At 70.6% G+C, this 113,624-nt stretch carries 105 protein-coding genes, 1 tRNA gene, 1 other RNA gene and 1 pseudogene (2 of these 108 running past the window's edge); 46 read left to right on the forward strand and 62 right to left on the reverse strand.

Annotated elements, in window-relative coordinates; all coding sequences use genetic code 11:
• Both QLQ12_RS05545 and QLQ12_RS05550 read left to right on the forward strand, forming a co-directional pair.
• Positions 1 to 589, forward strand: partial view of a hypothetical protein gene (locus QLQ12_RS05545; RefSeq protein WP_282757553.1) — the 3' portion only. It extends 419 nt beyond the left edge of the window; only the last 589 of its 1,008 coding nucleotides appear in the window; its start codon lies beyond the left edge, outside the window; the stop codon is at positions 587 to 589.
• Between the two features lie 4 nt (positions 590 to 593).
• Positions 594 to 2,768 carry a hypothetical protein gene (locus QLQ12_RS05550; protein WP_282757554.1) on the forward strand — a complete coding sequence of 725 codons (2,175 nt, stop codon included), beginning with the start codon at positions 594 to 596 and terminating at the stop codon, positions 2,766 to 2,768.
• Between the two features lie 6 nt (positions 2,769 to 2,774).
• Here QLQ12_RS05550 and QLQ12_RS05555 read toward each other — a convergent pair whose 3' ends face one another.
• Complete coding sequence (locus QLQ12_RS05555) at positions 2,775 to 3,146, reverse strand: RDD family protein (protein WP_282757555.1); 372 nt, start codon at positions 3,144 to 3,146, stop codon at positions 2,775 to 2,777.
• 191 nt (positions 3,147 to 3,337) lie between these two features.
• Between QLQ12_RS05555 and glnA the strand changes: the two genes are divergently transcribed.
• Positions 3,338 to 4,762, forward strand: coding sequence for a type I glutamate--ammonia ligase (glnA, locus tag QLQ12_RS05560; RefSeq protein WP_282757557.1), 1,425 nt, complete (start codon positions 3,338 to 3,340; stop codon positions 4,760 to 4,762).
• Between the two features lie 269 nt (positions 4,763 to 5,031).
• Here glnA and QLQ12_RS46865 read toward each other — a convergent pair whose 3' ends face one another.
• Both QLQ12_RS46865 and QLQ12_RS05570 read right to left on the reverse strand, forming a co-directional pair.
• The gene (locus QLQ12_RS46865; protein WP_328518259.1) at positions 5,032 to 5,670 is read right to left on the reverse strand and encodes a DUF397 domain-containing protein; all 639 of its coding nucleotides are present in this window, start codon (positions 5,668 to 5,670) and stop codon (positions 5,032 to 5,034) included.
• Positions 5,663 to 6,001: a hypothetical protein gene (locus tag QLQ12_RS05570; protein WP_282757558.1), complete on the reverse strand. Its 339-nt coding sequence runs from the start codon at positions 5,999 to 6,001 to the stop codon at positions 5,663 to 5,665. Before QLQ12_RS05570 ends, QLQ12_RS46865 begins: the two co-directional genes overlap by 8 nt.
• Positions 6,002 to 6,229: 228 nt before the next feature.
• Here QLQ12_RS05570 and QLQ12_RS05575 point away from each other — a divergent pair, with 228 nt between their 5' ends.
• On the forward strand, positions 6,230 to 6,970 hold the full coding sequence (locus QLQ12_RS05575) for a helix-turn-helix domain-containing protein (protein WP_282757559.1): 741 nt from the start codon (positions 6,230 to 6,232) through the stop codon (positions 6,968 to 6,970).
• 333 nt (positions 6,971 to 7,303) lie between these two features.
• Here the strand turns inward: QLQ12_RS05575 and QLQ12_RS05580 are convergent, their stop codons facing one another.
• From QLQ12_RS05580 to QLQ12_RS05595, 4 genes are all read right to left on the reverse strand, one after another.
• On the reverse strand, positions 7,304 to 8,287 hold the full coding sequence (locus tag QLQ12_RS05580) for a lipoprotein (RefSeq protein WP_282757560.1): 984 nt from the start codon (positions 8,285 to 8,287) through the stop codon (positions 7,304 to 7,306).
• Positions 8,288 to 8,368: 81 nt separating this feature from the next.
• Entirely contained in the window at positions 8,369 to 9,025 is a 657-nt protein-coding gene (locus QLQ12_RS05585) for a YdcF family protein (RefSeq protein ID WP_282757561.1), read from the reverse strand.
• 154 nt (positions 9,026 to 9,179) lie between these two features.
• Positions 9,180 to 10,349: a glycosyltransferase family 87 protein gene (locus QLQ12_RS05590; RefSeq protein ID WP_282757562.1), complete on the reverse strand. Its 1,170-nt coding sequence runs from the start codon at positions 10,347 to 10,349 to the stop codon at positions 9,180 to 9,182.
• 64 nt (positions 10,350 to 10,413) lie between these two features.
• Positions 10,414 to 10,626 (reverse strand): hypothetical protein, encoded by a 213-nt coding sequence (locus tag QLQ12_RS05595; protein WP_282757914.1) that lies wholly within the window; start codon positions 10,624 to 10,626, stop codon positions 10,414 to 10,416.
• A gap of 83 nt (positions 10,627 to 10,709) precedes the next feature.
• Between QLQ12_RS05595 and QLQ12_RS05600 the strand changes: the two genes are divergently transcribed.
• Together QLQ12_RS05600 and QLQ12_RS05605 are read left to right on the forward strand one after the other, a co-directional pair.
• A complete protein-coding gene (locus QLQ12_RS05600) occupies positions 10,710 to 11,150 on the forward strand; it encodes a MarR family winged helix-turn-helix transcriptional regulator (protein WP_282757563.1) in 441 nt (146 codons plus the stop codon).
• 158 nt (positions 11,151 to 11,308) lie between these two features.
• Positions 11,309 to 11,983: a hypothetical protein gene (locus tag QLQ12_RS05605; protein WP_282757564.1), complete on the forward strand. Its 675-nt coding sequence runs from the start codon at positions 11,309 to 11,311 to the stop codon at positions 11,981 to 11,983.
• Here the strand turns inward: QLQ12_RS05605 and QLQ12_RS05610 are convergent, their stop codons facing one another.
• On the reverse strand, positions 11,984 to 14,944 hold the full coding sequence (locus tag QLQ12_RS05610; RefSeq protein ID WP_282757565.1) for a bifunctional [glutamine synthetase] adenylyltransferase/[glutamine synthetase]-adenylyl-L-tyrosine phosphorylase: 2,961 nt from the start codon (positions 14,942 to 14,944) through the stop codon (positions 11,984 to 11,986). It abuts the gene before it with no gap.
• Positions 14,944 to 15,729: a type 1 glutamine amidotransferase gene (locus QLQ12_RS05615; protein WP_282757566.1), complete on the reverse strand. Its 786-nt coding sequence runs from the start codon at positions 15,727 to 15,729 to the stop codon at positions 14,944 to 14,946. Before QLQ12_RS05615 ends, QLQ12_RS05610 begins: the two co-directional genes overlap by 1 nt.
• 34 nt (positions 15,730 to 15,763) lie before the next feature.
• Between QLQ12_RS05615 and QLQ12_RS05620 the strand changes: the two genes are divergently transcribed.
• Entirely contained in the window at positions 15,764 to 16,684 is a 921-nt protein-coding gene (locus QLQ12_RS05620) for a quinone oxidoreductase family protein (RefSeq protein ID WP_282757568.1), read from the forward strand.
• Between the two features lie 6 nt (positions 16,685 to 16,690).
• Here QLQ12_RS05620 and QLQ12_RS05625 read toward each other — a convergent pair whose 3' ends face one another.
• A complete protein-coding gene (locus tag QLQ12_RS05625) occupies positions 16,691 to 17,134 on the reverse strand; it encodes a GNAT family N-acetyltransferase (protein ID WP_282757570.1) in 444 nt (147 codons plus the stop codon).
• A 99-nt stretch (positions 17,135 to 17,233) separates the two neighbouring features.
• On the opposite strand from QLQ12_RS05625, the gene QLQ12_RS05630 reads away from it, so the two are divergent.
• Positions 17,234 to 17,602, forward strand: coding sequence for a VOC family protein (locus QLQ12_RS05630; RefSeq protein WP_282757571.1), 369 nt, complete (start codon positions 17,234 to 17,236; stop codon positions 17,600 to 17,602).
• 4 nt (positions 17,603 to 17,606) lie between these two features.
• Here QLQ12_RS05630 and QLQ12_RS05635 read toward each other — a convergent pair whose 3' ends face one another.
• Together QLQ12_RS05635 and QLQ12_RS05640 are read right to left on the reverse strand one after the other, a co-directional pair.
• Complete coding sequence (locus QLQ12_RS05635) at positions 17,607 to 18,299, reverse strand: helix-turn-helix transcriptional regulator (RefSeq protein ID WP_282757572.1); 693 nt, start codon at positions 18,297 to 18,299, stop codon at positions 17,607 to 17,609.
• Positions 18,300 to 18,395: 96 nt separating this feature from the next.
• Positions 18,396 to 18,821 (reverse strand): DUF350 domain-containing protein, encoded by a 426-nt coding sequence (locus QLQ12_RS05640; protein ID WP_282757573.1) that lies wholly within the window; start codon positions 18,819 to 18,821, stop codon positions 18,396 to 18,398.
• Between the two features lie 163 nt (positions 18,822 to 18,984).
• Between QLQ12_RS05640 and QLQ12_RS05645 the strand changes: the two genes are divergently transcribed.
• Together QLQ12_RS05645 and QLQ12_RS05650 are read left to right on the forward strand one after the other, a co-directional pair.
• Positions 18,985 to 19,620 carry an RNA polymerase sigma factor gene (locus QLQ12_RS05645; RefSeq protein WP_282757574.1) on the forward strand — a complete coding sequence of 212 codons (636 nt, stop codon included), beginning with the start codon at positions 18,985 to 18,987 and terminating at the stop codon, positions 19,618 to 19,620.
• Between the two features lie 23 nt (positions 19,621 to 19,643).
• A complete protein-coding gene (locus tag QLQ12_RS05650) occupies positions 19,644 to 20,396 on the forward strand; it encodes a hypothetical protein (protein WP_282757575.1) in 753 nt (250 codons plus the stop codon).
• Positions 20,397 to 20,671: 275 nt separating this feature from the next.
• Here the strand turns inward: QLQ12_RS05650 and QLQ12_RS05655 are convergent, their stop codons facing one another.
• On the reverse strand, positions 20,672 to 22,024 hold the full coding sequence (locus QLQ12_RS05655; protein ID WP_282757890.1) for a glutamine synthetase family protein: 1,353 nt from the start codon (positions 22,022 to 22,024) through the stop codon (positions 20,672 to 20,674).
• A gap of 111 nt (positions 22,025 to 22,135) precedes the next feature.
• On the opposite strand from QLQ12_RS05655, the gene QLQ12_RS05660 reads away from it, so the two are divergent.
• Together QLQ12_RS05660 and panB are read left to right on the forward strand one after the other, a co-directional pair.
• Positions 22,136 to 23,878, forward strand: a complete 1,743-nt coding sequence (locus tag QLQ12_RS05660) for an NAD+ synthase (RefSeq protein ID WP_282757576.1) — start codon at positions 22,136 to 22,138, stop codon at positions 23,876 to 23,878.
• 130 nt (positions 23,879 to 24,008) lie between these two features.
• Positions 24,009 to 24,839, forward strand: a complete 831-nt coding sequence (gene panB, locus QLQ12_RS05665; RefSeq protein ID WP_407651418.1) for a 3-methyl-2-oxobutanoate hydroxymethyltransferase — start codon at positions 24,009 to 24,011, stop codon at positions 24,837 to 24,839.
• 126 nt (positions 24,840 to 24,965) lie between these two features.
• On the opposite strand, the gene QLQ12_RS05670 is transcribed toward panB, so the two are convergent.
• From QLQ12_RS05670 to QLQ12_RS05680, 3 genes are all read right to left on the reverse strand, one after another.
• On the reverse strand, positions 24,966 to 25,139 hold the full coding sequence (locus tag QLQ12_RS05670) for a hypothetical protein (RefSeq protein ID WP_282757578.1): 174 nt from the start codon (positions 25,137 to 25,139) through the stop codon (positions 24,966 to 24,968).
• A 29-nt stretch (positions 25,140 to 25,168) separates the two neighbouring features.
• Positions 25,169 to 26,779, reverse strand: coding sequence for an RNB domain-containing ribonuclease (locus QLQ12_RS05675; protein WP_282757579.1), 1,611 nt, complete (start codon positions 26,777 to 26,779; stop codon positions 25,169 to 25,171).
• A 263-nt stretch (positions 26,780 to 27,042) separates the two neighbouring features.
• Positions 27,043 to 30,966 carry a hypothetical protein gene (locus QLQ12_RS05680; RefSeq protein WP_282757580.1) on the reverse strand — a complete coding sequence of 1,308 codons (3,924 nt, stop codon included), beginning with the start codon at positions 30,964 to 30,966 and terminating at the stop codon, positions 27,043 to 27,045.
• Between the two features lie 223 nt (positions 30,967 to 31,189).
• Here QLQ12_RS05680 and QLQ12_RS05685 point away from each other — a divergent pair, with 223 nt between their 5' ends.
• Positions 31,190 to 32,038 carry a hypothetical protein gene (locus QLQ12_RS05685; RefSeq protein WP_282757581.1) on the forward strand — a complete coding sequence of 283 codons (849 nt, stop codon included), beginning with the start codon at positions 31,190 to 31,192 and terminating at the stop codon, positions 32,036 to 32,038.
• Between the two features lie 638 nt (positions 32,039 to 32,676).
• Here the strand turns inward: QLQ12_RS05685 and QLQ12_RS05690 are convergent.
• Both QLQ12_RS05690 and QLQ12_RS05695 read right to left on the reverse strand, forming a co-directional pair.
• Positions 32,677 to 32,883, reverse strand: a complete 207-nt coding sequence (locus tag QLQ12_RS05690; RefSeq protein ID WP_282757582.1) for a hypothetical protein — start codon at positions 32,881 to 32,883, stop codon at positions 32,677 to 32,679.
• A 249-nt stretch (positions 32,884 to 33,132) separates the two neighbouring features.
• Positions 33,133 to 34,158 (reverse strand): aspartate-semialdehyde dehydrogenase, encoded by a 1,026-nt coding sequence (locus QLQ12_RS05695; RefSeq protein ID WP_282757583.1) that lies wholly within the window; start codon positions 34,156 to 34,158, stop codon positions 33,133 to 33,135.
• A gap of 102 nt (positions 34,159 to 34,260) precedes the next feature.
• On the opposite strand from QLQ12_RS05695, the gene QLQ12_RS05700 reads away from it, so the two are divergent.
• On the forward strand, positions 34,261 to 35,058 hold the full coding sequence (locus QLQ12_RS05700) for a class I SAM-dependent methyltransferase (RefSeq protein WP_282757584.1): 798 nt from the start codon (positions 34,261 to 34,263) through the stop codon (positions 35,056 to 35,058).
• A gap of 4 nt (positions 35,059 to 35,062) precedes the next feature.
• Here QLQ12_RS05700 and QLQ12_RS05705 read toward each other — a convergent pair whose 3' ends face one another.
• The 5 genes from QLQ12_RS05705 to QLQ12_RS05725 all read right to left on the reverse strand — a co-directional run bounded on the left by QLQ12_RS05705 (position 35,063) and on the right by QLQ12_RS05725 (position 39,512).
• Entirely contained in the window at positions 35,063 to 35,653 is a 591-nt protein-coding gene (locus QLQ12_RS05705) for a M15 family metallopeptidase (RefSeq protein ID WP_282757585.1), read from the reverse strand.
• 72 nt (positions 35,654 to 35,725) lie between these two features.
• Complete coding sequence (locus QLQ12_RS05710; protein WP_282757586.1) at positions 35,726 to 36,334, reverse strand: GTP cyclohydrolase II; 609 nt, start codon at positions 36,332 to 36,334, stop codon at positions 35,726 to 35,728.
• 89 nt (positions 36,335 to 36,423) lie between these two features.
• Positions 36,424 to 37,509 carry an ABC transporter permease gene (locus tag QLQ12_RS05715; RefSeq protein WP_282757587.1) on the reverse strand — a complete coding sequence of 362 codons (1,086 nt, stop codon included), beginning with the start codon at positions 37,507 to 37,509 and terminating at the stop codon, positions 36,424 to 36,426.
• Positions 37,510 to 37,536: 27 nt separating this feature from the next.
• The gene (locus tag QLQ12_RS05720) at positions 37,537 to 38,442 is read right to left on the reverse strand and encodes a threonine/serine dehydratase (RefSeq protein ID WP_282757588.1); all 906 of its coding nucleotides are present in this window, start codon (positions 38,440 to 38,442) and stop codon (positions 37,537 to 37,539) included.
• An 11-nt stretch (positions 38,443 to 38,453) separates the two neighbouring features.
• Entirely contained in the window at positions 38,454 to 39,512 is a 1,059-nt protein-coding gene (locus QLQ12_RS05725; RefSeq protein WP_282757589.1) for a type I glyceraldehyde-3-phosphate dehydrogenase, read from the reverse strand.
• 205 nt (positions 39,513 to 39,717) lie between these two features.
• Here QLQ12_RS05725 and QLQ12_RS05730 point away from each other — a divergent pair, with 205 nt between their 5' ends.
• On the forward strand, positions 39,718 to 40,119 hold the full coding sequence (locus tag QLQ12_RS05730) for a toll/interleukin-1 receptor domain-containing protein (RefSeq protein ID WP_282757590.1): 402 nt from the start codon (positions 39,718 to 39,720) through the stop codon (positions 40,117 to 40,119).
• Positions 40,120 to 40,284: 165 nt separating this feature from the next.
• Positions 40,285 to 40,694: RNase P RNA component class A (rnpB, locus tag QLQ12_RS05735), an RNA gene on the forward strand.
• A 52-nt stretch (positions 40,695 to 40,746) separates the two neighbouring features.
• On the opposite strand, the gene QLQ12_RS05740 is transcribed toward rnpB, so the two are convergent.
• The 11 genes from QLQ12_RS05740 to QLQ12_RS05790 all read right to left on the reverse strand — a co-directional run bounded on the left by QLQ12_RS05740 (position 40,747) and on the right by QLQ12_RS05790 (position 51,381).
• Positions 40,747 to 41,874: a pentapeptide repeat-containing protein gene (locus tag QLQ12_RS05740; protein WP_282757592.1), complete on the reverse strand. Its 1,128-nt coding sequence runs from the start codon at positions 41,872 to 41,874 to the stop codon at positions 40,747 to 40,749.
• The gene (locus QLQ12_RS05745; protein ID WP_282757594.1) at positions 41,871 to 42,245 is read right to left on the reverse strand and encodes a hypothetical protein; all 375 of its coding nucleotides are present in this window, start codon (positions 42,243 to 42,245) and stop codon (positions 41,871 to 41,873) included. The genes QLQ12_RS05740 and QLQ12_RS05745 overlap by 4 nt, the downstream gene beginning before the upstream one ends.
• 40 nt (positions 42,246 to 42,285) lie before the next feature.
• Entirely contained in the window at positions 42,286 to 43,029 is a 744-nt protein-coding gene (locus QLQ12_RS05750; protein ID WP_282757596.1) for a hypothetical protein, read from the reverse strand.
• Between the two features lie 309 nt (positions 43,030 to 43,338).
• Positions 43,339 to 44,985, reverse strand: a complete 1,647-nt coding sequence (mctP, locus tag QLQ12_RS05755; protein WP_282757597.1) for a monocarboxylate uptake permease MctP — start codon at positions 44,983 to 44,985, stop codon at positions 43,339 to 43,341.
• The gene (locus QLQ12_RS05760; protein WP_282757598.1) at positions 44,982 to 45,197 is read right to left on the reverse strand and encodes a DUF3311 domain-containing protein; all 216 of its coding nucleotides are present in this window, start codon (positions 45,195 to 45,197) and stop codon (positions 44,982 to 44,984) included. Before QLQ12_RS05760 ends, mctP begins: the two co-directional genes overlap by 4 nt.
• Positions 45,198 to 45,330: 133 nt before the next feature.
• The gene (locus tag QLQ12_RS05765; protein WP_282757599.1) at positions 45,331 to 46,617 is read right to left on the reverse strand and encodes a glycoside hydrolase family 18 protein; all 1,287 of its coding nucleotides are present in this window, start codon (positions 46,615 to 46,617) and stop codon (positions 45,331 to 45,333) included.
• A gap of 83 nt (positions 46,618 to 46,700) precedes the next feature.
• Complete coding sequence (locus QLQ12_RS05770) at positions 46,701 to 47,813, reverse strand: bifunctional RNase H/acid phosphatase (protein WP_282757600.1); 1,113 nt, start codon at positions 47,811 to 47,813, stop codon at positions 46,701 to 46,703.
• A gap of 43 nt (positions 47,814 to 47,856) precedes the next feature.
• A complete protein-coding gene (locus QLQ12_RS05775; RefSeq protein WP_282757601.1) occupies positions 47,857 to 48,591 on the reverse strand; it encodes a zinc ribbon domain-containing protein in 735 nt (244 codons plus the stop codon).
• Complete coding sequence (locus QLQ12_RS05780; protein ID WP_407651426.1) at positions 48,588 to 49,436, reverse strand: Nif3-like dinuclear metal center hexameric protein; 849 nt, start codon at positions 49,434 to 49,436, stop codon at positions 48,588 to 48,590. The genes QLQ12_RS05775 and QLQ12_RS05780 overlap by 4 nt, the downstream gene beginning before the upstream one ends.
• Positions 49,437 to 49,517: 81 nt before the next feature.
• Entirely contained in the window at positions 49,518 to 50,102 is a 585-nt protein-coding gene (locus QLQ12_RS05785) for a flavoprotein (RefSeq protein WP_282757602.1), read from the reverse strand.
• A 49-nt stretch (positions 50,103 to 50,151) separates the two neighbouring features.
• Complete coding sequence (locus QLQ12_RS05790; RefSeq protein WP_282757604.1) at positions 50,152 to 51,381, reverse strand: helix-turn-helix domain-containing protein; 1,230 nt, start codon at positions 51,379 to 51,381, stop codon at positions 50,152 to 50,154.
• 223 nt (positions 51,382 to 51,604) lie between these two features.
• Here QLQ12_RS05790 and QLQ12_RS05795 point away from each other — a divergent pair, with 223 nt between their 5' ends.
• Entirely contained in the window at positions 51,605 to 52,240 is a 636-nt protein-coding gene (locus QLQ12_RS05795) for a bifunctional DNA primase/polymerase (protein WP_282757605.1), read from the forward strand.
• Positions 52,241 to 52,341: 101 nt separating this feature from the next.
• On the opposite strand, the gene QLQ12_RS05800 is transcribed toward QLQ12_RS05795, so the two are convergent.
• Positions 52,342 to 53,184 (reverse strand): hypothetical protein, encoded by an 843-nt coding sequence (locus QLQ12_RS05800; protein ID WP_282757607.1) that lies wholly within the window; start codon positions 53,182 to 53,184, stop codon positions 52,342 to 52,344.
• 261 nt (positions 53,185 to 53,445) lie between these two features.
• On the opposite strand from QLQ12_RS05800, the gene QLQ12_RS05805 reads away from it, so the two are divergent.
• Positions 53,446 to 53,970: a DUF402 domain-containing protein gene (locus QLQ12_RS05805; protein WP_282757609.1), complete on the forward strand. Its 525-nt coding sequence runs from the start codon at positions 53,446 to 53,448 to the stop codon at positions 53,968 to 53,970.
• Between the two features lie 282 nt (positions 53,971 to 54,252).
• Here QLQ12_RS05805 and QLQ12_RS05810 read toward each other — a convergent pair.
• From QLQ12_RS05810 to QLQ12_RS05825, 4 genes are all read right to left on the reverse strand, one after another.
• Positions 54,253 to 54,324, reverse strand: a tRNA-Val gene (locus tag QLQ12_RS05810).
• Between the two features lie 27 nt (positions 54,325 to 54,351).
• Positions 54,352 to 54,831 carry a peroxiredoxin gene (locus QLQ12_RS05815; RefSeq protein ID WP_282757611.1) on the reverse strand — a complete coding sequence of 160 codons (480 nt, stop codon included), beginning with the start codon at positions 54,829 to 54,831 and terminating at the stop codon, positions 54,352 to 54,354.
• Positions 54,832 to 54,927: 96 nt separating this feature from the next.
• Entirely contained in the window at positions 54,928 to 55,359 is a 432-nt protein-coding gene (locus QLQ12_RS05820; RefSeq protein WP_282757612.1) for a DUF3052 domain-containing protein, read from the reverse strand.
• Between the two features lie 100 nt (positions 55,360 to 55,459).
• Positions 55,460 to 57,697, reverse strand: coding sequence for a transketolase C-terminal domain-containing protein (locus QLQ12_RS05825; RefSeq protein ID WP_282757613.1), 2,238 nt, complete (start codon positions 57,695 to 57,697; stop codon positions 55,460 to 55,462).
• A gap of 187 nt (positions 57,698 to 57,884) precedes the next feature.
• Between QLQ12_RS05825 and QLQ12_RS05830 the strand changes: the two genes are divergently transcribed.
• A complete protein-coding gene (locus QLQ12_RS05830; protein ID WP_282757614.1) occupies positions 57,885 to 58,289 on the forward strand; it encodes a YjbQ family protein in 405 nt (134 codons plus the stop codon).
• A gap of 185 nt (positions 58,290 to 58,474) precedes the next feature.
• Positions 58,475 to 61,213 carry a pyruvate dehydrogenase (acetyl-transferring), homodimeric type gene (gene aceE, locus QLQ12_RS05835; protein ID WP_328518260.1) on the forward strand — a complete coding sequence of 913 codons (2,739 nt, stop codon included), beginning with the start codon at positions 58,475 to 58,477 and terminating at the stop codon, positions 61,211 to 61,213.
• Between the two features lie 42 nt (positions 61,214 to 61,255).
• Here the strand turns inward: aceE and QLQ12_RS05840 are convergent, their stop codons facing one another.
• Complete coding sequence (locus QLQ12_RS05840) at positions 61,256 to 61,789, reverse strand: dihydrofolate reductase family protein (protein WP_282757616.1); 534 nt, start codon at positions 61,787 to 61,789, stop codon at positions 61,256 to 61,258.
• 61 nt (positions 61,790 to 61,850) lie between these two features.
• Here QLQ12_RS05840 and QLQ12_RS05845 point away from each other — a divergent pair, with 61 nt between their 5' ends.
• The 3 genes from QLQ12_RS05845 (at position 61,851) to QLQ12_RS05855 (ending at position 65,317) form a co-directional block, all read left to right on the forward strand.
• Complete coding sequence (locus QLQ12_RS05845; protein ID WP_282757617.1) at positions 61,851 to 62,840, forward strand: winged helix DNA-binding domain-containing protein; 990 nt, start codon at positions 61,851 to 61,853, stop codon at positions 62,838 to 62,840.
• 117 nt (positions 62,841 to 62,957) lie between these two features.
• A complete protein-coding gene (gene gltX / locus QLQ12_RS05850; protein WP_282757619.1) occupies positions 62,958 to 64,364 on the forward strand; it encodes a glutamate--tRNA ligase in 1,407 nt (468 codons plus the stop codon).
• A 341-nt stretch (positions 64,365 to 64,705) separates the two neighbouring features.
• The gene (locus QLQ12_RS05855) at positions 64,706 to 65,317 is read left to right on the forward strand and encodes a hypothetical protein (RefSeq protein ID WP_282757621.1); all 612 of its coding nucleotides are present in this window, start codon (positions 64,706 to 64,708) and stop codon (positions 65,315 to 65,317) included.
• On the opposite strand, the gene QLQ12_RS05860 is transcribed toward QLQ12_RS05855, so the two are convergent.
• Positions 65,265 to 65,897: a TetR/AcrR family transcriptional regulator gene (locus QLQ12_RS05860; protein WP_282757623.1), complete on the reverse strand. Its 633-nt coding sequence runs from the start codon at positions 65,895 to 65,897 to the stop codon at positions 65,265 to 65,267. The genes QLQ12_RS05855 and QLQ12_RS05860 overlap by 53 nt on opposite strands.
• 243 nt (positions 65,898 to 66,140) lie before the next feature.
• Positions 66,141 to 66,365, reverse strand: coding sequence for a hypothetical protein (locus tag QLQ12_RS05865; RefSeq protein ID WP_282757625.1), 225 nt, complete (start codon positions 66,363 to 66,365; stop codon positions 66,141 to 66,143).
• 284 nt (positions 66,366 to 66,649) lie between these two features.
• On the opposite strand from QLQ12_RS05865, the gene QLQ12_RS05870 reads away from it, so the two are divergent.
• The 5 genes and pseudogenes from QLQ12_RS05870 to fabF all read left to right on the forward strand — a co-directional run bounded on the left by QLQ12_RS05870 (position 66,650) and on the right by fabF (position 71,452).
• Positions 66,650 to 67,843 carry a PucR family transcriptional regulator gene (locus QLQ12_RS05870; RefSeq protein ID WP_282757895.1) on the forward strand — a complete coding sequence of 398 codons (1,194 nt, stop codon included), beginning with the start codon at positions 66,650 to 66,652 and terminating at the stop codon, positions 67,841 to 67,843.
• A 158-nt stretch (positions 67,844 to 68,001) separates the two neighbouring features.
• A pseudogene (locus tag QLQ12_RS05875) lies at positions 68,002 to 68,925 on the forward strand (ACP S-malonyltransferase); the annotation flags it as partial.
• A gap of 2 nt (positions 68,926 to 68,927) precedes the next feature.
• Positions 68,928 to 69,878, forward strand: coding sequence for a beta-ketoacyl-ACP synthase III (locus QLQ12_RS05880; RefSeq protein WP_282757628.1), 951 nt, complete (start codon positions 68,928 to 68,930; stop codon positions 69,876 to 69,878).
• 103 nt (positions 69,879 to 69,981) lie between these two features.
• Positions 69,982 to 70,224: an acyl carrier protein gene (locus QLQ12_RS05885; RefSeq protein ID WP_183226129.1), complete on the forward strand. Its 243-nt coding sequence runs from the start codon at positions 69,982 to 69,984 to the stop codon at positions 70,222 to 70,224.
• 1 nt (position 70,225) lies between these two features.
• A complete protein-coding gene (fabF, locus tag QLQ12_RS05890; RefSeq protein ID WP_282757632.1) occupies positions 70,226 to 71,452 on the forward strand; it encodes a beta-ketoacyl-ACP synthase II in 1,227 nt (408 codons plus the stop codon).
• A gap of 661 nt (positions 71,453 to 72,113) precedes the next feature.
• Here fabF and QLQ12_RS05895 read toward each other — a convergent pair.
• Together QLQ12_RS05895 and QLQ12_RS05900 are read right to left on the reverse strand one after the other, a co-directional pair.
• Positions 72,114 to 73,844, reverse strand: coding sequence for a glycoside hydrolase family 3 protein (locus QLQ12_RS05895; protein ID WP_407651419.1), 1,731 nt, complete (start codon positions 73,842 to 73,844; stop codon positions 72,114 to 72,116).
• Positions 73,845 to 73,935: 91 nt separating this feature from the next.
• Positions 73,936 to 74,427: a DUF3145 domain-containing protein gene (locus tag QLQ12_RS05900; protein WP_093611019.1), complete on the reverse strand. Its 492-nt coding sequence runs from the start codon at positions 74,425 to 74,427 to the stop codon at positions 73,936 to 73,938.
• A gap of 246 nt (positions 74,428 to 74,673) precedes the next feature.
• On the opposite strand from QLQ12_RS05900, the gene QLQ12_RS05905 reads away from it, so the two are divergent.
• Positions 74,674 to 75,000: a hypothetical protein gene (locus tag QLQ12_RS05905; protein WP_282757635.1), complete on the forward strand. Its 327-nt coding sequence runs from the start codon at positions 74,674 to 74,676 to the stop codon at positions 74,998 to 75,000.
• A gap of 100 nt (positions 75,001 to 75,100) precedes the next feature.
• Here the strand turns inward: QLQ12_RS05905 and QLQ12_RS05910 are convergent, their stop codons facing one another.
• Positions 75,101 to 75,733, reverse strand: a complete 633-nt coding sequence (locus tag QLQ12_RS05910; protein WP_282757636.1) for a carbonic anhydrase — start codon at positions 75,731 to 75,733, stop codon at positions 75,101 to 75,103.
• A gap of 182 nt (positions 75,734 to 75,915) precedes the next feature.
• Between QLQ12_RS05910 and QLQ12_RS05915 the strand changes: the two genes are divergently transcribed.
• Positions 75,916 to 76,854, forward strand: coding sequence for an alpha/beta fold hydrolase (locus tag QLQ12_RS05915; protein ID WP_282757638.1), 939 nt, complete (start codon positions 75,916 to 75,918; stop codon positions 76,852 to 76,854).
• 182 nt (positions 76,855 to 77,036) lie between these two features.
• Entirely contained in the window at positions 77,037 to 79,160 is a 2,124-nt protein-coding gene (locus QLQ12_RS05920; RefSeq protein WP_282757640.1) for a HelD family protein, read from the forward strand.
• A 1-nt stretch (position 79,161) separates the two neighbouring features.
• Here the strand turns inward: QLQ12_RS05920 and QLQ12_RS05925 are convergent, their stop codons facing one another.
• The gene (locus QLQ12_RS05925; protein ID WP_282757642.1) at positions 79,162 to 80,088 is read right to left on the reverse strand and encodes an SMP-30/gluconolactonase/LRE family protein; all 927 of its coding nucleotides are present in this window, start codon (positions 80,086 to 80,088) and stop codon (positions 79,162 to 79,164) included.
• Between the two features lie 132 nt (positions 80,089 to 80,220).
• Here QLQ12_RS05925 and QLQ12_RS05930 point away from each other — a divergent pair, with 132 nt between their 5' ends.
• The 3 genes from QLQ12_RS05930 (at position 80,221) to surE (ending at position 83,098) form a co-directional block, all read left to right on the forward strand.
• On the forward strand, positions 80,221 to 81,138 hold the full coding sequence (locus QLQ12_RS05930; RefSeq protein WP_282757644.1) for a cation diffusion facilitator family transporter: 918 nt from the start codon (positions 80,221 to 80,223) through the stop codon (positions 81,136 to 81,138).
• A gap of 152 nt (positions 81,139 to 81,290) precedes the next feature.
• Positions 81,291 to 82,235 (forward strand): PfkB family carbohydrate kinase, encoded by a 945-nt coding sequence (locus QLQ12_RS05935; RefSeq protein WP_282757645.1) that lies wholly within the window; start codon positions 81,291 to 81,293, stop codon positions 82,233 to 82,235.
• Positions 82,236 to 82,261: 26 nt separating this feature from the next.
• Positions 82,262 to 83,098, forward strand: coding sequence for a 5'/3'-nucleotidase SurE (gene surE / locus QLQ12_RS05940; protein WP_282757646.1), 837 nt, complete (start codon positions 82,262 to 82,264; stop codon positions 83,096 to 83,098).
• A gap of 51 nt (positions 83,099 to 83,149) precedes the next feature.
• Here surE and QLQ12_RS05945 read toward each other — a convergent pair whose 3' ends face one another.
• On the reverse strand, positions 83,150 to 83,491 hold the full coding sequence (locus QLQ12_RS05945) for an STAS domain-containing protein (RefSeq protein WP_282757647.1): 342 nt from the start codon (positions 83,489 to 83,491) through the stop codon (positions 83,150 to 83,152).
• Between the two features lie 290 nt (positions 83,492 to 83,781).
• On the opposite strand from QLQ12_RS05945, the gene QLQ12_RS05950 reads away from it, so the two are divergent.
• The 3 genes from QLQ12_RS05950 to QLQ12_RS05960 all read left to right on the forward strand — a co-directional run bounded on the left by QLQ12_RS05950 (position 83,782) and on the right by QLQ12_RS05960 (position 86,554).
• Positions 83,782 to 84,171 (forward strand): hypothetical protein, encoded by a 390-nt coding sequence (locus QLQ12_RS05950; RefSeq protein ID WP_282757649.1) that lies wholly within the window; start codon positions 83,782 to 83,784, stop codon positions 84,169 to 84,171.
• Positions 84,172 to 84,296: 125 nt separating this feature from the next.
• Positions 84,297 to 85,823 (forward strand): serine/threonine-protein kinase, encoded by a 1,527-nt coding sequence (locus QLQ12_RS05955; protein ID WP_282757650.1) that lies wholly within the window; start codon positions 84,297 to 84,299, stop codon positions 85,821 to 85,823.
• Positions 85,824 to 85,918: 95 nt separating this feature from the next.
• Positions 85,919 to 86,554, forward strand: coding sequence for a hypothetical protein (locus QLQ12_RS05960; RefSeq protein ID WP_282757652.1), 636 nt, complete (start codon positions 85,919 to 85,921; stop codon positions 86,552 to 86,554).
• A 33-nt stretch (positions 86,555 to 86,587) separates the two neighbouring features.
• Here QLQ12_RS05960 and QLQ12_RS05965 read toward each other — a convergent pair whose 3' ends face one another.
• From QLQ12_RS05965 to QLQ12_RS05975, 3 genes are all read right to left on the reverse strand, one after another.
• Entirely contained in the window at positions 86,588 to 88,375 is a 1,788-nt protein-coding gene (locus tag QLQ12_RS05965) for a bifunctional metallophosphatase/5'-nucleotidase (RefSeq protein ID WP_282757654.1), read from the reverse strand.
• A gap of 105 nt (positions 88,376 to 88,480) precedes the next feature.
• On the reverse strand, positions 88,481 to 90,130 hold the full coding sequence (argS, locus tag QLQ12_RS05970; protein WP_282757656.1) for an arginine--tRNA ligase: 1,650 nt from the start codon (positions 90,128 to 90,130) through the stop codon (positions 88,481 to 88,483).
• Between the two features lie 148 nt (positions 90,131 to 90,278).
• Positions 90,279 to 91,502, reverse strand: a complete 1,224-nt coding sequence (locus QLQ12_RS05975; protein ID WP_282757657.1) for an MFS transporter — start codon at positions 91,500 to 91,502, stop codon at positions 90,279 to 90,281.
• Between the two features lie 58 nt (positions 91,503 to 91,560).
• On the opposite strand from QLQ12_RS05975, the gene QLQ12_RS05980 reads away from it, so the two are divergent.
• Positions 91,561 to 91,998: a protein-tyrosine phosphatase family protein gene (locus QLQ12_RS05980; protein ID WP_282757659.1), complete on the forward strand. Its 438-nt coding sequence runs from the start codon at positions 91,561 to 91,563 to the stop codon at positions 91,996 to 91,998.
• A 4-nt stretch (positions 91,999 to 92,002) separates the two neighbouring features.
• Here the strand turns inward: QLQ12_RS05980 and QLQ12_RS05985 are convergent, their stop codons facing one another.
• The 4 genes from QLQ12_RS05985 to QLQ12_RS06000 all read right to left on the reverse strand — a co-directional run bounded on the left by QLQ12_RS05985 (position 92,003) and on the right by QLQ12_RS06000 (position 97,216).
• Positions 92,003 to 92,407, reverse strand: coding sequence for a hypothetical protein (locus QLQ12_RS05985; RefSeq protein ID WP_282757660.1), 405 nt, complete (start codon positions 92,405 to 92,407; stop codon positions 92,003 to 92,005).
• On the reverse strand, positions 92,404 to 93,591 hold the full coding sequence (locus QLQ12_RS05990; RefSeq protein WP_282757661.1) for a type 2 periplasmic-binding domain-containing protein: 1,188 nt from the start codon (positions 93,589 to 93,591) through the stop codon (positions 92,404 to 92,406). The genes QLQ12_RS05985 and QLQ12_RS05990 overlap by 4 nt, the downstream gene beginning before the upstream one ends.
• A gap of 66 nt (positions 93,592 to 93,657) precedes the next feature.
• Entirely contained in the window at positions 93,658 to 96,129 is a 2,472-nt protein-coding gene (locus tag QLQ12_RS05995; protein ID WP_282757663.1) for a rhamnogalacturonan lyase family protein, read from the reverse strand.
• Between the two features lie 223 nt (positions 96,130 to 96,352).
• The gene (locus QLQ12_RS06000) at positions 96,353 to 97,216 is read right to left on the reverse strand and encodes a GDSL-type esterase/lipase family protein (RefSeq protein WP_282757899.1); all 864 of its coding nucleotides are present in this window, start codon (positions 97,214 to 97,216) and stop codon (positions 96,353 to 96,355) included.
• Positions 97,217 to 97,484: 268 nt separating this feature from the next.
• Between QLQ12_RS06000 and QLQ12_RS06005 the strand changes: the two genes are divergently transcribed.
• The 3 genes from QLQ12_RS06005 (at position 97,485) to QLQ12_RS06015 (ending at position 100,204) form a co-directional block, all read left to right on the forward strand.
• Positions 97,485 to 98,225, forward strand: coding sequence for a hypothetical protein (locus QLQ12_RS06005; RefSeq protein ID WP_282757665.1), 741 nt, complete (start codon positions 97,485 to 97,487; stop codon positions 98,223 to 98,225).
• 17 nt (positions 98,226 to 98,242) lie between these two features.
• Positions 98,243 to 99,556, forward strand: coding sequence for a copper amine oxidase (locus QLQ12_RS06010; RefSeq protein WP_282757667.1), 1,314 nt, complete (start codon positions 98,243 to 98,245; stop codon positions 99,554 to 99,556).
• A 66-nt stretch (positions 99,557 to 99,622) separates the two neighbouring features.
• A complete protein-coding gene (locus QLQ12_RS06015) occupies positions 99,623 to 100,204 on the forward strand; it encodes a DUF305 domain-containing protein (protein ID WP_282757668.1) in 582 nt (193 codons plus the stop codon).
• On the opposite strand, the gene QLQ12_RS06020 is transcribed toward QLQ12_RS06015, so the two are convergent.
• Positions 100,197 to 101,240, reverse strand: a complete 1,044-nt coding sequence (locus QLQ12_RS06020; RefSeq protein WP_282757670.1) for a sugar ABC transporter substrate-binding protein — start codon at positions 101,238 to 101,240, stop codon at positions 100,197 to 100,199. The genes QLQ12_RS06015 and QLQ12_RS06020 overlap by 8 nt on opposite strands.
• A gap of 140 nt (positions 101,241 to 101,380) precedes the next feature.
• Between QLQ12_RS06020 and QLQ12_RS06025 the strand changes: the two genes are divergently transcribed.
• From QLQ12_RS06025 to QLQ12_RS06040, 4 genes are all read left to right on the forward strand, one after another.
• On the forward strand, positions 101,381 to 103,324 hold the full coding sequence (locus QLQ12_RS06025) for a putative bifunctional diguanylate cyclase/phosphodiesterase (RefSeq protein WP_282757672.1): 1,944 nt from the start codon (positions 101,381 to 101,383) through the stop codon (positions 103,322 to 103,324).
• A gap of 145 nt (positions 103,325 to 103,469) precedes the next feature.
• Positions 103,470 to 104,822: a hypothetical protein gene (locus QLQ12_RS06030; RefSeq protein ID WP_282757674.1), complete on the forward strand. Its 1,353-nt coding sequence runs from the start codon at positions 103,470 to 103,472 to the stop codon at positions 104,820 to 104,822.
• Positions 104,823 to 104,906: 84 nt separating this feature from the next.
• Entirely contained in the window at positions 104,907 to 105,428 is a 522-nt protein-coding gene (locus tag QLQ12_RS06035) for a SigE family RNA polymerase sigma factor (protein WP_282757676.1), read from the forward strand.
• Positions 105,425 to 106,663: a hypothetical protein gene (locus tag QLQ12_RS06040; protein ID WP_282757677.1), complete on the forward strand. Its 1,239-nt coding sequence runs from the start codon at positions 105,425 to 105,427 to the stop codon at positions 106,661 to 106,663. The genes QLQ12_RS06035 and QLQ12_RS06040 overlap by 4 nt, the downstream gene beginning before the upstream one ends.
• Positions 106,664 to 106,718: 55 nt before the next feature.
• Here the strand turns inward: QLQ12_RS06040 and QLQ12_RS06045 are convergent, their stop codons facing one another.
• Positions 106,719 to 108,197 (reverse strand): glycoside hydrolase 5 family protein, encoded by a 1,479-nt coding sequence (locus tag QLQ12_RS06045; RefSeq protein ID WP_282757678.1) that lies wholly within the window; start codon positions 108,195 to 108,197, stop codon positions 106,719 to 106,721.
• Between the two features lie 165 nt (positions 108,198 to 108,362).
• Between QLQ12_RS06045 and QLQ12_RS06050 the strand changes: the two genes are divergently transcribed.
• A complete protein-coding gene (locus QLQ12_RS06050) occupies positions 108,363 to 109,202 on the forward strand; it encodes a metallophosphoesterase family protein (protein ID WP_282757680.1) in 840 nt (279 codons plus the stop codon).
• Between the two features lie 12 nt (positions 109,203 to 109,214).
• Here QLQ12_RS06050 and QLQ12_RS06055 read toward each other — a convergent pair whose 3' ends face one another.
• The 6 genes from QLQ12_RS06055 to QLQ12_RS06080 form a co-directional block, all read right to left on the reverse strand.
• Entirely contained in the window at positions 109,215 to 111,269 is a 2,055-nt protein-coding gene (locus tag QLQ12_RS06055) for a prolyl oligopeptidase family serine peptidase (protein WP_282757682.1), read from the reverse strand.
• A gap of 80 nt (positions 111,270 to 111,349) precedes the next feature.
• Positions 111,350 to 112,324 (reverse strand): NAD(P)-dependent alcohol dehydrogenase, encoded by a 975-nt coding sequence (locus QLQ12_RS06060; RefSeq protein WP_282757683.1) that lies wholly within the window; start codon positions 112,322 to 112,324, stop codon positions 111,350 to 111,352.
• Positions 112,321 to 112,554, reverse strand: a complete 234-nt coding sequence (locus tag QLQ12_RS06065) for a helix-turn-helix transcriptional regulator (RefSeq protein WP_282757684.1) — start codon at positions 112,552 to 112,554, stop codon at positions 112,321 to 112,323. The genes QLQ12_RS06060 and QLQ12_RS06065 overlap by 4 nt, the downstream gene beginning before the upstream one ends.
• Complete coding sequence (locus QLQ12_RS06070) at positions 112,548 to 112,976, reverse strand: hypothetical protein (RefSeq protein ID WP_282757686.1); 429 nt, start codon at positions 112,974 to 112,976, stop codon at positions 112,548 to 112,550. The genes QLQ12_RS06065 and QLQ12_RS06070 overlap by 7 nt, the downstream gene beginning before the upstream one ends.
• 120 nt (positions 112,977 to 113,096) lie before the next feature.
• Positions 113,097 to 113,525: a hypothetical protein gene (locus QLQ12_RS06075; protein WP_282757687.1), complete on the reverse strand. Its 429-nt coding sequence runs from the start codon at positions 113,523 to 113,525 to the stop codon at positions 113,097 to 113,099.
• Positions 113,526 to 113,538: 13 nt separating this feature from the next.
• A protein-coding gene (locus QLQ12_RS06080; RefSeq protein ID WP_282757688.1) for a DUF4407 domain-containing protein crosses the window boundary here: on the reverse strand, positions 113,539 to 113,624 show its final stretch. Its footprint extends 1,261 nt past the window's final position; only the last 86 of its 1,347 coding nucleotides appear in the window; its start codon lies off the right edge, out of view — the gene reads right to left on this strand; its stop codon occupies positions 113,539 to 113,541.

Raw genomic sequence — 113,624 nt, forward strand, 5'->3', positions numbered from 1 at the left:
ACTGCCGGCGGGGATCGGCCAGACCTACCAGGAACGGCAGATGGCCGGCGGTTCAGCGTCTCTTCCCGCGGACAGTCCGCAGTGGCGGATCACATCGACGACTCCGATCTCGGCGTACCAGACGCTGGAGACGGCGACCGCGCCGAGCGGCGAGCGCCGCGAGGTGATGACGTTCACGCCACCCGGCGGAGCCGTCACGACCACCACGACGATCTTCGGCGCCGGCGGCGAGGTCGCGTCGTCGGTCACCACCCGCACGTCGACCCGGATCACCGGGAACACCGAGATCACCGTCGCGGAGCAGTTCGGGGCGGACGGCAAGCAGACCGGAACGACCGAGACCCGCACGCGGTACGACGGGGAACAGGTCACCGGCCGCAGCACCGAGGTCCGTGACGCCGGCGGCGAGACCGTGCGCCGGACGGTCGAGACGACCGATGCGACGACCCGCGAACAGGTCACGGTCACCTCCGAGCGCAACGAGAAGGGCGAGATCGTGGAGAAGAACCGGGTGGTCACCGGCATCGCCACCACCGGGCGGGAATTCGCCGGCCCGCCGATCGCCGACAAGTACCGAGTGAACGGCTGAGCCGGTGGCCGACTACTACGGCGCCACCGCCGACCCCAACTACGGGTACAGCCCGTACAGCGGCCAACTGCACTACGGCAGCTATCCACCGTCGACACTGCCGTTCACCGCGCCGCCCGGGCCGGGCAACCAGACCACGATCGAGCAGGTGGCGCAGCGGATCTACAACATGCATCCGGAGGAGATGGCCGCGCTGGCCGACCAGTGGCAGAACGCCTGGGCGTTCATGGCCGACGTGCGCGGTTTCGTGTTGAAGCAGAGCGATGTGCTGCGGGAGGAGGCCTGGCGGTCGCCGGCCGCGCGGGACGCGTTCCTGCAGAAGGGGCCGGGCGAGACCCTGGCCTATCTGGACGTGTGGATGGAGGCCGCCCAGCAGAACGTGACCGCTCTGCGTCACATGGTCAACGTCTCCACCGAGGCCCGGTACGCGGTGGCCCGGCTGATGGTCGACTACGAGCGGGACTTGAAGGAGTCGGCGCGGCAGCTCGGGTTCGTGGAGCACCTCGGGGTCTGGCTGTCCGAGGGCCAGGGCTGGGACGCGGCGGCCGAGGAACACATGGCCGAGGAGCAGGCGGCGATCCGTGACCGCTACCGGTTGGAGGCGCAGCGGCTGGCGCAGCACTACGGTGACCAGTTCTTCGACTACATCGGCATGGTCGCCAGTGGGGTGGGCCCGCCGGTGCAGCCGCTGAACGCCGTGCTCAACCAGCCCGGCGGACTGCCCGGCGCCGGCGGACCGGGCGGGCTGGGCGGGCCCGGCCAGGCCGGGCCCGGAGTCCCGGTGCTTCCGGTCGGCAACTCGCCCGGCGGGCTTCTGCCCGGGCAGAACCCGCCTCCCGGCCTGCTGCCGCCGGGGGTTCCACTTCCCGTGCCGGAGCAGCCTGGTGTCGTACCCCCGGGTTCTCTGCCTCCTGGTGTGGCGCCTCCCGGAACCCTCCCGCCGGGCCTTGAGCTGCCGCAACCCGGTGGGGTTCAGCCGCCTGGCGCCCTCCCGCCCGGTGTGCTGCCGCCCGGCGCCCTTCCGCCGGGAGCGCTGCCGGGGCAGCCCGCGCCGGTTCCCGGAACCCTGCCGCCAGGTGCTCTGCCGCCTGGAGCCCTGCCGCCCGGCACCGGTGGCCCCACGGTGATTCCGCCCGGCGCCGTGCGCCCCGGCCTGCCGCCGCAGCTCGGCCGCCCCGGGCGTGGACCGAACGTGGCGATCCCGCCCGGTGGCCTGCCGCCGGGACGGACGATCCGCCGGCCGTCGGGCCCGGCCACGCCGATCGTGCCGCCGGGTGGCCGGGAGATCCGGCGCAACGGCCCGGCGGTCATTCCGCCGCCGGCCGGACGGCCCGGCGCCCCGCAGCGACCCACCCGGACCACGCCGGGCGTCACCCCGCCGCCGCAGACCAGCCGTCCCGGGCGCACCGCCCCCGGGATCACGCCGCCACCGCCCGCGACCGGGCGGCCCGCCGACCGCCGGAGCGGGCAGCCGGGCACTCCCCCGCCGCCGCAGACGCAGACCGGCCGACCCGGGCGGCCCACACCCGGTGTCACCCCGCCGCCGCCCGCGACAGGGCGGCCGGGAGACCGCGGGCGCGGACGTCCGGGCGGGCCGGACCGGGTTCCCGGCACACCGGGCGGGACGGAGACGTTCGGTCGCCCGCCGACGCCGGCGGCTCCGCCCGTACTGAAGAATCCCGCCGACGACCGCGGCGCGCGGCCCGGAAGCGCCGCCGAGGTTCGGCCGCCGGCGTCCGCGCAGCGGCCCGGCACCACACCGCCGGTCCTCAACCGGCCCACCTCACCGGCCGCTCCCCCGCCCTACCGGCCGCCGCGCAGGCAGCCCGGCTCGGCGGCCTGGTCGGATCTGTTCGGTGCGGAGGAGGCTCGCGGGCGGGCCGGGGCCGGGGTCGTCGACGCGCCGGAACGCGCCCGCCCGGACGGGGGCCCGTGGGGCCTGCGCAGCCGCGCGGCCACGCGGCCGGAGTCCGCGGCAGAGGTCAGCCGGCCCGGCACGGTCGCGCCGGAACTCGGCAAACGCCGGGCCGGTGGGGAGCCGATCCCGGTTCGCGACGACCACGACCTGGTCACCGACGAGCAGGCGTTCGGGGTACGGACCCCGGGCGGCGGCGTGGTGGCCGGGCGCGGCGAGGAACCGCCGGAGCCGGAGATCCGCCGCGCCTTCCAGGACAGATAGTCCCCGTCAGGGCCGCGGAACCGTGGTCACGATCGAGCCGGCGGCGCGATCGTGCAGTCCCCGGCCCTCACCGTTCAGGATGATCGCCGGAATGAAGAGGCCGAGCAGCACCGCCCGGATCAGGCCGCGGCCGAGACCGAGGACGCCACCGTCCGGATAGGAGACGCAGCGGATCCGGAGCAGCCGCATGCCCGGGGTCTGGCCGAACAGGCCGAGGAAGAAGGTGTTGGCGACGATCAGGACCAGCACCGCCGGCCAGGACTTCACGAACGGGCTGGCGTAGAGGCTCGCGATCAGGAGGCACAGCACCCAGTCGATCACCAGCGCGCCGAGCCGCGGGCCGAGTCCGGCCGGCCCGTCGTTTGTTGAAGCAGCCACGGCTGCGCAGCGTACGCGATATGGTCCCAAATGCTCGGCTCGCGCTCCACCGTGCCTGCTCCACGCACTACGTAACACGGCGGAAACAATAGGGATACGCCGGGGCAACTCGCTACCCATAACGTCGCGACCAGCCTTGCCAGGTGGCGGCCCATGCCGCCCGGTATCGGAAAACTGTGCCAGGAGGACGTGTGTTCGCCAATCCCGAGGAACTCCTGCGATACCTCAAAGACGAGGACGTCAAGTTCGTCGACGTACGGTTCTGTGACCTCCCGGGTGTTATGCAGCACTTCAACATCCCGGTGGAATCGTTCGACGACAGCGTCGTGACCGACGGCCTCGCCTTCGACGGGTCCTCGATCCGCGGCTTCCAGGCCATCCACGAATCCGACATGATGCTGCTCCCGGACGTCGCCACCGCGTTCGTGGACCCGTTCCGGATCCAGAAGACCCTGGCCCTCAACTTCTTCATCCACGACCCGTTCACCCGCGAGGCCTACTCGCGTGACCCGCGGAACGTGGCCAAGAAGGCCGAGGCATACCTGGCCTCCAGCGGCATCGCCGACACCGCGTACTTCGGCGCCGAGGCGGAGTTCTACATCTTCGACTCGATCCGGCACGAGACCTCCGCGCACCAGTCGTTCTACTACATCGACTCGATCGAGGGCGCCTGGAACTCCGGCCGCGAGGAAGAGGGCGGCAACAAGGGCTTCAAGACCGCCTACAAAGGTGGTTACTTCCCGGTCTCCCCGGTCGACCACTACAGCGACCTGCGTGACGCCATGGTGCGCCGCCTGATCGACACCGGCTTCACCGTCGAGCGCTCGCACCACGAGGTCGGCACCGCGGGCCAGGCCGAGATCAACTACAAGTTCTCGACGCTGCTGCACGCCGGCGACCAGATGCAGCTGTTCAAGTACATCATCAAGAACACCGCCTGGGAGCACCGCAAGACCGCGACGTTCATGCCCAAGCCGCTGTTCGGCGACAACGGCTCCGGCATGCACACGCACCAGAGTCTCTGGCTGAACGGCGAGCCGCTGTTCTACGACGAGACCGGCTACGCCGGACTGTCCGACATGGCCCGCTGGTACATCGGCGGCCTGCTGCACCACGCGCCGTCGCTGCTCGCGTTCACCAACCCGACGGTCAACTCGTACCGGCGCCTGGTGCCCGGCTACGAGGCCCCGGTCAACCTGGTCTACTCGCAGCGCAACCGCTCCGCCTGCACCCGCATCCCGGTGACCGGCAGCAACCCGAAGGCCAAGCGCATCGAGTTCCGCGTCCCGGACCCGTCGTCGAACCCGTACCTGGCGTTCTCGGCGCAGATGATGGCCGGCCTCGACGGCATCAAGAACAAGATCGAGCCCCCGGCCCCGATCGACAAGGACCTCTACGACCTCCCGCCGGAGGAGTGGGGCGACGTCAAGCAGGTGCCGGGCTCGCTCGACGCCGTGCTCAACTCGCTCGAAGCCGACCACGACTTCCTCACCGCCGGCGGCGTCTTCACCCCCGACCTGATCTCCACCTGGATCGACTACAAGCGAACCAACGAGATCGACCCGGTCCGGCTCCGCCCGACCCCGCACGAGTTCGAGATGTACTACAACGTGTAATTGATCTGCTCCTTGCCTGGTCAGACCGCCTGCCGGGGACCGTCGGTCCGCACAGGGTCCGCAAACGTCTCGCTCATCAGCGAGTCCGCGGCCTTGCGGGTACGGTCCTCGGCAGTCGGCCATAGGTGGCCATAGATGTTGGCCGCACCGAACGGGCCATCGCGGAGATCAAGTCCGCCTGACACGACAAGGGCGCCGGACCGAGACCTCCGAATAGCCGACGGTGGCCGGGCCCCCTGCCCACCCGGGCCCCGACCACCGCGCTCGAGCTACGCCCGCTCGAACTCGCCCTTCTTGGCGCCGTCCAGGAACGCATCCCACTCGGCGCCGGTAAAGACCAGCGGCTGGCCGGACGGGTTCTTCGAGTCGCGGACCACGGTGGCGTTCTCCAGGAATGCCACCTCGACGCAGTGGCCGGTCGCATTGGACTTGCCGGCCTTGCGCCACTCGGCGTCCGCCAAGTTGATCGTCATGCCCTTGGTTTCGATGATCATTTCGCTCTCCTTCGTCCGCCCGGCCGGCGTGGCCGGGACGTTTTCATGCCCGGTCGCCGGCAGTGCCCCGAGTGCCCGGAGTGTCCGCAGAGCGGCGGCGAACTGCTCCGGCCCGGCGTCGTGGTGGAGAGTGAGCCGGGCAAGCACGCGCACGCTGCCGCTGCCGTCCACCTCCCATTCGTCGACGCTGCGGTATCCGTCCGGCCCCGGGCGGTCCGTGGTGACGGCGACGCTGCGGGCCCCACCCGGTTCCACCGCCGCCATCCAGATGTCGGCGGTGTCGGCATCCGGATCGTCGATGCGCCAGTCAGGCACAAGGCTCGCGAGGTGCCGGATGAACCCATCGGGGGCGCTGCCCTCAGCCAGGGGATAGCCGGGCCAGTCGACGAACTCGCGCAAGGTCACCTCAGCCATCGGACGGCACCGGGCGCTGGAGGAGGTAGGTAGCGCCATGCCCGATGCCATCGTCGGCCGGGTCCAACACGAGCCGCTTGGCCGGGACGCGCCGGACGTACCCGGCTCCGGAGCCGCCGTCGATCCACACCTCGGCCATGCCGTCAGTCGGCAGCACGCGCGGCCCGACAACCGGAATCGGCCGGCTCATGCGAGTCGGGCCAGTTGGTCGAGGATTGCGTCGGACCGCATCCGAGTGTTCGGCTGCCTGGCGCCGCTCGGCCTCTTGCCACTGGCGGACCTCGCGGACACGCCGTCGCCACGTCAGGTATCGCTGGATTTCCGTAAGCACGCTCGCCTCCCCTGGGTCGGGCGGCGGCAAGCTCGTGGACTACCCAGCCGCACGCTCGCCACCGCCAGGACGCGACACCGGGCACGAGGTCAAACCCTCTGCCGTCGCTGGTCGCGAACCCGCTTGAAGAATGTCGCCAGAACGTCGCCGATTGCGACGACGCCCAAGGCGACATTCCGGCGACATTTGAGGCGACATTCCGGCGACGTAAGTAGTACCGTCGGGATCATGAGCACTCAGTCCCGGCCGAACAACGCGCTCCGCGCTGTTCGCCTGTCCATGCGGCTCAGCCAGGACGAATTCGCCGAGCGGATGCGCCAGGCCGGAGCCGAGAGCACCACCAAACGAACCGTCCAACGCTACGAGAGCGGCGAGATCGCTCAGCCCCGCCCGGCAAGCGCCCGCGCTCTGGAAGTCGTCACGCGCCTTCCCATCCAGTCGCTCGGCTTCCCGGCTGACGTGGACGCGATGGTCGTCGACGACGGACGCGGCGGCCACGACTTGGAGGTGCGCGGGACCACCCTGCCCACTCAGGCGGGCCCAGCGCGATCGAACGGCGGCTACTCCGGTGTGTGGCTCAGCCGGTACCAGTACTTCAGTTCCGGCCGCAACGACACGTACACCGGTCAGCACCATGTCGTCCTGTTGCAGCACGGCGACCGGGTCACTGTGCGCAGCCTCCACGGCGGCAACAAGTCGTTGCTCACCATGGACCTGGTCGTCGACGGGAACGTCATCACCGGCACGTGGGTGGAGGAAACCGACCCCACCGGCTACTACCGCGGGGGCCGCTACCACGGAGCGATCCAGCTGCTCGCGGAGCCCACCGGCCGCCGGCTGACCGGTAAGTGGGTCGGCTTCGGCAAGGAGATGGACATCAACACCGGGCCGTGGGAGTTGTCCTTCCTGGACGCCAGCACCAGCAAGGCGACGCTCACCAAGTACGCCGAGGAGCCCGAGAACGAGTAGAACCCATGGGTTCAGCCGTCTCCCATGGGAGACACGGAGCGACCCGCCCCCGGTGTGCTCGATTGAGCACGGGGAGCGGGCCGCTGATGTGTCTCAGATGAGATAGTCAGGCTCGGTGGGCCTCGGACAGGTAGCCGAAGCTCTTCCAGGTGAACAGCAACTGTGCGGCCTGGTCTCGGTTGTCGGGGATGAATAGGCACAGGGCCGCCACGGCCTCGTCGACCGGCTGGGGGGTTGGGCCCCGTCCGCTTCACCGCGGCGGTGAAGGCGTCTGGCAGCCCGGACACGCACCTTCAGCCCCGTGGAGGCGGTCTCTCGTTGGGAGGGACGGGCTCAGTTGCTCATTGTCAGGGTCTTCTTGGCAAGTTCGTACACGGGCAGAACGTTGGCGTACTCGTCCGCCCCGAACGGCGCCAGCTTCACCACGACCGCGCCGCGCGGGGTGTTCAGGGCGAACGCCGAGTACTTGCTCTGGTGATCCATCACCTTGTTGTACGGCTCGTAGGTCACTTCAGCGGCCGGCTGCCCGCCGATCGTGAGTTCGGTGTACCTGATGTTGTGCACGTCGAGGTTGCCCGCCTTGCGGGCATCCGAGGATTCGGCGGCGAGGAATGCCTCAAGGTGGCCGCGCGGGGTGCCGGTACGCAGCGTCTTGGCGATGTACACCCGCAGGTTGCCGACTTCGCCGGCCGGCTTGCCGTCCACGACGCACGCCGCGTCGAACGGGCCGTTGCGGTACAGGAAGGCCACGTCCTCACGTTTGCCGAGGTCGACGGCCTCCGGCTTCCAGAGCGGCACCAGGTCGAATGTCACCGGCAGCTCGCAAGCACTGCCGGCAGCACCCAGCCGCATGATGGGCGTGCCCGGCGAGGCGGTCGGAGTCAGAGGGCCCTCGCAGAGTTTCTCCATCTCAGCGGTGCCGCTCTCGAAAGCGGGGGCATCCAGATCGGTAGGGTCCTTCGCCTTGGACAGCTGCTCCGCGGCAGCGGCCAGCCTCTCCGCAGCGGCGCGCAGAGCGGGATCGGTGACCTTGGCAGCCTGACCGCGCGCCGTGGTGGCGTAATCGGTGAGGGCCTTACGGATAGCGGCAGTGGAGTCGGAGTCCGTGCTGAGCTCTGCGCTGATCATGCTCTTAACCAGGTCACGCAATGAGCCGGCGACGGCCTCACAGTCTTCGGCCTGCCGATCCTTGGCGGTCGCCGCGGACGACGCCCCTTCCGCGCTCGGCGATGTCGGCTCGGTGTTGTTACAACCGGTCAGGACAAGAACCGACATGGCAGCGGCCGCTGCCATGACTACTCGGCCCGGCGCATGCATAGAAGTGATCTCCACAGGCCGGGAGCCTAGACGTGTGACATCACAGCCAGCCATCGATATCCGGACGAGGGGAGCCGACGGTCAGTGGTAGGAGCGTTTGCCCAGACGCTGGGCGGTGTCCCAGAGGCGTTCGGCTCGGCGGGTGGCGGTGGTGATCGCCGACGCCGGGTCCGAGGGCAGGCGGGTGCTGATCAGGCGGCTCAACGGGCGGGCCAGCGGGTTCTCCCGGGCCGCGCCCTCGGCGGGGACCACCACACCCAGGTACGCGCGGCGCAGGGTGCGCGGCGCGACGACCGACAGGATGCGGTGCAGGTGGCCGCGCTGGGCGACGATCGCGACGGGTCGGTCGTCGCCGAAGTGGCCCTCGTGTTCGGCGCGCAGCAGGTTGGTGACGGTGTCCACGGAGTGGCGTTCGACCCGGACGGCCGTGTCGTCGATGCCGGCGGTGCGGAGCCAGGCGCGCATCAGGTCGGCTTCGGGGACGCCGCGGAAGGTTTCGCCGGGGGCGTCCGGTGAGGTCCACGGCACGCCTTTGCTGTCGATCGGGGACTTGTAGCCGGAGCAGACGATCAGGCCCCGCCCCAGGAACCGGTGCAGGTCGGCGGCGACCCGGCAGCGGTCGGCGCCGCCGGGGGTGAGCCCGGAGCAGTCTGGGCTGCGGCCGTGGCCGGGCACCAGAACGTGCGCGACCTCCCCCAGCGTCAGGCCGGGCGTCCCGGGCAGCACCTCGAATCCCACGGAAGATCAGTCTGCCAGCGCCGAGCGAGGACGAGCCGCCGGGCCGAGCGTGATCCGGCGCGTACGGCCGGCCTGCGGTGTCCACGCGTGTCGATCACCGCGAACCAGCCGGTCCAGGTGCGCGGCCGACCGCCGAGGTGGAACGGCGTGGAGACTAGGCGGTGATCTTTTCCGGTTCACGGGCGTCGGACGAACGACGGATCCCCAGAGGCGTCAGGACCAGCAGCGCCAGGCTGAACCAGACATAGATGTTTCCGCCCAGGAACTCCAGCGGTGGCTTGGGCGGCTTGTCCCACAGCCAGGTGACGTGCGACGTCATCAGCAGATAGCCCGCGGCGCCCAGATAGAAACGCGACCGGTGCTCCTGGAAGAGGGTGAGGCAGCGCGCCAGCGCCGGGATGAGCCACACGCAGTGGTGGATCCAGGTGACCGGGCTGATCAGGCAGCTCAGGAGGCCGGTCAGGGCGAGCCCGCCGAGCACGTCCTCCCGAGCCCTCGCCACCCGCCACGCCCAGACGGCGACGGTCAGCAGCACGCCGGCCATCCACACCTGCGACTCGATGCTCTCGATCGGCAGGCGGGCCAGGGCGCCCCGCTCGGACTGGTTGGAGACGATGCTGAGCACGCCGACCCGGTCGGTGTTCCAGAGTGCCGAGGTCCAGAACTCGCGGGACTCGTCGGGGAAGATCGCCCCGGCCAGCAGGGTCACCCCGGTGGCCGTGCCGATGGCGGTGCCGGCGGCCCGCCAGCGCCGGGTGATGAGCAGATAGACGATGAAGACGCCGGGAGTCAGTTTGATCGCCGTGGCCAGGCCGATGCCGACGCCCGCCCATTTCCGGCCCTTGGCGAGGCCGAGCATCATGTCGCCGGCGACGAGGGCCAGCAGCAGCGTGTTGACCTGGCCGAAGGCGATCGTCTCGCGCACCGGCTCGAACGCCAGGGCGAGACAGAACGCGATCATGTAGGCGAACCCCGTCGGCCAGCCCTTGCGCTCGATGTACGGCCCGACCAGCCAGTGGACCAGCAGGCAGGTGGTGATCACCGTCCCGATAGTCGCGAGGACCATGACCATCAGCAGCGGCAGGACCGCCATCGGGGACATGACCAGGCCCGCGAAGGGCGGGTAGGTGAAGCCGTACGGAGTGCCGGGCCGCAGGAAGTCGTAGACCATGCCGCCGTCACGGAACCAGTACACGATCGCGCCGTGGTAGACCCGCGAGTCGAAGTACGTGTTGCGTTGAACCGCGAGAACGATGAGCCCCACCGTGATCGACACCAGGCCGACGACTATCGCTTTTCGCTTGGCGGGAGTGGGATGGGGCATGCCGCAGACCTTACCGTGACGGCCTGCGGCCCCGGAGAAACCGGTCGGAGCGGGCCGCCGTGGCCTAGCCCCCGGCGCGGCGGGCCTCGCGCTCGGCACGCTTGCGCTCGCGCTGCTCGTGGGTGAACCGCTTGCGGTTCTCCAGGTCGCGTTTCCAGTACTCACGGGCGAAGTGGTCGGCGCCGTGCACGGCGCCCTTGGTCTGCGCCGGGCCGATCATCGAGCGGAAGAACCAGTCGTCGAACGTCCGGTGGAACCACGCCTTGAACCCCGGCACAGCGCCTCCCCATATAGTTTGCGGGCCAATGATTGGTACCCCAACTATTGGTAGAGTAGCGGTCGACCTGAGGAGATACGCAAGTGAGCGAGCCGACTGACGATCCCCTGGCGCTGGAGCAGCAGGTCTGCTTCGCCCTGTCGGTCGCCGCTCGCGGTGTCGTGGCGATCTACCGCCCTCTGCTCGAACCAATGGGCCTCACCCACCCGCAATACCTGGTGATGCTCGCCCTCTGGCAGTACTCCCCCCTCTCCGTGCGCCGCCTCAGCGAGCTGCTGCAACTCGACCCGGGCACACTCTCGCCGCTGCTGAAACGACTGGAGGCGATCGGCTACCTGCGCCGCGAGCGGGACCGGGCCGACGAGCGCAGCCTGGCGATCACCCTGACCGAGCGGGGCCGCGAGCTGCGGTCCGAGGCCGAGAAGATCCCACCGGCCGTCGTCGAGCGGCTCGGCATGCCGGTCGAGGAGCTTCGCCGCGTGCACGCGGCGCTGACCCGGGTGATAGCGGCCGCCGGCGGCTGACACGGGAAGGTGAAATCCACGGCACTCATCCGCCGCCTTCGTTGAGCAGGGTGGGAGGACGAGGCCAGATGTGGATCTGCGTCAATTGCGGTGAACGCAACAACGGGATGCCGGACGAGTGCGGGGCCTGCGCGCGCCCGCGCCGGGAGTCCCGGGCCGTGGAGATCTGGATACCCGAGCCCGCCCGGCCCGCCCCGCTGTGGATACCCGAGCCCGCGGACCCCGTCCACGCCGAGGAACCGTCCCGCAGCCGCGTGCTGCCGGCCCTTCCGATCCTCGTCCTGATCGGCGCCCTCGCCACCGCCGCCGTCTTCGGCGGCCCCCGGTTGCTGGGCTACGAGAACGAGAAACGGCCCGCGGCGGTCGCCACGGTGTCTCCCGCTGCGGCGCCCGGCAGCGCCACTCCGATCCTGGAGAACGACCGGATCGGCCTGGTGACCGTGCGCCCGGGCCTCGACGACCCACGTGCCGCCGACGTGGCGGCCATGTTCGACACCTACTTCACCGGCATCAACGAGCGGGACTACGACGCCGTCGCGGGTGTGCTCGACCCGGCCGGGGACCTCGACCCCTCCGCGCCCCGGGAACTGCAGGCCTTCGCCCAGGGAACCTCGACCACCCGGGACTCCGACATCGTGCTGCGGGACCTGGCCGAGACGACGGCGGGACGGCTCCGGGCCGAGGTCAGTTTCCGCAGCGAGCAACGGACCGGCCACGGGCCGCCGCAACGGCTCGACGAGACCTGCACGCTGTGGCAGGTCGTCTACGTTCTCAGCGCCGGCGACGGCACGTACCGCATGCTGCGCGGTAAGGGCGTCAGCAAACCGTGCTGATCAGCTCTCCAGGACGCGTTCCATCGCGGCCCGAGAGCGGCGGGTCAGCCGCAGGTACCGGTCCACGAACTCACCCGGGTCGCCGCCGCCCAGCAGGAGCACCGCGCCCGCCAGCTCGACCCCGTGCCGGGGCAGCTGGTCGGTCGGGCGGCCACGGACCAGGGTGAGGGCGTTGCGCACCTGCGCGGCCAGGGTCCAGCCGGCGGCCATCTCGGTGGCGTCCGACTCGTCGATCACACCGGCGCCGGCCTCCGCGCCGAGCGCCTCACACGTGCGCGTCCGGCGCAGGTCCGGCAGCGCGTGCGCGTGCCGGAGCTGGGTGAGCTGCACCGCCCACTCGACGTCGGCCAGACCGCCCCGGCCGAGTTTGGTGTGCGTGTGCGGGTCCGCCCCGCGGGGCAGCCGCTCGGTCTCCACCCGGGCCTTGATCCGGCGGATCTCGACCACCTGCTCCCGGCTCAGGCCACCGGCCGGGTAACGAACCGCGTCGGCCATCTCCTCGAACCGCTCACCCAGGTCGGCGTCACCGCAGACGAACCGGGCCCGCAGCAGTGCCTGCGCCTCCCACACCTTCGACCAGCGGTCGTAGTACTGCCGGTAGGCCTGCAGGCTTCGCACCAGCGGGCCCTGCCGGCCCTCCGGGCGCAGATCGGCGTCGACGCCCAGAGCCGGGTCGGGGGCGGGCGCGTTGAGCAGACGCCGCATCTCCTCGGCGACCGCGTGCGCGGCCGCACTGGCCGCGCTCTCCGGGACGCCCGCTGGAGGCTCGTAGACGAAGAGCACGTCGGCGTCGGACGGGTAGCTCATCTCGTAACCGCCGAGCCGCCCCATGCCGATGACCGCGAACCGCAGGCCGTCCGGGCCGGGCTTGGCGCGGCGGGCGATCCGCAGGGCGCCGTTCAGGGTCGCGTCGGTGACGTCGGAGAGGGCCACGCCGATCTCCTCGACGGAGAGCGGCCGGTCCGGCGCCAGTTCGCCGCCATGGCTCAGGATGTCGGCGCAGGCCAGCCGGAACAGTTCGCGGCGGCGCAGCGCCCGGACCGCGGCGATCGCCTTGACCGCGTCGGCGTGCCGGTCGCCGGCCGCGGCGAACCCGTCCAGCAGCGACTCCCGCGGCCGGGGCTGCAGCTCGGCGTCGTCGGCCAGCAGGCGCAGCGCCTCCGGGTCACGGGTCAGCAGGTCGGTGGCGTACCGCGACAGGCTCAGCACCCGGGCCAGGCGGCGGGCCACCGGGCCGCCGTCCCGCAACAGACGCAGGTACCACGGGGTGCTGCCCAGCTTGTCGGAGACCTGGCGGTAGCTGAGCAGGCCACGGTCCGGTTCCGGGGCGTCGGCGAAGTCCTGCAGCAGCATCGGCAGCAGGGTGCGCTGGATCGCCGCGGTCCGGGTCACCCCACCGGTGAGCGCCTCCAGATGACGCAGGGCGCCGGCCGGGTCGGCGAACCCGAGGATCTCCAGTCGCCTGCGGGCCGATTCCGGGGTCATCCGCAGCTCCTCGGCGGGGACCCGGGCCACCGCTTCGAGCAACGGCTGGTAGAGCAGTTTCACGTGCAGGCGGCGGACGTTGGCGGCGTGCCCGACCCAGTCGGCGCGGAACGACTCGACGGCGTCCCGGCCGGGCAGGGCGGTGTATCCGAGGGCGGCCGCGAGCCAGCGCAAGCCGGCCGGATCGTCCGGCACGGTGTGCGTACGCTTGAGTTGCTGCAGTTGCAGGCGGTGTTCGACGCCGCGCAGGAAACGGTAACCACGCAGCAGCGTCTCGCCGTCCTGGCGCCCGACGTAACCCCCGGCGACCAGGGCACGCAGCGCCGGGAGCGTGCCGCCGGAGCGCAGCGTCTCGTCGACCCGCCCGTGCACGAGCTGGAGCAGCTGCACCGCGAACTCGATGTCACGCAGCCCGCCCGGGCCCCGTTTGATCTCCCGGTCCAGCTCCTTCTTCGGCACGTTGTCGATGATCCGGCGGCGCATGTCGCGGACGTCGGCGACCGCTTCCGGGCGCTCGGCGGCATGCCAGACCAGCGGGGCCAGGTCGGCGATCCACTCCTGTGCCAGGGCCAGGTCGCCGGCCGCCGGGCGGGCTTTGAGCAGCGCCTGGAACTCCCAGGTGCGGGCCCAGCGGCGGTAGTAGGCCTGGTGGCTGGCGAGGGTGCGGACCAGCGGGCCCCGGCTGCCCTCCGGGCGCAGCGCCGCGTCCACCGGCCAGGCCACCTGGCCGCAGATCTCGATCAGGCGCGCGGCGATCGTGGTGGCCGCGCTCAGGTCCTCGTCACCGGCGGCCACGAAGATCACGTCGACGTCGGAGACGTAGTTCAGCTCGCCGCCGCCGCACTTGCCCATCGCGACGACCGCGAGGCGGGGCTCCGGCGTCGCCTCCGGCAGGGCGGCGACCGCGATCGCGTACGCCGCGCCCAGGGTCTCGTCGGCCAGGAGGGAGAGGGCGTCCATCGTCGGTTCCAGGCCGCGGCCCGCCGTCAGGTCCGCGGCGGCGATGCGCAGGAGTGAGATGCGGTACGCCTTGCGCAGCGCCGGAACGGTCAGCGGATCGAGCTCGGCGAGTCTCCCGTCCGCCTCCGGTGGCATGCCGGACCGGTCCGTCGCCAGGGTCCGCCACTCGTCCGGGTTGGCCACCAGGAGATCGCCGAGAGTCGACGACGCGCCGAGCACGGCGAGCAGCCGCCGCCGCAGCCCGTGGTCGGTGGACAGCTCGCCGAGCAGCTCGGCGGCCGTCTCCGGCCCCCCGCGTCCCACCGACTCGGTCAGCCGGTGCAGTTGCCGCAACGCCAGGTTCGGGTCGGCGGCCTTGGACAGGGCGTCGAGCAGCCCCGCCGCCTGCTCGCCGGCCGGGGACTGCGCCTGCGGGTCCCAGAGGCCCAGCCCTCCCGGGCCGGGACCGAGCAGGTCGGTGGCGCGGGCGCCGTTGTCGGCGAAGCCGTACCGGGCGAGCCGGCTGGGCCTGGTCATCACTGCCCCAGCAGTGGCAGGGTCCGGCCGATGCCGGTGTCGGGGATGTCGGCGTCCGGCAGGGTGCCCTGGGCCAGCGCGGCGAACCGCATGGCGAACGGCTGCCACACCTCCTCCACGTCGGCCAGAGCAGCGGTGGTGGCCTGCACCACGAGCTCCGGGTCGTAGCCGAGCTCGGTGAGGACGTCGCTGTCGCTGCGCGCCCAGTCGGCGATCATGTCGGCGTCGCACTCGATGTGGAACTGCAGGCCCCAGGCCCGGTCGCCGATCCGGAACGCCTGGTGCGGGAACCGGCTGGAGGCGGCGAGCAGCACCGCGTTCGCCGGCAGCTCGACGATCTCGTCACGGTGCCACTGCAGCACGTCGGGCAGCAGCGGAACCCATCTGAACAGCGGGTCGTTGTCGGCCGCGTCGCGCCGGCCGACCAGCCCGGGACCGATCTCGGGGCCGGCGCCGCTGAGCGCCACCAGGCCGCCGTGCGCGCGGGCGAGGATCTGCCCGCCGAGGCAGACGCCGAGGGTCGGCACCCGGTGCCGGACCGCCTTGCGCAGCAGCCCTTCCAGCGCCGGGAACCACGGCGCGCCCGGCACGCCGGCGGCATCGGGGTACGCGTTCTGGTCGCCCCCCAGCACGATCAGCGCCAGGAAGCCGTCCAGCGTCTCGGGCAGTCGGTCCCCGGCGTGCGGCCGGAGCACGGTCAGCTCCAGGCCTGCCTCGGTCAGCCAGTCCCCCAGGCGCCGGAGGTCGTCACTGGGGTCGTTCTCGATGACTAGTGCGGTGGCCACACGTCGAGGCTATCCGGTGCTGTTTCAATAAGGGATGCTCGCCGCAGTGATCACCGCCTTCGGCGGGCCCGACGTGTTCGCCCTGGCGGAGATTCCGGCGCCGGACGGCGAGGTCATCGACGTGACTCTGGCCGGGGTGAACTTCGCCGACGTCCAGCGGCGGCGCGGCGAGCACGAGCGGCCGCCCCTGCCCGCGGTTCTCGGCGCCGACGTGGTGGGCCGCCGCCGGGCCGACGGGCGGCGGGTGGCCGCCGTGCTGCGGGGCGGTGGATACGCGCAGGTGGCGCCCGCCCACCACGTGGTCGAGGTGCCCGACGAGGTGAGCGACGAGCAGGCGCTCGCGGTGCTGGAGCAGGGGCTGACCGCCTGGCACTGCCTGCACACGCTGGGCCGGGTCGACGCCGACGACGTGGTGGTGGTCACCGCGGGCGCGGGCGGGGTCGGGCACCTGGCCGTGCAACTGGCCCGGGCGGCGGGGGCGCGGGTGATCGCCATCGCCTCGACACCGGCGAAACGGGCTCTGGCGGCCGAGCTGGGCGCGCACGCCACCGTCGACTCCCAGCACCCGGACCTGGGCGCGGCCCTCAGTGAGACGCCGACCCTGGTGCTGGATGGTGTGGGCGGACGGACGTTCGAGCAGCTGCACGCGGCGCTGGCGCCGTTCGGGCGGACCGTGGCGTACGGCGGGGCCGGCGCCGTGCGCGACACCGTCGCGGTCGGCGACCTGATGACCGCCTCGACGGGGGTGCTCGGCTTCCGGCTGCAGCGGGTGCTCGACGACGAGGAGCTCTACCGGTCCAGTGCGGCCCGCCTGTTCCACCTGGCCGGGCGCGGTGTGCTGACCGCCCGGATCGGTGGCCGTCATCCGCTCTCCGCGGTGGGCAGGGCGCACGCCGATCTGGAGAACCGGGTCACCTCGGGCAAGCTCGTGATCGACGTGCGCCGCCTCATCTGAGCACGGCTACGGCGTCCACCTCGCGACGACCTCGTCGTCCTCGGTCTCGCCGGTCTCGGCGAACCCCATCGAGAGGTAGAGGTCGCGGGCGGCGGTGTTGGCCGGCTGATAGCTGAGCGCGACGTTCGGGGTGCCCGGCTCGGCGATCAGGCGCTCGCGCAGCTGCCGGACGACCTCCCGGCCCACGCCCTGTCGCTGGTGCTTCGCGTCCACCACGAGGCCGCCGATCCACCGGCTGCCGTCGTCGTCGACCGCCCAGATCACGAAGCCGACCACCTCGTCGCCCCGGACCACGGCGAGCGGATTCCAGGTGTCGCCGTAATGGCACACGCAGAGGTAGTAGGTCACCTCGGCGACGAAGTCCTTCTGGCCGGGATGGACCGTGAGGGCGGCGCAGTCCCGCCAGTTGCCGGCGGTGACCGGTTCGAGGCGGATCGATGCGGAACGCATCGCGTGATCATGACACAGGCGGTAAACACCGACAGGACGCTGTCGGGACGGGCCAGCAGAGTGGCAGACGAAACGAGTTCCGGCCACGAGGGAGAAGAGATGTCCGCAGTAAACGGGATCGGCTGGTTCCAGATCGGCACCGACCAGCCTGCCGCGGCCGAGCGGTTCTACGGCGAGGTGTTCGGGTGGACGTTCGCCGATGACGAGCACGCCGGGGCGGCGTACCGGATCATCACCACGCCCGGCGAGGGCGGCCTGCAGGGCGGCATCGCGGACACCCGCGGCGAGGCGCCCGGTCACGCCGTCTTCTCGGTGCTGGTGGCCGACACCGAGGCCACCTGCCGGCAGGTCGAGGCGGCCGGCGGCAAGGTGCTGGTCAAGGCGGAGGCGCCGGGCGGGCTGACCCTGGCCCACCTGCTCGACCCGTCGGGCAACCAGTTCCAGGTGTTCACGCCGCCGGCGGGCTGAGGCCTCAGATCAGACTGAGCGGCCGCAGGCGGTGAGGGATGTCCAGATCGGTCTCGCTCAGCGCCCGCGGCCGCACCGTCTCGCGGGTGGGCGTCACCGTCGTGATCCGGTCGGGCCGGAACACCCGCACCGACTGGCGCAACCGGCACCAGGCGACCAGGTACCACCGGTCGCGGACGCCGACATAGCCCAACGGCTCGATGTCCCGGGCGGTCACCGCGCCGTGGCGATCGGCATAACCGATCCGGAGAACGCAGCCCACCGGGAGTGTGCCGCCGGCCAGCCGCGGCAACGCCGTGGGCGGTGGGTCACCGCCCAGATGGATCCGCCCGGCCAGGGCCCGCGCCGCCGCCACGTCGGCCGGGCGCATGGCCGCGACCAGCTTGCGCAACGCGCTCGCCGCCGGGTGCCGGAACGGGGTGCCGGCCAGGCCCCGCAACGCGAGCGCCATGGCGACCGCTTCCTCCGGCGTCAGGTTGACCGGCGGCAGCGTGTGCGCCCGGTCCAGGCAGTAGCCCCCGGTGCGGCCGGACTCGGCATAGATCGGCGTGCCGGACTGCTGGAGGGCGGAGATGTCACGCTCGACGGTGCGCGCGCTCACCTCGAACCGGTCCGCCAGCCACCGCGCGCTGCGCGGGCGGGGCGCGACCGCCCGCAATTCCTCGACAAGGGCATAGAGCCGGTCGGTACGGTTCACCCCCCGCACGCTAGAGCGGGGGTATGACATCAACGGCCGCACCGCCTCCAGCGCGCTGAAACGCACGCGCTGGAGACCCGCCGCCCCGGTGACGCGTCAGGCGATACAGGCGCAGACGATGATGGCCGCGCCGAGGTGTGAGGCCGCGCTGACCAGCGCGCCGGGGTGCCGGTCCTGGGTGCAGATGACCTCGCCGAGCTTGCCCGGCGTCAGCCAGTCGAGCACCAGGAAGGCCAGGCCCATGATGGCGATGCCGACCAGGCCGAACAGCGCGGTCGAGGCCAGCCCTTCACCGAACGAGTCGTAGGTGGTGAAGATCGAGGTGAAGACGATCGCGGAGATGCCCAGTTGGTTCGCCGCCAGCAGAAGCGCCGCGTTGGGGTTCCGCTCCACCCAGATCAGGTCACGCAGCTTGCCGGGGGTGAGCACGTCGATCAACACGAACCCGACGGCCATCAACCCGATGCCGACGCCGCCGAACACTATGCTGCGCCCGGCACCCTCAAGCAGATCCTCCAGCACGGCTTCTCCCTTGTCATGTGTAGTCCGCTCCAGACCGTATCGGAGCCGATCTACCGAGTCGATCGGACGCCGGGAACGGCGGTGACGTTTTTCGGTCACCCGGCGCTGTACCAGGGGAGCCCGCATGCGGTGTGGGGGCGCAGCCAGGCGCGGAGGTCGTTGGATGGTGGCACCGGAGGACCTCGACGCCGTCGTGTCCGAGGCGCAGTCGGGTGACGAAACGGCGTTCCGCCTGCTCTACCGCGCCCAGCAACCCGCCCTGCTGCGCTACCTGCGGGTGCTGGTCGGCGAGGACGCCGAGGACGTCGCCTCCGAGGCCTGGCTGCAGATCGCCCGGGACCTGCGGACGTTCTCCGGCGACTGGGACGGTTTCCGCGGCTGGACCGCCACGATCGCCCGGCACCGGGCGATGGACCTGCTGCGTTCACGGCGCCGCCGCCCGCAGGCCGCTGCCCCGGCCGAGTTCCTGACCGAGCTGAGCGCCGGCGACGACACCGCCGTCAGCGCGCTGGAGTTGGTCGGCACCGACGCCGCGGTGGCGCTGATCGCCACACTGCCGCGGGAGCAGGCCGAGGCGGTGATGCTGCGCGTGGTCGTCGGCCTGGACGCCGACGCCACCGGCAGGATTCTCGGGCGCCGGGCCGGGGCGGTCCGCACCGCCGCTTACCGAGGGCTCAGGCAGCTTGCCGCCCGGCTCGCCCAGCCGGAGCCTCCGCCCCCTCCTGAACAGCGCAGATCCAGTTCATGGAGTTCTGCTGTGACAACTTCGGCGACCGCGGCGCTGAGGGAGATGAGATGACCGCCGGCAAGGGAGGGAGCCCGATGGACCGCACGACCGCGGAGAGCCTGCTGCGGGGCGGCCACCCGCTGCCGGCCGGTCATCCGCTGGGCGGGCTGCTGGCCGCCGCACAGGCGCCCGCCACCGAGCGGGAGCTGGCCGGCGAGGCCGCGGCTCTGGCCGCCTTCCGGGCCGCCGCGCACTCCCCCGCCCGTCCGCGCCGTTCCCGGTGGGCGGCCCACCTCGGCAAACTGCTCAGTCTCAAGGTCGCCGCCGCCGCGATCGCCACGGTCGGCGGGGTCGCGCTGGCCGCCAACAACGGTTCGCTGCCTTCGGTGGGCGGCGAAGCCGATTCCGTCGTTCCCGCGTCCACGGCGCCGCAGCCCGTCCAGCCCCTGCCGGACCAGCCCCGGCCGGAACGGCCCCGACCGTCCGCTGCCGCGACGACGACGGCTCCGGCGCCGCCTCCGGTGCAGCAGCTGTGCCGGGAGTTCTCCGGCCACGCCGGGGACGACCGCGAGCGAGCCCTCCACGACGACTACTTCGGCGAACTCGTGCGGCGGGCCGGCAAGAGGGACGGCGCCCGGGTGGAGCGCTTCTGTCAGGGCCTGCCGCGCCCGAGCCGCGGCAGCCAGCCCACCTGGCCCGGCGCCACGTCGCAGCCGCCCCGCCCCGGCCCGGACGGGACGCCCGGCCGGCGGGGCGGAGGCCACGACCGCGACTTCGACCACGACAGTGGGGGCACTCGCCCCGACCGGCCCCGGCCGAGCGCGAGCAACGGTCTGACGCGCCGGTGATGGACCGGCGCCCGGCGGACCGGATCTGGGGAACGGGCGGTCCGCCGGGCGCCTTTTGAGGTCAGCCGCCGGCTGAGGCCCCCCACCCGAGGCCGGCAGCTGCACCAGGCCAGGCGGTGACGGCTTGGACACCCGTCGCCGCCTGGCACCTCAAACGGGGAGGGGCGGGGGCGGGGCTCCCCGCCCACCCCACCACCAAGATAAGAGGGCGCCCCCGCGCCCCTTCACGGGGGGGGGGCGGGGCGCTCCCCCCCCCCCCCTCCCCACCTCGAAGATCAGAGTGCGCCGAGGTAACGCTGGCGCTCGTAGGGGGTGACCTCGCGGCGGAACTGCTCCCACTCGGCCCGCTTGTTGCGCAGGAAGTAGTCGAAGACGTGCTCGCCGAGCACCTCGGCGACCAGCTCGGAGCCGGCCATCACATCGATCGCCTCGGCCAGGTTCTCCGGCAGCGCCTCGTAACCGGCGGCCTTGCGCTCGGCCGGCGACAGCGACCAGACGTCGTCCTCGGCGCCGGGCGGGAGTTCGTACCCCTCCTCGATGCCCTTGAGGCCGGCGCCGAGCATGACCGCGAACGCCAGGTAGGGGTTGGCGGCCGAGTCGATCGACCGCACCTCGACGCGAGCCGAGCTGGGCTTGCCGAAGGCCGGCACCCGGACCAGCGCGGAACGGTTGAGGTGGCCCCAGCTCACGAACGCCGGTGACTCGGTGATCCGGTCCGGCAGCTGCATCGGGAAGAGCCGCTTGTACGAGTTGACCCACTGGTTGGTGATCGCGGTGTACTCGCGGGCGTGCACCAGGAGGCCGGCGATGAACGCCCGCGCCGTCTTGGAGAGTTTCTGCGGGTCCTCGCTGTCGTGGAAGGCGTTGCGCTCACCCTCCATCAGCGACAGGTGGGTGTGCATGCCCGAGCCGGGCTGGTCGGTGTACGGCTTCGGCATGAAGGTGGCCCGCACCCCCTGGGAGAGCGCCACCTCCTTCACCACGTGCCGGAACGTCATGATGTTGTCAGCGGTGGTGAGGGCGTCCGCGTATCGCAGGTCGATCTCCTGCTGGCCGGGGGCGACCTCGTGGTGGCTGAACTCCACCGAGATGCCGATCCGCTCCAGGGCCAGCACGGCCTGCCTGCGGAAGTCGCGGGCGATCGCGTGGGTGGTGTGGTCGAAGTAGCCGCCGCTGTCGACCGGGATCGGCAGCGAGCCGTCCAGCGGGCCGTCCTGCACGAGGAAGAACTCGACCTCGGGGTGCGTGTAGAAGGTGAAGCCCTTCTCCGCCGCCTTGGCGAGCATGCGGCGCAGCACGTGGCGCGGGTCGGCCCAGGCGGCGCTGCCGTCGGGGAGCAGAATGTCGCAGAACATCCGGGCGCTCTCGCCGCTGACCCCACCCTCGAACGGGAAGACCTGGAAGGTGGTCGGGTCGGGCATGGCGACCATGTCGGACTCGTAGACCCGGGCGAAGCCCTCGATCGCCGAGCCGTCGATGCCGATGCCCTCTTCGAAGGCGGACTCCAGCTCGGCCGGGGCGACCGACACGCTCTTCAGCGTCCCGAGCACGTCGGTGAACCAAAGCCGGACAAAACGGATGTCGCGCTCCTCGAGCGTGCGAAGCACGAACTCCTGCTGACGATCCACTGCCACCCCTAGTCCGAGCCTACCTATCGAGGGCGAGACTACGCTGCAGGCGCCCTGTGACGTCGGCCCGGGTCAGGATCAAACAGCCCGGGAACGAGCAAGAATGAGCACATGCCCACGCTGCGCATCGCCCTGGCCCAGGTGAACTCGACAGTCGGTGACATTCCCGGCAATGCGGCAGCGGTCCGCCGCTGGTCACGCGAGGCAGCCGACGCCGGCGCGCATCTGGTCGCCTTCCCCGAGATGATGCTGACCGGCTATCCGATCGAGGACCTGGTCTTCCGCAACTCCTTCGTCGAGGCCTCCCGTCAGGCGTTACGCGCCCTCGCCGCCGACCTGGCCGCCGACGGCCTCGGCGACCTGGCCGTCGTGGTGGGTTACGTGGACGCCGACGGCCCGCCGGCGATCAGCTCCGAGGCGGTGCCCGGATCCGGCCGGCGAGACGCGTCCGCGCTGCTGTGGCGCGGCGAGGTGGCGGCCACCTACTACAAGCACCACCTGCCCAACTACGGCGTCTTCGACGAGGACCGGTACTTCGAACCCGGCGACACCCTCACCGTGGTCCGGCTCGGCGGGGTGGACGTGGCGCTCACCGTCTGCGAGGACATCTGGCAGGCCGGCGGGCCGTTCACCGCGGCACGGCGGGCCGGTGTCGGGCTGGTGGTCAACATCAACGCCTCACCGTACGAACTGAACAAGGACGACGTCCGGCTCGCCCTGGTCCAGCGCCGGGCCGTCGAGGCGGGCGCGACGGTGGCGTTCGTCAACATGATCGGCGGGCAGGACGAGCTGGTCTTCGACGGCGACTCGATGATCGTCTCCGCCGAGGGGGAACTACTCGCCCGCACCGGCCAGTTCACCGAGGAACTCCTGGTCCACGACCTGGAGCTGCCCCGGGCGACGGATGCCGCGCCGGCCACGGAGCACGGCGACGGCATGGCGATCCAGCAGGTCGCCCTCCCCGGCGAGTTGCCCGAGCCGGCCGGCACGGCGGACGGAGGCATCGCCGACCGGGTCTCCGACGAGGCCGAGATCTGGTCCGCCCTGGTCCTGGGTCTGCGCGACTACGTCAACAAGAACCGCTTCCGCTCGGTGGTCCTCGGCCTCTCCGGCGGCATCGACTCGGCCGTCGTCGCCGCGATCGCCGTCGACGCCCTCGGCCCGGAGCGCGTGGTCGGCGTCTCACTGCCCAGCGGCTATTCGTCCAGCCACTCCAAGGACGACGCCGCCGACCTGGCCAAGCGCACCGGCCTGGACTACCGCACCGAGCCGATCCAGCCGATGGTCGACGCGTTCCTGGCGAACATGTCGCTCTCCGGCCTGGCGGTGGAGAACCTGCAGGCCCGGGTGCGCGGCGTGATCCTGATGGCGCTCTCCAACCAGGAAGGCCACCTGGTCCTGACCACCGGCAACAAGAGCGAGCTGGCGGTCGGTTACTCGACGCTCTACGGCGACTCGGTCGGCGGCTTCAATCCGCTCAAGGACGTGCCGAAGAGCATGGTGTGGCAGCTGGCCCGGTGGCGCAACACCCAGGAGGACTCCCCGATCCCGGAGAACTCGATCACCAAGGCGCCGAGCGCCGAGCTGCGGCCCGACCAGAAGGACTCGGACTCGCTGCCCGACTACGAGATCCTCGACCCGATCATCAAGGGCTATGTCGACCACGACCTGGGCCGGGCCGAGCTGATCGCGGCCGGCAACGATCCCGCCCTGGTGGACCGCGTGCTCCGCATGATCGACCTGGCGGAGTACAAGCGCCGCCAGTCCGCACCCGGCACCAAGATCTCCGGGAAGGCGTTCGGCCGCGACCGCCGCCTGCCCATCACGAACCTGTTTCGCGAAGGTTCGGCGTGACGAGACGGGCGGAGTGCCCGGGCAGGTGTGAAAACCCGCACTGAACCCTGACGGCGGCTGCTTTTCCGGTGCGACCATAGGCGCACCCGGGGACCGCACCCGCGCGGCCTCGAGGGAGGAGATGCACGAAATGTCGGAGATTCCTACCCTGTACGGCGGCCCACCGACCCGTCGCGTCCGCACCCGTGACCTGATGAACGCCAAGGTCCGCGGCGACCGCTGGCCGATGCTCACGTCGTACGACATGTACACCGCACAGATCTTCGAGCAGGCCGGCGTGCCGGTCCTGCTGGTCGGCGACTCCGCCGCCAACAACGTCTACGGCTACGAGACGACCGTCCCGGTCACCGTCGACGAACTGCTGCCCCTGGTCCGCGCGGTCGTCCGGGCCACCAAGACCCCGCTGATCGTCGGCGACCTGCCGTTCGGCAGCTATGAGGAAGGCCCCACACAGGCGCTGCGCACCGCCGTCCGCTTCATGAAGGAAGGCGGCTGTCACGCGGTCAAACTCGAAGGCGGGCGGCGGATGGCCCCGCAGATCGAGGCGATCACCGGCGCCGGCATCCCGGTGATGGCGCACATCGGCTTCACCCCGCAACGCGAACACGCCATCGGCGGTTACCGCGTCCAGGGCCGCGAGAACGAAGGCGCCGAGGTCATCTCCGACGCGAGGGCGGTCGCCGACGCGGGCGCCTTCGCCGTGGTCCTGGAGATGGTCCCCGGCGAGGTCTCCAAGCAGATCACCAAGGAACTGGCGATCCCCACCGTGGGCATCGGCGCCGGCCCCGACACCGACGCCCAGGTGCTGGTCTGGCAGGACATGGCCGGGCTGCGCACCGGCAAGGCGCCGCGCTTCGTCAAGCGTTACGCCGACCTCGCCGGCGCCCTCACCGAAGCGACCCGACAATTCGCCGACGAGGTCCGCAACGGCGAATTCCCCGCCGCGGAGCACACCTTCTGATTTTTTGGTACGGGGTCCGCCGCCCTCAACCGCAGCGGACCCCGTCCCGCCCTGCCCACCACGTCCGGTGCGGCCACGGCCCTCGCCCGGACATCCGTGCCTCCGCCCCGCATCATCGCCGCGCCGCTACCGGCACATGTCCCCGCAGTGTCGGCTCACCCGGCCGCCGCCACGGTCCACGCACAGCTCACCGGCCTCGATCCAGTAGGACTGCCCGGCTCCGACGAAAGTGGGCTCCCGCAGGTGGAACCACCGGTTCACCACCGTCAGGAGCACCATCCGGTCAGCGGTGACCCGCACCGAGCGACCCGACGCGGCCTCCGCCATGGTCAGGACCGCTCGAACCGCACCGTCCGGCTCGCCGGATCGGCCGCGGTCAGCCGCACCCCGATCCGCCGCCCGAGCGGCAGGTCCCCCAGGCACTTGGCCCGCACGGCCGGCTCGTCCAAGGCGATCGTCCCGCCGGCCGGCCGTTTCCCGTTCGGCTCGTCCCGATCCAGCACGGCCGCCTCGAAGACCTCCCCGACGCGCCCTTGCAGCAGCACCGCCTCGGCCAGGTCGATCGCGCCACGGTCGGCCGCACTCGCGACCCGGTCAGTCGACGACATCGCCTTCGGCAGGCGCGGCAGAGCCTGCGCCACCCATTCGGGGACCGGGCGCCCCGCGTACAACGAAAGGCAGATCTCCGTCGCATAGCGATCCGCGAGCCGCCGCAGCGGCGCGGTGACATGCGCATACGCCGCGCCCACCCCGCCGTGCCCGACGTCAGCGGGCACACCGGCCCCGCCTCGCTCCGCCTCTGCTCCGCTGCCTCCCCCGCCCTGCCCGGCGTCCGCCCGGCGCACGTCTCCGCCCTGGCCGGCGTCCGCGCGACCTACGTTTCCGCCCCGGCCGGTATCCGCCGGGGTGTCCCTTCCGTCCTGCTCAGCCGGCGTGTGTGGATCGCCGGCGCCGAGGCCGGCCGGTGCGGGAGCCCCGAACGCCGTATAGGCCGCGCCACGCAGAAGCTCGGCCGCCTGGTCCAGGAAGGCCGCACCCCGCGGATCCGCCGGGTCGACGGCGGCCACCACCTCACCGACCCGCGCACCATCCGGCCAGCGGATGCCGAGAGGCGCGGCGGCCGACCGCAGTTTCGCGACCGCCTCCGGTTTCGGCGCCGGCATGGTGCGCAGCAGGCCGATCCCGCCGTCGAGCATGATCCGAGCCGCGGCCATGCCGGTGAGCAGCGAGATCTGCGCGTTGTGCTCTTCGATCGGCAGCGGCGCCCGCAGCACCAGCCGCCAGCCGTCACTGTCCCGCTCGACCTCCTGCGACGGCAGCGGCAGGTTAACCGCCCCACGATCCGAGGCCCGTCGAGCCAGCAGCCCGCCGATCTCCGGCAGCAGCGCCAGTTCCTCCGGCGCCGTCCCCGCGTCGACCTGCCGTTGCACGCCCGCGTAGTCGAGCTTGGCCCGGCTCCGCACCCGCGCCCGCTCCACGTCGACGGCGACCGTCTCCCCGTCACTGTCCAGATCGATCGTCCAGACGACGGCCGCCCGGTCGCCACCCGGCAGCAGGCTGACCGCGTCTTCACTCAGCACCGGCGGATGCAGCGGAATCCGCCCGTCCGGCAGATAGACGGTCTGCCCGCGCACCCAGCTCTCCGCCTCGATCGGCCCGCCCGGGCGCACATAGGACGCGACATCGGCGATGGCATAACGGATCCGGTAGCCGCCACCGCCCCGCCGGCTCAAATGCATGGCCTGGTCAAGGTCCCGCGAGGTCGCCGGGTCGATCGTCACGAACGCGATGCCGGTCCGATCGACCTCCGGCAGAGGCGTCGCCCGCGCGGCCTCCCCGGCCTCGGCGAGCACCGCCTCCGGAAACTCGCCCGGCAACCCCAGTTCCCGCCGCAGCGCCGAGAAGTCGATCTGCGGCGCCACCATCCGTTTGATCGGCACCGCTCATTCCTACCAGGTCGTGGGCCGTTCCGAAGAGCACCGCCACCCCGCCCGCCGACCTTGCCGCCGCAGGCGCCTTCCGGAAGCCGAAGCCGTGGACCAAGCCCGGAACACCGACCGCGTCCACCGCCCCCGGCGGCTTCCACAAACCTCAGCCGTAGACCGAGCCCGGAAGCGCTTGCGCACCCACCCGGGCACCGCCGGCGGCTTCCCTGCCGGCGGTGCTTCACTTCGGGCTCTTCCGGCGCCGCTGGCGCGGCCTCCTACCGGCGACGCGCTGCCGCGCGTGACGCCTTCACCGGCTCACTCTTCGCAGTGTTACGAGCGGTTCGAGCACTTCCCGGGGTACGCCCAGAGGCCCCCACCCCCGCATTGGCACCCGAACTACGCGGCGCCCGAGTCGCTTTGGCGGCGTTCCCCGCGCCCTTTCCCGCTTCAGCGACTCCGGTGGCCCCGCGGGTTGGCTTGTTGGTGGCCCTGCCCGCAGCCGTACCGCCCGCAGCCTTAGTCCCCGACCGGGCACCGACCGTCCCGGCCCGGCTGCCCGAAGCCGCCTTGACGTTGGTGGCCTTGACCGCGGCGCTGTTCGACCCGCCCGCTCTGCTCGCCGTCGCTTTCCCCGCCGTCGTTTTGGCCTCCGACGTTTTGGCCGCCGTCGACTTCGCTGCCGTCGTCTTAGCCGCCGTGGTTTTGGCCGCCGTCGACTTCGCTGCCGTCGTCTTAGCCGCCGTGGTTTTGGCCGCCGTCGACTTCGCTGCCGTCGCCTTCGCCGGCGTTCCGCCAGCAGTCCTCTTGGCAGTGGAGCCTCGGGCGGCTGTGGCCGTCGAGGCCTTGGCGGCGGTGCTTCTAGCGGTCGTGGCCTTGGCCGTAGTGCTCTTGGCGGTCATGGATTTCGCAGGTGCCGCCTTAGCCTTAGCGGCTGTCGCCTTGGCGCCGCTGACCATGCCCGCTGTCGCCTTGGCTCCTGCGCTCTTGGCCGCCGTCGCCTTAGCCCCCGCACCCCTGGCCGTGGCCGCCTTGGCGGCGCCCGCCTTACCGACCGCGCCCCGGGCTCCCACAGACTTGGCAGCAGTCGCCCTGGCCGTAGCCGCCTTAGTAGCACTCGCCTTGCTCGCAGTGGCCTTGACACCGGCGCCTCCGGCGACTGCCGCGCGACCCCCCGCCTGCGAGGCCTTTCCACTGGCGGACTTCGTCACGGTCGCCCTGCCGGCGGTCGCCTTGACTGCCTTTCCAGCCGTCGCCTTGGCTTTCGCCGCCTTCGCAACCGTGCCTTCCCGCGTCGCCGCCTTCGATGCCGCCGCCTTCAGCCCTGCCGCCTTCGCGGCCGTCGCCTTCGACGCCGCGACTTTGGCCCCAGCCGATTTCGCGGCCGTGGCCTTGACCCCGCCTGATCTCGAAACTGTGGCCTTGGCTCCGGCCGTCGCCTTGGTAGCAGGCGCCTTCGTGGCGGACGCTTTCGTGGGCGCAGCCTTCCGACCAGTTGCGTTAGCAGCAGACTTAGCAGCGGTTGCCTTGCCCAGCGGGGCCTTGCTCGCCGCGGCCTTCGCGGCTGTGGCTTTGGTGGCTGTGGCTTTGGTGGCTGTGGCTTTGGTGGCCGTGACCTTGGCCGCGCCGGCCGTTGCCGTCTTGCCCGGCGCTGTCCTCTTAACAGTCGCCTTGGCCCCCGTCGCCTTGGTGCCAGCCGCCTTGGTCCCTGTCGCCTTGACCCCTGTCGCCTTGGCCCCAGCCGCCTTGGTGCCTGTTGCCTTGGTGCCTGTTGCCTTCGTGCCTGTTGCCTTGCCCCTCGTAGCCTTCGCGGTCGTACCGCCCCTGGCTGTGGTGCCCGCTACCTCTGCTTGAGCGGCCTTGACCGGCCCACGCTTCGCAGACGTCGCCTTCGAGGGAACGGCCTTCGCAACGCCTTCTTTGGCAGTCGTCTTGGCAGCGGTCGTCTTGGCAGCGGTCGTCTTGGCAGCGGTCTTCTTCGGTCCCGCAGCCTTCGCCGAAGCAGTCCTTGCCGCCGTGCCGCCGGTCGCGCCAGTGGCGGTCCTAGCGGTAGTCGCCTTCGTTCCGACCGCTTTTGCGGCAGTCGCCTTGGTGCCAGCAGCCCCGGCACCGGCATTCCGGGACCCGGCGGCCCTGGTCCCCGCGGCCCCGCTGCCCGTCACCGCAGCAGCCTTGGTCCCGGCGGCTTTGCCAGCCGTAGCCCCGGCAGCCTTGGTCCCGGCAGCCTTACCAGCCGTAGCCCCGGCAGCCCGGCCCGGCGTCGACCTGGTCGCCGTCGCCACAGCACCCGGACCCGTGGCCCCAGCGTTCTTTGCTCCCGCCCTGGCAGCCGCCTTGCCGGCTACAGCCTTCGGCCCGGCCGGAGTCGCCTTGGTTCCCGTGGTTTTGGTTCCCGTGGCCTTGGGCCTCGCGGTCCTGGCTCCCGTGGTCTTGGTAGCCGCTGTCTTCGTGACCGATGCCCTCGCCGCCGCCCGGCCACCGGCCGTCCTCGGCATGCTCTTCTTCGGATCGGTCACCGGCTCGAACTCGGTGAACTCAGCTTCGTCGCCGGCGAAGTTCGCGGTTCCCGGCTCCGCCATCTCCCCGGTCGCCGCCTTACCCCGGGCCGTCTTGGTTCCCACGGGTTTCCGACCAGCCTGCGCAGTCTGCCCGCTCTCAGCCGCGACCTTGGCGGCACCCGCTCGACCGCGGAGTGTCCTGGTCCCCGCCGCGTTCCGGCCCCCAGGCGTAACCGCAGCGGACTCGGCGTCCTCGGCCATGCCCATGGCGGCGTCTTCCGCTCCGGCGGCCCTGGACCCGGTGGGGGCCGTGAACGAGGTCCGTGTCCTGCCCGATCGGGTCGACGTCCGCACGGAACGCGCGGTCGTCACCGGTTCGGTCACCACCGCCTCGTCCGCGAAACCGTCCTCCCGCTCGTCTTCGTCCTCGTCGCTGTCAAGGCGGTCCGCCGCTTGAGGGCCGTCCTCGTCGTCGTCCCAGTCGTCATCATCCTGGCCGTCGTCGTCGTCGGCGGCGGACGGCACGGCCGCTGTGCCGCCGACGTTCGCCGCGGACTCGGTGGGGGACGCCGTGATCTGGCTTCGGATCACCTCGTCGACGGCCTCCGCCGCCGATGCGTCGACCCCGTCAGGCTTCGCGCCGGCGCCGGTGCTCAGTTGGTGGCCGTCCTCGGTGGAGATCCGCGCGAGGGTGGAGACCCATCCTGACTCGACCGCGTCCGCCGGACCGGTGTACTCAGGGGTTGCTTCCTCGTCCTCGTCGTCGGAGGTGGAGTTCGTTGCCGCGGTCTCGTCGGTTCCGAGCGCGTCGAGGTCGGGCCGATCGGCTCCCCACTGGTCGGACTCCTCATCCGGCTGGCTCGGGCCGGGACGCGGGAACCATCCGCCGACGAACGACTTGTCCTCCAGAGCGCTGACGTCGACAGTGTCGTCTTCCGCGTCGGTCTGCGGTCGTGGCGGGACCTGCTCCGCACGCATCCGCTCGGCGAGGTATGCGGCCGCGCGCGCTTTGACCTCCTCGTCCCAGCCTCCGGAGTCGCCGGTGGAAACGGTGACCTGGTTCTTCGGCGTGCTACTCATCGCAGCGACCCGTCGCGATCCTCCGGCCTGTCCGCCCCGGTTTCCCGAGACGGCATCTCGGGTCTTTCCGGACTTGGACCGAATCGACACCGTCACGCCGCCGGCTGCCTTTCCGTCGGGCTTACCCGCGCCACGCGGCCCTCCAGAAGCGGCTGCGTTCTTACGCCCGCTTCCGGCGAAACGCTCAGCCGCTCCCTCGAAGGCCAGCACGTTCCCCGCGCCGGCCTCACCCGCACCGCTTCTACCAGCGCCGCTTCTACCAGCGCCGCCTTTGCCCGTAACGGACTTGCCAGCGGCGGCTTTCGCCACGACGGCTTTGCCCGCGAGAGCTTTCCCGGCGACAGCCTTACCCACAGAACTTTTCCCGGCGATGGCCTTACCCGCGATTTTGTCTGCGATAGCCCTGCTGGCGACGGTCTTGCCAGTTCCGGTCTTGCTAGCCCCGGTCTTGCCCGTAGCGGTTTTGCCGGTGACGGTCTTGCCGGTGACGGTCTTGCCGGCCACCGCTTTGGTCACGGCGGGCTTACCACTCACTACATTGCTCGCGGAGGGCTTACCGGCCACTGTCCTGCTCGCGGAGACCTTGCCAGCCGCGGCATTACCCACGGTGGTCTTGCCCGCCACTGACCTGCCGGTGGTGGCCTTACCTGCCGTCTGATCGGCAGACAAGCCCTTGCCCGTGGAAGTCCTGCCGAGGGAGGACTTGCTTGCTGGAGCCGTCACGCCCGCTGCCTTGACGCCCGCTGACCTCGGTGTCCCGGCCTTCACTACCGCTGACTTCGGGGATGTCCCGGCCTTCGCTCCCCCTGACTTCGAGGATGCCCCGCGCACACCCGCCACTTTCGCGGTGACGGCCATCCCGGTCGCTGACTTCACGCCTGCAGACTTCGCGGTCGCCGACTTCACCGTCGCTGACTTCGCGATCGCTGACCTCACGGCCGCAGGCTTCTTCGCTGACGGTTTTGTCGAGTCCACATGGCCCGACGCGGTCCTCGCGACCGCAGACGTTCCGGCTTGCTTGCCCACTGTTCCGGTTCCCGACGACCCGCCGGTCGAACCTTTACCTGCGAGCGACATCGATGTGGCGGCACGGCCCTTCACTGAAGCGCGCGTCGTCTCAAGATCGGTAGCCGTCCGGGACGAGACCATTCGACCCGCGCCGGTCTTGGTGGCCGCGACCGCTCGTGCTGCCGGCTTCCTGGGCGCAACCGCTTCGACAGTCGCTCTCCCACCCACCCGCTGGGCGGCGACCTTGCCGCTCCGAGCCTGGTTCGCGGCCGATGCCCTAGCCGAGGGCGCCACCTTGTTCGCGGCTTCCTTAGCAACTGCAGCAACTGCTTTGGAACTGGCTGCTTTGGAACTGGCTGTTTTAGAACCGGCTACCGTGGTTCCGGTGGACCCGGCGGTCGCTGCCTTCGCTGTGGCCATCCGTCCTCCGGCGTTCGCGGCGACCGCCCGCCCGGCCGTCGGCTTCACACCCGACGGTCCGGATCCAGCCCGCTGGACAACCGGACGCTGGGCCGCCTGCTTCGCCCCCGCCGAGCCGGCCTTGGCCGCCGTCCTCACCCTGGTCGGGGCCGCGGCCTTGGCCGCCGTTCCCGGCTTGGCACCGGTCATCCTGGCCACGGGGGTCACCGTCTGCTGTCTTCCCGGGGTCGCCTTCGGCGCGGCCTGCTTGCTGCTCGATCCGCGCTGAGCACCGACGGCCTGCTTGCCGGCAGCCGCCTTCGCCGCGCCCTGCTTGACCACCTTGGCCGCCGGTTGCGCCGCCCGCGCCGACTGCACCGACCGAGGCGCCGGGGCGCCGGCTGAGACGGCCTTCGCGGAGGCCCGCGCGGTCACGCTCTTACCAGCGACGCTCTTCGCGGTCACGCTCTTGCCCGCAGCGGTCTTCGCAGCGGCAGCCTTGGCCACGGCGGCCTTAGCAGCGGTGGCCTTGGCAGCGGCCGACGCGGAAGCAGCAGCCTTGCCGGTGGGCTTGACGGTTGCGGGCTTGGCCGCGGTGGGCTTGGCGCTCGAAGAGCGGGACCCCGCCGGCGACGCGACGCCGCCCGGCTTGGCCGTGGAGCGGGTGGACCGCCGGGAGGTGTCGCCCGGCGAGGAGGCGGAGGCGGCGGGTGCGGCGGTCGCGCGGGTGCCCGTACCGGAAGGGGTGGATCGGGGTCGGGGGCCCGCGCCGAAGGCAGCGGGCCTGGTCGAAGCCTTTTTGGCAGCGGGCATCGAGGTGTTCCTCCTTGCGAATGACTGTGGGCACGTCCGCGCCGGGAGACTTGCGGCTCCGGCCGGGCCGGAACGGCACTTGGCCGCTCCGGTCGAGCCGGAGCGGCGCTTACGTCAGCTGGCTTCCCCTGTCCAGCGGGCGTCCTCGGCATCCCAATCGGCATTGCGCTTCTCGACGGTCTCGAGTGCCCGCGTCGCTTCGTCAGCCGTGGCGTAGGGACCGAGCCGGTATTGAGCGGGGCACACGTCGTCGCCACTCTCCACCCGGTGGTCGCGGAGGCACCAGAAGTAGCCCACTCCGCCCAGCCCACTGTCGTTCATTCCATCACTGTGCCGCTAAAACCGGCCAAGCGCTACCGATTCGGGCAAAAAGTCCTAAATTTCCATTGTAGAGCGGGATAGCCGGGGCGTGGGCACCGTGCCCGAAAGGCGCGTTGAGCACCGAAAGCGACGCGGACGTCGCGCGGGAGACTCGGGACATCACCCGTGCGGTGGGGGGCGGCGAGGCCCGTACAAGATAGGAAAAAGCCCCGGCCGAAACCGGCCGGGGCGGTGAGACGACGGTGAGGCTCAGCCGATCTCGGCGGCGACGAGCTCGGCGATCTGGACGGCGTTGAGCGCGGCGCCCTTGCGGAGGTTGTCGTTGGAGATGAAGAACGACAGGCCGTTCTCCGCGGTGGGGTCGACGCGGAAGCGGCCCACGTAGGACGGGTCGCGGCCGGCCGCCTGCAGCGGGGTGGGCACGTCGGAGAGCTCGACGCCCGGCGCGGAAGCCAGGATCTCCCGGGCCCGCTGCGGGGACAGCGGCCGGGCGAAGCGGGCGTTGACCTGCAGGGAGTGGCCGGTGAAGACCGGTACGCGCACGCAGGTCCCGGAGACCGGCAGCTCCGGCAGGCCGAGGATCTTGCGGCTCTCGTTGCGGAGCTTCTGCTCCTCGTCGGTCTCGAAGCTGCCGTCGTCGACGAACGAGCCGGCCTGCGGGATCACGTTGAACGCGATCGGCTTCGGGAAGACCTTCGACGCGGGGAAGTCGACCGCGGAGCCGTCGTGGGTGAGTTCGGTGGCCCGGTCGGCGACCTTCTTGATCTGCTCGTCGAGTTCGGCCACACCGGCGAGGCCGGCGCCGCCGACCGCCTGGTAGGTGGTGGCGATGAACGACACCAGGCCGGCCTCGTCGTGCAGCGGGCGCAGCACGGGCATGGCGGCCATGGTGGTGCAGTTCGGATTGGCGATGATGCCCTTGGGGCGGACCCGGGCGGCGTCGGGGTTGACCTCGGCGACGACGAGCGGGACGTCGGGATCCATCCGGTACGCCGACGAGTTGTCGACGATGACGGCGCCCGCCTCGGCGAAGCGGGGAGCGTACTCCAGGGAGCCGCCCTTACCCGCGGAGAAGAGCACGATGTCGAGGCCGGAGTAGTCGGCCGTGGCGGTGTCCTCGACGGTCACCTCGCCGTCACCCCACGGAAGAGTGCGGCCCGCGCTGCGCGCGGAGGCGAAGAGCCGGAGCTCGGAAACAGGGAACTGGCGCTCGGCCAGGATGCGGCGCATGACGCTGCCCACCTGTCCCGTCGCCCCGACGATACCGATCCTCATGGGCACCAAACTACGTCTTGAACTGCGGACAAAGAAATCGCCTTGTTCATAGTGTGGGACTAGTGTCCCATATTTGAGGATGATAGGGCTAGCGTCGTCGGCATGGCGACCTACACCCATGGACACCACGAGTCGGTCTTGCGCTCGCACCGCTGGCGCACCGTAGAGAATTCGGCGGCATACCTGCTGCCGCATCTTTCCTCCGGAATTTCCCTGTTGGACGTCGGATGCGGCCCCGGCACGATCACGGCCGAGCTGGCGGAGCTGGCCGCACCCGGCCGGGTGACCGCGCTGGAGCAGAGCGAGGACGCCCTCGACCTGGCCCGCGCCGAGATCGCGCGCCGCGGCCTGGACAACGTCGATTTCGTGGCCGGCGACGTGCACGCGCTTGATTTCGCGGACGGCGCCTTCGACGTCGTGCACGCCCACCAGGTGCTGCAGCACGTGGCCGACCCGGTGGCGGCGCTGCGTGAGATGCGCCGGGTGACGAGGCCGGGCGGCGTGGTCGCGGCCCGCGACAGCGACTACGCGGCCTTCACCTGGTTCCCGCTGCTGCCGGAGCTGGGCGAGTGGCTGGACCTCTACGAGCGGGTGGCCCGCGGCAACGGCGGTGAGCCGGACGCCGGGCGCCGGATGCTGGCGTGGGCCCGCGCGGCCGGCTTCACCGACGTCACCGCGACCGCGAGCGTCTGGTGCTTCGCGAACGAGGAGGACCGGCAGTGGTGGGGCGGCATGTGGGAGGAGCGGGTGCTCAAATCGGAGATGGCCGGCTCCGCCTTGCGCACCGGCGCCGCGACCGAGGCTGATCTGCAGCGCATCTCGGCCGGCTGGCGCCGGTGGGCCGACGACCCCGACGGATGGCTGATCATCCCGCACGGGGAGATCATCTGCCGGGCTTGAGAGATCACGAACGGGGGCGGTACGCCCAGTGCCACGGCTCCCGCGGCACGTTCTCCACGAACCCGTAGTTCCCGGCGTTCTTCCGCATCCAGCTCTGGGCCTTGCTGTCCAGGTCGAGGTCGGTGGCCATGCCCCAGCCGTGTTCGCTGGTGCCGGGCTTGGCAGCCAACCCGCCCTGCGAGTAGAGGCCCTTGCGCTTGGCCAGATCGACCTGCTCGGTGTACGGCCGATACGAGTCGGTGATGCCGATCTTCACGCCGTCCCGTTTGGCGTCCTCGACCATGCGGTTCAGCGACTCGGCGGCCGGTGCCCAGAGTTTGTGGTTGGTCTGACCGACCCGCCCGAGTGCGTGTTCCGGGATCTTGCCGTTCCCGTACGCGACAAGATCCTCCGGAATACCCTTGCTATTGACTTTGTGAGTTTTGTCCATCGGGCTGTTGGACGCGACCGCGCTCCGCAGATGAGCGGCGAAGCCGCCCTGGGTGGACGCCTCCGTCCGCGTCGCCGCCGTCGTGGTCGTGGCCTGCTGACCCTGCAGCGCGAGGATCCGGCTCTGGATGCTCGCGATGCGCGAATTCACTCCCTCGATACCCACGCTTTCTCGTTCGGCACGCCCGCCGGAAACTGAGGCGCAACCGGCGGAAACTCACCCCGCAACCGGAAAGACTCAGGACGCCGGCGCCAGATCGATCGTGTGCTGGGTGTGCGTGACCTTCGCCTGCAGGTATCGCACGTTCGCCGGGGAGGCGTGCACACCGGTCGGCCGGACCGCCCGCACGTCGACGCCCAGCTCACGCAGCTGACGGGACTTGTCCGGGTTGTTGGTGAGCAGCTCGACGGCCTCGGCGCCGAGTGCTTCCAGCATCTGTGCGGCGGCGGTGTACTCCCGCTCGTCGTCGGCGTGCCCGAGTGCCCGGTTCGCCTCGTAGGTGTCCATTCCCTGCTCCTGGAGGGCGTAGGCGTCGAGTTTCGCGTACAGCCCGATGCCACGGCCCTCCTGTCGCAGGTAGAGCAGGTAACCGCCGACCTCGGCGATGCGCTCCACGGCCTCGCGCAGCTGCGGACCGCAGTCGCAGCGCTGAGAGCCGAAGACGTCGCCGGTCATGCACTCGGAGTGCAGCCGGACGAGCGGCAACTCGGCGCCTGCGGCGTCGCCGAGAGCGAGCGCGAGATGCTCCTTCCCGTCGGACAAGCCGTTGAAGGTGACCACCTCGGCGGTGGTGCGGTATCCGTCGGGGAACTCGAGCGGAACAGTGACGCGCGTACGAACCGGCATGCCCTCTCCCTGTGCACTTGACGCTTCAAGTACGGATCGACCGTACGCGCCGGTTCATGAGGAGGCCACGGTTGCGGGTGGGTCGCGGATCACAGGCCCAGATCGACCTCAGATGTCCGATCAGAGCGGTTCGGGAGGATATTGGTGATGAGCACGATCAGACACCCGATCGCCGAGTAGAGCGTCAAGATCGTCAAATGGCTGCCGATCGGCGCGTCCGGGAAGTACAGATTGTCACGGACTGCCTGCACCCCCGCGCCGGTCGGCAGGTGCTCCCCGAGCTCCCGCCCGAAGGCCGGCAGGAACTCCGGCAAGATGCTGGCTCCCGAGATCACCGTCCCGATCGTGAAGTAGAAGGCGCCGACCAGCGCTCCGGCCGGTCCGACGAGCGCCACCGCCCCGGCCGTCGATCCGGTCACGGCCAGTGAGATCAACGAGAAGATGCAGAGCATCTCCGGGAGGTCGGCGCCCTCACCGACCCCGAACCAGGTCATCGACCAGAGCACCGCGGCGGCGGAGCCGACCGCGTAGATGATCAACGTCGCGAGATGCGCGACACCGCGACGCCACGATCTGCGGGTGCGGGGAATCAGCCGCCCCAGCCCGATGGAGGCGATCGTCCCGCCCAGTGACAGCGCCTGGGTGAGAAAGCCGAGCGACGCCCCGTTCACGTCGTCGGCGGGCAGCGGCACCACGTCGGTGACCTGAGGGGTCGCGATCAGCGACTCCGTCACGGCGATACTGACCGTGTCACCGTTCGCGGCCATCGTCGCCAGTTGGCTCGCCTTCTGCTGCTGCATGACGTCGCTGTAGGTGGTCCGCAGCAGCGACGCCGCCGAGGGCCCGGCCGCCCCGGCCACGTAGAGGACCGGCTCCGTCCCGCTGACGTCCACCCCGCCGTAGACCTCGCGCCGCCGGACCGCCGCGGTCAGCGCGTCGGCCGAGGCGTAGTCGGAGACCGCGAACGCGCCGCTCTCCGTCAGCATCGCGGTGATCGACTCACGCTGGTCCGCCCTGGCCACCAGGCCGACCGGCAGGTCGTGCGGCGCCGCCCTGTGCCCCATGCCCAGGTAGTACGCGGTCAGCAACAGCTGGACCAGCACTCCGACCACGCAGACGACCAGCGCGAACCGCCGGAACTGCTTCACCGACCCGATCTCGTTGTCGTCCCCCACCAGCCGAGCCTCGCGGACTCGGCGCCCCTATGTGGCCAGATCGGCCGGATCCGTGTTGGCTCCGCAGAGCAGCACGACCACCCGCTCTCCCTTCTCCGGCCGGTAGGCGCCGGACAGCAGGGCGGCCTGCGCCGCGGCGGTGCCGTGCTCGACCACGACCCGGTGCTCGTCCCAGAGCCGGCGGCGGGCCTCGACGATGGCCGAGTCGTCGACCAGCACCGACGTGATGCCGGCCGCGCTCGCCAGCGCGAAGGCGATGTCTCCGATCCGCCGGGCGCCGAGTGAGTCGGCCGCCACGCCGGAGACGGGCACATCCGTCGGCTCGCCGGCCTCCAGCGCCGCGTTCAGGGCCCGCGAGGTGGCCGGTTCGACCGCGACGATGCGGGCCTTCCCGTCCAGAGCGGCGATGACGCCCGCCATCAGTCCGCCGCCGCCCACCGCCACGAGCACGGTGTCGAAGCCCACCTGCTCCATCAGTTCCAGGCCGATCGTGCCGTTGCCCGCGACCATCGCCGGGTCGTCGTAGGCGTGGCAGAACAGAGCGCCGGTCCGCGACGCCCGGACGGTGGCGGCGGCGTACGCCTCGGCGTACTCCCCACCCTCCTGGACCACCCGCGCGCCCAGCTTGCCGAGCTTGGCCACCTTGACCGCCGGCGCGGTGACCGGCACGAACACCTCGACCGGGAGACCCAGCTCGCGGGCCGCGTAGGCGGCGGCCAGCCCAGCATTGCCACCCGAGGCCGCCACCAGGCCCGCCGGGGACACCGGACCGGTGAGGATCCGGTTCATCATGCCGCGCGTCTTGAACGAGCCCGCGTGCTGAGTGAACTCCAGCTTGAACCACCGGTCCGGGCCGTCCGCCAGCACCGGGGTCCGCCGGATCCGGCCGTCGATACGCTTCGCCGCGGCCCGCACGTCCGCCAGGTCAACCATGATCGCCAAGACTAGGCGACGCTCCAGGAGACCCGGCTCGACCCGACCGGTAAACGTTCTCCCACCAGACACGCCAGATCCAGTAAGCGGTTCGAGAAGCCCCACTCGTTGTCGAACCAGCCGCGCACCTTCACCCCGCCGTCCGCGGTGGCCTGCGTGCCGGACGGGTCGAAGAGACAGGACGCCGCGTTGTTCTTCACGTCGATCGAGACGGTCGGGTCCGGGTCGTACGCCAGAATGCCGCGCAGCGGTCCCGCGGCGGCCTCGGCCATCGCCCGGTTGACCTCCTCGGCGGTCACCGGCCGGCCGGTCTGCCCGGAGAGTTCGGCCAGCGAGCCGATCGGGGTGGGCACGCAGTAGTAGCTGTAGCGCATCTCGCCGATCTCCGGCAGCGCCACCCGCACCAGGTCACCGACCACGTAGTTGTGCGGGATGATGCTCTCGCCGCCAGCCCGGCCCAGGCGGGGATCGTCGCGTGAGGTGTCGACCGCCGCGTCCTGCACCCGCTGCCAGCCCTGGGCGGCCAGGATGACCGAGGTGTTCACCGAACGCAGCCCGAACCGGTCGAGCAGCACCTTGGCCATCACGGTCAGCGCGTTGACCCCGCACGAGGCCGGCGAGACGACATCGTGCACGACCGGGTCGTAGCTCGCGTGGTTGGCTCCGTAGATCAGGAACGCGTCCGGGTCGTCGGCCGAAGCACTGATCACCACCTTGCGAGCGCCGCCGTGGGTGATGTGCTTTCGGGCCGTGCTCCCGGCCCGGAACCGGCCGGTGGCCTCGATCACCACGTCCACCCCGTGTTCCGCCCACGGGATCCGCTCCGGCCGCTCATGGTGGAATGCGCGAATGGCGTGGTCGTTCACCACCAGATAGTCCCCCCGCGCCGTCACCGTCCCCGGGAAGGATCCGCGGACACTGTCCCGGCGCAGGCCGTAGGCCAGTTTCTCGGTCGGCGCGATGTCGTTCACCGCGGCGATCTCCACACCCGGGTGTGGCATGGCGGCCACGATCCGGGTCAAACTTCGGCCGATCCGCCCCAGCCCATTGATCCCGATCGCGACAGTCATCGAGCGCTCCTGGATTCGTGATGCTTTGTCAGCATTTCCCCCGTGACTTGGTTCCCCCGTTCCCACAAGGGTCCACCCGGTGTCACGACTTCGACACTATGAGTTGTGCAAGTTGCACGTCAACGCACGACATTCTCACACCACGGCAGAGACGGCCATCGAAACGCGGACAACACAGTGGACGGGCATCCGGCATGCTGTGAACGTGCCCGTCATCGTCTCCCATGCCGCCGCCGACGAACCCTGGGCACAGTGGATCGCTCTCACCCTGCGCGCCGCCGGTTATGAGACACACCTCGATCCGGCCGGTGACAGCTTCGCCCGGCGCCTCACCGAAGGACACGTGAGCAGCACCGATGCCGTGCTCATCCTGCTGTCGGCCGAGCACCGCGCCAGCGAGGCCGACTGGGCCTGGATCGTCCGGTCACCCGCCCTCGTCGGCCGGCTCCTCGCCCTGCGCCTCGACACCGCCGAACCGCCCTCGGCGCTCCGCGCCATCCCCTGCCGCAGCCTGCACGGACTCGACGAGGAGGACGCTCTCGAGGTGGTCCTCACTCTGGTCGGCGGCATCCGCCGCCACCCTTCCGAGTGTCCTTCGCGGGACTGAAGGTCATCCGCCACCGTCGCCGCCGACATCTCCGATCTTGATGCGCTACCTCCCGATCGCGGTCGTCAGCGCCTCAAGATCCTGCTGAACGGCGCTGTTGAGGCCGCGAGGAGGGCGGGCGCGCGAGGCGCCGGCCGGCGGGAAGTAGGATCGTGGCGCGACGGACGAGTCGGCTGGGCGGTCGCGTCGGCACCCTTGCGGTGCCGCCGAGGAACGTCCGGACTCCGCAGAGCAGGGTGGTTGTTAACGGCAACCCGGGGCGACCCGCGGGACAGTGCCACAGAAAACAGACCGCCGGCCCGTATTCGTACGGTGCCGGTAAGGGTGAAACGGTGAGGTAAGAGCTCACCAGCACCCCGGGTGACCGGGGTGGCTAGGTAAACCCCACCCGGAGCAAGGCCAAGCAAGGCCACTGCCGCGAGGCGGTGGCCGGCGCAGGCGTTCGAGGGCTGCTCGCCCGAGCCTGCGGGTAGGCCGCATGAGCCTGCCGGCAACGGTAGGCCGAGATGGATGGCCGCCACCGGGGGCCTTCGGGTCACCGGCTACAAAATCCGGCGTACAGGCTGACTCGTCCGTCGCCCTCAAGGTCACGACCGTGAGGGCGGCGCTGAAACCCACGGTCAAGGATCATGGCGCCCCGCGGAACGTCGTCTCATCGAACAACCCTGCGTCTCCGCGAAGCGTCGCCTCGTCGAATCTCGCGTCTCCGGAGAATGTCGCCTCATCGAACCCCGCGGCCCGGGAGAACCTCGCCTCGTCGAACCTCGCGTCGTTGGAGAACGTCGCCTTCCTGAACTTCGCGTCTCGGGAGAACGTCGCCTTCCTGAACCACGCCACCGCGGAGAAGGTCACCATCCGAAACAGCGCGTCCCGGGAAAAGGTCGCCTCATCGAACGCCGCGGCTCGGGAGAACGTCGCCGCCCCGAACCTCGCGTCTCGGGAGAACGTCGCCTTCCTGAACCCGGCCTCCTCGGCGAACGTCGTGTCGTCGAACCCCGCATCCGCGGAGAACACCGCCTCCCCGAATCTTGCGTCCCGGGAGAACGTCACCTTCGTGAACCACGCGTGCTCGGAGAATTTCGCCGCCCGGAAGTTCGCGGTCCCGGAGAACAACGCCGCGTCGAACCACGCTTCCCCAGAAAACGCCGCGTCGTCGAACTCCGCGGCCGCGAGAAAGGTGGCTTCCGCGAACCACGTATCTCCGGAGAACACGGCATTGTTGGCCCGCAGACTGCGGACCCGGCATCGCGAAAGGTCGAAGTCGACAATGTGGGCGCCCGTCAGATCGAGGTCGACATCGGGCCAGAATGCCAGATCTGGCTTCGCGGTCAGGCTGGTCACCTGCTCAGGGCTCATGTCGTCGGGCGGCCGTAGATGGCTTGTGAGGATGCGCTGGGCGGTGAGCCGTACCTGGAGCTCCTGGCGTGAGTCCCGACTCTCCGCTGCAGGACGCTGCACAGGGTTCGGCAGCTCCGTGGGTAGAGCAGCAGGCGGCGTGTAGGGCATCCTCAGATAGGCGCACAGGACGTTCACGATCGTCTGCCGCTGGTGGGGATTGTTCTGCGCGACCCGCTCCAATGCGTATAAGCCGCCCAGTCTGACTGCGGCATCCGCATGACCCAACTGTTCGACGGCTTTGGTGTACAGGTCAGTCACCCGCCGCTCGGCTGCGTCTACTTCCGCGTGCTCCTGCTTGCGAAGCTCAAGCTCCCTCGACTGCTCGGTGTTCTGTTCCGCGTGGTCCTGCTTCCTCAAGTCAAGGTGGTGGGCGTGTTCGGACAACCGCTGCCGGCGCATAGCCAGCAGCAGTGCGGCAGCGGCGCCCGCTGCCGCAACGAACCCGAGTCCGTACTTGAGTGCTTCGATCTGCAGTTCGCCCGATCAGCGCCCGCGGTGTCGCTGGCAATCAGCCACATGCAGAGCAGCGCGGTGATGCCGAGGCTGGTCACGGCTAGGACGACGGTGAGAATGCCGTTGTCCGACAGCAACCAGGGCCAGCGAACGCGTTCGGTGAGGACCTGACGTGTTTCTGCGACCCGCTGTGCGGAACTGGCGTGTGGGACGGCTTGGTCAGCAGCGCTGCGCTGGACAGGTACCTGGTTGACGACCTCGCGCTTATCCGTCACGCACCTATCGTGGCCTATCTGTGCATACCCGGGCTGACCGTCACGCGCTGAGGCGGGCCTCGGGGGCTCGGTGAGTGCCGCCGACGGACTCGTACTCGGGTCGGCCGCCGGTGCGGAAGAGGTCCAGCTCGGCCTGGCCCAGCGATTCCTTCTCAGCCCGTAGCCGCGCTCGCTCGGCGGCCCGCGCCGCCCGCGCCCGCGTCACCTCCTCCGCCGTCTTGGCGGCCCTCGTGGCGGCCTCCTGGTTGGCCCGCCGGGTGGCCGCGGCCTTCGCGGCCCGGGCCTTCGCGACTTCGGGGTCCAGTTTGCGGTTCGGGCGCACCTCGGTGATCACCTCGACCTCGCGGGCCTCGATCGCGGCGAAGTCGGGACGGATCTTGGCGGCCACCCATTCGACGCCGGCGACGAGGCCCACCACCAGGGCGAAGATGATCCGCAGGCCGAGGGGGCCGGGGGCCGCGAAGTTCACCGCGGCCGAGATGATCACGACAACGGAGAGGATCTTCATGGCGGCACGCCGGGCGTCGGCTGCCATGCCGGGCGTCTGGGTGATCGTCAGCATGGACAGCATGGCGAGGTCGAAGACGGCCGGCACGATCCAGGCGAACATCCCCGCGCCGAGTGTCGCCAGGTAGTGCGCCTGGTGAAGGTAGCTGGCGGCGAGCGCGCCGATGAGGATCAGGCTGTTGGCGCGCTTGATCATTCGGATGGCCCTGAGCATGCCGGGCACGGCACCCTTGGCGTACTCGGTGGCGAACTGCTGCGTCAGGGTCTGGGTCGGCAACGCTGGGCTCCTCCGGGGTACGGCCGGGCCGGGTGAAACGCCGCACCGGAGCGGGAAGGGCGGCGACGGAAACCGACGCTACCGGAGCACAGGTGTCATCTGTGGCGAGTCGGGTGAATACGGAAATTCGACTCGCGTATGCCGGAACACATCAGCAGGGACCGGCCGGTCCGAGTCCGGGACGAGGCGGCACGCGCACCCCGCACCCCCGCGAAGCGCCCCAGGCCCGGGACGAAGCGGCACGCGTACCCCGTACCGCGGAAAGGGGTGTGCGGCGGGCCGGAGCCCGCCGCACCCGAACCGCGGACCTCAGGTGGAGGAGACGTTGTCGATCGGTGTGGTGCGCTGCCGTTCGACGCGCGGGTCGCCCTCGTCGGCGAAGTAGTCGTCCGGCGACGTCCCGTCGACCCCCTCCGGCGTCTTCGCGGCTCGCAGGACGAGCGTCACGATGGCCGCGACCAGCGCGTTGACGAGCACCGCCACAAAGCCGACGTAGATCGTCCGCGGGGTGTCGAAGCCGAACTCGGACAGCGGGAACGCCGAGCCCCCGAAGTGTTTCCGGCCGGTCGCCGCGTTGGGGATCTGCCAGAGCATCCAGAAGCCGATCGCCATGCCGGCGGCCCAGCCCGCGATCAGCGCGCCCCGGTGCAGCCACCGGGTGTAGAGGCCGATCACCACGGCCGGGGCCGTCTGCAGGATGATCACGCCGCCGATGAGCTGGAGGTCGATGGAGAACTGCGGGTCGAGGAAGACGATGCAGGCGACCGCGCCGATCTTCACCACCAGGGAGGTGATCTTGGCGACGTTGGCCTCCTGCGCGTGGGTGGCGTCCTTGCGCAGATATTCCTTGTAGATGTTGCGCGTGAACAGGTTCGCCGCGGCGATCGACATGATCGCCGCCGGGACCAGGGCGCCGATCCCGATGGCGGCGAACGCGACGCCGGTGAACCAGGCCGGGAACTGCTGGTCGAACAGCAGCGGCACGACGGTGTTGCTGTCGACGCTGCCGGGCGTCGCTCCGGGCAGCGGCTTCACCCCGGCCGCCACGGCCATGTAGCCGAGCAGCGCGATGAGGCCGAGCAGCAGGCTGTACGCCGGGAGCGCGCTCATGTTCCGCTTGATGACGTCCCGGTTCCGGCTGGCCAGGACCCCGGTGATGCTGTGCGGGTAGAGGAAGAGCGCGAGCGCCGATCCGAGTGCCAGCGTGAAGTACTGCACCTGGTTGTTAGCGCTCAGGGTGATGCCGTCGTTGGGGTTCGGCGAGGTCTGGAACTTCGCGTCGGCGGCGTCGAAGATGGCGCCCCAGCCGCCCAGTTTGTATGGCAGCCAGAGCACCGCCACCAGGATCACGATGTAGATCAGGGTGTCCTTGACGAAGGCGATCAACGCCGGCGCCCGCAGTCCGGACTGGTAGGTGTAGGCCGCCAGGATCGCGAACGCGATGATGATCGGCAGGTGCCGGGCGATCGGGCTCTCCCCGGTGACGCCCATCGTCTTGAGGACCGCCTCGATGCCGATCAACTGCAGCGCGATGTACGGCATGGTCGCCACGATTCCGGTGATCGCGACGACCAGGGCGAGCGTCGGCGAGTCGAACCGGGTGCGGACGAAGTCGGCCGGGGTGACGAAGCCGTGCCGGTGCGACACCGACCAGAGGCGGATCAGGATGAGGAAGAACAGCGGATAGATGATCACGGTGTAGGGCACCGCGAAGAATCCGGCGGCTCCGGCGCCGAAGATCAGCGCGGGCACGGCGACGAAGGTGTACGCCGTGTAGAGGTCGCCACCCACCAGGAACCAGGTGACCCAGCCGCCGAAGCTGCGCCCACCCAGTCCCCACTCGTCGAGGTGGGCCATGTCCTTGGGCGCCCGCCAGCGTGACGCGACGAAGCCCATGACGCTGACGAGCAGGAACAGGAACGTGAAGACGACGATCTCAGTGATGTGGTCGCTCATGACCGGCCCCGCTTCGTCATCTGGTAGACCACCGTCGTGGTGAGGACGCCCAGCAGGATGAAGGCGAACTGCAGCCAGTAGAAGAGCGGGAAGCCGGCGATCCGCGGCTCGTCGCGGTTGTAGAGGAAGGTCAGCAGGGGCACCACGATCGGCACGATCAGGAGCCAGTTCCAAGGACTTCTATCGGTACGGGGACGGTCAGGCTCAGCCATGAGTCTCCTCTGTCAACATTGCGTGTGGTCTCCGTCACGCTAACGAGACTTCGGACGATCAAGCGATCCCCTCTGCGCCGAACGGGTGTGGCGGTGCGCTCAGTGGACACACCGCCACATCGACGGAATCCGGCTATCGCAGGCCCGCTGAGATGGCCTTGGTGAGCGACGCCCGCTCGTCGTCGCCGTCGAGCGACCACATCATCGCGCCGCCGAGACCCTTGGCCCGGATGTACAGGGCCTTCTGCAACAGGACGGCCGGGTCGTCGTACGTCCAGAAGGTCGTCCCGTCGAAGAGCCAGGCGTGACCGTTGCGCAGGTCGCGGTGCACGGTGAAGCCCTGCGCCGGCAGCTTCTTCAGCGTCTTGAAGTCTTCGGTGCCGGCGGCGAAGACGCCCGGCGCCGGGCCGGCGGCCGGCTTGAACAGGCCGTTGCCGCCGCCGCTGACCCCGGTCCAGCCCTGCCCGTAGTAGGGCACACCGAGCACCAGCTTCCGTTTCGGCGCACCGCCGGCGAGCCAGGCGTTGATCGTGTTCTCCACCGAGAAGTCCGGGTCGTCCGGCGCCCCGGCCGGGACGCGCAGCGCCGACTGCTGGTTGGTGACCGGCTCCCAGGTGCCGTGGAAGTCGTAGCCCTGCACGGTGGCGAAGTCCAGGTACTTGAAGATCTTCTTCACCTCGAACCCGGCCTCGATCTTCGCGGGCGCGGCCGGCACGAAGGCCGTGAGCAGGTACTTCTTCTTGGTGCTCCGGCTCAGCCGGTCGAGCTGGGCACGGAACTCCGCGAGCAGCAGGGTGAAGTTCTGCTTGTCCTCGGGGCGGACGACGTTGCCGGCGTTGCCCGACGACGCCGGCCACTCCCAGTCCAGGTCGATGCCGTCGATGATGCCGCCGGCGACGCCCTCGGGCAGCCCGGGCAGGTTCCCCTTGATCCACAGGTCGAGGCAGGACGAGACGAGCCTCTTCCGGGACGCGTCGGTCAGGACGGCGTCCGAGAAGTACGCCGAGCCGCTCCAGCCACCGAGCGAGATCAGCGCCTTGAGCTTGGGGTTCGCGGCCTTCAGCTCGGCGATCTGGTGAAGGTTGCCGGAGATCGGCTGGCCGGCGACGTCGGCGACGCCGTCCACACTGTTCTCCGCGGAGAACGGCGTCTGCCAGTCGGCCCAGGGGTCGGCGGAGGCGCAGACGCCGTCCGCGGTGACCGGCCCGAACGCGTAGTTCAGGTGGGTCAGGCGGGCCGCCGCGCCGGAGTTCTGCACGTCGGCGAGCTGGAAGTCGCGGCCGTAGATGCCCCACTGGGTGAAGTAGGCGACCTTGGCATATGAGTCGTTCCGGTGTGCCTGTGCGGGAGTCGGTGCGGCCGTCACGACGACCGAGGCGGCAGCCGCCACGGCCACGAGGCGGCGGGTGAAACCGCGCATGAGCCCTCCAGGGCGAAACGTTGAAGAAAGTTTCCTAATCGAGGAAGCTAAACGTCTCGCCCTGCGAGGGTCAATATTCGCCGCTATCGAAGATGAGCCGTCTCGTTGACCGATCTGACCGCGATGTTCCCGTCCGGCCAGACGTCCATCGTCGACACACCCGCCGCGTCCAGGAACAACCGGTGCAGGAAGGCATCCCCGGCCGCCAGCGCGTCACGCAGGATCAACTTGATCGGCGACACATGAGAAACCAGGACCACGACCTTGCCGGGGTACGCCGAGAGCACGGTCGCCATGGCTCCGCGCACCCGTTTCGCCACCGCCTGGAACGACTCCCCGCCCGGCGGGGCCACGCTGGTCGAAGCCAGCCACGCCGACATCTCCGCCGGCCATCGTTCCTGCACCTCGGCGAAGGTGCGGGCCTCCCACTCGCCGAAATCGCACTCGATCAGATCGTTCATGATCGTGACCGGCAATCCGCCGGCCTCCGCGGCGATCAGCTCAGCCGTACGCACGCATCGGGAGAGCGGTGAGGAGAGGACCGCCGCGACCTCGCGGGAGATGCCGGCCACCCGCCCCGCCGCGGCCATCGCCTGAGCCTCACCCTCGTCGGTGAGCGGCACGTCGCCACGCCCGGAGTAGCGGCCCTGCGAGGTCAGCGGCGTCGCACCGTGCCGGACCAGGATGATCCTGGTGGCGTCCTCCAGCGAGGCGGGCGGCGCCCACGACTTCGGGGCGTCGGCAGCCGGGGCCTGCGCCGCCGGGGCCTGCTCCCTCGGGGCCTTCCCCGCGGCCGCGTCCATCGCACGGTTGGCCAGCTCGTCGGCGGCCTTGTTGCGCTCCCGCGGAATCCACTCGTAGGTCACCGCGGTGAACTTGCCGACCAGAGCGGCCGCCTCGGCGGCGAGCGGGCGCAGACCGGCGTTCTTGATCTGCCAGCGCCCGGACATCTGCTCGATGACCAGCTTGGAGTCCATCCGGACGGACACCTGGGTGGCGTTCAGCTCGGCCGCCGCCCGCAGGCCCGCGATCAGGCCGGAGTACTCGGCGACGTTGTTGGTGGCCACGCCGAGCGAGTCGTAGCGCTCGGCCAGGACCTCGCCGGAGTCGGCGTCCATGACCACGGCGCCGAACCCGGCCGGACCGGGATTGCCGCGGGACCCACCGTCCGCCTCGACGACGACACGCAGGCTCATGGCGCCACCTCGACAGTGTTGACTGGTTCGCTCGCGAACTCGCTCACAGGCCCGACTCCGCAGTCCGGATCATGATGCGGCGGCACTCCTCGCAGCGCACCACATCGTCCTTCGGGGCCGCCTTCACCCGGTTCAGGTCGGCGCCGTACAGCTCGATCCGGCAGGCGCCGCAGCGGCCCGCGTGGACCAGCGCCGCGCCCATGCCCGTCTCCGAGCGGATCTTGTCATAGAGCGTGACCAGGTCGGCCGGAAGATCCGCGGCGAGCGGCACCCGCGACTGCGTCTTGAACTCCAACTCCTTGGCGATCTCATCGTTCGCCTCGTCGCGGCGCCGCTCGGCGTCGGTCCGCCGCCCGACCGCCGCGGCGATCCGCGCCTGCACGTCGGCCAGCGTCGCCACCGCGGTCTCCCGCTGCTCCATCAGCTCCAGCTCGGCGTCCTCAAGCTCGGACTGCCGCCGGTTCAGCGTGGCCAGCTCGTGCTGCAGGCCCTCGATCTCACGCATCGCGGCACCGGCGTCCAGCCGCTTCTGGTCCTTGTCCTTACGCAGCCGGACCTGGTCGATGTCCTTCTCCAACCGGGCGATGTCCCGGTCGAGATCGTCCACCACGACCTGGGCGCGGACCCGCTCATCCTCGAGCGCGGAGATCTCCCGCGCGACCGCGTCGATCTCGGCCAGCTCGGGCAGCGAACGGCGCCGGTGCGCCAGCTTCGCCAGAGTGGTGTCGACGGCCTGCAGGTCGAGCAGGCGACGCTGGGCTTCCGGGGCGGCCTTCACGGGCTGATCTCCAAATCGTTGCGATTCGCATGGACGGTCCAGGGGTCGGTGTCCACATCTGACACCAGCACTTCGACGGCGAACACCTCGCGCAGCCAGGCCGCCACCTCGTCGAGCCAGGGACGCTCGGTCGCCCAGTGCGCGACGTCGACAAGGGCCGGGCCACCACTCGCGAGATGCTCGCTCACCGGGTGGTGCCGCAGATCGGCGCAGAGATAGGCGTCGGCGCCCGACCGGGCGGCGTCGGCCAGGAACGAGTCTCCCGCACCACCGCACACAGCGAGGACACGGATCAGCCGCTCCGGGTCACCGGCGGCACGCACCCCCGCCGCGGTCACCGGGAGGCGGCCCGCGGCGAACTCGGCGAGCCGCGCCAGGGTCAGCGGCTCGGACAGCTCACCGACCCGGCCCAGGCCGCGGCCCTCGCCGGCGGCAGCGCCCTCGGCCGGTGCCAGCGGCCGCAGGCCGGTCAGACCCAGCCGGGCGGCCAGCGCGTCGGAGACACCGGGGTTGGCGACGTCGGCGTTCGTGTGGGCGGTGTAGAGCGCCACCCCGGCACGGATCAGCCGGTGCACGAGGGCACCCTTGAAGGTGTCCGGGGCGATCGACGACACCGGCTTCAGCAACAGCGGATGGTGGGCCACGATCAGGTCGGCGCCCAGGTCGAGGGCCTGGTCGACGGTCTCGGGGACGCAGTCGACGACGCACAGGACACGGGTGACCGGATGCTCGAACTCGCCGAGCACCAGTCCGACCCGGTCCCAGGACTCCGCCCAGTTCCGCGGGTAACGAGCGTCGAGGGCGTCCACCACGGCTCGGACGGTCACGCCGGTCGTTTCGGCCACACCGGCCGGGTCGGTCACATCGGCCGCGTCAGACGAGGGGCGCGGCTCGGTGCAGTCGGTCACGACTGGAACCCTATACCGCTAGGAAAGCGCCCCCGGCTCGACTCGGCTCCCCGCCGGAATCGGGTTGCTGACCGCCTGCAGGGCCCGCCGCCAGGGAAACTGAGGGCGGAACCGGTCGGTCTGTCCCGGGGCGCCGAGCCGGCACACGTCCTCGCCGTAGAGCACGTGCACACCCCAGTCACGCAGTTTCGCGAGACTCTCGTGCAGCGCCGGGTGCAGGGCCATGACCTTGTTGGTGTAGGGGACCACGGCGGTGGGGACGCCGTAGCCGTAACCCTCGACCAGGAGACCGAGCACCAGGGTGTCGGTGATGCCGACGGCCCACTTGTTGACCGTGTTGACCGTGGCCGGCGCGACGATCATCGCGTCGGCCGGCGGCAGCACGTCGGGGTCGCCCGGGCTCTTGTAGTCGGAACGCACCGGGTGCCCGGTCTGGGCCTGCAGGGCCGCCACATCGACGAACTTGCGGCCGTCCGGGGTCGTGACCACGCAGACGTCCCAGCCTTCACTCTGGGCGAGACTGACGAGGACACCGACGTCCCGGGCCATCGGTGAACCGCACACGAGCACGTACAGCACACCGGGTGAGGGGTTACCCGTCATCACTCGCGGACCCCCCACCCGCCGCCCGAAAGCGGACTGAAGGCTCCCCTCATACGCCGACTCCCATCTGTTCGGCCAACTCCGCGATCGGAGCCGGCGGCGTGCCCCGGGTACGCCGGAGCACGTCGGAAAGGACTTCGTGAGCGAGCGGCCGGCACCGGATCTCGGAAGGCGCCAGGCGGTCGCCCTCCAGCAGCATCTCGCCCGCTTTCTCCACATCGCCGATCTGCGTGTAACCGCGTGCGATGTCGAGGAAGTGGTGCGCCCGGCGCTCCGGGAGCATGGCGTGGAAGCCGGTCTTGTCCATGTTCAGGTGCGCTTCCACCGCCAGGCGGCCGTCACCGAGCTCGACCGCGGTCGCGCAGCGGTGCAGTTGCACGTTGGTCGGCCCGAAGCTGGTCCAGTAGTGGTTGAAGTCGCCACCCAGCTCCAGTGACGCCTGATCGGCGCCGCAGAGCAGATCGCGGACAGTCGCGGCGTCGCCGATCCGGGCGGCCGACATCGCGCCGTTGAGCAGCAACATGCCGTAGACGGAGAGCTGCTCCGCCCGCGGCCGCTCGGGGCCGACCGGCGCGAGCCGGTTCGCGATGTTGACGTTGACCTCGAGCGACGGCCGGACCCGGCCGAGCGCGAGCAGCGCGCTGCCCACCCGGTAACTGGCCAGCCCGGCCAGCAACTGGTCGCCGGCCCGCTGTGACACCGCGATCGAACGGTCCGCGGCCAGCCAGGAGAGCTCGTGCTCGCCGACCTTGCGCAGCACCGACGAGGCGATCTGGTAGACCTGCCCGAGCAGGTGCGCGGCGGTCGACGCCTCGTCGCTGGTGGCGTGGGCGCTGTCCGCCCCCTGCGCGTCGCGCAGCAGCTTGGGCAGGGCGCGCGCCAGGGCGCCGTATTTCGCGTGCTGGTAGGTCAGCCAGGCGTGGCTGACCGCTTTGCGCATCTCCGTGAGCGGCGGTGAATGTGGCACCGCTTGGAAGAAGGCGCTCATCTGGTCATAACGCTCCAGAGCCGCGCGAATCTCCTCGACCTCCACCTGGTCGATGCAGTTCTGCGTCTCCGGCTTACGCTCCACCTCTTTGCCCAGCAGCAGCTGGACGTCGACCTGGAGCACGTCGGCGATGTCGTACACGACTGAGAACTTGTCGAGTCGGCGGACCCCGCGCTCCACCTTGTCGACCCAACTCTTCGATTTACCCAGCCGGTCCGCGAACACCTGCTGGGACATTTTGCGTCGGCCCCGCCAATAGGCGACGCGGCGGCCGATCGGCAGCTCGTCCACGGTGCCTCCCCCACTCAGCCGGCGGTCTTTCCGCCGGTGAGCCATCCGGTGTCACTCGCAGTGTGGACCTCTCACGTGCGCGCAGATCGCACAGCGTGTGTGATCGCCTGCTCACCGATGCTCGTAGTTTTTCATGCAAGTTGCAAAGGGTGGATCTGCCGGACCCAACGACGACCGTCGCGGCGGGATACGGCCTCTCCGCCTGAACCGGGGGTATCGAGCTATGCAGTGGACCAGCCGTCAGCCGTTCGTCCCACCGTCAATCCTCGACAGAGCCCTGCTGCGCCGGGCGGCACTGCGCTATGCCGCGCACGGCTGGGCTGTCACGCCCGGCTCTTACCTCACCGGCAGCCGATTCGACTGCGGTCGCGCCGGGTGCGCCATCACCGGATGCCATCCGGTGCTCGACACCTGGGCCGCATCGGCCGGCGACGATCCCGCGCGCATCACCGCATGGTGGCGCCGGCACCCACACACCGTCCTGCTGACCACCGGGACCGCCTTCGACGTCCTGGAGGTGCCCGCGTCGATGGGCCGCCTCGGCCCCGAGATCGGGCCGGTCGCGGTGACCGCCGCGGGAAGATGGATGTTCCTGGTGCGGCCCGGCAGCCCGCTCCGCCCGGAACTGGAGCACCGCCTCGACGTCGTCCAGCACGGCAGTGGCTCGTGGATCCCGGCGCCGCCGAGCCGGATGATCGAAGGGCCGGTCCGCTGGGAGGTGCCGCCGAGCCGCTCGCAGTGGCGGCTCCCGAGCTCGGAAGAGGTGCAGGCGAAGCTGGCCGCCGGGCTCGGCTCGGGTCGCCCGGCCGGGCCGATCCTGCTCCCACGGCAGATCTCGACGTCACGCCGGGCCGCCTGACCGCCCTTGACCTTGGCGCGCGCCCACATGTCATGAGACAAGGTAACCGCATCGACGACCTTCGGCGCATCACCCCTGAGGGTGAGATGCGTGAGTGAATCTCAGGCCGCGAGGTCCCGGTAGGCGGCGATCACGGCCTCGGTACGGCCGGCCAGGTCCGGCCCGCTGCCGGCGGCCGCGGGGACGCCGGCCACCCGGGCGAGCGTCCGCTCGGCGTGCCGGGCGGTCGCGGCCACCTGGCGCTCACGGATGAAGCTCTCCCCCGCCCGGGCCGCCGTGTCGATGCTGCGCAGGATCCCGTTCGCCGCGTCGCCGGCCTCCCGCCACGCCTCGCCGGCCAGTTCCCGCTGCCGGTCGGCGGCGATCCGGGCCGGGCTGTCCGCCGGGATGTCGGCGTCCCGCACTCCGGCCAGGTCCTCGCGCAGACGGCGCAGTTCCTGCCGCCGGGCCAACAGTTCGGCCAGTTCGCCGAGCGCCCGGGTGAGCGAGCGGTCGGCCAGCACCGGGTCGATCATGTCGCCGAGGGCCGGCCAGGTCCGGCGCACCCGCTGCGAGGCGTCGAGCGCGCCACGGAAGGCGGCCCGCTCGGGCGCCGACCACAGCACCCGGGACTCGGTGTCCCGCGGCACCGCGAGCACCGCCGGCTGGGCCGCCCGGGCCTGCCGGCGCCAGACCGCGGCGACCAGCGCCGAGCTCGCGCCGACGGTCAGCCACCAGCTGAAGCCGGAGGCGCTCAGCATCGCGGCGAGCAACAGCAGCGGCAGCGCGAGGCGGAAGGCGAACGTCTGCCGGTCCGTGCGGCTGCGCCCGCTGGGCGGCCGGGGCACGGATTCGATCAGCGTTCCGGTCCGCTCACGGCGGACGTTCCCGCTGCGGGTCTTCAAGGGGTACGGGGAGACGACCACTTTCTCGGCGTCGATCCCGGCGTGCAGTTCCGTACCCACGTCCGGCCTCCGTGATGATCGCGCCCGCCGGGAGGTTCCCGGCTCGTCCGGGCGGGCCCCGGCCGCCGAGGGGACACCGGCCAGGACCCGCCCACCGAGGGTGAACCCCTGCGGACAACAGAGGGATCGGTCCCGCCCGGCTCCACTTGAGCCACGCGGCGTTGCATGCCGGTTGCCGTTGGGTCCCCACCCTCATCCGCGATCCGGGGTGAGCCGGAGCGATCCGGAGTCCACGAGATCGCGGCGGCTAGCCTCACCCGCGTGGAACGGATCGAGCTGGTGCTGCGCAAGTACGACGGACGGCCGCATCGCCGGGTCACCGGCCGGCTGCTGGGCACCGACGAGTACGGCACCTGGGTCGGCACGCCGCGCGGCTCCCTGGTCCACTACAGCTACGGCTGGCGCCGGTTCCGGTTGACCCGCGAGGACGCGGTCCGCCTGATCCCGCACGACGGCTGGTGGATGGCGATGTTCCTGGCCGCTCCGGCCCGCAACGACGTCTACTGCGACATCACCACCCCGGCCGAGCACACCGCGGGCCGGATCACCGTCGTCGACCTGGACCTCGACCTGATCCGCTATCGCACCGACCAACGGGTGCTGGTCGACGACGAGGACGAGTTCGAACGGCACCGCAAGACCTTCGGCTACCCCGCCGACGTGGTCGACGCCGCCACCGGCGCCGTCGCCGAACTCCGGAGCGCCCTCGCCGAGGCCCGCGAGCCGTTCGGCGCCCGGCACCACCGATGGATGGACCGCCTGCCCGGCCGCCGCCGACGATCCTGATTCACCGGACGAGCCGGGCGACCCACGCGCACACGACAGCGCGATCCACCCGGCAGCGAGAGATCAACTGAACTGAGGCGCGCGGTTTCGCTCCAGAAGCGGCCGGCGCCGAACGGTGAACCATCCGTGACGAGCGGTGAACCAGCCGTGACGAACGGTGAACCAGCCGGGACGAACGGTGAACCAGCCGGGATGCGGGGCTTCCGGGGGCTCGGCCCCCGGAGCAGACATGACGTGAGGCCCCCGTCCGCGCTTTCCGCGGACAGGGGCCTCCGCCTCACGTGGGCGCGGTAGGTTTCGAACCTACGACCCCCCGCTTGTAAGGCGGGTGCTCTCCCACTGAGCTACGCGCCCCGATATGGGTGTGACCGAGCAGTCATCCTACCCTGCTGCGGATCGAGGGCGGAGGGCGGCGACGGCGGCGTGCCAGGCCTCCGGGTCGCGGGCTTCGCCGGGGCCGTTCATCTCGGCGAAGCGAACCACGCCGCCGGCGTCGATCAGGAACGTGCCGCGGTTGGCGAAGCCCCGCTCGTCGTCGAAGACGCCGTAGGCGCGGGCCACCTCGCCGTGCGGCCAGAAGTCGGCCAGCATCGGGAACTCGAAGCCCTCCTGCCCGGCCCAGACCTTGTGGCTGTACACGGAGTCGACGCTGACGGTGAGGACCTGCACGTGGTCGTTCGCCAGTCGTGGCAGGGCCTGCTGGATCCCGGTCAGCTCGCCGTGGCAGCGGCGGCTGAACGCGAGAGGGTAGAAGACCAGCAGGACCGCCTTACGACCGTGGAAGTCGGTGAGGCGTACCTCCTGGTTGTTCTGATCCTTGAGGACGAAGTCGGGGGCCGGCACGCCCACGTCGATCGGCATCCGCCCAGCCTAGACCAGCCGGATGCCGGACCGGACGAACGCGGCATGGCCGGCGCCCGCTCGGGGGACGCCGACCTGAGATGAGGTGGTAGTGAGCTACTTCTTCTTGGCGCCCCGAGGGGAGACCAGGCGTGCCCCGGTCCAGTCCTTGCCGGCGTTCAGTGTCGATGTCTGCTGGAGGCCGGCGGTGGGGGCCGACTCACTGATCTCGCTCGGCTCAACATGGCCGTCTCGGCCGGCCTTGGGGGTCAACAGCCACACCACGCCGTTGTCGGCGAGGGGGCCGAGAGCATCGGTGAGAATCTCGAAAAGGTCACCGTCGCCGTCGCGGTACCACAGCACCACCGCGTCGACCACCTCATCGGTGTCCTCGTCGACCATGTCACCGACGCGTTCGGTCAGGGCGTCACGGAGATCCTCGTCGACATCGTCGTCGTAGCCCATCTCCATGACCACCATGCTCGGCTCGAAGCCGAACCGGTCCGCCAGGCTGCGTACGCCGTCGGCCTGACCCGCGGTCGCGCTCACTGTCCAAATCCTCCTAGCCGTCGAAAAATGCACCGGAACATGGGGGTAGTCCACACATTCCGGGGCCGGTGCGCAAGTGGCGCACCGAGTGTGTGGCAATTTACCGTGTCAGCAGCGCGTGGGCACCCTGTGTGATGGCATCCTCTCCCACGAGGACTTGCTGGGCCGCAGGACCCAGGGGAACGGGCGCGTCGGCGGCCGCCACCCGGCGCACGGAACCGACGAAAGACCCATCGACCAGCGCGGCCAGGACGCCCTCGCCGACGCCGCCGGAGCGGCGTGTCTCGTCGACGATCAGCACCCGACTCGTCACGGTCGCCTCCCGCACCAGGTCAGCGGCGGGAAGCGGGCTCAGCCAGCGTAGATCGACCACCCGGCAACCGTAGCCTTCGGCGGCCAGCTGGGCAGCGGCGCGCAGCGACATGCGGACGCCGTTGCCGTACGTCACGATGGTCAGGTCCTGGGCCGTGCCGAGCCCGTAGATCCGAGCCCGGCCGATCGGGACGTGCTCGCCGGCCCACGAACCGGGAGCGGAATAGGCCGCCAGCCACTCGCTGTCGCCTTGCTGATAGAGGTCCCTCGTCTGGTAGAGGGCGGCGGGTTCGAGGAAGACGCAGACGCTGCCGTCCGCCTCCGCGGCGGCGAGACAGGTCCGCAGCATCGGCGCGGCGTCGGCGGCCCGGGCCGGCACCGCCACGACGAGGCCGGGCACGTCGCGCAGCCCGGCGACCGAGTTGTCGTTGGCGAGGGGCCCGCCGATGCCGAACGGCTGTGCCAGTCCGGGCACCCGCAGCACCAGCGGGTTGCGGTAGGCGCCGGCCGAGAGGTACGCCATGGTGGCCGCCTCGGTCCGCAGCTGTTCCGCGCCGCCGTGCAGGTCGGCGAGGCAGTCCAGCTCGGGGACCGGGAGCAGGCCGGCCAGCCCGGCCCCGGCGGCGAGCCCGAGGATCGTGGTCGCGTCGGGCGGGCTGTCGAAGACCCGGTCGTCGTCGGGCTCGGCCAGCCCGGTGGTCACCCCGTGCCGCCCGCCGCGGGTGGTCGCGGGGCCGAAGATCAGCATCTGCGGGCCGGCGGCCAGCGCGTCGGTGAGGGTGGCGCCGATGGCCTGGGCCAGCGTCATCGGTCCGGCGTCCTCCGGCAGCCGGCCGTCGAAGGCCCGCAGCCGGGTGGGCGCGCCGGCGCCGAGGGCCCGGTCGGCGGCCTCCGAGACGGCGTGTGCCACCCGCAGCGGGCGGCGCGGCGCCAGTGTGGCGACGACCTCCGCGGTCGAGGCGAGTTTCGGCTCGCCGAGCACTTCCTCGGCGGCCTTGCGGACCTGCCAGCCCACCTCGTCGTACCGGGTGATCACTTCCTCCGGCCCGTACAGGCCGGCTTCGATGAGCAGCCGCGCGGTGGCGACCAGCGGGTCCCGATCCAGGCCGGGGCCGGGTTCCGGGTCGCCGGGCTGCCCGAGCAGGTGAACGGTCGACAGGTGCAGGATCGCGGGGCGGCGCTCGGCGCGCACGAACTCCGCCGCCTCGGCCGCCGCGTGGTACGCCGCGGCCAGGTCGCACCCGTCGGCGAAGGAGTAGCGCAGGCCGGGCCGACCGCGCAGCATCGCCGCCGTCCAGCCGTCCGCGTCGGGACCGCCCGGCGTGTCGTCCTCGCAGACCAGCAGCAGGGGCACCCGCTGGTCGGCGAGTTCGAGGCGGCCGGCCGCGTGCAGGGCCGCCGTCGCGGCGGGACCGCCGGCCCCGCCGTCGCCGAACGACGCCACCACGATCGCGTCGGCCGGCCAGGCGGTCTCGCCGGCCCGGGTGAGCGCGTGCGCCAGGCCGACGGCCCTCGGCAGGTGGCCGCCCGCGACGGAGAGGGCCGGGATGAGGTGCAGGGCGGGATTGCCGAAGATCTTGTCGCGGCCGCCGGATCCGGGGTCGCGGACCGAGGCGACCACGCCCCGCAGCACGTCCCTGGCGGCCTCCTCCAGCCGCCGGGCGGTGTCCGGCCCGTTCCCGCCGGGATGCGCCGCCCGGACGCAGTAGAAGGCCGCGGAGCGGTGGTGCAGGAGGGCCGGGTCGTCGCCGCGCAGCGCCGCGGCGACCGCGGCGTTGCCCTCGTGCCCGGCCGAGCCGGTGGTGTGGAAGCCTTCGTTGAAGCTGCGCAGCCAGCGCGCGGCGAGGTCGAGGTGGCGGCTGGTGAGCTGGGCGTCGAAAAGGTCCCGTGCGCGGGCGCCGGTCAGGGTGGTGCCGTCGCGGACCGGATCCCCGGGGGCACGCCCGGACTCCGGTGGCCGCAGGGCCGAGACCGCATCGCGGAACCGCTCGTCGAGGCTTTGCGGGGTGGTCACGGAATTCAGCATTGCCGACCGCGGCCGGTGATGCCACTGCGAGAACGATCGATCTGCGACACACGGGGAGTCACCCGGTGGTGTACTCAGTGACATGATCTTGTGGTACGCCGTCGCCCGCCTGGCGCAGTGCGCGTGCTGGGTGATCGGCGCCGCGGCGATGTTCCTGCTGCTCGATCTCTACACATAGGCTCGGCTCATGCGTTCCGAACTGATCACCGTACGGACCGGTGGCTCTCCGGCTGTCGTGGACATCACCCGCGAGGCGGCGAACTTCGTCCGGTCCGAGAAGGACGGCCTGCTGCACGTCTTCGTCCCGCACGCGACCGCCGGGCTGGCGATCATCGAGACCGGAGCCGGCTCGGACGACGACCTGCTGACCGCGATCGACGATCTGCTGCCCACCGAGGACAAGTGGCAGCATCGGCACGGCTCGCGGGGCCACGGCCGCGACCACGTCCTTCCGGCGTGGATCCCGCCGTACGCCACATTGCCCGTGATCAACGGCCAGACCGCCCTCGGCACGTGGCAGTCGATCTGCCTGGTGGATCCCAACGGCGACAACCCCATCCGGCAGGTCCGTTTCTCGTTCATGAACGGCTGAAATCCCGGCGGGTCCACAAAGTTACTGGTCAGTACGTGTGTCGAGCGTCGCTGAGACGCCCGGTAGGCGTGACGAGGCCCACCGTAAGGGGGCAGGATGGAGACCTATTCCGAGCGATTCGCCACTTCGCACCCTGAGGCGGGTGGTCGCCCGGACGTCCGACACTCACACCAAGAGGACTGCCTGTGGCCACGGAGCGCAAGCGCCCGGTGATCAGCGATGGCCTGCCGAGCCAGCTTCCCGACATCGACCCCGAGGAAACGAACGAGTGGGTCGAGTCGCTCAACGGAGTCATCGACGAACGCGGCGCCAAGAGAGCCCGTTATGTGATGTTGCGCCTGTTGGAGCGGGCCAGGGAGCGACAGGTCGGCGTTCCGCCACTGACGTCCACCGACTACATCAACACCATCCCGCCGGAGCGCGAGCCCTGGTTCCCGGGTGACGAGTTCGTCGAGCGGCGGATCCGTGCCTACATCCGGTGGAACGCCGCGATGCTGGTGCACCGCGCGCAGCGGCCGCAGATCGGCGTCGGCGGCCACATCTCGACGTACGCGTCGAGTGCCAGCCTCTACGAGGTCGGCATGAACCACTTCTTCCGGGGCAAGGACCACCCGGGCGGCGGCGACCACATCTTCTTCCAGGGTCACGCCTCCCCCGGCATGTATGCCCGCGCCTACCTGGAGGGCCGCCTCAGCACCCACCAGCTCGACGGCTTCCGCCAGGAGCTGTCGCACCCGGGTGGCGGCCTCCCGTCGTACCCGCACCCGCGTCTCATGCCGAACTTCTGGGAGTTCCCGACCGTCAGCATGGGCCTCGGTCCGCTGAACGCGATCTACCAGGCGCGGTACAACCGGTACCTGCACAATCGCGGCATCAAGGACACCAGTCAGCAGAACGTCTGGGCGTTCCTCGGCGACGGCGAGATGGACGAGGTCGAGTCGCTCGGCGCGATCGGCCTGGCCGCCCGCGAGGAGCTCGACAACCTCACCTTCGTGGTCAACTGCAACCTGCAGCGCCTCGACGGCCCGGTGCGCGGCAACGGCAAGGTCATCCAGGAGCTGGAGTCCTTCTTCCGCGGCGCCGGGTGGAACGTCATCAAGGTCGTCTGGGGCCGTGAGTGGGACCCGCTGCTGGCCGCCGACACCGACGGCGCGCTCGTCAACCTGATGAACGTGACGCCGGACGGCGACTACCAGACCTACAAGGGCGAGTCCGGGGCGTATGTGCGCGAGCACTTCTTCGGCCGCGACCCGCGCACCCGCAAGCTGGTCGACCCGATGTCCGACGACGACATCTGGAACCTCAAGCGCGGCGGGCACGACTACCGCAAGCTCTACGCGGCCTACAAGGCGGCGACCGAGCACACCGGCCAGCCGACCGTGATCCTGGCCAAGACCGTCAAGGGCTGGACGCTGGGGTCGCACTTCGAGGCCCGCAACGCCACGCACCAGATGAAGAAGCTGACCCTGGACGACCTCAAGGGCTTCCGGGACCGGCTCTACCTCGACATCAGCGACAAGCAGCTCGAGGAGAACCCGTACCTCCCGCCGTACTTCCATCCCGGCGAGAAGTCCGACGAGCACCAGTACATGCTGGAGCGGCGCCGTGACCTGGGCGGCTCGATCCCCAGCCGGCGGACCAAGCACAAGTCGCTGGCGATCCCGGACTCGAAGGCGTTCAGCGGGATCAAGGGCGGCAGCGGCAAGCAGAAGGTCGCCACCACGATGGCGTTCGTCCGCCTGCTCAAGGACCTCATGAGGGACAAGGATTTCGGGGCCCGCTGGGTGCCGATCATCCCGGACGAGGCCCGCACCTTCGGCATGGACTCGCTCTTCCCGACCAAGAAGATCTACTCGCCGCACGGCCAGACCTACACCTCCGTGGACCGGGAACTCTTCCTGTCCTACAAGGAGGCGACGAACGGCCAGATCCTGCACGAGGGCATCAACGAGGCGGGTTCGACGGCGAGCTTCATCGCGGCCGGCACGTCGTACGCCACGCACGACGAGCCGATGATCCCGCTGTACATCTTCTACTCGATGTTCGGCTTCCAGCGGACCGCCGACGAGCTGTGGGCGGCCGCCGACCAGATGACCCGCGGCTTCCTGCTCGGCGCGACCGCCGGGCGGACCACGCTCAACGGTGAGGGCCTCCAGCACGAGGACGGGCACTCGCTGCTGATCGCGGCGACGAACCCGGCCGTGGTGGCGTACGACCCGGCGTTCGGGTTCGAGATCGCGCACATCATGGAGCACGGCCTGCACCGCATGTACGGCGAGAAGCAGGAGAATGTCTTCTACTACCTCACCATCTACAACGAGCCGGCCATTCAGCCCGCCGAGCCGGCGAACCTCGACACCGAGGGTCTGCTCAAGGGCATCTACCGGTTCAGTGAGAGCCCGCGCAAGGACGGCCCGAAGGCGCAGATCCTCGCCTCCGGCACCGGCATGCGGTGGGCGCTCAAGGCGCAGGAGCTGCTCGCCCAGGACTGGGGGGTCAGCGCCGACGTCTGGTCGGTGACCTCCTGGACCGAGCTGCGCCGGGACGCGATCGAGGCGGAGGAGCACAACCTGCTCCACCCGAGCGACGCCCCGCGCAAGCCGTACATCCAGCAGAAGCTGGAGGCGAGCGAGGGCCCGTCGGTCGCGGTCAGCGACTGGATGCGGGCGGTGCCCGACCTGATCAGCCGGTGGGTGCCGAACGGCTACACCTCGCTGGGCACCGACGGCTTCGGCATGAGCGACACCCGGCACGCGCTGCGCCGCCACTTCCACGTGGACGGCGAGTCGGTCACCGTGGCGACGCTGCGTGAGCTGGCGCTGCGCGGCCTGATCCCGGCGCACGTGCCGGCCGAGGCCGCCAAGAAGTACGCGATCGACGACGTCAACGCCGCGCCGGTGGGCGAGACCGGCGGCGACTCGTAAGAGCCTTCCGGGAGGGGCGCCGAGCCCCTCCCGGAAGAAGGCTCAGGCCGGGACGTAATTGATGACCTCGACGCCGGTGGCCGACTTCCAGCTGCCGGCGTGGGTCAGGGCGATCTTCGTGCCCGGCTCCCACAGCTTGCGGCCCTCACCCGCCACCACCGGGTAGATCATGATCCGGTACTCGTCGATCAGGTTGTGCCTGGTGAGCTCGTTGACCAGCGAGGCGCTCCCGTTGATCAGCAGATTGCCGGGCTCGGTCTTGAGCTTCGCCACCGCGCCGGCCACCTCGCCCTGAAGGAAGGTGGCGTTCCACTCGGGTTCGGTGAGCGTGGTGGTGGCGACGTGCTTGGGCATCCCGTTCATCTTCGCGCCGAACTCCCCGGTCTCAGCCTCCATCTGCGGCCAGGCCGCCTTGAAACCCTCATAGGTCTTGCGGCCCAGCAGCAGGGCGTCGGCCTCCCGGAGGTTCGCGGCCTGCCAGGCGCCGAGTTCCTCGTTGAAGTACGGCCCACTCCAGACCGGCTCCTCGAAGACGCCGTCCAGGGTCACGTACTCCACTGCCATGATCTTGCCCATCGTCATCACCTCGGTTGCTCGGACCAACGAACTGGAAAACCCGGCCGGTAACGTCTGCCGAGTGATTCTCGACGACGTTCTACGATGGCGGGTACGGCGCCATTTCCTCGGCAACGAGCGGGGCGCCGACGTGGTCGCGGTGGCTCGCCGCCTTCTCGGCCTGCACGCCCAGGTGGCATCCTCCGCACAGGCGTCGGCCGGGTTGCGCACCGGGCACCCCGATCTGGAGAAAGCGCTGTGGCAGGACCGCACCCTGGTCCGGACCTGGGCCGCCCGCGGCACGCTGCACCTGCTCCCGGCCGAGGACCTGCCGGTCTGGGTGGCCGCGATGAGCACCCGGAACCGGGAGACCAAGGGCTCCTGGCTCAGGCACCACGGCGTCACGGCCGAACAGATGACCAGCATCATCGATGCGGTACCCGACGTGCTCGCGGGGGAACCGCTCACCCGGGAGGAACTCGCCGAGGCGATCATCAAGGCCACCGGGCACGAGGATCTCCGCGGGCCGCTCACCCACGGATTCGGGGCGATCCTCAAGCCGCTCGCCTTCCGCGGGCTGCTCTGCTCCGGGCCGCCGCGTGGGCGCAACGTCACCTTCGTGGCGCCGCGGGCCTGGCTCGGCGAGCGGGAGCCGGTGGAGACGGAGGCGGCGATCGACCGGCTCGCCCTCGACTATCTGGGGGCGTACGGGCCGGCCGAGCCGGAGGAGTTCGCCCGGTGGTTCGACCTGCGGCCGCCGCTGGCGAAGAAGTCGTTCGCGCGGCTGCGGGAGTCCGGCCGGCTCGACGAGGTGCGCCCGGAGCCGGTGGACGAGGACACCGTGCGGTTGTTGCCGGCGTTCGACCCGTACACCATCGGGGTTCTGCGGCAGTTGGAGAGCGTCAGCAGCGGCCCGAAGGCCGCGGTGTCCCGGGCGCAGGGATGGATCTCGCCGGTGTTGCTGGTGAACGGGCGGATCGAGGGGACCTGGGAGCCGGGCCCGGTGATCACCCCGTTCCGGGAGCTGCCGACCTGGGTGAGACGGGCTGTGGGCGACGCGGAGCTCCCGTGAGCCGGTGGCGGTGTCACCCCCGTGCGACGGGCGGGTGTGACACCGCCACCGCGCGGCGGCTGACCGGCCTGGTCGGGCGCTTCACCGTCTGAGCCGACTGGTCGGTACCCTGGAGCCGTGACTGTTCGCGTACGTTTCGCACCCTCACCCACAGGCATGTTTCACATCGGCGGCGCCCGCACCGCGTTGCAGAACTGGATCTACGCCCGGCAGCACGACGGTGTCTTCGTGCTCCGGATCGAGGACACCGACGCGGCCCGCAACAAGCCCGAGTGGACCGATGGCATCATCTCGGCGCTCGACTGGATCGGCATCGAGCGCGGGACGTACGAGGGCCCCTACTTCCAGTCCTCCTACGCCGCCGACCACACGGCCGCCGCGACCCGCCTCTACGGCGAGGGCAAGGCCTACTACTGCGACTGCACCCGTGACGACGTGGTGGCCCGCTCCGCCAACAAGCACACCGGCTACGACGGCTTCTGCCGCGACCGGGCGCTGGGCCCGGGCGAGGGCCGCGCGCTCCGCTTCCGCACGCCCGACGAGGGCGAGACCGTGGTCGAGGACCTGGTCCGCGGCAAGCCCACCTTCGAGAACAAGCTGCTCGAGGACTTCGTCATCGCCCGCAGTGACGGCTCGGCGGTGTTCCTGCTGGCCAACGTGGTCGACGACATGAGCATGGGCATCAACCACGTGTTCCGCGCCGAGGAGCACCTGCCCAACACCCCCAAGCAGCAGCTGCTGTGGGAGGCGCTGGGCGCGACCCCGCCGGTCTGGGGCCACGTGCCGGTCATCGTCAACGAGAAGCGGCAGAAACTGTCCAAGCGCCGCGACAAGGTCTCCCTCGAGTCGTACCGGGACGAGGGCTATCTCGCCGCCGCCATGCGCAACTATCTGATGCTGCTCGGCTGGTCGCCCACCGGCGACCGCGAGATCGTCCCGTGGTCGGTCGTCGAGGAGGAGTACCGGATCTCCGACGTGAGCCACGCCCCCGCCTTCTTCGACGTCAAGAAACTGCGGGCGTTCAACGGCGAGTACATCCGGGCGCTCAGCCCGAGCGAGTTCACCCAGGTCTGCGCGCCGTGGCTGAGCGGTACCGACACCATCCCGGCCCCGCCCTGGGACCCCGCGAAGTTCGACATCGAGCTCTTCCTCACCATCGCCCCGCTGGCCCAGACCCGGATCGCGGTGCTCTCCGAGATCGTGGAGAACGTCGACTTCCTCTTCCTCGACGAGCCGGTGCGGGACGAGGCGTCCTGGGCGAAGGCCATGAAGGAGGGCGCGGCGGAGATCCTCGACGACACCGCGGCTGCCTTCGGCGCCCTCGCTGACTGGTCGGCCGACGCGCTGAAGGCCGCGCTGGAGCAGGTCGGCGAGGCCCGAGGTCTCAAATTGGGCAAGACTCAGGCGCCGGTACGCGTCGCGGTGACCGGCCGCACGATCGGCCTCCCACTCTTCGAGTCGATCGAACTGCTCGGCCGGGAGCGCACTCTCGCTCGCATTTCCGCAGCTCGCGCACGCCTCTGAGGCTTCTACCGCATTCGACGGCCGGCACGCCATAGCCGGTCGTCGAATGCGGTGATGCTCTCCGTCACCAGAGTGACCACCGACCCCATAGATTGCGGGGACTGGGTACTATTCGGCCGCTGATCAACGGCCGTACCGTCTCCGCGGCCATCCCCACATGGCTCCAATTCACCCCGCGTCAAGATGCGCGCGGGGCGGTGTCCGGGAAGGCTGGAGGCCTGGGTCGTGCCCGGTTTCCACCGCCGGCACGAGCAGCGGGTTGGAGTGGGTCCATCCACGGGCGGGGAGGTCGGATGGTGCGGGGGACAACGATCACAAGACTGATTTCGGCGGGTACGGCGATGGCCGTCGCGCTGGCGATGACGTTCGGCATGGCGCCGGGCGCGGCACAGGCCGCGCCGAAAGCCGAGCCGGACGCGTTGCAGATCAGCGGCAACAACATCACCGAGGCCCTCGTGGTCCGGCAACAGGAACGGCCGAGACTCTTCCAGATGCTGCACAGCGAGGTGAGCTGGCTCGCTTCGGCGACGTCATCGACGTCGGCGCCGAAGTCGGAGGAACTCGGCCCGCAGTTCACGGTCACCGTGCTGATCAAGGACGCGCCGCACCAGGTCTACAACCTCTACCCGCTGGCCAACGGTGGCCCGCGGGCGCACCGGCCGGCCAAGCAGCCCTCCGGCAAGGCGAGTGAGGGCTGGTTCTACGGCCGGCTCTCCATGTCCGAGTCGCTGCGGCTCGGCGGCGCTCCGCTGGAGGCCAAGCTCGACGCGGTCAACGGCGGCATCGGTGGCGGCGTCGGCACCGACCTGGCCACGGCCGAGGTCAACCCGCTGGAGGAGATGACGGCGGCGTTCTCCGAGTTCCGTCGGCTCTTCCTGCTCAACGGCGCGGTTCTGCTGATCATCCTGACCGGGCTGGCCGGGATGGCGTTCCTGATCCGCCGCCGGATCTGACACCTTCGTCACCGTGCGCGCTCCGGGGCGCTGCCGAGTTCTCGACCATGCGGACCAGATCCTCCAGGTCGGCGTCGAACTCGGCGGCGCCCTCCAGCATTTCCGGAGACGACCCGGGGAGCCCGCCGGTCACCTCACCGGTGGTGTAACCGAGCAGGAAGGCACAGATCAGCCGCGCCGTGCGGGGCACGTCGGGCGACGGCACCCCGGCGTCGGCCAGGATGCCCTGCAAGGCCGCGGCGAGCCAGGAGGCCGCCGGGCCGGCCGCCGAGCGGTTCAGCAGCAGCGGGAAGGCGCTGGGGTGCGCACGGGCCAGAGAGCGGACGGCCCGGCCGAGCGCGCACAGCCGGTGCCGCCAGTCGAGATCCGCCGGATCGTCGCCGACCGAGGTGCCGAGCTCCAGGTGCAGCAGGTCGACGAGACCGTCGAGCAGGGCGTCCTTCCCCCCGACGTACGGGTACAGCGCCATCGAGGTGAGCCCGACCCGCTCCGCCACGGCCCGCATCGACATCGCCGCCAGGCCGCGCTCGTCAACGAGGGCGAGCGCCTGATCGAGAATCTGCCGTCTCTTGTCGTCCACCACGCCTACCTGACCAGCCCGCCCCCCGCCAGGCCGTGAAACGCGCCCGAGCGGTGACCGCACTCACCCGTACGAGGAAGGATTTCGCCCGAAGCCCAAAGCCCGAAGCCCGACCCGAACGCAGTGCGCCCGCTGACGTCGAGGGCTCCGAAATCGGCTAGGCGAAGCCGTGGTCGATTTCGGCGCCCTCGACGTCAGCCCGAAGGGCGCACTGCCGCCGAGCGACAGCGAAGGCCAGCAAGCTCAGCACCAGCGGCCCGGAGGGCGGCCTCGCCCGGCGGCGCGGCGGCGTGGACGGACCGCGCCGTGCAGATGGGCGCCGGCCCATCCACGCAGTTCGGTACGGCACCCGACCCGCCCGGTGCCCGCGTCCACGGTCAGTTCCTCGTCGGCCGGCAGCGCCGCCGGTAGGTCGTCAAGGGCGGGATCCCTGTCGGAGCACGCGAACGCGTCGTCCCGTTCCATCATCTCGCCTCCTTGATCCGGGCCGTCGGCGCCGGCGTTTCTCCCGGCACCGCTCTTTCATCGGCACCGCGACGCCCGGTGTTAACTCCACGCCCGGACCGCACTAGTCCGACACCTTGCCAGGTCACCGACTGAAATCGCGGGAGAGGCGCACCGCTACGCCAGTCAAATGTCATAAAAGCTCCTAAAACGCACGCTGTCCTCGCTTCGGCCGCATCTCATCCGGACGCCGGACCCCGGCACCGGCGTGACACTCTGAGCGCGTGGCAGACACTGACGCCGGGCCCATCGAGGCCGCCGGCCGGCCGGAGACCCCCGCCAGACCGCTGGCGCCGGGCACCCTGCGCCGGATCGAACGGCACGCCGGCGCCCTGGCAAGCGCGGCCGTCGCCCGTATGGACGAAACGCTGCCGTGGTTCCGGGCCCTCCCGGCCGACCAGCGTTCCTGGGTGATGCTCGTCGCACAGGCCGGCGTCCGGTCGCTGGTCGAGTGGCTGCGCTCCGGCGGCACGGTCGCCGCCAGCACCGAGATCTCCGACGAGGTGTTCGCCGCCGCCCCGCGGACACTGGCCCGGGTCATCACGCTGACCCACACCGTGCAGTTGATCAAGGTGACGATCGACGTCGCCGAGACCGAGGTCCCCGGCTTCGCCGAGCCCGGCGAGCAGGAGGCGCTGATCCAGGCGATCCTGCGGTTCTCCCGGGAGATCGCGTTCTCCGCGGCGCGGGTCTACGCGCGGGCCGCCGAGTCCCGTGGCGCGTGGGACGCCCGCCTCCAGGCCCTGCTGGTCGACGCCCTGCTGCGGGGCGACTCGTCGGATGTCCTGGCCAGCCGGGCGGCCGCCCTGGGCTGGGCGGACGCACCTCCGGTCGCGGTGGCGGTGGGCCGGTCCCCCGGCGGCGACATCGCCGCGGTCCTGCACGCCGTCTACCGGGCCGCCCGCCGGGCCCGGCTGGAGGTGATCGCCGGCGTGCACGGCGACCGCCTGGTGGTCGTCATCGGCGGCGCGGTGGAGCCGGTCGCCGCGGCGGCCGCGCTCAGCGGCGGTTTCGGCGAGGGCCCGGTGGTGGTGGGCCCGGCGGTGCCCTCGCTCGACCAGGCGACCGAGTCGGCGCGGGCCGCGCTGGCCGGGTTCCGGGCCGCACCGGCCTGGCCCGGGGCGCCCTCCCCGGTGGCCGCCGACGACCTGCTGCCGGAGCGGGTGCTCTCCGGCGACATGGACGCGCGGCGCAAGCTCCGGCATGACGTGTTCGGGGCGCTGACCCGGGCCGGCAGCGGGCTGCTGGAGACCCTGGACGCCTTCTTCGCCTCCGGGGGCGTGCTGGAGAGCGCGGCCCGGGAGCTCTACGTGCATCCGAACACGGTCCGTTACCGTCTGCGCCGGGTCGCGGAGGTGACCTCGCTGTCCCCGCTGGACGGCCGGGACGCTCTGGCGTTGCGAATGGCGCTCACGATCGGCCGCCTGGACCCGGCGACGTGACCGGGATCTCTCACCATCAGACACGGTGACGGGAGGTGCAAAGGGGATGCAAGTTACCCAATATCACCCCCGTTTTGTAGGATTCCTACAACGCTGATCGTAGGGTTTGGTCGCGCCTGGCTACCCCGCAAAGGCGTCTGATCCGGAAGAGTCGAGACGTGCTCGCCGTACTCTCGCCCGGCCAGGGTTCCCAGAAGCCCGGCTTCCTGACCCCCTGGCTCGCCCTCCCCGGCGCCGGGGACCGCCTGACCGAGTGGTCCGCCCTCGCCGGGATCGACCTGCTGCACCTCGGCACCCAGGCCGACGCCGAGGAGATCAAGGACACCGCCCGGACCCAACCGCTGCTGGTCGCCGCCGCCCTGCTGGCCGGCGAACAACTGCCAATGGAGCAGGTCGCCGTGGTCGCCGGGCACAGCGTCGGAGAGCTGAGCGCCGCCGCCCTCGCCGGAGTGCTGACGCCCGGCGCCGCGATCACCCTCGCCGGGGTCCGCGGCCGGGAGATGGCCGCCGCCTGCGCCCTCGAGCCGACCGGCATGAGCGCCGTGCTCGGCGGCGACCCGGACGAGGTGGTCGCCACGATCGAGAAACACGGCCTCTACGCCGCCAACCGCAACGGCGCCGGCCAGATCGTCGCCGCCGGCGCTTTGGCGGCGCTGGCCGAGTTCACCGCCGCTCCCCCGGCCCGTGTCCGGGTGATCTCGCTGCCGGTGGCCGGGGCCTTCCACACGCCGTACATGTCTCCCGCCAAGACCGCGCTGGCCGCCGTCGCGGACGGGATGACCCCGCGCGACCCAGCCCGCACCCTGCTGTCGAACGCGGACGGAACCGCAGTGCCGAGCGGCGCGGAGATGGTCGCGCGCCTGGTCCGCCAGGTCACCGCCCCGGTCCGGTGGGACCTGTGCATGCTGGCCCTCAAGGAGCTCGGCGTCACCGGTGTCATCGAGCTGCCGCCGGCCGGCAGCCTCGCGGGCCTGATCAAGCGCGAGCTCAAGGGTGACAGCGCTCCCCAGATCGTCACGCTGAACACCCCGGACGACCTTCCCGCAGCCCGCGATCTGATCGCCCGCATCCAAGGAGAAGCACGATGACCGCGGGTTCCCGCATCGTCGCGATGGGCCATTACCAGCCGTCGCGGGTGGTCACCAACGATGACCTGGCCAGCACGCTGGACACCAACGACGCCTGGGTCCGGGACCGCGTCGGCATCGCTGAGCGGCGGGTCGCCGACGGCGAGTCGGTCGCCGACATGGCCACCTTCGCGGCCGAGAAGGCGCTCGCCGCGTCGGGGCTCAGCGCGGCCGACATCGACCTGGTCGTCGTCGCCACCTGCTCGGCGATCGACCGCTGCCCGAACGTGGCGACCCGTGTCGCGGCGCGCCTCGGCATCGTCGCCCCGGGGGCGTACGACCTGAACACCGCCTGCTCCGGCTTCTCCTACGCGCTCGCCAGCGCCGACCACGCGATCCGCGCCGGCGCCTCCCGCCACGCCCTGGTGATCGGCTCGGAGAAGCTCTCCGACATCACCGACTGGACCGACCGCACCACCGCCGTGCTCTTCGGCGACGGTGCGGGCGCGGCCGTGCTCAGCGCGGTCCCGGACGGCGAGCGACCCGGGGTCGGCCCGGTGCTCTGGGGCTCCGCCCCCGACAAGGGCGACGCGCTGAAGATCGAGGGCTGGCAGCCGTACATCAAGCAGGTGGGCCAGGTGGTCTTCCGCTGGGCGACGACCGAGCTCGCCCCGTTCGCGATCGAGGTCTGCAAGCGTGCCGGCGTCGAGCCGTCGGAGCTGGCCGCCTTCGTCCCGCACCAGGCCAACACCCGGATCATCGACGGCATCGTCAAGCGGATCGGCCTGAACCCGGACGCGATCGTCGCCAAGGACCTCGTCGAGTCGGGCAACACGTCCGCGGCGAGCGTCCCGCTGGCCCTGTCCAAGCTGATCGAGCGCCGCGAGGTGCCCTCCGGGGCCCCGGTGCTGCTGTTCGGCTTCGGCGGCGGCCTCACCTACGCCGGCCAGGTCGTCCGCTGCCCCTGAGCAGCGCCGTCCGAGCCGCCGACAGTGAGACATGTTCAGGACGGTGGAGACCAAGCTCCTGAGCAAGCCTCAATCCGCACCATCGAGAGGAAAGATTCCCACAATGGCAACTCGCACAGAGATCACCTCCGGCCTCGCCGAGATCCTCGAGGAGGTCGCCGGGGTGAACCCGGACGACGTCGCCGAGGAGAAGTCCTTCACCGACGACCTGGACGTCGACTCGCTGTCCATGGTCGAGGTCGTGGTGGCCGCCGAGGAGAAGTTCGGCGTCAAGATCCCCGACAACGAGGTGCAGAACCTCAAGACCGTCGGCGACGCCGTCAGCTACATCGAGGCGAACCACTGACATGAGCACCGTGGACGTCGTCGTCACCGGGCTCGGCGCGACGACCCCGCTGGGCGGGGACGTCGCGTCCACCTGGGACGCATTGCTCGCCGGCCGCTCCGGGGTGGGTCCGCTCACCCAGGAGTGGGCTGGTTCCCTCCCGGTGCGGATCGCCGCACAACTCGCCGTCGAACCCTCCGAGGTGATCGAGCGGGTCAAACTACGCCGGATGGACCGTTCCGAGGCGATGGCCTTGATCGCGGCCAAAGAGGCCTGGGCCGACGCCGGGCTCGCCGGCACCGGTCTGGACGCCGAACGCCTCGCGGTCAGCTTCGGCAGCGGCATAGGCGGTGCGATCACCCTGCTCGACCAGGACGACATCCTGGAGAAGCACGGGCCGCGGCGGGTCAGCCCGCACACCGTGCCGATGCTCATGCCGAACGGCCCGGCCGCCTACATCGGCCTGGAACTCGGCGCCAGGGCCGGCGTCCGGGCGATGGCCAGCGCCTGCGCCACCGGCGCAGAAGCGGTCGCGCTCGGTCTCGACCTGATCCGCCTGGGCCGTGCCGACGTGGTGGTGGCCGGCAGCACCGAGGCCGTCATCCACCCCCTGCCGGTCGCCGGTTTCGCCTCGATGCGGGCCATGTCGACCCGCAACGACGACCCGGAACGCGCCTCCCGCCCGTGGGACAAGGGCCGAGACGGTTTCGTCCTCGGCGAGGGCGCCGGCGCGCTGATCCTGGAGCGGGCCGACCACGCGGCCGCCCGTGGCGCCCGGATCTACGCACGTCTCGCCGGCGCGGGCATCACGTCGGACGGATACGACATCGTCCAGCCCGACCCGGAGTGCCGCGGCGGCATCCGTGCCATGCGGATGGCGATCGAGGACGCTGGCCTGACCGGCACCGACATCCACCACGTGAACGCCCACGCCACCTCGACCCCGGTCGGCGACATGGGCGAGATCATGGGCATCCGGACCGCCGTCGGTGATCACCCGATCCTGACGTCGACCAAGTCGATGACCGGCCACCTGCTCGGCGCCGCCGGCGCGCTCGAGTCGATCGCGGCCATCCTGGCCCTCCGGGACGGCATCATCCCCCCCACCATCAACCTCGACGACCCGGACGATCGCCTCGACCTGGAGGTGGCTGCCCACAAGGCGCGGACCGCCGACATCCAGGCGGCGATGAACAACTCGTTCGGCTTCGGCGGCCACAACGTGGCGCTGGTCTTCACCCGCGCCTGACCACCTGCCCGACCCGCGAGCCGTTCCCCGGGCGTCACCCCGACCCCGAGGAGCGGCTCCGCCGGCTTTCCGGCCCGATCAACCCCTTTCGGTGGTACGCGCCTCGCCGCACCCCACCGCACCAGCGGCGTCCCGGGCCTACCACGCCAGGCGGCGGCCGGTCCGGGCCGCAGCGCACCCGCCGGGCCGCTGCCCACTCCCGGCCACGCACTCCCGGGCACCGCTCCCGGGCGATCCGCCTCCGGCCGGCCGATCCGCTGGTGGTCAATCCCGCCAGCCGTAGCCCAGACATGCCTCCGCGGCCTCGATACGCGTCCCCGCTACGGCCGGGCCCGCTCAGCCCACCCAGCCGTAGCCCAAAGGCGCTGTCCAGCCGCCTCAAGACACGCGAGCGACGGCTGGCGGTTCGGAACTGACCCGGCCGTAGCCCAAAGGCGCCGTCCAGCCGCTGTGAGGGGCGTGAGCGACGGCTGAGGGCCGGAACTGAGCCGGCCGTAGACCACGCGCCCCACACGTGCTTCCAGGGGTGACGGTGCTACGGCTGGGGGGTGAGCAGCGGCTCTGCCCGAAAGACGCGCTGGGGCCGGGAGTAGCAACGGCGTCGCGCGGGAGCCACGCGACGCCGTTGGTGCGGTTGGGGGCGGCGAGGCCCGTACCGCCGCTATTTGACGCAGGCGCTCCGCGGCAGATTGCCGACCGCGATGGGTGAGCGCCCGGGCGCCTTCGCTTTCCCGGCGATGACCGCGGCCAGCGCGGTGAGCGAGAGCCGGCTGGACGAGTAGGTCGCGATCAGCGTCGGCGTCGCCGCCTGGGCGAGCAGACCGGGCGAGTCCATGATGACCGTGATCGCGGCGGCGTCGTCGAGGTCGATGCGCTCGTCGCCGTAACCGACGAGCCGGATGACCGCGCCGCCGGACGCCTGGACCTGCATGCCGGCGTCCTGGAGAGCCTTGATCAAGGTGGCGCGGGCGACCTCGCGGCTGGCGGGGGCGAAGACCGAGACCGGCCCGGTGATCAGCGGGCCGGCGCAGTTGCCGCGGAGGACGGTGACGGCGGCGGCGTTGAGCGACGACACGGCCTGCTCGTGGGACGTGGAGCCGATCACCGAGAGATCGGGCTGCGGGGTCTGCGCGGTGCGGAACTTGAGCGTGAGGATCCGGGTGACCGCTTCGGTGAGGCGTTCACGTTTGAGGCTGCCGTCTTTCAAGCCGGTCAGGATGCCGTCCCGGGCGGCGGCGATGTCCGGCGGCATGAGCAGCATGTCGTTGCCGGCGTTGAGGGCCCGCACGGCGGCTTCTCCGGCCGGCCACTTCCGGGCGGGTTCCATGTTCATGGCGTCGGTGACCGCGACGCCGGTGAACTTGAGCTGCCCGCGCAGCACCTCCGTCATGATCTTGTGGGAGAAGGTGGCGGGCACGCCCTTGTCGATCGACTGCAGGTCGAGGTGGCCGGACATGACGACGCCGGCCCCGGCCTGGACGCCGGACTGGAACGGCGGCAGGTCCTGCTTCTCCCAGGTCGCCCGGTCCTGCCGGATCGGCGGCAGCACGTCGTGGCTGTCCGCGGTGGTGTGGCCGTGCCCGGGGAAGTGCTTGAGCGCGGCGGCCACACCGGCCGACTGGAGACCGCGGACGGCGGCGGCGACCTGCTCGGCGTTGGCTTTCGGGTCGCTGCCGAACGAGCGGGAGCCGATGATGCCGCCGCCGGTCGGGTACAGGGTGTCGGCGACCGGGGCGAAGTCGACGGTGACGCCCATCGCGGCGAGCTCCGCGCCGGCCGCGCGCCAGGCGCCCTCGGTCAGGGCGGGCTGTCCGGCGGCGCCGAAGGCCATGGCGGCCGGAAGCATGGTGACGCCCTCGGTGACCCGGGTGACGATGCCGTACTCCTGGTCCATGCCGATCATCAGGGGCGCCGCGGCCGGCAGTTTGGCCGCGGCCTCCTGCAGGCCGGCGGTGAGGAGGCGGACCTGTTTCGGGTTCTCCACGTTGGTGGTGGGGTTGGTCTTGCCGGTCGGGTCGCCGGGGGTGAATCCGACCAGGATCAGGCCGCCGAGCCGGTACTTGGCGATCATCTCGGCCGGGGTGCGGACGCCGGCGAGTTTCTGGTTGCCCTCCGCGTTGACCCCGTCGACCTCGTTGGCCGAGCCGCCGTAGGCGTAGGGCATCAGGACCTGGCCGGCCAGGTCCTCGTCGCTGAGGCGGGCGACCACTTCGGCGGCCCGGGCAGCCGGGTCGCCGGTCGCGGAGGGCGCGGCGCTCATCGAGGCGGACGGCATGGTCGGCGGGGCGGCGCTCGGTGCGGCCGCGGTCGGCGCCGGCTCGTCACCGCAGGCTCCCAGGACCAGGAGCAGGGGTACGACGAGAGCGCGCGACAGATATCTCACGAAGGCCATCGAACCAGTTCACGGCAAACGTCGCCAGTTGGACCCCCCGACGCGTTTTGGGCATGCTTCAGGGGGATTTGCCCTGAACCTCTGGCCGCGCTCAGCCGACCCTGGTCAGCAGGGTCACCGGCGCGCCGTCGCCCGCATAGCGGTAGGGCTCCAGCTCGACGTCCCAGGCGGTGCCGAGCGCCTTCTCCAGCGCATGCGACAGCGCCTCGGGCGCGCGGACCGAGGACATGATGGCGCGCAGCCGGTCCTCCCCGATCTGGATGTCGCCCGACGCGCCCATGACCCCGTGGAACAGCCCACGACCGGGAACGTGCATGAACCGCTCCCCGTCAACGCCCGGGCTGGGCTCCTCGGTAACCTCGAATCGGATCATGGGCCACTGTCGCAGGGCAGCAGCCAGCTCGGCGCCAGTACCAGCACGGCCGGTCCAGCTGCACTCGGCTCGGCGCATGCTCGGATCGACCGGTTGCACGGTCCATTGCAGATTGACCGGCGCGGTCAGGACGCGCGCGATCGCCCACTCGACATGCTGGCACACGGCGAGTGGGGTCGAGTGGACGTATACGACGCCACACGTTGGCACGGTGACCTCCCGGAGACCGAGGTGCGTCTTCCCCTACGACCTCGACCGCGGTTGATCGTGTCCCATGATGCCGGGTGGTACGGACGGTGCGCCAGAGAATCCGCAACATCGACTATGGGAGCTGCCGTAGTGGCATACCCTGCCCAACGCCCTTACCTGCTCCGACGGTATGGTTCGGTGGCCGTCGTGTAGAGTTGCCACGGCCTTTTTTCTACTCTTCTCAGCTTTCCTTCAAGGAGTACCGCCGTGGCGAGCAACACTTCAAAGACCGCCCGCGCATCAGTCCGCGCCGGCCAGGGCACCGGTGGCGCCCTCAGCGTGCTCGGTGAGTACAAGTACCTCATCCCGCTCGCCAACGGCCGCTTCGCGTATGTGCGCAACCTGACCAACGGCAAGACCCAGCACCTCAGGACCGACTCCGACGCGTTCGTCGAGGAGATCCGCGTCCTGAGCGCGGCCGGCCACGGCGCCAAGATCCGCGCCGAGCTGAACGGCCTGCACACCGCCAGCCCGGAGCACGGCTGGGACAACGTGGAGAAGCGGCTCGTCGACGCCGGCGTCTTCGAGGGCTGAGCAGCCGCTCACTGAACGACCACACGAGAAGGCGCCTCCCGGTTTCCGCCGGGAGGCGCCTTTTCGCATGATCAGCCAATCCGGATCAAGGCCGGTCCGATCACCGCGGGCCGGATCCGGGCAGGAACTCGACCCAGCCGCTGTCCAGGTCGTAGACCGCCCCGGCGACGTCGATCTTGCCCGCCGCGATCCCCTCGGCCAGTCCGGGGACGTCGCGCAGCCGCTCGACGGTCCGGCCCACGTGCACCCGCACCGCCCTCTCCGCCGCGTCCTCGCCGTCCAGGCCGGCCTCGTGCACCGCCGGGGCCAACTCGTCCACCAGGTAGCCGACGTAGCCCACGTCGGCGCCGGGGGTGGCGCCGGCCCGCACCGCCTCCACGGTGGCGTGCACCGCGCCGCACCGCTTGTGGCCCACCACGAGGACCAGGGAGACGCCCAGCTCGGCCACCGCGAAGTTGATCGAGCCGATCAGCGAGCGGTCCAGCACGTGCGCGCCGGAGCGGGCCACGCAGATCGAGCCGAACGTCTGGTCGAAGATCGCCTCCAGCGGGACCCGGGAGTCGATGCAGCCGAACACCAGCGAGTGCGGTTTCTGCCCGTTGGCCGTGGCGGCCGCATGGGCGACATCGTGGCCGTAACGGGGACGGCCGTAGACGAATCGCTTGTTGCCCGCGATGAGTTCACTCAAGGCGGCGGTGGGCGTGCTGACCTGGGCGTCGTGAGCGGCCGTCATGGTGGAGATTTTCGCTGCCTGAGCGCCCGGGGAAAGTGATTGCGAGCTAACTCACTGTTTCACCGGAATCCGAGCCGGTCGCATGAGAAATCCCGTGGAAACATGCTGGCAATACCAGTGATCACGAGTGATGCTGATTACCCGCGGGTACTGCGGGGAACCGTGACCCCACGGAGGTACCCATGATCGCGCTTACCGACGGCGTACGGCTGAACGTCTCGGTGACCGGCCCAGACGACGCACCGGTCACCGTTGTCCTTTCTCACGGCTGGTGCCAGGACCATCGCACCTGGCGCGAGCAGATCGCCGCCCTGGGCGAGATGGGGCGCAAGGCTCCGCGGGTGATCGCCTACGACACCCGGGGTCACGGCCGCTCCGGCGCCACCCGGCGGGGCTCGGCCACCCTGGCCCAGCTCGGCGACGACATGGCCGAGGTGATCCGCCGGTACGCCCCGTCCGGCCCGGTCGTGCTGGCCGGCCATTCGATGGGCGGCATGACGATCATGGAGTACGCCCACCGCCACCCCGAGGAGTTCTCCGCCCGGGTCGCCGGCCTGCTGCTGGTCTCCACCACCGCCGAGGGCCACACCCACACCCGGTACGGCCTGCCCCCGCAACTGGCGAGCCTGCTCCGGGTCGGTGAGACGCTCGGCGCCGGCCTGCTCGCCCGTTCCGGCGCCTGGTGCCCGCACCGGGCCGTGCTGCCCGCTCTGCGCCCGGCCCTGCGCTGGCTGCTCTTCGGCGACGAGTGCGCCGAGGAGGCGATGCTCCTGACCATGCGCGGCCTCGGCCGGGCGCCGCTGCGCTCGATCGGCGGGTTCCGGGAGTCGATCGGCACCCAGCAGCGCCTGGACACGCTGGCCGGGCTGGGTGACATGCCGGCCGCGGTGCTGGTCGGCTCGAAGGACCGGCTCACCCCGCCGGCCTGTGCCGAGTCGATCGCCCGCGCCCTGCCTTGCGCCGATGTGACGGTGGTGCCGGGCGCCGGGCACATGCTGCCGCTGGAACGGCCGGAGGAGGTTTCCGCCGCGCTTCTCAGGATCGTGCGCCGGGTGGCCCGGCAGGCGAAGCGGGCTCGGCGGCCGATCTCCTCTCCGGACCGCTCCCGCCGCGCCGCCTAGTCGTTTTCCGAGGAAATGCACACCTCGCAGGGAATCGGCGACGATCCTGAGAAGTTCGAACCATGGGGTGACCCCGGGGCTCGTTCGACGTGGGCGTGCGGGCAGGAGTAAGTTCGATTGCCCCCTTCGCGCGAGTGCCCCTGCGCGACTGGTGGTGCGCCATGAGAGGGAGAGCAGCGGACTTGAGCGACACCACCATCCTTGAGCAGGAGATCGCGATCGAGCAGCAGCACGTGGACCGGGTCTACGCCCGGCTCGCGGATCTGCGCCGGGACGCGTCCCGGGCCGAGAAGGAGGGTTATCAGCTTGCCGGGGTCGGCACCTTCGGGGCCCTGGTGGAGCGCGACGCGATGGTCTTCCACGCGGCCCGCCGCCGGCACGCGCTCGACGCCGAGCACGAGGGGCTAGTCTTCGGCCGCCTCGACCTGTTGACCGGAGCCACCCACTACGTCGGGCGGATGGGCATCCGCGACGACGGCTCGAAGCCGCTGGTGGTCGACTGGCGTGCGCCGGCCGCGGCCGCGTTCTACCGGGCCACGCCGGCCGAGCCACTCGGCGTGGTGCGCCGTCGCATGATCCAGTCGACGCGGGAACGGGTCACCGGCGTCGAGGACGACCTGCTCGATCCGGAAGCGGCGCCGGAGGACATGCGGGTGGTCGGCGACGGCGCGCTGCTGGCCAGCCTGGCCAAGGCGACCGGCCGCGGCATGCGCGACATCGTCGCCACCATCCAGCGCGAGCAGGACGACGCGATCCGCTCGCCCGCCGGCGGTGTGACGATCGTGACCGGCGGTCCGGGCACCGGCAAGACCGCGGTGGCCCTGCACCGGGCGGCCTACCTGCTCTACTCCGACCGCAGCCGGTTCGCCGGCGGCGGCATCCTGGTGGTCGGGCCGTCCGGCGTCTTCGTGGAGTACATCGCGACCGTGCTGCCCTCCCTCGGTGAGGAGACGGCCTCCTTGCGGTCGCTCGGCTCGCTGGTGCCCGGCTGGGACGCGACCCGCGTCGACTCCGGCGAGGTCGCCGCGATCAAGGGCTCGCTGCGGATGCGCCGGGTGCTGGAGCGGGCCTCGCACGACGCGGTGCCGGGCGCCCCGACCGAGCTGCGACTGCTCTACCGCGGGACGCTGCTGCGGTTGACCGCCGCCGACCTGGAGCGGATCCGGCGCGCGGCCCTGCAGCGCGGGGCCCGGCGCAACGAGGTCCGCGGGCACGGCTTCGACCGGATCTTCAACGATCTCTGGGCCCAGGCCCGGGACGCCAGGGTCAGCGGCCTGCCGGAGAAGAAGGAGTTCGAGTCCGAGCTGGCCGACCGCAACGACTTCCGGGACTTCCTGAAGGCCTGGTGGCCACGCTTCACGCCGATGCGGGTGCTGTGCTGGCTGGCCGACCCGAGCCGGCTCCGGTCGTACGCGAACGGCGTCCTCTCCCGCGACGAGATCGCCACGTTGCAGGGCTCGTTCGACGCGCTCGCCACCGAGGGGCCGACGATCTCCGACGTGGCGCTGCTGGACGAGCTGGACGAGCTGTTGGGCCGGCCCCGGCAGGCGCAGAAGAAGTCGAAGAACCCGTTCCACGTGCGCGACGGGATCCAGGAGGTCAGCACGTTCGCCGACCGGCAGGCGGCGGCCCGCGCCCAGCAGGTGCAGCGCGAGGACGACTACCGCGACTACGCGCACGTGGTGGTCGACGAGTCACAGGACGTCTCGCCGATGCAGTGGCGGATGATCGGGCGGCGTGGGCAGTACGCCTCCTGGACGATCGTCGGCGACCCGGCGCAGACGGCCTGGTCCGGGGACCCGGCCGAGCTGGACCGGGCCCGGGAGCGGGCCCTGGGCAGCCGCAAGCGCAACGCCTACGCGCTGACCACCAACTACCGGAACTCGTCGGAGATCTTCGAGGTGGCGGCGAAGGTGATCCGGACGATCATGCCGGATCTGCCGCTGCCGTCCGCGGTGCGCAGCACCGGTGTCGCGCCGGTCGATGTGGCCGCCACCGTCGAGGGCCTGCCGGAGACGGTCCGGGAACTCACCGAGAAGCAGCTCGCCGAGGTGGACGGCACGATCGGCGTGATCATGCCGGTGCCCCGCCGGGACGAGGTGGCCGGCTGGGTGGCGGGGTTGCCGGAGCGGGTCCAGGTGGTGACCGCGCTGGAGGCCAAGGGCATGGAGTACGACGCCGTGGTCCTGGTCGAGCCGTCGCAGATCGCGATCGACCCGGCCGGGGTCCGCACCCTGTACGTCGCGCTCTCCCGCGCGACGCAGCGACTGACCACGGTGGGCACGAACCCCGGCTGGCTGCGCTAGATCAGGGGATCGGCACGGCCACCGCGTTGTAGGTGGTCTCCGGCGTGGGCGGCGTGGTGAAGCGGGCGTTCGGCAGGTAGAACCGCTTGCCGTACTCGGCGATCGTGGTCGGCACGTCGAAGCTCGGGTCGGTGGTGACCGACTCGAGCCTGCCCGCCGTCGCGGACCGGTTCAGCTTGATCTCGGCGATCTGGTTGAGCCGGTTCTGCACGACGTAGAGGTCGCGGCCGCGCAGCCAGAGCCCGTCGCCGTTGGTGACGAGTGTGTCGCCGACGTCGATCCGCGAGGTCACGCCGGTTGTCGACACCCGGAACAGGAATCCGGTGTTGGACTGCACGATGATCAGGCCGCGGCCGTCCGGCGTGGTGCTGATGCCGTTGGCGTTGTTGCCGGTCCGCAGCTGGATGTCGCCGGTCAGCGGGACGGCGGTGGCCGCCGCCGGGAGTCTGCCGTGCCGCCCGAACGGGACCTTGAACAGCACGAGGTTGCGTGAGTCGGTGAACCAGGCCGCCTCGTCGGTGACGATCACGTCGTTGATGAAGGTATTGGAGCCCACCGGCTGGAGCTGGTAGGACTTCAGCACGGCGCCGGTCCGCAGGTCGAGGATCCGGGCGTCGCCGCCGGCGCCGCCGGCCACGAAGAGCCGGCCGTCGTCGATCTTGAGGCCCAGCGAGGCCGTCCCGGGGCCCTCGCTGAACGTGGCGCCCGCGCCGGTGCGCAGGTCGACGCGGTAGATGTCGCCGTCGACACGGGAGCCGAAGTAGGCGAACGGCCGGCCGCCGATGGCGATGCCCTCCGGCTGAAAACCGCTCGGCAGGGTGATTGTGCCCGGTAGTGGGGTGGTTGGCGTCGCCGCGGCGGGCGCGGCGGTTACGGTCACCGCCAGAGCGGTGACACAGACGGCATTCGCAAGGGTACGCCGGAACACGAAACGTCCTTTCCGCTGCGTAATGGGTCATCCGGATTCTTATCGCGTGAGACGACACACACAACTGATTGCACATATAGCGATGTGCGCATACATTGGCGACGACCTGCCGGACGACGGAGGGTAGACGACATGGGAGCCGGCCACGACCACGGGACTCGAGCCCTGCTCAGCAGCGGCGCCGGGCATCGACGGCGCCTCTGGTGGGCGGCGGCGCTGCTGACCGCATTCATGGTCATCGAGGCGGTCGCGGCCGTGCTCACCGGATCACTCGCGCTGCTCTCCGACGCCGGGCACATGTTCACCGACGTGCTGGCGATCGGCATGACACTGGCCGCGATCACGGCGGCCCACCGCGCCGGCACCGAGTCCGGCCGCACCTACGGGCTCTACCGGCTGGAGGTGCTGGCCGCGCTCGCCAACGCGGCGCTGCTCACCGCGGTCGCCGGGTTCGTCCTGGTGCAGGCGGTGCGACGGTTCACCGACCCGCCGCACGTGCCGGCCGGCTGGATGCTGCTGGTCGCGGTCGGCGGCCTGGCGGCCAACCTGGTGGCCTTCGCGCTGCTGCGCTCGGGGGCGAAGGAGAACATCGGCGTCCGCGGGGCCTACCTGGAGGTGATCGGCGACCTGCTCGGGTCGGCCGGCGTCATCCTGGCGGCGCTGATCATCTGGGGTACGGGATGGGCGTACGCGGACCCGATCGTCGCCGTCCTGGTGGCCCTGATGATTTTGCCCCGCACCTTCGCGCTCGGCCGGTCCGCCATCCGGATCCTGGTCCAGGCCGCCCCCGAGCACCTGGACGTCGCGGCGGTCCGGGACCGGCTGGCCGCCGTGCCCGGGGTCTGCGACGTGCACGACCTCCACGTCTGGACGCTGACCGAGGGCATGGACGTGGCGTCCGCCCATCTGAGCCTGGACTCGGCCGCCGAGTTGGGGTCGGTGCTCAGCGTGGCCCGTGAGGCGTTGCACGAAGAGTTCCACATCGACCACGCCACCCTTCAGGTGGAACCGGCCGGCGCGGGCCGCCACTGCACGCCGATCAGCTGGTGAGGCGATCGACCGGGTGATGGCGATCACGCTTGACCCCGGGGGACGATCGGCGCATGGCGTGCGGTTCCGGGCTTGAGCGCACCACCTCTCATGACATAAACGCGATCTGTACTTTTTGCGATCCGCCACGCCGGATGCGCGAAAAAGTAAGAATGCGAGACATGAGTGACGGGCGGGTCATGGTGTTCGCACCGGCCCCACAACTGACGGTGACCATCGAGCAACACCACGACGAACCGGAACTGCACGTCCATCCGGGCGGCCAGGGCATCTGGCAAACCCGGATGATCACGGTGCTCGGCGCTCAGGTGACGCTCTGCACGGCGGCCGGCGGTGAAGTGGGCCGGGTGCTGAGCCCGTTGCTCGGCGAATTGCCCGGGGTGACGCTGCGCCTGGTCAACCGCGAACACGGCAGCGGGTGGTACGTGCACGACCGCCGCGGCGGCAGCCGGCAGGAGATAGCCGAGCGCCCCGGCAGCCCGCTCTCCCGGCACGAATTGGACGAGCTCTACAACCTGACCCTCGCCGAGGGCCTGCGCGCCGGCATCGCGATCCTCAGCGGCCCGGCGCACCCCTCGGTGATCAAGGCCGAGGTGTACGGCCGGCTCGCCGCCGATCTGCGCGCGAACGGCTGTCAGGTGATCGCCGACCTGTGCAGCCGCCACCTGTCCGCGGTCCTGGAGGCCGGCATCTCGGTGCTGAAGATCAGCCACGAGGAGCTGATCGCCGACGGGAAGGCGCCGGACGGCAGCACCGGCTCCCTCGTCAAGGCGCTGGTCGAGCTGCACGAGAGCGGCGCCGAGTCGGTCCTGGTCTCCCGGGCCGACATGGGCGCGCTGGCGCTCTTCGACGGCGAGATCTACAACGTGGCGCTGCCCCGGCTCACCCCGGCCGAGCATCGCGGCGCCGGCGACTCGATGACGGCCGGAGTCGCGGCCACCCTGGCCAACGGCGGAAAGATGGACGAGGCCGTCCGGACCGGCGCGGCGGCGGGCGCGCTCAACGTCACCCGGCACGGGCTGGGCACCGGGCACGTCGACGCGGTCCGGGTCCTGACCGAGCGGGTCCGGTTGACCCCGATTGAGAAGGCATCATGACCCCGACACCGGGCAATCAGCATCGGATGCGAATCCTGATAACGAACGACGACGGCATCGAGTCCCCCGGCATCCGCTGGCTGGCGCGCACCTTCGCGCACGCGGGGTACGAGGTCGTGGTGGCCGCTCCGCTGAGCGAGTCGAGCGGCGCCAGCGCCTCGATGACCGCTGTCGTCCAGGACGGGAAGATCGTCTCGGAGCCGCGGGAACTCGCCGGGTGCAAGAACATCCCGACCTTCGGGGTGGCCGCCTCCCCCGCCTACATCGTCCTGCTGGCCTTGCGCGACGCCTTCGGGCCAGCGCCGGACATCGTGCTCTCCGGCATCAACCGGGGGGCGAACGCGGGAGCCGCGGTGGTGCACTCCGGAACCGTCGGCGCCTGCCTGACCGGGGCGCACGCCGGCCTGCACGGGCTCGCCGTCTCACTCGACGTGCTCACCCCGGCCGCCGCCAGCGCCGCCAGCGGGGGCGCCGCCATCGCGGCCCTCAACCACATCGACGACGAACAGCACCACTGGATCAGCGGGGCCGAGCTGGCGGTCCGGCTGCTGCCGTCCCTGCTGCACACGCCGCCCGGGACGGTCTTCAACCTGAACGTCCCCGACCTGCACGTGGACGGGATCCGCGGCCTGCGGCAGGCGACACTGGCACGTTTCGGCCAGGTGCAGATGAGCATCGCCGAGGCCGGCGACGGTTACGTCCGGACGGCGGTGCAGGCCGCCGAGGAGACTCTCGACCCCGGCACCGACCTGGCCGCCCTCGCCGAGAACTTCGCCGTCGTCACGCCGATCCGGGCACCGCACGAGGACGTCTCCGTGCGGATCAACGTCGACGCGGTGCACGTACAGTCCCCGGCCTACTGACACTGGGCCGAGCCGGCACTGGCCAGGCCGCCACCGGGCCGGGCCGGCGGGTCAGGCGGTGACCGTCTCGTCGAACGGCTGCGGGTTGCCGAAGAGGCCGAGCAGCCCGGTGACCCAGAGCTGCCGGTGCGCGAACCGGCTGGGCCGGGTCACGACCAGCTTGACCCCGCTCACGCCGGCCAGCTGGAACGCCGCGACGAGGGCGCTGATGCCGACCGAGTCGATGAAGGTCACGTGGCGCATGTTGAGTTCGATCCGGATGGGCGAGCCGGCGGACAGCTGAGCTGCCACGGCCTCGCGGATCTCGTACGCGTTCTCGACATCGATCTCGCCTCGCGGAGAAACCTCCACCGCACCGTCGGCCAGCGTCGACGTCGTTATCGACAGCGTCACGTCTTCCCTCCACCCACCCGGCAGATCCGGGCGTTTGTTCCTCTATACGCAGGCAGCCACGCCACCGCCCCCGGTCGGGGCGGCGAGGGTTACCCCCGAAAGGTTCGGTGAAACTGCCTGAAAGGTTAGGCCCCGAACCTGTTAGACATCTGAGTGGCTCGTGTGAACCCGGTCAACAGTACTGCGGCCCGTCAAATCGTTTTCGAACTGTGATGGCGCCTCAACCTGACGTTTGCGCCGAACCACGGGCGGGAAGATAGCTGATGACCATGTGCTGGAGGTGACGGACGATGTTCGACAAGAAGAACCGGGCCGAGAGAACCGCCGACGAGGCGTGGGAGCACCTCTCCAGCGCCTGGTCCTCAGCCGGCGAGAGCGCGGGGAGGGCAGCCGGCAAGGCCGGGCGGAAGAGCCGGAAACTGGCCACCGTCGCGGGCGACCGGGTGACTTCGGTCACCGACGAGGCTCTCGCGCGCGCCACGGCGGCCGCCGACGCGCTTGCCGGGCGGCGCCCCGCCCGGCCCTGGGGCCTGATCCTCGCCATCGGCCTGGCCGGTGTCGCGGCGGGCTGGGCCGCGGCGAGCGCGGCACGGGCGGCGATCGAGCGACAGGCGGAGGACGAGGAGATCGAACTGGCCGAGACGGCGGTGGTGGTCACCCCGACGTACGACGACCATTGATCCTGGCGGGCCGTTTGCGCTGGCCATTGCTGGACTCCCATGACGTGCCCAGGCTCTGTACAGTTGAGCGGCATTCGGCTTGCACTCCTACAGATCCTCGATCCCCGCACAGATAAGGTCCGCTGGTGCTCAGTGCAGGAAACATCCTGGACAACCGCTACCGGTTGGACGACCGCGTCGCCACCGGGGGCATGGGTGATGTCTGGCGCGGCACCGATGTGGTGCTCGGCCGCACCGTCGCCGTGAAGGTCCTCCGGACGGCGATGCTGGAGGACCCGGAGTTCGCTGCCCGGTTCTACGGCGAGGCCCGGATGATGGCCGCGTTTCGCCACCCCGGCGTGGTCGAGGTCTACGACTACGCGAGCGACGGCGACTACGAGGGCCCGGAGAAGGTCGCCTATCTGGTGATGGCGTTCGTGGAGGGCGACCCGCTCTCCAGCCGCGTCAAGGAGGGCCCGATCGCCGTCGCGGAGACGATGTCGATCGTCGCGCAGGCCGCCGACGCGCTGCACGCCGCCCACGAGAACGGGATCGTCCACCGCGACGTCAAGCCCGGCAACCTGATCGTGAAACCGACCGGCGCGGTGATCCTGGTCGACTTCGGGGTGGCCCGGTCCAACGCCATGACCAGCGTCACAGGGCTGAACGCGATCGTCGGCACCGCGCTCTACATGGCTCCGGAACAGGTCGCCAAGGGCAACCTGACGCCCGCCACCGACATCTACGCGCTGGGCGCGGTGGCGTACCACTGCATCGCGGGCCGGCCGCCCTTCGACGGTGACAACGCGCTCCAGGTGGCGCTGCGCCATCTGGAGGACGATCCCGACCCGCTGCCCGACCACGTGCCGTTCGAGGTCCGCGAGCTGATCGCCAGGGCCATGGCGAAACAGCCGGCCGACCGCTTCCAGAGCGCCGCCGAGTTCGCCGAGGCCGCCTTCGCCGCGGCCGGCCCGATCGACTGGAAACGGCTCACCGGCACCTCGATGAACGCCCCGGTCAGCCCGGCTCGTGTCGGCACCGGGGCACACCCCGCGGCTCGTTACCCCAGCGGGGCGTACCCCACCGGCAACGTCCCCACCGGCAAGTTCTCCACCGGCAACTTCCCGGCCGGCAACTTTGCCGGCGGCCAGGCGCCGACCGCGCCGATCAGCCCGGCGGCGCCGCGTCCCGTGCCGATGCAGCGCAGCATCCCGGCCCCGATCGCGGTCCCCTCGCGCCGGCAGCAGCCGGCGCAGCAGCGCTTCCTGATGTTCGTGATCCTGGGTCTCTTCGTGCTGGCCGGCGGCCTCGGCGTGGCCTTCGCGCTGACCAATGCCAACGAGACCCAGTCCGGCAACACCCCGCGTAAGGAGGCGCCCAAGCAAGCGCCGGTGCCGGTCGAGTCCGTGGAGCCCACCGACGAGGCCCTGCCGGCCGAGTCACAGGCGGTCACGACGAAGCCGCAGACCAGCAAGCCGCGCACCGCACCGGCGAGCAGCTCCCCCAAGCCGACGACGCCGTCGCCCAGCGCCTCCTCGGCCTCCCCGAGCCCGTCGACGCCCTCACCGAGTCCGAGCAAGACGACGGAGAGTCCCAGCCCGACGACCCCGGAGATCCCGCCGTCCCTGCCGGTCGGCGCCCCGAACCTCGGCCTCCCTGACCTCGGCACCTGAAAAACAACTAATCCTCAACTCGGGCAGGCCACGGCCGATGCTTCCGGCGGCACGGAGAACCAGCCGGGCCGATACGGGAAGAGGGTCGCACCACGATGACAGTCCAGACTCCGCAGGAGCCGGGGCACTACCCGAGCGCACCACCCTGGGCCACCCCGCCGGAGCCCGCGTGGGAGCCGGCGCCGCCGCACACCGCCGCGCTGTTCGGTGGGTCGGTGCCGCCCTACGACTCCCCGGACTACAAGCACGGTCAGCTCCTGGTGCCGTTCCCCGGCGAGGTGCAGGCCGGGCACCGGCCGGACGCGCCGTCCTGGTGGCCGGTGGTGCTGTGGACGTTGATGTTCAGCGCGCTCGGGGTGCTCTCGGCGTTGCGGCGCTCGGCGCAGGCCCACCGGTTCGGCCGCGCCCGCCGCCCGTACTGGATCGCGTTCGGCGCGACCCTGCTGGCCGGCGCCGCCTTCTGGTCGGCGCTGACCTTCGGCGCGGCGATCCCGCTGTACCGGTACCACGAGGAGAGCGGCATCACGGCGCGGCTGCAGACCGCCCTGGTCTCGGACGCGCGGATCACCAAGCGGTTCGGTACGGTGTCCGCCGTCGAGTGCACGCCCGAGGGCGATCGCACAGCCGAGGGGCTGCGCACCTATCTGTGCACCGTCCAGCTGTCCACCGGCAAGGCCAACGGGCTCTACGTCGAGGCCGGCACCGAGGGCGACTGGCAGGAGAAGGAGTGAGCGGGCCGGATCACCGGCCCGCCCACCACGGGCTCAGAAGGTGACCGGCACACCTTCGCGGACGAGCCGCCAGTTCGTCACGAAGAACTCGGCCGGGTCGATCCGGCCCTTGGCCTGCGCCCAGTCGATCAGGAGCTGGCGGATCTCCTGCTGCGCGTTGTAGACCTGGGTCTTCACGATGCCCGGGAAACTGCCGCCGCCGGAGCGCCGGTAGTTGTTGACGGCGACCACGAACCGCGCGCCGGCGTCGACGTCCGCCCCGCCGATCTGCAAGCGGGTGATCCGGCTGCCGACCGGCTTGCTGATGTCGATGTCGTAGTCGACGCCGGAGAACACGTCGTAGTTGTAGTCCGGCACCGCCGGGTCGCTGATCGTCGCCGGGTCGACCGGGGTGCCCGGCGCGTGGGTGACGAAGTACTTCGCCGAGTGCTCCAGGTACGCCTTCACCTCGGCGCCGGTCAGCACGACCGCTTCCAGGGTGTTGTCGAAGATGTAGAGCCCGGCGACATCCTTGATCTTCACGTCACCCTGCGGGAACACCGCGGTCCGGCTGAACGGTGCCGCGATCGACAGGACCGGCAGGCCGGCGTACGAGGTGCCGGCCAGCGCCGCCGTGACGGTGTCGGTCTGCACCTTGTTGATGTAGTCGAGGATCGCGGTGTCCTCGTACCGGCTGGTCGCGGCGGACAGCTCCACCGTGGAGGCGGCCACCACCTGGTTGACGTACGCCACGGTCTTCTCGTGCTGTTTCCTGACCACCGCGAGGACCTTGGGGTCGGCCTCGACCGTGTTGGTGTTCAGCGAGGTCGCGGCCTTGGTGGTGATCTTCCACTGGCCCTTGACGCGGGTGATGTCGAAGTCCATCTTGGTGAGCCGCTGGCCCCACTTCGACGGCTCGGAGAGCAGCACCTGCTCGCCGGTCTTCAGGTTGGTGACGAACCGCTGCGGCACCTCGCGGTGCGCGTGCCCGAAGAGGATCGCGTCGATGCCGGGCACCTGCTCGGCGATCAGCGCGGTCGGGTTCTCGTTCGGCAGCTCGGGGCCGTAGCTGGAGGTGCCGCTGTCACCGCCGTGCGCGGAGATCAGCACGATGTCCGCGCCACGGGCCCGCATGATCGGCACCCACTTCGCCGCCGCGGCGATCATGTCGGTGAACTGGATCCTGCCCTCGACGTTCGCCTTGTCCCAGATCGCCGATCCCGGGTTGGTGAGACCCAGGATGCCGACGCGCAGCGTCGGCGCGTGCCGGCCCAGCGAGACCTTCTTGATGACGTACGGGGTGAACGCCGGCCGGCCGGTCTTGACGCTGATCGCGTTCGCCGCCAGGGCCGGGAAGCCGAGCTGACGGATCCACAGGTTCAGCAGCGGCAGACCGTAGTTGAACTCGTGGTTGCCGAGCGTGACGGCGTCGTAGTTCAGCACGTTCATGGCCCGGGCCATCGGGTGCTTCTCGCCGGTCGCGGTGATCGGCTCCTGCTTGGCGTAGTACGTCGCCAGCGGGGTGCCCTGGATCGTGTCGCCCGCGTCCAGCACCAGCACCGGGCCGGTCGCCTCGGCGCGCAGCTTGTTCACCAGCGCGGCCAGCTTGGCCACGCCGATGTCGTTGTGGGCGCTGTCGTCGTACTCCGTGTCCTTGTAGTAGTCCCAGTTGTAGACGTTGCCGTGCGTGTCCGACGTGCCCAGGACGGTCAGGCGGTAGGTGGTCGTCCCGCCGCCGGGGTGGCCGGCCTGCGCCGCTTCGGAGACGACGAGCGGCGCGGCGACGCCGGCCGCGGACGCGGCCAGGACGCTCCGCCGGGATACGCCGGGGGAAAGGGTCATTACGGACCTCTCAGCATCAGATCAGGGGGGGGCCTCGTGGGGCTGGAACCAGCACCTTAACGGTCGATAACCGGATCGGTCGATCAACCGAATGTCACGCGGTGATCAAATCTCGTCGAGGGCTTCGATACCCAGCAGCGACATTCCGGTGTGGAGGGTGCGTGCGGTGAGGTCGGCCAGCCCGAGCCGGCTCGCCCGCACCTCGCTCCCGGCCCGCAGCACCGGGCACCGCTCGTAGAACGCCGAGAACGCCACGGCCAGGTCGTGCAGGTAGCCGGCGAGCCGGTGCGGTTGCGCCAGACCGGCGGCGGCCCGCACCGCGGGCTCGAACCCGAGCAGCGCGAACGCGAGGGCCCGCTCGGCCGGCTCGGTCACCGTCACCGGGCCCGGTCCGCTCCCGGCCCTGCGGAACAACGACCGGATCCGGGCGTACGCGTACTGCAGGTACGGCCCGGTGTTGCCGGTGCTGGCCAGCATCCGGTCCCAGTCGAAGACGTAGTCGCCCCGCCGGTCGCCAGAGAGATCCGCGTACTTGATCGCGCCGATCCCGATGGCCGGCGCCGAGGCCCGCGCGACCGCCTCGTCCAGGAGCCCGGCCAGCCTGATCGTGCCGCCGGCCCGGGTCTTCAGCATCTTGCCGTCGGCGCCCAGGATCGACCCGAACCCGATGTGCTCGGCGGTCACCTCGTCCGGCAGCCAGCCCGCCTCCCGCGCCACCGCGAAGACCATCTGGAAATGGATCCGCTGCGGGGCGCCGACCACATAGAACAGCCGGTCCGCGCCCAGTTTCCCGACCCGGTGCCGCAGGGCCGCCAGGTCGGTCGCGGCATAGCCGAAACCGCCGTCGGCCTTCCGCACGATCAACGGCAGCGGGGCGCCGTCCCGGCCGGTGAAGCCGGCCGGGAAGACGCAGAGGGCGCCGTCGCTCTCGGCCAGCAGACCCTTCTCCCCCAACCCGGTCACGATGCCGGCGAGATCGTCCTGGTACCGGCTCTCACCAGCGAAGTCGTCGGGGCCGAGGGTGACCCCGAGCCGGGCGTAGGAGTCCAGGAGGTACCGCTGGGACTGGGCGACCAGTTTCCGCCACAACTGTTGGGAGAGCGGGTCGCCGGATTGCAGCGCCACCACCCGCAGCCGGGCCCTGGTCCGGAAGCCGTCGTCGGTGTCGAACTTGGCGCGGGCCGCCTGGTAGAACGTGGTCAGGTCACCGATCGAATGGTCGCCCCCGCCGTCGCCGCCGAGGTCGATCAGATGCTCGACCAGCATGCCGAACGGGGTGCCCCAGTCGCCCAGGTGGTTCACCCGGATCACGTCGTGCCCGAGCCACTCCAGCGTCCGGGCCAGCGCGTCGCCGATGATGGTGGACCGCAGATGGCCGACGTGCATCTCCTTGGCCGCGTTCGGCGAGGAGTAGTCGACCACGATCCGCTCCGGCTCGGCGGCCGGCGCCACGCCCAGCCGCGCGTCCGCGGCGGCGGCCCGCAGCGCCCGGCCGATCAGGTCATCGGTGACGGTCAGGTTGAGGAATCCCGGACCGGAGACGGCGACCTCGGCGATGCCGGTCAGGTCGGCTTTCGCGGCCACGTCGGCGGCGATCTCCCGGGGTGGCCGGCCGAGTTCCCGGGCCAGGGCCAGGGCGGCGCCGGACTGGAAGTCGGCGTGCGGGGAGGCCCGGACTGCCGGATCCACGGGGTGGCCGGCGACCGCTTCCAGGGCGGGCTCGAGCCGGTCGTGCAGAAGTGATTCGAGATTCATGGTCGACCCCATCGACGAGAAGACGGAGCGGGTCGGACCGGTCGCTGCTTCAGCTCCGGCGGGTGTCGACCCGCCGGGAGGAAAGCAGAGCTTCAGCGGCGGCCCTCGGGACGCCGACGTCGCACGCTGAAGCAAGACATGCCGGGGACTATAGCTGATCCTGGTGAGCGATCCGGGTCATCTGCGGCCACAGCACAGCCAGGAAGACGGCCGAGGCGCCGAACGCGGCCCAGAACGGCGCGGCGACCCCGTAGTGCTTGGCCAGCAGGCCACCGATCGCCGATCCGACCACCAGACCGCCGTAGACGCAGATGGCGTTGACCGAGCCCACCCGGCCCTGCAGATGGGTGGGCACGGCCCGCTGCCGGACCGTGGTGGAGGTGGTGCCCCAGATGAAGGCGTGCGCCCCGAAGAGGAAGAACACCGGCAGCGCCACGAACGGCGACCTGGTCGCGGCCAGGAACAGGTGGGTCAGGGTCTCGATGATCAGGCCGATCCGCATCAGGTTGCCGAGGCTGATCCGCGCGGTGAGCCAGCCGTACGAGGCGGTGCCGACCAGACCGCCGACCGCGGAGACCGTGGTGATCAGACCGAACCCGAACGCACCGAGGCCGAGCCGGTCGCTCGCGTAGAGCACCAGCACCGACCAGGCCGCGCCGAAGGCCAGGTTGAAGATGAGGATGGTCAGGCAGAGCGTGCGGACCGGCGGGTGGTGCAGCACCCAGCGGACACCCTCGACGACCTCACGGCGCACGTCCGGCTTCCCGGTCCGGCCGTGCGGCGGCAGCTTCACCCGGCCGATCAGCAGCAGGCCGGCGCCGACCAGCAGCAGCTCCGACAGGAACGGCCAGACCCGGCCGGCGGTGAAGAGCGCCGCGCCCAGCGACGGGCCGGCCAACTGGTTCAGCGTGATGAAGCCGGTCTGCAGGCGGGCGTTCGCCAGCGCCAGGTCGTCGCGGTGCACCAGCATCGGGGTGAGGGTCCCGCTGGTGTTGTCGGCGAACACCTCGGCCGTGCTGATCAGTCCGAGCCCGAGCAGGGCCGCCTCGACCGGCAGCCGGCCGGCGGCCAGCGCGCCGATCATCGCGAGCAGCACCACGGCACGGAACGCGTTGGCGAGGATCAGGATCAGCCGGCGGTCGTGCCGGTCCGAGAGGACGCCGGCCCAGAGACCGCAGACCAGCGGCGGCGCCCACGCCATCAGCGCGGCCAGGGAGATCAGGAACGGGTCCGAGGTGAGCGAGGCCACCAGCAGCGGGCCGGCCGCGGCGGCGATGCCGTCACCGAGGTTGGTCGTCCAGGAGGAGGCGAGCAGCCAGCGGAAGCTGGATCCGAGGCGGGCGGGCACGAGCGACTGGCCGAGGGAACTCACAAGAGGTGCACCCTACGCGGGTCCCGGCGCCGGCCGGGTGCCTGGCACCATGTGCCCCATGGCGCAGGATGGCTGGAATCCCGGCGGCCCGGGTGTGCTGCGGCTGCCGTCCGGGCGGCTGGTCCGTGGCCGAGGGCTGCGGGACCCGATGCCGTCGGGGCACCCGCCGAGTTTCGGGGTGTACCTGCTCGGCTCGGCGCCGCCGGAGTTCGGGTGGACGAGCCGCTGGGTGCGGTGGCCGGACTTCTGGCTTCCGGTCGATGCCGCGTACGCCGCCGAGGTCCTGAAGGAGACCCTGCGCCGGGCGGACGGTGAGCGGGCCGAGGTGGCCTGTGGTGGCGGCCGTGGCCGGACCGGGACCGCGCTGGCGTGTCTCGCCGTGCTGGACGGCGTGCCGCCGGGCGAGGCGGTGGCGTTCGTGCGCCGGCACTATCACCGGCGCGCGGTGGAGACTCCCTGGCAGCGCCGGTTCGTGGAGCGGTTCCGCACGTCCTGAGTGGTCACGGGGCGGGTGGGATCTTCTTCTCGGCGTCGGCGCTCAGCTTCCGGACCTCGGCGGCCAGCCTCTTGGACTCCTCGCGGGTGCGCCAGGCCAGCAGCAGGGTGACCCCGCCCAGGACGGTGCCGGTGACGCCGGCGAGCTGGTCGGCGAGGGTCGGCCCGAGGAGGCTCACCGCGAAGACCGGCAGCGCGATGCCGCCCACCACCACCAGGACTCCGGTCCGCAGTTTGGTGCCCGCCAGCTCCACCTCCACGTCCTCCTTGCGGGGCTCCGGCACCGAGTCCGGGGACGGCTCACCGTCGTAGACCCGGGCGATGACGCGGTCGACGATCACTTGGATCAGCAGGATCGCGACGGTCACGAAGAGGGAGACATGCCAGCCCTGCAGGTCCGGAGAACTCATTTCAGGGCCTCCTGGATGTCCCGGACGAAACGCTGGGTGAGCTGTTCACCCCGGTGCAGGTAGGCGTAGGTGTGTTCCTTGAACCGCTGGGAGAAGTCGAGGTAGCCGGGTTTCATCGGCCGGGGCCGGGCCTCCTCGATGGCGTTGCGCACCATGCCCAGATGTGGTTCGGCCTCCTTGAGCTGCTCGTCGAAGTAGGCGTCCCGGCCGGTGGGCGCGAACCCGTACGTCGCCAGCAGTTTCTGCGCCGGGGTGTCGGTGAGGAAACGGATGACCTCTTCGGCCGCCCCGCGGTGTGGGGTGTCGCTGTCGATCGCGAGGCTCTGGCCGCCGAGGACGCCGATCGGGAGCCGGCTCAACCGGATCGCCGCGGTGCCGGGCTCGGCGCGCTCGGCCCGGTCCACTCCCGGGAACCAGACCGGCCAGTTGCGCATGTAGCTGAGGTTCTCCTCCTCGAACGCCTGGATGGTGGCCGCTTCGGTGGTCCGGGTGAGGACCCGGCCCGACCTCAGCGCCTCGGCGAGCGGTTTCAGGGCGCCCTGCCACTGGGTCAGGCTGGTGGACAGGACGCCCTCGGGGTCGAGGATCAGGGGGTCCTGCGCGAGGGCGTGCTCCAGCACGTTGATCACGAACGCCTCGTCGGTCAGCGGGCCGGTGGTGTCGAGTTGCCCGACGAAGCGCTCACGGCTGAGGACGTCGCGGAGTTCCGGTTCGGAGTCGGGGAGGCTCTTGTCGGTGATCCGCCGGAAGAGCATTCCGACGTCGCTGTTGAACGGGACCGCCCAGAGCCGGCCGGAGTCGTCGTCGACCTGGCACACCTTGCGCACCGGGCCGAGCAGGGACAGAGCGTTGCGAGGCTCGATCGGCGTGATCCGGCCGGCGGCGGCGAAGCGCGGGATGTGGATGACATCCAGGTTGTAGATGTCCGCGCCGCCCTCGGTGAACCCGGCGTACTGGTCCTGTGTCGTGCTGTTGACCAACCGCGGCACGATCCGGATGTCCGGGTTCAGGTTGTTCCACAGATTGATCAGAAGGTTCCGGCCGCCGCCGGTCGGCTCGGTGCCGGTCGCGAGGGTCAGCGTGACCGGTTCCCGGCGGGTGAGCAGATATCCGGCGGCTGAGGAGAGCAGCCCCGCGCTCAGCACCCCGACCATGAACGACCGTCGTGAGTAGAGCTCCGCCATGTGATCCACGTTACTCGATGAGGCGCGGAGGAGGGGTGCCCTCCGGGCGCGACCGATCGATCGGTGTCAGGCTGCCGCCGGTGGGCGCCACACCGTGAAGTCCTCGATGTGGAAGTGGCTGGCAACCGTGCGGAAGGCGAACCAGCCGCCGGTGTACGGATCCGCGTCGGTGTAGTCGAAGACCAGCCGCCCGTCGCTGTGGTAGCGGATCCGCCGGCCGTCGACCGAGATCGTGACCCTGGTCGGAACGTTGGCCTCGATCAGCGGCGCGGTGTAGTCGTAGATCAGCGGACGGTTACCCGCCTCTCCCACGTACCTGCGGAACCGGGTGGTGGTGTTCAGGTTCGCGCCCTGGCCGACGTAGTACGTCTGGAGATGGTCGTACTCGGCGAAACCGCCGTTGCGCGTGGTGGCGAAGATGTCACCGGGTGAGCGCACGTCCCGCGCGTTCCAGAACGTGTTGAGGTCGGTCACCTTGTCGTTCGGCCCGCCCTTCGCGACCGGGGTGGCGGTGAACTCGATCTCGTACGGCCCCTCGATCTCCTGCTTGAGCCAGACCGTCGCGCCACCGGGCACGTCGATGTCGAGCACGCCGTCCTTGGCATGCACCGTGCCCCCGCTCTGCAACTCGGCGGCCCATTTGCCGGAATCGGCGACGAAATTGTCGGACGCGATGATCTGCCACGCCCGCTCGGGGGACGTCGCGGTCCTGATCAGCGGCTTGGCCGGCGGCCGGCTGCCGTACCCGAGGTAGAAGCCGGTCAACGTCGACTGCAGGTAGCCGCGGACCGTCCAGCCCAGCCGGTAGGCCGGGTCGTGGGCCAGCGTGTAGAGCTTGACGTTGGTCGGGATGTTGGTGGTGAACAGCCTCAGCGTCGTGTGGTCGGCGGTCTCGGCGAAGTACTCCTCGCGCCAGTCACCGAGGATGTCCCCGTAGAACGGGACGGCGTTGCGCCATGACGAGACGACGCCGGAGGGCCCGAAGATCTTCGCGGTGGTCTGCTTCCTGTGGTTCCACTTCTCGACGTACGTGTCGTCGAGCAGTTCGGAGCCCTTGTCGCCGTCCCACCAGATGCGGAAGTTCACGCTCGGCGTGGTCCTGCTGATCCGGGCGCCGTCGACGCTCCACACACCGGCGGCGGGCAGGTTCGGGTTCGCGGTGGCGGCCCAGAACTCGTAGCCGTCGTGGGTCGGGTCGATGTCGGCGGTGGTGCCGCGCGGCACGTCCCAGAGGGTGGCGTCCCGCGGCACGTCCGGGTGCGAGCCGGTGATCAGGCGCTCGCCGGTCGCCGCGTCGTAGTAGTACCAGGGGAAGCTGGTGAAGACGCCGCCCTCGGTCTGCTGGATGGCGTAGCCCTCGAGGCCCTCTCTCGCCGGGTCGAGGTCGCCGATGTGGAACCGATCGCCATGGACCGAGCCCTCGACGACGTAACGGAACGTGCCGTCGCTGTCGACGACGTAGTTGCCGTCCGCGATGTCGTCCCTGCCGTCCTGGTCGACGTCGATGATCCGCAGCTGGTGGAAACTGGCGCCCTGATCCCTGACGAAGGTCCAGCGCCGGGTCAGGCTCCTGCCGTCGTAGTCCCAGGCGGCGATGAGGACCCGGAAGTCGCCGCGCTTGGCGCCGGTCCGGACGACCTGCTTGGTGATCAGGCTGGGGTGCTCGCCGTCCAGGTAGGCGATGCCGTACTGACCACCGGACGGGCCGTCGGCGGCGAAGTCGCTCGCCACCGGCACCCGCTCACGCTCGGCGCCGCTGCGGCCGTCGATCACCGAGACGAACTGGTCCAGCGGGTTCGCCGTCGCGATCACGGCGCCGTCGGCGAATGTCACGCCGTTGGCGGTCTTCACGAAGACCTCGGCGTAGCCGTCGCTGTCCACGTCGTAGACGGTGACGTTGTCGTCGTTGCGGTAGCCGGCCACCTCGCCGTAGCCGCTGACGGCGGCGAGCGGCGGGTCGTTGGCGGCGTTGCCACCGAGCCGGGCGTACGAGTTGACGCCCAGGTCCACCCGCCACAGGTTCCGGCCGTCGAGGGTGTACGCCTCCAGATAGTTGGGCCGGTCGGGCGCGTACGACAGTCGGGACACGACGATCTCGTAGCGGCCGTCACCGTCCAGGTCGCCGGGCCAGGCGTGGTGCACGTAGTAGTTCGGCGCGTCGAGCAGCGGGATGTCACCGGGTGCGATGGCCGGGCCGCTCGCCGCTCGCTCCCTGTTCCGGACGACTGCCCGGACGGTGTAGAGGCCGGTGCCCGGGGTGGTGTCGGTGAAGCTGGTCGACTCGTCGATCGGCTTCCGGTTGAGCTTCGTCGCGCCCTTGTAGACGTTGAAGGCGACGTTGTCGCCGTACTCGGTGCCGAGCAGGCGCCAGCTCAGGAACGTGCCGCCGTTCTCGGCGGGCACGGCGACCAGGCCGCGGTCCAGCGACTCGACGATGCGTCGGGGGGATGCTCCGGGCTTGTCTCCGGCCTGTGCCGGCGTGGCGAGAAAGCCGGCGGCCAGCGTGATGCCGGCCGCTACGGCGATGACCGCTCTCATCGTCAGTTCTCCATGATCCGGTACGCCGTAGGTCGGCGTCGCCGGAACGTATGGGACGACTGTGTATCGACGTTTGCGGACGTTTAAACCCGATCGATTCTGTGGGATACGTTCGCTCAGGTGAGGGCTTCGTCCGGCTGCGGCAGTGAGACGGGCGCCACCTCGGGTTCGAGAGCCGTGATCAACTCATTGAGCCGGTCCAGCAGGTCCGCCGCCTGCGGGGTCACCAGTTGAAGCGGCCGGGATAGACCACATCGGCCAATTCCTTCTGGCCGTCGGCGTTGGGGTGGAAGTAGTCGAACTGGTTCACCAGCTCGAGATCGAAACGGACCCGGTGGGCGGCGCCGCCGTCGTCGCGGCAGCGGTCTCCGTACGCCCGGCAGGCCTGCCGCAACTCGGAGTTGTACGCGTCGATCCGGTCCCGCACCCGCTCCCGCCGGTCCTGGTCGGCGTCGGCGGTCGACGTCGGGGCGGCCAGCATCGACGGGCAGATCCCGCCCCGGTTCCAGATCTCCACAGCGCGTTCGTCCTCCCGGCCCACCTGCCAGAGCCGGTAGAGGTCGGGGATGCTGACCACCAGCACCCGCGCCTTGGGCAGCCCTTTCTTCAGCCGGGACAGCCCCTTGTCAACCTCTTCACGGAAGGTGTCCACCGGAGTCATGTCCTGCACCCGGCGGGCGCACGCGTCATTGGCGCCGATCAGGATCGTCACGTACTCCGGCTTCAGGCCGACGGCCTGCCGCGCCTGGCCGTCGAGCGCGTCGGCTTCGGCGCCGGGCTCGGCGAGATTGTCGGCGTCGCCCTTGATCTTGTCGTTCCGCTCCAGGATCCGCCGGTAGTGACTCTGGATCGCGGAGTTGGCGCCGGTGGACCAGGAGTTGCGCTCGCAGGCGACGTAGGCGATGCAGGCGCCGAGGCCCGCGGTGATCGAGTCACCGAGAGCGGCCATCGACGCCGGGAGGCCGGCCGCCGGCTTGGTGGGGCTCGGTTTGCCGGAGGGTTTCGGTTCGGCGCCGCCCGCTCTGTCACAGGCCAGTGCGAAGGCGGCGAGCAGGGCCAGTGCGACGGCATGCCAGTGGCGGTTCATGAATCCCCAATCACGGTACGCCTCGCCGATATTACCATCCGTCATTATTTGCGCCCGAACCGCGCCGGTCGAATAGTCGACCCTGATCACCTGAGGTCACCACCGCCACAATTTTTTCGCGGGAGATATCCATCGACGACCGCCATGACCAGGAATGTTGACGACAATCGAAGCAAATATTGATGATCATCGCTTGTTACTTCACAGGAATCTCATTCGCTTTCCGTAGGGTCCAGGCGCACCGCCACCTACGGGAGGAAGACGAACAGTGGTTCGTTACAGAAAGTGGGGTTGGGGCCTCGGCATCGCGACAGCCTCAGCCGTGACCGCCTTCGGGGTCGCCTCATGGCAGGCGAATGCCGCACCGACGGCGCCGAGCGCCACCGCCGAGCCGCCCGGCGGCTCCGGCCAGGCCCGAGTGTCCGATCCGAGCCCGCTCCCGGAAGCCGCCACCGGAAGCGGCAGCGATCCGCTGACCAGCGGCGAACTCGAGAAGGCCCGCACTGTCGCGCTCACCCCGGAACTCGCCTCGGGCGCCGAGGACGTCACCGGCAAGGCCGGGCCCGAGTACCTCTCGGCCGAGATCGATGTCGAGGCCGGCGGCCGGCAGGCCGAGCTGTACTACTACGACTACAAGACCGACAAGCTCATCAAACAGGTCGTCGACCTGACGACGGGCAAACTCGCCCAGTCCTTCTCCGCCGCCGGAATGCAGCCCCCGGCGTCCGAGCAGGAGACCAAGGCGGCACTCGGCCTGTTGGTCGCCGATCCGCTCGGCGCCGGATTCAAGGAGTCGTACCGCAAGGCCACCGGCAAGGAACTCAACGGCACGGACGGGCTCGTCGCGACGGCGCACACCTATACGGCGAAACCCGCCGACCAGGGCGCGAGCCAGTGCGGCAACAGCCGTTGCGTCCAGCTCATCGTGAAAACCGAGAACGGGCAGTTCCTCAGCGTCAGCGAATTCATCATCGACCTGTCCGGGCGCACGGTCGCCCGCCTCAAGTGAGCGAGGGTTCCGGCACCATGACGTACCGAAAGACCGCCGGCGCCGTCGCGCTTCTGACCTCAGCGGCGCTGGGTGTGGCCGTGCCGTCCGCGGCGTCCGCCGCTCCGGCGTCGCCGTGCGGCACACAGGCGATGGTCAAGGAGACTCTGCCGAACGGGACCACGTGGCGACTCTGCTGGCGGATCCACGACAAGGCCGGCCTGATCCTGGATCAGGTCTTCCTCTCCACCAAGCGCAACCCCGAGCCGGTGCAGGTGCTCGACTCGATCCGGCTGGCCCAGCTCCACGTGCCGTACGACACGGGTGACATGGAGTTCGACGACCTCACCGACCTCGGTATGGGCGGCGGCTTCCTGGAGACGCTCACCGGCGACGACTGCAAGGGCGGCTCGGCACGCGTCGGCTCCGACGGCTCCGAGCAGCCGCAGCAGCGCAAGGTGCTCTGCGTCAGCGCCGAGCCCTCCGGCCTGGCCTACCGGGCCCGCGAGGAGGCATGGGACGACAACGGGCCGCAGCCGGGCAAGCTCGACTCGAAGCAGGGGCACGACCTGGTCCTGCGGACGATCAGCAAGCTGGCCTGGTACGAGTACGTGACCGAGTACCGGCTGCACGACGACGGGCAGATCTCGGCCCGTCTCGGCGCCACCGGCGACCTGGCCCCGAGTTCGGAGGCGGACGCCAACCGGGGCTGGCCGATCGGCACGGGTGACAAGTACTACTCGACGATGCACTACCACAACGCCTTCTGGCGGGTGGACTTCAACATCGCCGGCAAGGGCGGCGAGAAGGTCGAGCAGTACGACACCGCGCTGGACGGTCGTGGTGAGGTGACCGCCAAGCTCAAGACCACGCGCACCGCGATCGCCAAGGAGGGCAACTTCTCCAAGGTGAACCAGCGCTGGTGGCGGATGACCAGCCCGAACAGCAAGAACGCCGATGGGCACCAGCGTTCCTACGAGCTGGTCACCGGAGGGGACGACCGTTACGAGGGGCACCCCGAGACGAAACCGGACGTCACCTTCACCCAGAAGAACCCGTGCGAGAAGTACGCGAGCGACAACGCCGTCGACCCGGAATGCCCGGCGAACAGCAAGACCGTCATCGACTTCGCCAAGAACAAGGAGAACCTCAGCGACCCGGTCATGTGGGTCCGGGTCGGCTTCCACCACGTGCCGCGCGACGAGGACCAGAGCCCGATGCCGATGCACTGGCAGGGATTCGACCTGGTGCCGCGTGACTTCACCGCGATGAATCAGTTGACGCCGGACGGCCGTACCGGCCTGAACGGCGATCCTCAGCCCGATCCCGGCCCTTCCGGCGCGCAAGGCTGAACCGGAGCCGGCCCGGTCTTCGGACCGGGCCGGCCTCGCCCCTTCTCACCAGAGAGGCACTGTCAGATGATCCGCCGTCTCGCCGCCGGGCTCAGCCTCGCGGTCACCGGCCTGACCGTGTTCGTTCTGTACGGCCCCGGCGACGCCGGGCCGGCACCGCGACCGGCCGTCGCCGCGTCCGTGGCGGCGCCGACCGGCGCCGACGTTCACTACGCGCAGATGATGGTGGCGCACCACGAGCAGGCGGTCCGGATGAGCCGCACCCTGCTCGCCAAGGGCGCGGTGCCGGAGCGGATTCGGCTGATCGCCGAGTTCATCGCCCAGGACCAGCAACGCGAGATCGATCAGACGAACGCATGGCTGACCGCCTGGGGCCGGCCGACGGTGGCGCCCTCGGCCTCGGCCGGGGAGCACGGCATGCTGACCGAGGCGCAACTGGGTGATCTCGACCGGGCCGACACGCGGACGGCGCCCGCCGTCTTCCTACGTCTCATGATCGAGCACCATCAGGGCGCCATCGTCATGTCCCGGTCGCTTCTCGACGGCGCCGCCGGCAACGCCCACATCCGCAGCCTGGCCAAACACGTCATCAACGAGCAGACCTCCGAGAACGAGGCCATGTCGGCCCTGCTGCCCATGGTCAGCTGACGTCGGACATCGGGCGCAGATGGGCCGGATCCGCCAGAACCTTCTCGATCTGATCGGCGAGGCCCTCGGCCCGGGTGGTGACGGTCGCCTGCCGGGCCACGACGGCGTCGACGTTGGTGGCGTCGATGGCCAGGCCGGGGACGTACAACCAGCCTTTGGGCAGGACCTTGCCGGTCTTGGCGTGCTCGGCCTGCAGCCGGCCGGCGACCGCGCCCTTGACGAAGTTCTCCGGTGACACCAGGAGCAGGTCGCCGGCCTTCACCGCGGCCAGCGACTTGGAGTCGATGTCGAAGCCGCCGGCGATCCAGGTGCCGCCTTTCGCGCGGCGGATCGCGGCCAGGTTCCAGCCGTCGGCGTCGCCGGTGCCGACGAACGCCAGGGCCGACGAGTTGACCTCGACCAGGGTGTTCCACGCCTCCAGGTTCGCCTCGACCTCCTGCTTGGTGTCGAACGGGCCGAACACCGTGACCCCGGGCAGCTTCTCCTTGATCTCGTCCCGGATGCCCTTGGCCCGGCGGTCGAGGACGGTGACGCCGGGTGACGACGTCCCGAGAACGATCTTGCCGGTGGCGTTCGGTGGAAGTTTCTCGATCACCTTCCGGGCAAGCATGCGGCCGAGCTCGTAGGCGTCGTTGCCGATGAACAGCTCGACCCCGGCCGAGGGCAGCACCGGGCTGTCCACCGCGATGACCGGCACGCCGTCGCGGATCGCCTCGGCTATCGGCCCGGTGAAGAGGTCCGGGGAGAGGGTGGAGACCGCGATGCCGTCCGCGGCGGTCGTCAGCATGTCGCGGAACAGGGTGAGCTGCCGCGGCCCGTCGACGATGTTCGGGCCGTCCACGAGATGGGCGACGTCCCCGACCCGGTTCACGCCGGAGAGGAAGCCGAGCGACATCTCCTGGGAGAAGTTGAGCTGCTTGTTCGGCACCACGAAACCCACCGTGTGCGCATCGTCCTCGTCGCTCTTGCGCTCGGTGCAGGCGACCGGGCCGACCATCGACAGAACCAGCAGGACCGCAAAGATCTGATTTTTCATGATCTTCCCATTTTCCGCCCCGATCGAAAGACAGTATGGGCGATCCCCTTCACCCCGGAGGCAGATCGGCCGATCGGGACCCTCGCGGAGTCGAGCACGAACCGTGGCGCGATGGGCCGGACGTTCGGAGAGGGGGGATCGTGGTGTTCGCCAAGGTCGTACGCAGCAAGGCGGTGGCCCGGGCCGCCGTGATCGGGCTCGCCCTCGGCGTCTTCGCTCTGGCGGTGCTCGCCGCGGTCAGCATCACCACCAACGCCCGCACCACCAGCCACATCGAGCACAACTCGCGGATCAGCGACCACTGGTCCCAGATCGACCTGCACATCGGCGTCGAGTCCGAAGCGCTCAACAACTACATCGTGGCCAAGAAGTTCGGCCGCGACCTGCTGGACAGCGCCATGGGCTCGGCCTCCCCCGAACTGGAGTGGCAGGCCGCCAACGGCGACCCGCTCGACGTGGAGAACGCCGTCCTGGTGACGGAGGCCTACAGCGCGTTCACCCAGACCCTGAACGACGTGCGCCGGAGCCCCACCGACCGGGCACGCAGCCAGATCCTGGCCGACCAGGCCGCCCTCGGCGCGTCCATGGTGCGCAAGTCCGCCAACGCCAACGTCACCCGGCACCGGCTGGCGATGGACGCCTACCTGGCCGAGGCCGCCCAGTTCAACCAGAAGCTCAGCCTCGCCGCGACCGTGGTCTGCGGCGCCGACTTCCTGCTGCTCGTGCTCTGCGCGGCGATCCTGCTCACGCACCAGCGGCGGATCGAGGGGCAGGCGGTGGAGAGCCGCTACCGGGCGCTGCACGACGAGCTGACCGGGCTGGCCAACCGGGCCCTGCTCGCCGACGAGATCGAGGACGCCCTATGGGTGGCCGAGCAGGAACGGGAGACGGTCGGCCTGCTGCTGCTCGACCTCAACAAGTTCAAGGAGGTCAACGACACGCTCGGCCACCACGCCGGTGACCTGCTGCTCAAGGAGGTGGCGGCCCGGCTCACCGGCGCGGTCCGCGGCACCGACACGGTGGCCCGGCTGGGCGGGGACGAGTTCGCCGTGCTCATGCCGCACATCTACTCCCCCGAGCACTGTGCGGAGATCGCCCGGCGGCTGCTGGAGGCCCTGGAGGGGGCCGCCGAACTGGACGGCGTCACGGTCGACATCAGCGGCAGTATCGGCGCCGCCGTCTACCCGGTGCACAGCGGGTCCGGCGCCGAACTGCTCCAGCACGCCGACATCGCCATGTACACGGCCAAGCGCAACCGGCTCGGCATCGCCGTCTACGACCCCGAGGCCGACCGCCGCGACTCGCAGGAACTGAGCCTGATCGGCGAACTGCGCCGGGCCATCGACGAGGACGAGCTGGTGCTGCACTACCAGCCGAAGGTGGCGACCAGCAACGGCCGGGTCCGCGGCGTGGAGGCGCTGATCCGCTGGGAGCACCCGGTCCGCGGGCTGCTCCAGCCGGGCGACTTCATCCCGCAGGCCGAGGAGAGCGAGGTCATCGTGCCGCTCACCGACCGGGTGCTGAAGATGGCGCTGGAACAGCACCGGATGTGGCGCGACAGCGGCACGGTGCTGCCGGTCGCGGTCAACGTGCCCACCGTCTGCCTGCTCGACGCGGCGTTCCCGGACCGCGTCGCGGCGGCTCTCTCCGCCTGCGACGTGGCGGCCGGCATGCTCACCCTGGAGATCACCGAAACCTCGATCATCACCGATCCGGTACGGGCGTCGGCCGTCCTGACCCGGCTGCGCGAGACCGGCGTACGGCTGTCGGTGGACGACTTCGGCACCGGGTACTCGTCGATGTCGTACCTGCAGAGCATGCCGCTGCACGAGTTGAAGATCGACCGCAGCTTCGTCCGCACGGTGACCGACTCCCACGGCGGTGCGGCGATCGTCCGGGCGGTGCTGGAACTGGCCCGGGCACTCGACCTGGAGGTGGTGGCCGAGGGCGTGGAGGACGAGGCGACACTGATCCTGCTCGGGGACATGGGCTGCACCAACGCGCAGGGCTACCACATCAGCCGGCCGGTGCGGGCGGCCGATCTGATCACGTGGCTCGGTCAGCCGGCACTGGAGCCGGCGTGAGCGTGCGGTTCCCGTACACATGAAGAATTGATCGTGAAAGCCGGCGGCGAGTCACCCGGGCGGCATGCCGGGGGTTGAACCGGATTCACGGTGGCGGGGTTTTTCTCGGTGAGCGTGTCCAAGCTTTCACCGAGAGGCTGATCTCATGCACAGCGAGCAATGGCCGCCGTATTCGCCGGGGCGCAGCACACCGGGTTACTCTCGGCCGGAATACGTCGAGCCCGAATACGTCCAGCCCGAATACGTCCAGCCGGGATACAGCCGGCCGAATTTCGCCGGGCCGGACCGGAATGATCCGGACGACACGCTCCTCTACCCCCAGCCGGGATATCAGCGGCAGGACCATCGACAGCCGGCGCACCCCCGGTGTCCGGAGCCGGAATATTCCGACCTCGGATATCCGCGGAACGACTATGACCAGGGCTATCACCGGCCCGTCTACTCCGAGGCGGCCATCGCGGTGACCCCGCGGTACTTTCCCCTCGCTTTTCTTCTGCAACTGGTCAAACCGGTTCTGATCGTCGACGGCCAACCGGTGAGGATGAACTGGCGGAATCCGGCCGTGGTGCCGGTGTCGCCCGGGCAGCACCACGTGCACGTCTACACCCCCTATCTGATTCCGCGCCGGATGGGTAAAGCCGATCTTGTGGTCACCGCGCAGCCCGGACAGACCGTGGAACTGGAATACCGGTCGCCGCTGGTGGTGTTCGCCCGGGGCGCCCTGGGCTCGCCTCCGCAGGGATATCCGGGCATGGCCGCCTTCATCATTCTTATGATCATTTCGTTGGTGCTGGTTATCTGCGGCGCCGCGTCGGCCTTCCGGCAGATCGGCGAGACCGCCGCCCGGCAGGCTGCCGGACAGACGACCGGGGAGCCCGCGGCCGGCCGGACCGCCATCCCGAAGCTGCCGCCCCTGTCCACCGACGGACCGGGCCTGCCGACATCCGATCCGGAGCAGGCCAGCCCGACCGAGGCGGCCGGCCGGCCGGCGTTGCGGCCCGGCGTCCCGGCGCGGCGAGTCACCGGCGCCACCTTCGCGGCCGGCGACCGCACCGGCACGAAGGCGTTCGCCGGCTGGCCGTTCGCCTTCCGTACGCCGCAGGGCTGGGACTGCCGCCGCCAGGACGACAAGCGTGTGCCCGACGCCAAGCTGTACGGGTGCAGCGACGCGCAGAGCGCCGGCGGCGAGGGTGTGGTCGTGGTGATGCTGCGGCCCTGCGCGGCGCCGTGCGGGACCGCGCTGATGAACCAGATGCACAGCTTCTGGTTCAGTCCCACCGACGAGATCAGGCGGGCGGGCGCCACCACGAACTTCGCCGAGAACGCCAAGGGCGCGACCACCGGCGGCTACGAGCTCTACATGAGCCACTTCTTCGCCGCGGGCGGCCGCACCGGCACGCCCGATTGGCAGGTGGCCGTGGCCGCGGTCGCGAAGTCGAAGGCGGGGCGCCCGGACGCACAGAAGGTCCTCAATGACATCCTGAGCCAGACGTCATAGCCGAGGCTCCTAACGAAGTCGTCTACAACCGATTCCCGCGCGCCGCCGTCGAACAGGATGAGACAGCGACAAGGAGCGGGATCCATGCCGGAACGATCCGACCGTGACTACCTGGCGTTCGTGCACGCACGGGTCGCCGAGTTGCGGCGCACCGCCCATCTCCTCTGCGGCGATCCCCACCAGGCCGACGACTTCGTGCAGGAGACCCTGACGAAGTTGTACGCGCGCTGGCCACGGCTCGGCCAGGTGGAGAATGTGGACGCCTACGTGCACACCATGCTGGTGCGAGTCTTCCTCGACGACCGGCGGCGGGGCTGGTGGAAGGTCCGGTTGCTGACCGGGCCGCCGGAGCCACCGCCGATCGAGCGCAACCCGGAGGACGGCCCGGTGGTCCGTGCCGCGCTGGCCAAGCTTCCGCCACGGCAGCAGGCGGTGCTGGTGCTGCGGTACCTGTGCGACAAGCCGGTCCGCGAGGTGGCCGACCTGCTGCGGTGCTCCGAGGGCACGGTGAAGAGCCAGACCGCACACGGACTCACCCGGTTGCGCGCCCTGCTCGGCGTCACGGCCCTCCCGCCCGTCGCCGCTGTCTCCCAGGAGCGACGATGAGAGGAGGGGACGAGATGACCGACGAGCACGCGGTCCGACTGCTGCGCCCGTTGCGGGGGGAACCCGAGGAGCCGTCCCGGATCGACGTGCCGCGGGCGATGACGGAGGGCCGCAAGCGCCGGGCACTGCGTCGCTGGTCAGGGGGCGTGGCGCTGATCGCGCTGACGTCGGTCACGGCGGGCGGCGGCACGCTGGCGATGTCCGCCCTCCGTGACGAGGCGCCGCTTCCGGCGCCGACGACGGCCGTGTCGGTGACCCCGAGCGTGGCGGCCGCCGTCCCTGCCGTCCCTGCCGGGCCGTCCGGCTGCGAGGTGGCGCGCCTGCCTACCGACGGGGTGAAGAAGGCCCTGGTCACGGCCGGGGACCCGAGTGGTCGATACCTGGCCGGGCGGGTCTACCAGTCGTCGGTCAGCACGATCATCTGGAAGGACGGCAAGATCTTCGCGCGGCCCCGGATGACCGGCGGCGATCCCAGCTACGAGGACATCAACACGTCCGGCGTGGCGGTCGGGTCGGCGTTCATCGGGGAGCGGCAGCAGGCGTACGTGTTCCGCGACGGCAGGGTGACCGCGCTGGACGGTCAGCGAACCAGGGCGAACGCGATCAACGAGGCCGGTGTCATCGTCGGTGCGATGGGCGAGGTCCTGGAGACGGTGCCGGTCCGGTGGTCGTCGCCCGGCGCCAAGATGGAGAGGCTGCCACTGCCGGCCGGTTACGTCGAAGGCCAGGCCGACGGCATCGCCGAGAACGGCACCGTGGTCGGTTCGATCTCCAAGGGTGGCACCGACGTGCCGACCGCCTACCTGTGGCCGCCCGGCGGCGCCGGCTATGCGATGCCTCTGCCGACGGTCAAGGGCGTGAAGGCGAGCGGCTTCTGGGCGGAGTCGATCAATGACGGCTGGGTGGCCGGCCGGGCGGTCTTCGAGGAGGACGGGAAGAGGGGCTCCCGCCGGTTCGAGTCGCTGCGCTACCGGATCGCCGACCGCACCTACCAGAGCCTGCCCGTCAACAGCTACCCGGCACTCCTGGCCGACAACGGCTGGATCCTCATGGGCCCCCAGGCCGGGCCGGTCGTCATCGCCGGTTCCGGGGTGACCGAACTGCCGCGGTACGCCCGGTTGAAGGAATACGTGATCAGCAGCTTCAGCGCCGACGGGCGGGTGGCCGCCGGATACACCACCGACCTGGACGACGAGGGCGTCGGCAACGAGCCGCTGCTCTGGACCTGCCGATGACAGAAGGGGGCCCGTAGGCCCCCTTCTGTTCCCTCCGCCGGATCCCTCCGTCAGGTCAGGACATCGCCACGTCGTCGAACCAGACGGTGCCGGTGTTGTCGCCCGACTTGAGGTGGAGCTGGACGCTGGCGGCGCCGGCCGGGGCGACCGCCTCGACGACCAGCTTCGTCCAGGTCGTGTTGCCCACGGGCAGCCGGTTCGAGAGGTTCTGGCTGATCCACTTGCCGTTGACGTCGAACCAGCTCAGCGCGATCTCGGTGGTGCCGGTGGCGTTGATGCCACGGGCGTACGCCTCGGCCCGCCACCGGTAGCCGGCCTGTACCGGTGTGATCGGCGCGGTGACCAGCGACGGCAGGCCCGCCGAGGTGCGGGTGGTGCCGGCGAACCGCGCCGAGAGGCTACCGGTGCGGGCCATCCCCGTGGTGATCACCGCGGCGCCGGCGGCGGTGTTGGCCTGCCGCCACGGCGAGGCGGACGCCTCGGCCTCGAAGCCCAGGTTCAGCAGGCTGTTCGGGACGGTTCCGGTCGTCCAGGCGGTGCGGACCACGGTGGAGGCGAACTTCGCGGTGCCGTCGGCACGGTAAAGGCCGAACTTGTACTGGGCCGGCATGGTCGAGACCGACGAGTTGGCGGGGATGGCCCCGGCCGCGAAGTCGTTCAGCGTCCACGGCGACACCGAGCCGACACCGGCCGTGGCCGCGGCACGGAACACCCGGGCCAGGTACGCGCCCTGCTCGCCCTCGCTGACGACCGCGCTGCTGACACCGGTCTCACCGATCACCACCGGGTCCGGGGCGACCGCGGCCTGCGCCTTGCGGATCTCGGCGAGCGCCCGTTCGGACGAGCCGTAGAAGTGGAAGTCGTAGTAGTCCAGCGGGGTGCCCACCAGCGACGACTTGATCCTCGCCATGCCGGCGGCGCCGGTCGCGCCGTCCACCGAGAGCGTCAGCGGCATGTTCGGGGCCGCGGCGCGGACCGCCGGGATGAGCCCCTTGACCCAGGCCACCGCGGCGGCGTCGCCGGGCTGGAACTCGTTCTTCAGCTCGACGGCGATCACCCGCGGGTCGTTCGCGTACGGCCCGATCACCGATTTCGCCCAGTTGATGCTGTTGCTGAGCTCGTTGTAGCCGGACCACCAGTCGAAGAGGGTCACCTTGACGGTGAGCCCGTGCGAGTCCGCGATGCTGATGAACTTGCGCAGCTTCTCGGTGTACTCGGGCTTCGCGGCCGGCCAGCCGAACGCCTGCGGGAAGACGATGACCCGCACGTTGTCGGCGCCCAGAGCGGCCGCCTTCGCGAGGTCCGCCTCGATCCGCGCCACGTCGAACCCGGTCCACATCGCGGACCAGCCGGCGTCCGACGGGTAGTAGTTGATCGACTTGGCGATCCGCACCGCGGCCAGCCGGTCCGCCTTCGTCGCCGATACCGCCATGGCCGAAGTCTCCCCCGTCGCCGCGGCGGGCGCGGCGGCAAGGCCGAGACTCATCAGAACGGTGGAGGAAAGGACGGCGGCGCGGACGCGGAAGCTGCTCATGGGGGTGTGATGCCTCTCGCAGGTTGCTTTTCGGGGGTGACCCTTCATTCGGCGGCGGCGTCGTCCCTTGCAGCTTCTCGCTGATCGCAATGAGGTTGCAAAGTGGTTGTCCCCGGCGTCCGGGCCGGACATCCAACTTGCCAAAGATCCACACTTCACGATTCGATGAGGCCGACCAGACGGCGCGACAGGAAGTACGGGCTGATCGACATGCGGCTACTGGACGGCAGACCGGAACGGCTGGCAACGATCCCGTACCGGGCCGCCGGCCCCGGCGGAGTCGCGCGGAACCTTCAGCTCGCCGTCGAGAGGCTCCGGGTCGACACCCTCCCCGGCGGCTGCACGGCCCTGCTCGCCACCGGCGACCTGCAGGGCATCGCCACCTCCCGGGACACCGGCAAGCCGGCCCTGCTCGGCATCGCCCTCGCCGGCTACCTGGGCCTCTGGGCCGAGAGCGGCCTGTTCCCGGCACCCGGCGACATCGCGGTGCTGCTCACCGGCGATCTCTACTCGGCCCCGGACGCCGATCTCCGCGGCGCCACCGGCGACGTCTCGACGGTGTGGGCGGCCTTCGCCGCGGCCGGCTGCCCGGCAGTCGTCGGCATCGCCGGCAACCACGACGAGTTATCCCCGGCCTGGGCCGACGACCCCGGCCCCGGCGTCGCCCTGCTCGACGGCACCCGGTACCACCACGGCGACCTCACCGTGGCCGGCGTCAGCGGCGTGATCGGCGTTCCGGCAAAACCGTTCCGGCGTACGGAGGAAGCGTTCCTCGCCACGGTCGACGCCCTCACCGACCCGCCGCCGGACGTCCTGCTTCTGCACGAGGGCCCCCGCGGCACCGGCCCCGACCAGCCCGGACGAGCGACGCTGCGGGCCCGCCTGGAGCGCCGTCCCCCACCGCTGACCCTGTGCGGCCACGTCCACTGGGCCCGCCCCATCGCCCCGCTCGGCGCCGGCCACATCCTCAACGTCGACGCCCGCGCGGTCCTGCTCACCACCTGAGCGCCGCGGGCGTCAGGCCGGGCGGTCCGCGGGGTCTCCGGTGAGGCGGCGCCAGAGGAAGTCGAGGGCCAGGGCGGAGACGGTGGCGGCCTGTTCGTTGTCCGCGGCCGCGCCGTGGCCACCCTCCACGTTCTCGTAGTAGGACGCGTCGAACCCGTGTTCTCGCAGCAGGGCCATCATCTTGCGGGCGTGTCCGGGATGGACCCGGTCGTCCCGAGTCGAGGTGATCAACAGGATCGGCGGGTAGGGCCGCCCGGGCCGCACGTTGTGGTACGGCGAGAACTCGCGCAGGTAGGCCCAGTCGGTCTCATCGTCGGGGTCACCGTACTCGGCGATCCACGACCTCCCGGCCAGCAGCTTGGTGTAGCGGCGCATGTCCAGGAGCGGCACCTGGGCGACCACCGCTCCGAACGACTCCGGATAACGGGTCAGCATGACGCCCATCAGCAGCCCGCCGTTGCTGCCGCCCTTGATCCCGAGTCGTCCCGGTGTGGTGATGCCGCGCGCCACCAGGTCGGCGGCGACCGCGGCGAAGTCCTCGTACGCCCGGACCCGGTTCTCCCGCAGCGCGGCCCGGTGCCACGCCGGACCGTACTCGCCGCCACCGCGGATGTTCGCGAGGACGAAGGTGCCGCCGCGGGCGAGCCAGCCACGTCCGATGACGCCGTTGTAGTTCGGGGTCATCGGGATCTCGAACCCGCCGTAGCCGGTGAGGAGCGCCGGGCCGCCGTCGGCTCCACCGGCCACGAAGTACGGCACACGTGTGCCGTCGGCGGAGGTCGCGAAGAACTGCCGCACCGTCATGCCGGTCGCGTCGAAGAACGCGGGCTGCCGTTTGAGGACCTCGACCGCCGCCTCGCCACCGACCGTGCCCAGGCCGAGAGTCGTCGGCCGGAGGAAGCCCTCGGAGGCGATCAGGTACGAGTCGTCGTTGTCCGGGTCGGTGTCGACGATCCGGGTCTGGTCGAACTCGCCGGCGCCGGGCAGCGGCCGCCGGCTCCACCCCCGTGGGCCCGGAGTGAGGACGTGCACCCCGGTCCGGACGTCGGTGATCGTGACGACGAGCAGGTGATGACGCGTCCAGGTGAAGGAACCCAGCGACGTGCGCTCATCGGGTTCGAAGAGAACGGTGAGGTCCCGCCCCCCGGCGAGATACCCGTCGAACCCGGCGGCGAGCAACGCGCCCGCCGGATAGGTCGCGGTCCCGACCGTCCACGGTGACCGGAGCCGAATCAGCAGCCAGTCCCGGTGCACGTCGCACCGGGCGTCGTCGGGAACCTCGATCCGCACGACCTCCCCGGCGGGCGTGAGCAGGTACTCCTCAGCGTGGTAGAAGTCCCGCAGCCGGATGAGCAGATCACGCTCGTAGCCGGCCGACGGGTCGTGGTGCGCCCGGACCAGGACGTCGTCGGCGTGCCCCTCGAAGACCGTCCGCGCCTCGGACAGCGGGGTGCCCCGCCGCCACCGCTTGACGACGCGCGGGTAACCCGAGGACGTCATCGAGCCGGGCCCGAAGTCGGTTCCCACGAAGATGTGATCGGCGTCGATCCAGCTCACGCTGGTCTTCGCCTCGGGCAGGGTGAAACCGTCCTCGACGAAGACCCGCTCACGCAGATCGAACTCGCGGACCACCACGGCGTCGGCGCCGCCCCGGGAGAGCAGAACCAGGCAGCGGTCGTAACCGGGCCGCAGCACCGCCACGTCGCTCCAGGTCCAGTTCTCCCCCTCGGCCTCGTTCAGCGCGTCGACGTCCAGCAGCACGTCCCATTCCGGCTCGTCGCGGCGGTACTGCTCAGCGGTCGTGCGCCGCCACACCCCGCGCGGGTGGTCGGCGTCGGTCCAGAAGTCGTAGTAGAAGCCGTCACCGCGCCACCCGGGGAACGGAATCCGGTCCTTGCTGTCGTAGACCTCCCGGATCGCGTCCCGCACCCGCGCGAAGTCGTCGTCGGCCAGCGCGGCCAGCGTCTCGGTGTTGCGGTCCGCGACCCACCGGGCGGCCTCCGGCGCGTCCAGGTCTTCCAGCCAGAGGTACGAGTCATTCAGCGCATCCGCCACCACGTCGATCACCGCTCGACCTTTCCACCAACGCCTTGGGTTGCCAAGGCTCTCCACCCCGTCGGCCGCCGAGGCCCGCCGCGCTCCCTCGGTTACGGCACGGTGATGGCGACCTTGCCGGCGAAACGGCTCGCGGCGTGGTCGCGGATCGCGTCGGCCGCGTCGGCGAGGGCATACGTCGCTCCGACGGCGGGCACGAGTCGACCCTCATCGATGTAGTCGGTCAGTTCTTCCAGTTCCGCGGTGCGCACGAAGGCGGTCACGCCGCACAGGCGCTGACTCAGGAACGGGGAGATCAGCGGCGCCGCCATCTGCCGCTGGAAACCGCCCATGATGCGGCCTTCGGCGTGGCCGCCGCCGACCAGCACGATGGTCCCGCGGGGTTTCGCGGCCCGGCGCAGCAGGGACAGGGGCCGGCTGCCCGCCAGGTCGAGGATGACGTCGTAGCGTGCGCCGTCCCGGTCGATCTCGTCGCGGGCGTAGTCGATGACCTCGTCGGCGCCCCACGCGCGGACCGTCTCGACCTTCGAGGTGCTGCACACTCCGGTGACGCTCGCCCCGCACGCCTTGGCGAGCTGGACCGCGAACGATCCGACGCCGCCGCCCGCGCCGGTGATCAGCACCCGCTGCCCGGGCCGCACGTGTGCGGCGCGCACGCTCCGCAGCGCGGTGACGCCGGAGACGGGCGTCACCGCCGCCTGGGCGAAGGAGACGCCCGCCGGCTTGGCCGCCAGCTGTGTCTGCCTCGCGCTCGCGAACTCGGCGAACGAGCCGGACCCGCTCGCGCCGTAGACCTCGTCGCCGGGCCGGAACCGGGTGACCCGGGCGCCGACCGCCGACACCACGCCGGCGACGTCCACACCCAGGACGGGCGCCTTGGGCCGTCTGAGCCCGGAGGCGAGACGCACCGCGTACGGCCGGCCGGTCATGAAGATCCAGACACCGGGGTCGACCGCCGCGGCGCGGACCTCGACGAGCACCTCCTCGTCCCCGATCGACGGCCGGTCGACGGTGCCGAGTCGCAGCGCCTCGGCCGGGCCGTACGCGCTTCGAGCGATGGCTCTCAAGGCTTCTCCTCAGCAGGGTCGGGGTACTGGAACACGTCGTCGAGGGGGACGCCGAACACGCGGGCGATGCGGAAGGCCGTCTCCAGGGACGGCGAGTAGCGGCCCTGCTCGATGGCGATGAGGGTTTGCCGGGTCACGCCGACGCGGTCGGCGAGGTCGGCCTGAGTCATCTCGCCGGACGCGAACCGCAGCGCCCGGATGCTGTTGGTGACTCGCGTCGGCTTCACCATTCGGGCAGGCTCCGGCGGTAGACGACGACCTTCGTCACGCCGGTCAGGATCGCCGCGAGGACGAAGCACAGGTAGATCAGGTTGGCGATCCAGAAGTGGTCCCAGTCGGCCATCGCCATGAGCATCGCCCCGACCGCGCCGGCCACCACGAACGACTGGCCGACGTGGTCACCGAGCCGGCCGATCTCCCGGTCGCGGTCGTCGGTCAGCCGGGAGGCGCGCGGGGTGCCGGCCGCCATCCCGACCTCTGCCAGGATCGAGGCGACGATCGCCGCGCCGACCGTCCACAGCAGAGCCGCCGCGTAGGGCACGGTGGCCAGCGGACGCTCGTCCGCCCTGCTCAGAATGAGGGTCAGGTAGGCGGCGTAGCCGAGTGCGGCGACCACCAGCCTGATCCAGGACCGCTTCTCCCAGTGCGTCACGACAGCCTCTCCGACTCGATGTACAAAATCTTTGACATAGCCAAGGTAGCGAATTATTGACTTGGTGTCTAAAAATTTTTACATCGAAGATTGTCGGCGGCACATCACCGGGTGCGACGATCACCCGGCCAGCACGGCGAGCGCAGTCGCCAGGACGACCAGCATCGCCGGGATGACGACGACGTGCCCGGCGAAGAGTGTGGTGGCGTAACCCGGCACGTCGGCACCGAAGTCGTCCACGTCCATCTCGAAGAGCCGACGGCCCCCGGCGCCGTCGGAGGCCTCCTGCCCGACGGTCGCGTAGAGGCGCCGGAAGAGCCGCTCCCGACGCAGGTAGTAGGCGTCCAGACCCCAGAAGATGACGGCCGGCGGGATGGCGAGCAGCGCATAGGCGTGGAGGTCGCCGCGCTGGGCGCCGACGATCGCGAAGATGATCGACACCAGCGTGACGGACCAGCCGCGGATGACGAAGGAGTTCTGCGACAGCCGGCCGATGACGGCCTGGATGTCGGTGAGATACCGCAGCCGCAGATCCTCGTTCGTCGCCATCGAACCCTCTCGTCTAGCCACCGGCCTTGCGCAGTCGCGCGGCCAGTTCCTCGATCTGGTTGTCCAGGTCCGCCTCGCGGTCGGCACGAGCCCCCCGCC

Source organism: Actinoplanes sandaracinus, assembly GCF_030009775.1.
In the GTDB taxonomy this organism is placed as follows: Bacteria; Actinomycetota; Actinomycetes; order Mycobacteriales; family Micromonosporaceae; genus Actinoplanes; species Actinoplanes sandaracinus.

Coding starts and splice junctions, on each gene's coding strand:
- QLQ12_RS46865 (WP_328518259.1), bottom strand. CDS start 5,670: ATGGCTGAGGTGACCTTGCGCGAGTTCGTCGACTGGCCCGGCTATCCC.
- QLQ12_RS05575 (WP_282757559.1), top strand. CDS start 6,230: ATGAGCACTCAGTCCCGGCCGAACAACGCGCTCCGCGCTGTTCGCCTG.
- QLQ12_RS05580 (WP_282757560.1), bottom strand. CDS start 8,287: ATGCATGCGCCGGGCCGAGTAGTCATGGCAGCGGCCGCTGCCATGTCG.
- QLQ12_RS05590 (WP_282757562.1), bottom strand. CDS start 10,349: ATGCCCCATCCCACTCCCGCCAAGCGAAAAGCGATAGTCGTCGGCCTG.
- QLQ12_RS05610 (WP_282757565.1), bottom strand. CDS start 14,944: ATGACCAGGCCCAGCCGGCTCGCCCGGTACGGCTTCGCCGACAACGGC.
- QLQ12_RS05620 (WP_282757568.1), top strand. CDS start 15,764: ATGCTCGCCGCAGTGATCACCGCCTTCGGCGGGCCCGACGTGTTCGCC.
- QLQ12_RS05625 (WP_282757570.1), bottom strand. CDS start 17,134: ATGCGTTCCGCATCGATCCGCCTCGAACCGGTCACCGCCGGCAACTGG.
- QLQ12_RS05630 (WP_282757571.1), top strand. CDS start 17,234: ATGTCCGCAGTAAACGGGATCGGCTGGTTCCAGATCGGCACCGACCAG.
- QLQ12_RS05645 (WP_282757574.1), top strand. CDS start 18,985: ATGGTGGCACCGGAGGACCTCGACGCCGTCGTGTCCGAGGCGCAGTCG.
- QLQ12_RS05650 (WP_282757575.1), top strand. CDS start 19,644: ATGGACCGCACGACCGCGGAGAGCCTGCTGCGGGGCGGCCACCCGCTG.
- QLQ12_RS05660 (WP_282757576.1), top strand. CDS start 22,136: ATGCCCACGCTGCGCATCGCCCTGGCCCAGGTGAACTCGACAGTCGGT.
- panB (WP_407651418.1), top strand. CDS start 24,009: ATGTCGGAGATTCCTACCCTGTACGGCGGCCCACCGACCCGTCGCGTC.
- QLQ12_RS05690 (WP_282757582.1), bottom strand. CDS start 32,883: ATGAACGACAGTGGGCTGGGCGGAGTGGGCTACTTCTGGTGCCTCCGC.
- QLQ12_RS05695 (WP_282757583.1), bottom strand. CDS start 34,158: ATGAGGATCGGTATCGTCGGGGCGACGGGACAGGTGGGCAGCGTCATG.
- QLQ12_RS05700 (WP_282757584.1), top strand. CDS start 34,261: ATGGCGACCTACACCCATGGACACCACGAGTCGGTCTTGCGCTCGCAC.
- QLQ12_RS05710 (WP_282757586.1), bottom strand. CDS start 36,334: ATGCCGGTTCGTACGCGCGTCACTGTTCCGCTCGAGTTCCCCGACGGA.
- QLQ12_RS05720 (WP_282757588.1), bottom strand. CDS start 38,442: ATGGTTGACCTGGCGGACGTGCGGGCCGCGGCGAAGCGTATCGACGGC.
- QLQ12_RS05725 (WP_282757589.1), bottom strand. CDS start 39,512: ATGACTGTCGCGATCGGGATCAATGGGCTGGGGCGGATCGGCCGAAGT.
- mctP (WP_282757597.1), bottom strand. CDS start 44,985: ATGAGCGACCACATCACTGAGATCGTCGTCTTCACGTTCCTGTTCCTG.
- QLQ12_RS05760 (WP_282757598.1), bottom strand. CDS start 45,197: ATGGCTGAGCCTGACCGTCCCCGTACCGATAGAAGTCCTTGGAACTGG.
- QLQ12_RS05765 (WP_282757599.1), bottom strand. CDS start 46,617: ATGCGCGGTTTCACCCGCCGCCTCGTGGCCGTGGCGGCTGCCGCCTCG.
- QLQ12_RS05770 (WP_282757600.1), bottom strand. CDS start 47,813: ATGAGCCTGCGTGTCGTCGTCGAGGCGGACGGTGGGTCCCGCGGCAAT.
- QLQ12_RS05785 (WP_282757602.1), bottom strand. CDS start 50,102: ATGACGGGTAACCCCTCACCCGGTGTGCTGTACGTGCTCGTGTGCGGT.
- QLQ12_RS05795 (WP_282757605.1), top strand. CDS start 51,605: ATGCAGTGGACCAGCCGTCAGCCGTTCGTCCCACCGTCAATCCTCGAC.
- QLQ12_RS05815 (WP_282757611.1), bottom strand. CDS start 54,831: ATGCCGATCGACGTGGGCGTGCCGGCCCCCGACTTCGTCCTCAAGGAT.
- QLQ12_RS05825 (WP_282757613.1), bottom strand. CDS start 57,697: ATGCTGAATTCCGTGACCACCCCGCAAAGCCTCGACGAGCGGTTCCGC.
- QLQ12_RS05830 (WP_282757614.1), top strand. CDS start 57,885: ATGCGTTCCGAACTGATCACCGTACGGACCGGTGGCTCTCCGGCTGTC.
- QLQ12_RS05840 (WP_282757616.1), bottom strand. CDS start 61,789: ATGGGCAAGATCATGGCAGTGGAGTACGTGACCCTGGACGGCGTCTTC.
- QLQ12_RS05855 (WP_282757621.1), top strand. CDS start 64,706: ATGGCCGTCGCGCTGGCGATGACGTTCGGCATGGCGCCGGGCGCGGCA.
- QLQ12_RS05865 (WP_282757625.1), bottom strand. CDS start 66,365: ATGATGGAACGGGACGACGCGTTCGCGTGCTCCGACAGGGATCCCGCC.
- QLQ12_RS05880 (WP_282757628.1), top strand. CDS start 68,928: ATGACCGCGGGTTCCCGCATCGTCGCGATGGGCCATTACCAGCCGTCG.
- QLQ12_RS05885 (WP_183226129.1), top strand. CDS start 69,982: ATGGCAACTCGCACAGAGATCACCTCCGGCCTCGCCGAGATCCTCGAG.
- fabF (WP_282757632.1), top strand. CDS start 70,226: ATGAGCACCGTGGACGTCGTCGTCACCGGGCTCGGCGCGACGACCCCG.
- QLQ12_RS05895 (WP_407651419.1), bottom strand. CDS start 73,844: ATGGCCTTCGTGAGATATCTGTCGCGCGCTCTCGTCGTACCCCTGCTC.
- QLQ12_RS05910 (WP_282757636.1), bottom strand. CDS start 75,733: ATGACGGCCGCTCACGACGCCCAGGTCAGCACGCCCACCGCCGCCTTG.
- QLQ12_RS05915 (WP_282757638.1), top strand. CDS start 75,916: ATGATCGCGCTTACCGACGGCGTACGGCTGAACGTCTCGGTGACCGGC.
- QLQ12_RS05930 (WP_282757644.1), top strand. CDS start 80,221: ATGGGAGCCGGCCACGACCACGGGACTCGAGCCCTGCTCAGCAGCGGC.
- QLQ12_RS05935 (WP_282757645.1), top strand. CDS start 81,291: ATGCGAGACATGAGTGACGGGCGGGTCATGGTGTTCGCACCGGCCCCA.
- surE (WP_282757646.1), top strand. CDS start 82,262: ATGCGAATCCTGATAACGAACGACGACGGCATCGAGTCCCCCGGCATC.
- QLQ12_RS05950 (WP_282757649.1), top strand. CDS start 83,782: ATGTTCGACAAGAAGAACCGGGCCGAGAGAACCGCCGACGAGGCGTGG.
- QLQ12_RS05960 (WP_282757652.1), top strand. CDS start 85,919: ATGACAGTCCAGACTCCGCAGGAGCCGGGGCACTACCCGAGCGCACCA.
- QLQ12_RS05965 (WP_282757654.1), bottom strand. CDS start 88,375: ATGACCCTTTCCCCCGGCGTATCCCGGCGGAGCGTCCTGGCCGCGTCC.
- argS (WP_282757656.1), bottom strand. CDS start 90,130: ATGAATCTCGAATCACTTCTGCACGACCGGCTCGAGCCCGCCCTGGAA.
- QLQ12_RS05980 (WP_282757659.1), top strand. CDS start 91,561: ATGGCGCAGGATGGCTGGAATCCCGGCGGCCCGGGTGTGCTGCGGCTG.
- QLQ12_RS05985 (WP_282757660.1), bottom strand. CDS start 92,407: ATGAGTTCTCCGGACCTGCAGGGCTGGCATGTCTCCCTCTTCGTGACC.
- QLQ12_RS05990 (WP_282757661.1), bottom strand. CDS start 93,591: ATGGCGGAGCTCTACTCACGACGGTCGTTCATGGTCGGGGTGCTGAGC.
- QLQ12_RS05995 (WP_282757663.1), bottom strand. CDS start 96,129: ATGAGAGCGGTCATCGCCGTAGCGGCCGGCATCACGCTGGCCGCCGGC.
- QLQ12_RS06000 (WP_282757899.1), bottom strand. CDS start 97,216: ATGAACCGCCACTGGCATGCCGTCGCACTGGCCCTGCTCGCCGCCTTC.
- QLQ12_RS06010 (WP_282757667.1), top strand. CDS start 98,243: ATGACGTACCGAAAGACCGCCGGCGCCGTCGCGCTTCTGACCTCAGCG.
- QLQ12_RS06015 (WP_282757668.1), top strand. CDS start 99,623: ATGATCCGCCGTCTCGCCGCCGGGCTCAGCCTCGCGGTCACCGGCCTG.
- QLQ12_RS06020 (WP_282757670.1), bottom strand. CDS start 101,240: ATGAAAAATCAGATCTTTGCGGTCCTGCTGGTTCTGTCGATGGTCGGC.
- QLQ12_RS06030 (WP_282757674.1), top strand. CDS start 103,470: ATGCACAGCGAGCAATGGCCGCCGTATTCGCCGGGGCGCAGCACACCG.
- QLQ12_RS06035 (WP_282757676.1), top strand. CDS start 104,907: ATGCCGGAACGATCCGACCGTGACTACCTGGCGTTCGTGCACGCACGG.
- QLQ12_RS06040 (WP_282757677.1), top strand. CDS start 105,425: ATGAGAGGAGGGGACGAGATGACCGACGAGCACGCGGTCCGACTGCTG.
- QLQ12_RS06045 (WP_282757678.1), bottom strand. CDS start 108,197: ATGAGCAGCTTCCGCGTCCGCGCCGCCGTCCTTTCCTCCACCGTTCTG.
- QLQ12_RS06050 (WP_282757680.1), top strand. CDS start 108,363: ATGAGGCCGACCAGACGGCGCGACAGGAAGTACGGGCTGATCGACATG.
- QLQ12_RS06065 (WP_282757684.1), bottom strand. CDS start 112,554: ATGGTGAAGCCGACGCGAGTCACCAACAGCATCCGGGCGCTGCGGTTC.
- QLQ12_RS06075 (WP_282757687.1), bottom strand. CDS start 113,525: ATGGCGACGAACGAGGATCTGCGGCTGCGGTATCTCACCGACATCCAG.